The organism is Epibacterium sp. ABZ3_068, assembly GCF_056159265.1.
The window spans coordinates 1-114,547 of sequence record NZ_JBSWUV010000003.1 but is presented as its reverse complement, the minus strand read 5'-3'; the positions used below and the strand labels follow the sequence as shown (position 1 = coordinate 114,547).

Genomic DNA, 114,547 nt, shown 5'->3' with positions numbered 1-114,547 from the left:
TACAGCGAAAATGTTGGTGCGCTCCCGGAGCTGGCGATCGAACAAGATCTCGTCGTGAAGTATCCTTTTGCCAAATTCTACTTTGTGTCGCCGTCAGACACGGAACTGCACGCCGCGATCGAGCAAGGTCTGAAGCGTGCGCATGAAGATGGATCCTATGATACATTGTTCCGCGGCCACCCATCAGTGAAAGAAGTTCTGGAAGAAGCACGTTTTTCCGAGCGTCGTCTGATCGAAATTGAAAACCCGAACATGACCGAAGAGACCCTGGCCATCCCGGCTGAATACTGGTTTGACGCGGGTTCCTAGGCATCGACCCTCTCCGGTTGGTCCGGGAGCACACTAAAAACGACTGCGTCTTTTCCTTCGAATGCGTTGCCTATCAAGCAACAGCTCTATTCAACAGGTAGCGCAGAAACTGTCCGTCAAATGCGAAAAAGAATGTCTTTTGCAGGATTGACCGGTTTGACGGACAGCATCCCCATATATCCTGGGGTAAAGTCGGACTTGGGTGATCTATCATGATGCATTCGTGCTGAAAGACCCATAGCATTTTACGCGTCACAAAAGCGGATGCCAGTCATCAGGCGCGCGTTCAACATCGACCAGCTGCCGCGCTCTACCCTTTGGAGGCGTAGACGCTGCAAGTATTGCTGCCAGTTCCCGTATAGCTGCGACCGTCCGCAGCCAGTCGACCGCGAAAATGGACCACAAGACCCGGATAATACTCTGTCGCAGTAATCGTTCGCCCGTTCACATAGACTTCTGCATTGCCAACATTGCCCAGATTGTCGCGAATAGTGCCGGTATAGAAATTATCCCGCACATGGCGAACCCTGACCGTGCCATGGCTTTCGATGAACAAGGCGCATTTCGCCTTGAAATTCCATGTCCCCGAAAGACTTAGGGCAGAATTTGCAGCCCCGGGCTGACCAGTATTTGCCGCCCGTGCCGACGGTTGATTGGATGGGTTGCTTTGGGTCGCGGGGCATTTGGCAGCCCCAATGGCAGTGACAGCCTTCAAGGCCTCCATCGTTCCCAATGCGTCTGCTCCCAGTTCCTCCTGGGAGACCGCACGAAACCGCGCAAAAGCCGCACGGGTTCGGCGTCCGATCACTCCATCGGCCACTCCGGCATTGCAACCAAGCGCGTTCAGATGTTGTTGGGTCGTCAGCACGATGTCACGTTTTGAAGGTACGGCGTCTGTCTTTGACGGTGCGCCGGGTAGATCCTGAGACAGCCCACCAGAAGACGAGGCGCGACTGTTGGTCTGTGCGCTGCGTGCGGTCTCAGCCTCTGGTGTGTCAGACACGTCAGGCTGCGAAGACGGGGTGAGCTGGTCCCGCATTTGGACAGCCAGCTGCACAGAGAAGTCATCCGGCTTGTCTGCATAACGCTCAAGAAACGCATCAAAGGCTTCGGCCGTGCCAACGCTGCGGGCCAGCGCAAAATCCTGGCGCATCTGATCATCAGCGGGTGTGGTGTCCCGCGTTGCAGGCACAGCGGGTTTGAAAGACGCCGACTGGAAATAGAACTGACCGATCAGCTCATCATAATAGGCTGGCACCTGATCGTGATGTGCGGTCAAGGCCAGGTCTCGCACATGGCTGCGAAGCTGCGACATCAACTGGCGCAGTTCCAGATCCGGCTGGTCCAGCAAAGGCAAGAGCTTGCGGGTGAAAACGGAATTTGCACCGGTATCATTGTCATCCAGCCGGTCCAATGCCAATTGCCCGGCCCCGGCAGAGAAGATGACAAACATCCCCTCGGGCGCTGTAATCCGTCCAAGACCGCGGGTGCCGCCGATACTGCGGCCTGTTGCGATGGCAAAAGGATTGTCGCGACAGGCATCAATCACCGCAATTGTTGTACGCGCACCCGTGCTGCGGATCCGGTCCAGAAGCGCCGAGAGGGCGATGCTCTCAGCCTTGATGAAATCCCGTTCGCCAGAAGCAGGAGCCGGAACGTCAATGGGCAATAAGTAATTTTCCCCATCAATTTCAACGCCGTGCCCCGCAAAGAACAAAAAGGCGGTATCCCCAGGTTCCAGCTGTTTTGTAAAGGCAGAGATCTGTCGGTTGGTTTCGCGTCGTGTGCCATCCAAGAGCTGGGTCACCTTGAACCCCTGTGCGCTGAGTTTTTCGGCAATGGCTGTTGCGTCAGCGCGGGCCAATTCAAGCTGCGGCACCTCGGCGTAGGTGTCATTGCCAACCACCAGCGCATATCGCTCTGAGGCGCGGGCCTGTCCTGCAGCGGTGACAAGCACAAAGGCAATGGCAAAGGCCAGGAACTGGTTAAACACACGCATGGGATCACACATCTCCACAATCACTATTGTGCCACTATACAAAGGAAAACGCCCGTGAATACAGGGCTTCGTATCGAACCCGACCGAACCGAGGCTTGTGGAACGGTCGGGTGTGAAGCCTGCACTCAGACGAACACAAACTCATCGCTGGGCACAACCACGTCCATCGCCAGAAATCCGTCGACGGCATCAACGGCTTGCGCCAAGCTGTCGCCGACCCCTGGAAGATTACCCGCAACATCAGACAGGGTGTCCATCCACCCCTCAAAGGCATCCGCAAACCGTGCGTCAACACTGCTGTGATCCGTCATGCCAACGGCATAGTCAGCCAGATCAACCGCACCGGTATTTTGCGCCCCAAAAGAGGATGTGGCGGTAAAAGCACCATCCGCAAAGGCCGCGGCAATGTCAAAGCTCTGCCCGGCGTCACCGTTCCAAAGTGTCAGCGTTTCTACTGTTGTCTCGGCGTCATCCATGTTCTTGATCCGCAGACTTGCGCCATCCTTCATCACAACCAGGTCTTTGCCACCGTCAACCCAAAAGCGCAGATCCGCAGCATCCAGTCCTCCCGCATCCCGCAGCTCTATTGTATCGTCCCCACCTGCGCCGCCGATCAGCGCGTCAACTTCGCCGTCTGCCAGATCCGCAAGGCGGGCGGCATCCTTGAGCGCGTCCAATCCGGCCTCATCTATGGTGCCGTCGGTCTCAAAGTTGAACACATAGGTATCAGCCCCCTGACCACCGACCATATCGCCGATAGAAGAGAGGATATCGTCGCCCGCGCCGCCAAAAACCTGCGTGCCCGAATAATCCAGCAGAGAGCGCAGCTCTGCGGTTGCTTCGGCCACCTCATCCGTCACGGTCTGGATCGCATCCCCCGCCACATCAAGAATATCGCCCAGCGGGTTCAGCTCTGCGATCGTGTCTTTGACGTCATGGGCAAACCCGATCAAACCTGTGACTGGGGCAAAGAGATCTGCATCAAAGACCGCCGACAGATCGAAATCTGTGACTTTTGGCAACACGGCCGACAGGAACAGGTCGCCAAAGGTTGCGATGTCGATCATCCAATCCGAGCCTTCCTGCCCGAAAGAGAAGTTCAACGCGTCTCCCGAAGTCAGCATCAAATCGCTGTCCGTGCCCCCCAGCGACAGGTTGAAGCTGCCACCTCCCAGAAAGATGTCGCGCCCCGCCTGGCCCATTTGAAAACCCATATCTCCACCCACGTGGAAGATATCATCCCCGTCCCCTGCAAATTGGACGTTAAAGGCGGTGGGTATCTCATCCTTGACCATATCCTTTACGGTCTCGGTCAATTCCACGGTCTGTTTGTCATTCAGCGTTTGGGAGTCTTCTTCATCTGTGTCAGAAGCAGGATCGAGCTTGGCCTCCACGGCTTCGGATACAAGCGTCTTCAAGTCGCTCCAGGTGCCTTTCGCCAACTCGACCGGATCACCGGCACTGATCATCAGGTCGTTTCCGGTGCCACCATTCTGGATTTGAAGGCCGACTTTACCACCGACCTTCATCGCAAGCATCACGTCACCGTCGTCTCCGCCGGATTGAACGCCGATCTGGCCAAGCCCAAGCAAGGTATCATGGCCTGCGCCACCGGATTGCACATTGGCCTGGCCGCCGCCCAGCAGAATGTCATCCCCTGCGCCGCCAAACTGCAGATTGCCGCGACCACCACCGATCATCACATCCGCATCCGCGCCACCGACTTGCAGGTTGCCATAGCCACCGGCAAGCATCTTATTTGCACCGTCCTCAGCGGCGTCCACGTCCAGAAACTCTTCGATCTTGTCACGTGCAGCGTCGATATCGAGATCCCCAAGTTCAAAATCCTCTGGGATCGCGGACCAGATATGCGCGCCAAATTGCACATTCGATGCACCGGCCCCAACCATCCAGTCGTCTCCTTCGGCCCCGATCTGAATGTTGGAGCTGCCTGCCGCCACCAGAACATCCCCGGATGCGCCGCCGTGCTGGATGTTTAACATCCCGGCCCCCACCAGCAGATCTGCCCCATCGCCACCAAACTGCAGGTTTTGCTGACCGACAGCATAAAGGTCGTCTGCACCCGCTTGACCAAACTGCACATTGCTTTGGCCGAGGGCGGCCAAGAGATCATCGCCTTCCCCACCCCATTGCAGGTTTGCCACGCCAACACCAACCAGCTTGTCATCACCAGCCCCACCCCATTGGCTGTTGCCCGCAGAAGTTGCGATCATTGTATCATTGCCGGCGTCACCGGATTGCGAGGTGATGGTCAGTGCGGCGGCTGTCATCCTATCGTCGCCAGCACCGCCAGACATTATGTTCGCGCCACCTGCGGCTTCCATCGTGTCATTACCCGCGCCGCCAAAGAAGGTGTTCACACCACCAAGGCCCCGGATCACATCATTGCCTTCTCCGCCGGATGCTGTGTTTATCCCGCCAATGGCTTCCAAAAGATCATCACCATCATTGCCAAAAATCGTATTGATGCCGCCCTTGGCAGTGATGTGGTCGTCACCTTCGTCACCAAAGGCCGTGTTCACGCTGCCTTTCAGCTCGATCCGGTCGCGACCTTCGCCGCCGAAGAACGTGTTGATCGTCTTGCCCGCAGTCAGCAGATTGTCTCCGCCATCGGCCACCATTGTGTCGTCGCCACCGCCGCCAAAGGCCGTGTTGACACCACCTGTCGCCTCAATCAGATCCTGGCCGTCTTCGCCAAACAAAGTGTTTACACCCCCGGTCGCCTTGATCGTGTCATCTCCGGTCCCGCCTTTGGCCGTGTTGACGCCACCCTCGGCGGTAATGCTGTCATCGCCGCTGTCCCCATACAGGTTGTTGGTTCCACCGATGCCCTTGATTGTGTCGTTACCGGTGCCCCCATGAGCCACATTGGTGATGCCATGCGCCTCGATCACATCATGACCGCTGTCGCCGTGCATGATGTTGACGCCGCCCTTGCCGACCATCGTGTCATTGTCGGTGCCCCCATACATCCGGTTTGACGCGCCATAGCCGACCATGTAGTCGCGCCCGGATTGCCCGTGCATTGCGTTGTCCGCGCCATAGCCGTAAATACTGTCGTTACCGCTGCCACCGTCCAACAGGTTCGACACGCCGTAGCCATAAAGCCGGTCCTGGTCGTTGCCGCCATAAAGCACATTGCGCGCGCCATAGCCCTTCAGGACATCGTTGTGATCCCCTCCGCTGAGGTAGTTGTACGCGCCATACCCATAAAGGCTGTCATACCCGCTTTCGCCATACAGCTTGTTGGTGGCGCCATAGCCATAGATCTTGTCGTGGCCAGTACCACCTTTGAGGTAGTTGTAGACGCCTTTGCCTTTGATCGTATCCGACCCGGACCCTCCATAAAGGTAATTCCGAGCGCCCCAACCTTCGATATAATCATTCCCGGACCCGCCAAAGAGCGTGTTTTTGTCGATGCTGTAACCATAGATCTTGTCATTTCCCGAGCCGCCATCCGCCGTGCTGCTCCAGCCATATTTCTTGATCGTTTCGTGAATGCTTTTCTTTGTGAAGAGTCCCATGACCCAAATCCTTCTTTTGCATGACTGATCCGGCAGGGCCGGTTCCTATGCAATCAAGGTATGAGGGTTGCGGCGTAGAGGTTATGGGGTCGATCCCCCATTTGGATCATCCGAGGCCGGGTCGTTCCGTATTCAGGCCTCAGGCAGGCTCAGATAGAAACTGGAACCGCTGCCCGGATTTGACCGAACTTCAAGGTCAATTCCCATTTGATCCGCAAGAGCAACGCAGACGGCAAGACCCAGCCCGTGACCATCCGACGCCTCACCCGCAACACCGGACAGTTTGAGCCGGTCAAAATCCGCCTCCGGGAAACCGGGGCCCGTGTCCGATACGCACAACCACACCCGCCCTTTGCGACGGCGCACACCGATAACGAGCCCTCCGGTTTCAGTATGGCGGATGGCATTGACCACAAGGTTAGAAGCGATCCGCATCAGTGGGGCCGCCGGCAGGTTGGTACGTCGCTTGGTCTGCACAACCCGCAGATCCAGACCTTTGTCCATGGCCTCTGGCGCGAACATACGGTGTACTGCGGTGATCACCATCTGCAGGTCATAGATCTCTTCTGGCTGGCTTTCCGCCGCATCCGCGCTATCCGCGTCCATATAGCCCGTGGTCAAACGGTCGATGTAATCCAAGGCTTCGCGCAAACGCGCTTGCGCATCATCGGTCAGCGTTCCGACCAAACTATCCAGCCGCAATCGCAGGGCTTTCAGAGGTTGGCGAATATCATGGGCTGCCGTTGCCAGCTTTTGCTGGCGTTGCACCGCCAGAGCCTGCGCATGGGCATAGTTCTTTTCTGATCCGGCCAGCTGTCGGCTCAGCGCCGCCTCGCGCCGAAGTGCCGCGATTTCCGCCCGCTGTGCCGCCTCATGCGCGCGTCGGACAGCAATGATCTGCGCGCTCAGATTGGAAAGGCCTGCAAAAACAACAATTATGTACAAAATCTTAATTGTATTCAAAAACCCAGGCGGGGGCGAAAAGGAAGGCATGAACAGCGGGACCACAACCCAAAGCACCCCGGCCAAGACCAGAAGCCCCATACCGCGGGCGATCCGCATGCTGGTTGCAGCCGTTCCGACCGGCAAACGTGTCCCCAGGGCCACCGCCACACACATTCCCATGAAAGCAACATTGGCAAGCCCGGCAACCACAGGACCGGGAGAGACCAGCGACACCAGGAAAAGCAGAACGCAACTCCCCGACATCCCCAAGGCCACTTGCATTGAACGGCGCGCCCCCTGGTGCTTGAACCCCAGGGCTGCCAAAGCATAGCCAAACGTCGAAACGCCAAGAAACAGGAAAAATCCCGTCGCTGATTGGATCATCGGCATGTTTGGGAAAAGATACCGGAACAGGATCCCGTCCATATAGGCAAGAAACGCAAGCGCCGAGAGAAATAAAAGCGCATAGAGCAGGCTCATGGCCTCTTTGAGCGCAGCAAAATAGGCCACAAAAACGCAGATTGCAGCCAGCGCAAAGGCGTAGAACCCTGCCCAGATGGCGACATCATTGATCACGGCTTTGGCAAGGGTTTCCTCGTCTTCCAGTGAGACCGAGAGCTCCTGAAGGGGGCCGTACTTGAAATGAAACAACAAGAGCGCCGACGCATTTGCAGGCAGCGATATGGGCTTTGTCCTCAATCTTGCGCCCGCATGTTGTGTTTCGTCAAAGGGGCGAAATAGGGAGTATCCCAGAATATGCCTGCGCTCTGAGGCAGAGTATTGGTAGACGTCCACTTCACTTGCAAGTGGCAGTTCCACAAGGACACGCCGTATCACATCCTGTGCGCCCGTGATCTCGACAGCGCCCCACAGCTCGGCGGCATGATCCCCTTCGAAACGATCTGCCGTGATGTCAGGGGCGAATTTTCCGGCGTCATACGCAGCGCGCATCCCGTCCGGGTCGGCCGCTGTTCCCCGCGCAAACTGCATATGCGGCAGCAGATCCAAGGCCGGGCTCTGCGCATCCAGCTGAAGCGCAGATACAGATCCGGCCCAGACCATACAGATCAAAGCCCGGACAACTGAAAGAATATTTAGGCGCAGCATAAAAGCCCCCGCGTCGGCGTCCCCTTTATCAGAGACGCTCTGGTGACGCGAGACAAGAGACCAAAAGCAAAATGGGGGATCGACCTCAATTGTGACCGGGTCCCTCGCCAGCCTGATAGCGATCATCGGCGGACCGCAGCTCTTGCGGGCTGACAACATGGTCTTTGTTTTTATCAGCGACACTAAAAGCAAACCGATAGGCCGCAAAGAATTTGACCTTTTGGGCCGTGGGCTGTCCTGCCTTTGCCATCAGCCGGACAAAGGTTTTGAACTCCGCAAACTGCAATCTCGCATCTCCGTTGGCATCCGATGCCAAAAAGGCCTGCGTTTCGGCCGGGGTCGGGTCCACAGCGCTCGGCTGAGCGATGGCGGAAACCGGCGCGGACAGCAAAACCAAAAGAAACAAACGGCGCAAAGGGAACATGAGGACCAGCCTAGGACGTGCAGGCGCCGTTGACAACGCTGCCCATCCTCCGCAAACCTTGAAGGGGTTTGAAGAGGACGGGCACTGATTGTGCGAAGATTTACAGCCATCATTGCCGACGACCATGCAATCGTAAGATCCGGACTACGCGCCGCACTGGAAACCCCGGATTTGATAGAACCGTCTGGCATTGAAGTTGTGTCAGAAGCCTCAAATGGGCTTGAGGCGATTGCAGCGGTGCGATTGCACAAACCGCATTTGTTGCTGTTGGATGTGCAGATGCCGCTGGCTGGCGGCACGGAAGTTGTCCTGGAAACACGCCGATGGTCCCCAGAGACCAAGGTTGTGGTGCTCACAGGGATTTCGGCGGTTGGCAAAATCTCTGAACTGTTGGCCGCTAATGTTGACGGGCTGTTTTCTAAATCAACCGAAAATGATGAGCTTTATCAGGCCATTCCCTTGATCCTGCGCGGCGGTCGGCATGTCTCAGAGCATGTGGTGGCGATGTTGGAGGCTGCACCAAACCCCAGTGCACTGACGGATCGGGAACGGCAGACGCTCAACATGATTGTGTCCGGCCGCAGCAACAAGGAAATGGCTGCATTGCTTGGTATCAGTCCAAAAACCGTCGACCGCCACAGAACGAACCTGATGCAAAAACTACAGGTCCATTCCGTTGCCCAATTGGTAGCATTTGCTCTCAAGGAAGGCCTGATTGATCCAAGCAGCGAGTTGTGAACAGCCGCAAAATCCTGCCTCTCCTGTCCCATAACAACGCAGTATCGACGGGCATCGTTTGTCGTGCGTCCAATGGAACCTTGCTGGCACGGGCATGACAATGGAACTTGTGTTGACGATGTGCGCACAAGCATATATATTACACCCGTAACAGGCCTATATCGTGCCCTGGTTTTCGGAGATTGCCATGCAACAGATCAATCAGCCCGCTGCGGCGATGAACGGCGGCAAGACCAAGAACAAAAACATCCGTATGACCCCGGCCGTGGCCCAGACCATTGATGAGGCCGCCGCTGCCGTTGGGCTGGATGTCACGGCATTTATCACCTCGGTTGCCTACCGCGAAGCGCAGCGGATCACAGCAGAGCACCATAAAACAGCCCTACCAAATGACCTCTTTGCGGCCTTTGCGGAAACGGTTAAGTCAGACGGCAAACGGAATGCGCGCCTGGCTGCGCTGGCCGAACAAAAGCGAGAGCTGTTCGCAGATGACTAAGACACCGTATCTGGTGCGGAAATTCGACAAAGCCCTGCACGATCGCAGGGCTTTTTCTTGCGGAATAGAAGAGCTGGACCGCTGGATCCGCGAAGGTGCCAGCGGCATGGTTCGCGATGGCAAGGCCAGTGTACATTGCCTGTTTGAACGCGGTGAATGGGACGCGGCACAAGATCAAAAGCGTAAAGCCCGCGTTATCGGATATTACGGTATCTGCGCCCACAGTATCGCGCCACAGGACGCCGCAGATCTGGGCCAGCGCTATGCTCACCCTATCCCCGCCGCCTATATCACCACCATCGCCATCGACGAAACGGCTCAGGGCAAACAGCTGGGCACCTTTCTCATGATCGATGCCATTGAACGCTGTGTCGCCCTCAGCGACAGTCTTGGGATCGCCGCCATTGTTCTGGACGTGCGAGAGGACAAGAATTATCACCGGCGTCTGAAGTTCTATCGTGACCTTGGGTTTGAATTCCTGAACCCCGCACAAGATGCCAAACGATTGGCGCTCACCATCAAAGACGCGCGGGCCAGCTTATGAAGGCCCCGTGCAATCGCTCACAAAAAATAAGTGCCTGCCAGATCTGGCAGGCCGGTTGCCACCGGAGCTGTAACAGCTAGGCTGGTCAAAGCAATTGCCGTGGAGGAGGAACCATATGGGGCATGGGCTGTTGGTAAAGGACCTGTCCTTTCGCTACGGGGGGAAACAGGCGCTGAACAGCCTCGGCTTTCAGGTAGAGACCGGCTGTTTCTGCGCATTGCTCGGCCCCAATGGCGCGGGGAAATCCACATTGATCTCCCTTCTTACGCGGCTGTTGGTGGCCCCCACGGGTGAAATCGAGATTGGGGGGCATGATCTGCGCACCGCTTCTGGCCCGGCGCTTTCGGCGCTTGGTGTGGTGTTTCAACAGCCCACACTGGATCTGGATCTGACAGTACGCCAGAACCTCGCCTATTTTGCGGCGTTGCACGGGATCCCACGCCGCGAAGTTGCGGATCGCACCAATGCTGCGCTGGAACGACTGGGCATGGCCGAACGCGCCCATGAAAAAGTCCGCCTGCTAAATGGTGGCCACCGCCGACGCACCGAACTGGCCCGTGCCCTGCTGCATGATCCCAAGGTTCTGTTGTTGGACGAACCCACCGTCGGCCTGGACGCCGCTGCACGCCAATCCATCACAGACCATGTGCATGATCTGGCAGATCAGGGGCTTTGTGTGCTCTGGACCACCCATCTGACGGATGAGGTCCGCGACAGTGATCAGCTGCTCCTGCTGCATCGCGGACAGATCCTGGAGCGGGGTGCGGCAGGCGCGCTGCGCGGGGACAAAACCCTTTCGGAGTGGTTCCTGTCCCGCACCGCCACATCGTCGGAGGCCCGCACATGACACGACCCAACCGTATGGCCCAATGGCTGGGCGCTTTGCGCGCAATCACAGGCCGTGAATTCCTGCGCTTCATACATCAGCGCGAACGGTTCCTGTCAGCCCTTGTGCGCCCGATGGTCTGGCTTTTGGTCTTTGCCGCAGGTTTTCGCGCCGCACTTGGCATTTCGATTACCCCACCCTACCAGACCTATATCACCTATGAGACCTATATCGTTCCCGGCCTCTGCGGAATGATCCTGTTGTTCAACGGCATGCAAAGCTCGCTCAGCCTGGTCTATGACCGGGAAATGGGCTCCATGCGTCTTCTGCTGACCAGCCCCTTACCGCGCTGGTGGCTGTTGACCTGTCGCCTGATCGGCTCCACCGCCATCTCGATCCTTCAGGTCTACTCCTTTCTGGCCATTGCAGCATTCTTTGGAATCACGATGCCACCCCTTGGCTATCTGGCAGTGCTGCCGGGGCTCTTACTGTCGGGCATGATGCTGGGCGCATTGGGGCTGGTCTTATCCAGTTTTGTCCGACAGCTCGAAAACTTTGCCGGGGTCATGAACTTTGTCATCTTCCCGATGTTTTTCCTGTCTTCGGCCCTGTATCCTTTGTGGAAAATGGCCGAAAGCTCGGATCTGCTGCGTGACATCTGTGCCCTCAACCCGTTTACACATGCGGTCGAGCTCATCAGATTTCTGCTGTATTTGGATTTCAGCTGGAGCGCGCTGATCTGGGTGCTCGCGTCAACGCTGGTGTTCAGCACGCTTGCGGTCTGGGGCTACGATCCGGCGCGCGGATTGCTCAAACGCAAAGGCGGCTGATCAGCGCGGCCTCAGGCTTTCTGTTCGGACAGGTTCACACCGCGGCATTTCCAGCTTTTGATCTGCTGGTTGGGATGGTCATTCACCCATTTCGCAAGCTCGGGCTGTGCACCCATCACACAGGCCATAGGTGTCACATCCGTATACAGGAGGCTGCGTTCGACACAGGACGACGGTTGGCCTGCAACGCAGGCCACGAAAAGCAGTTCAATCATTATCAGGAGCTTTCTTTTGTTGCTGACGCCATTCATATCACGCTGCAGATGCACACTCCAATTCGGAGACCGCTAACGTTGGCCAGATCAACGAATCAAATGTCTATTTGTTGCGCAATTGCACGGTTTCAAGGCGTTTGAAACCCAAAAAGTAGAATCCTACATCTCCAAAACTCCTTTTAAATGTCAAAAAGACCCAAGCCGGATGATGAGTGGTCAACATAGCCTTAAGTCGCGGTGCCCCGATGCCAATCCCATTGCTAGGCTCAACCCGGGATCACATCCGGGCAGGGAGGCCACCTAAACCTTTGACACTGCTTCAAAGCCTGTCTCGCACAGTCCGTCCGCCGCGTTCTGGCGCCTGCGGCTTGTCGTTGCGAATCAAGCTCGGCCTCGGCGCGGTGGCTTTGTGCACCAGTACCATTGCGGCCGCTTTGGTTCTGGCCATAGGTATGAATGATGTCTCAAAAAGGCTCAATTCGACCTTAGCAGCAGAACAGCGCATGGCGCTTTATGCCAATCTCTCCACCCGTGCTTCGGCCTTTCTGGTGATCGCCACCGAAGCAATCCAGACCGGCCTGCCATCCGATCAGCGTCTGGATCGCATCACACCTGCAGCGGAAGAAATGAGCGAAGCCTTTGATCTTCTGCGCCGTGAAGTTGCCGCTGCGGTACATGAAGCCCGTGACCGTGGCCTTGATCAACAATCCCGTTTTGCCACCCAATCCCTGGGCCTGGCGCGCATGGAGGCCCTCTTGCAACAGACCCTTACGGGCCTCAGCAGAGAGAGCGCCTCAGCCATAACCCTGCGCGCCCAGCTGGATGGGTTTGCAGGCACGTTTGACCCTCTTCTGAACCAGGCCGTCAATACCGAAGCACAGTTCCGGCGTGAGACGATGGCCAGCATCCAGGACCTACGCGCATCTCTGACGTGGGCCGCCGTTGTGATTGCCTCCCTGTCTGCCTTGGGAACACTCCTGTTCTATGCCGGGCTGATCAGGCCGCAGCTTGCCCGGCTGGAACGATTGCGCGGTGCAGCACAGCAAATCCGCGCTCAGGACTACGCTCTGGCCCTGCCCGACACGCAACAGGACGAGATCGGGCGGCTTTATGCGGAGACCAACCACATGGCGGCCGCGCTTGCCGCCCGGCAGGCGGATGTGTCTGCAGAATGGGGTCGGCTGAACGACACGATTGAGACCCGCACCCAAGAGCTGCGCCATGCCAACCAGCGGCTGGAAGAGATCAACGAGAACAGGAAACGGTTCTTTGCCGATGTCAGCCACGAGTTGCGCACCCCCCTGACCGTGATCCTGATGGAGGCCGAGATCGGCAAACGGGCGGCAAAGGCCGACCCCAATACCCTGTGTGCCTTTCAAACCATCGAGACCCGCGCCACGCGCCTTAATCGCCGTATCGACGATCTTTTGCGGGTCGCCCGCTCCGAGGACGGGCAATTGTTACTGGAACCCGCAGCACATGCGTTGCCAGACCTCATTGATGCGGTCAAAGGCGAAACCTGCGCAGAAATAAAGAGCGCCGGAATGGTGCTGCAGATTGATGACGTTCCCAAAGTAAACCTGATATGCGACGCAAACTGGACGCGCCAGGTGCTGGTCGGGGTGATCCGCAACGCCATCCGTCATGCACGATCAGGCGGGCACACGCGGCTCTGCTTCTCGCAGAACCGTCAAGGTTTCATGGTGTCTGTTATCGACAATGGTCCAGGAATATCCAAGGCAGATCAGGCGCGCGTGTTTGACCGTTTTGCCCAGGGTAGCACTGAGAATGACCTGGGTTTTGGCATCGGCCTTGCCCTGGCGTCCTGGGTCATAACGCAACAGGGAGGGCAGATTGCAGTCCAAAGCCCCCTCCCCCCAGACTTGGCCCTCGGCGCGGCGCCGGGCACTGCTGTACAATTTACACTGCCCGTCGCCGACAAACGCCCGGCTTCCTCCCCACAGATCACCGCTCAGGAGATGCAGTAACCCATGGCACCGACTCTTTTGGTCGTGGACGACGACCCGGAAATCACCTCAGCCCTTGCCCGGGGTCTGGCGCTTTTTGGATATGACACGGTCACTGAAAACCAGGCGGACCGGGCATTGGAGCAGCTTGCAGCCCAGACCTTCAACGGGGCCGTCATCGACGTGATGCTGGGGGAAGACAGCGGACTGGACCTTGTCCGCACCGCCCGCGAGCAAGGGGCAACCCTGCCGATACTGATGCTGTCGGCCCTGTCGGACGTGGACCACCGCACGGCCGGATTGGAGGCGGGCGCCGATGACTATGTGGTCAAACCCTTCAGCTTTGACGAGCTGGTCGCCCGCCTGAGGGTTCAGGAACGCCGCGCGCCCGTGGCCCGTCCGGAACCAGCTGAGCTGTTTGAAGCGGACCAGGCCCTGCTGCGAGCCTCACAACGGGTGGAACTGACCGACCGCGAATATGCGTTGCTGTCGACCCTATTGACGGACCCGGCTGCTCCAAAATCCCGCGCAACCCTGTTTGATACGCTTTGGGCCGCCGAAGGCAGCAGCAGCGAAAATGTCGTCGACGTCTATATCGGCTATCTTCGTCGCAAACTGGCAAGCGGTGATTTTGGCTTTCAGATCAAAACGGTGCGCCATCGCGGCTTCTGTCTGGACGGGGTTCCTCCCCGCCACCACCTTGCGGCCGAGGCGCACAGTTCTTTGTGACGGCAAACGGAACTCTTAAGTTATAAGACTGGAAATCTTGCCTGCGGCCAGCAACAGTGGCTTTGGGACAAGCGATCCATGACAGAGGTGCTCTATCTTTGTCGGGAAACCAAGCAATCCTTTCATTCCCGTCCCGTGTGGGCCCTCTCTCCAAATCGGCCCGCACGGGATTTTCTTATTCCAAAGCCACGGTCACATGCCACGGATCCCTCGGCACAGGAACATAACGGCTGCGCGACAGATGTACCTATCGAGACAGGCCAACTTCGCCGAAAACACCCGGGTAATCGCTGACCAACAAGTGCACTGGAGGCTCATCTTCGTCGACCTCCGCAAAACGTCCAAGGGGCGCGCAAAAGACATTGTCCGTTTCATCGTCATTCACGGTTGAAACTTCGCCAATCAGAACATCACCGCCTTCGCCCCAGAACGCATGCCAATCGCCGGGCCGCAAAGTAACGCTTTGCCCGGGTGCCAAACACAGCTTTTCACCGGCGACATAGTCGCGGCGCATCCCATCGCACCAGACAACACCGCCGCGATCTTCGGCAAAATTCCCATCATCATCCGAGCCATAAAGCTCAACCACCAGCGTCGCACCACCTCGGTTGATAATGTCTTCCGCCTTGATCACATGGGTGTGCATCGGGCTCAGCTGATCCTGACGCGAAATCAATAGCTTTTCGGCATAACACATGCCGGCGCCTTTCTGCAGATCAGACAAAAGACCATTGCGCAGGGTGAACAGGAACAGGCCCGCGATCAAGCACGCATTCGGCGGGCCACCACATCGGGACGTCCAGAAAGCGACAGTTTTGCGTCCCCTCTTCCACCACGGGCAACAATTTTCCCCTTGGACACAACGGCCAATCGCGCGGCCCGCAGGCGCAGAGCCTCAATTGGGCTACCAGCATCCAAGACCACCAAAGAGGCCAGCCCGCCCGTCCTCAGCCCATAGTCCTGCAGGCCCAGGATTGCGGCATTGGTCTCGGTCACCATTGTAAAACACCGCGCCATCTCGTCTGGATGGGTCATCTGGGCCACGTGTAGCCCCATAAAGGCCACGTCCAGCATGTCAGCAGTACCAAGGCTGTACCAGGGATCCAGCACGCAATCCTGCCCCCAGCCCACGCGGATACCCATGGCCTGCATTTCCTTGACCCGCGTCAGACCCCGCCGTTTGGGGAACGTGTCATGACGCCCCTGAAGGACGATATTGATCAACGGATTGGGAATGGCGCTGATCTCTGCCTCGGCCATAAGCGGCAGGAGTTTCGAGACATAGTAATTGTCCATCGAATGCATCGAGGTCAGATGGCTGCCTGCCACCCGCCCCTGCAATCCAAGCCGCGTGGCCTCATAGGCCAGCGTTTCAATATGGCGCGACAGCGGGTCGTCGGTCTCATCACAATGGATATCCACCATCAGGCCCCGGTCCGCCGCGATCTGGCAAAGATCGGTGAGCGAGGCCGCGCCATCCGCCATGGTGCGTTCAAAATGCGGGATGCCGCCCACAACATCCACGCCCATATCCAACGCCCGCAACAGGTTTTCCCGCCCGTTTGGCGCGCGGTACAGGCCATCCTGCGGGAAGGCGACCAGTTGCAGATCCAGATAGTCTTTGACCTTGTCGCGCAGCTCCAACATAGCCGTTACCGTGTTCAGGTGGTCCGGCGTCGTGTCCACATGGCTGCGGATCGCCAATAGGCCCATGGACACCGCCCAATCGCAGTATTTCAGACCGCGCTCGACCATCTCATCCACGGTGGCCAGATCCCGCAGCTCACCCCAAAGGTCGATCCCCTCCAGCAAGGTTCCAGATGCGTTCACCCGCGGCGTGCCATAGGACAGGGTTGCATCCATATGGAAATGCGGGTCCACAAACGGCGGCGACACCAGATCGCCGGTGGCGTCGATCACCTCTGCCGCCTCGGCGGTGATCTGCGGTGCAATCTCCACAATCCGGTCCCCGGCGATGGCAATGTCCTGCACCGAGCCATCCGGCAACGTGCCACCTTTGACCAGAATATCCAGCATCACCGCTCTCCTTTATTGAATGGCACCATCAGCGCCGCAGGCACAGACGCCCGGCGCGACATCAGGACAAGGGCCAGAATGGACAGGATATAGGGCATCATCAAGAAGATCTGATAGGGCACATGCGCGCCAATCCCGGTCTGTTGCAGACGGATCTGAAACGCATCAAAGGCGGCAAAAAGGATCGCGCCCAACAGGGCTTTGCCCGGTCGCCACGCGCCAAAGACCACCAGCGCAATACAGATCCAGCCGCGCCCGTTCACCATGCCGAAAAAGAAACTGTCAAAAGCAGACATGGTCAGAAAGGCGCCGCCCACCGCCATCAAGCCGCTGCCAAAGATCACAGCCCCCATCCGCAGGGCCGCCACCGACAGCCCCTGGGCCGCGACCGAGGCCGGGCTTTCCCCCACTGCACGGATCGCCAGCCCCAAGGGGGTGCGATACAGCCCCCAGGCAAGCGCCCCCGCCAGTCCAAAACCCAGATAGGTCAGTGGCGTCTGCGCAAAAAGCGCAGGCCCGATGACCGGGATCTTGGACAGGATCGGGATCTCATAGACCTGGAACGCCTCGATCTTGGGCGGGGTTGAGACTTCGGGCAGGGCCACGCGATAGGTGTAAAACGTCAGCGAGGTCGCCAGCAGGGTGATGCCAACGCCCACCACATGCTGCGACAGGCCAAACAGCACCGACAGCACGCCGTGCAGCGCGCCAAAGCCCATGCCCGCCACCATCGCAACACCTACACCACCCCACAGAGGCAGGCCCGCCCAGACCGCAATCCAACCGGCAAAGGCACCGGCCACCATGATCCCCTCAATCCCGAGGTTCAAAACCCCGGCGCGTTCACAGATCAGTTCTCCCATCGTGGCAAAGATCAAAGGAGAGGCGATGCGGATGGCAGCGGCCCAGAAGGAGGCCGATAACAGGATTTCCAGAATATCCATCTTCAGTCCCTCCTGACGCGGAATTTAGTCATCAGAATGGCCAGAACCGTCAGCAACAAAGCCGAAGCCAGCATGATATCCGCCAGGTAGCTGGGCACACCAACAGCGCGGCTCATACTGTCGGCCCCGACAAAGATCGCGGCCACAAACAGCGCTGCCCCCACAACGCCCAGCGGGTGCAGCAGCGCAAGCATCGCCACCACAATCCCAGTATAGCCATAGCCCGGTGACAGATCGAGCGTCAGCGCCCCTTTGAGGCCCGCGACCTCGGAAAACCCGGCCAAGGCCGCCAGACCACCAGACAAAAGCGCGGTTTTCAGGATCACCGGATTCACAGGGATACCGGCAAAGCGGGCGGCATGTGCGTTTTGCCCCACCGCACGCATTTCAAACCCCAGTGTGGTATAGCGATCCACCACCCAGATCCCCACTGCCGAAATCAGTGCCAGGGCAAAGCCCCAGTGCAGCCGCAGGCCTTCGACAATCCGGGGCAGCCGCGCTTCGGGCACCAGACGGGCGGATTTCGGCCAGCCCATGCCCATCGGATCTTTCATCGGGCCTTCCAACAGATAGGACACAAAGAGCAGGAAGATAAAGTTGAACAACAGCGTGGTGACGACCTCATCAACGCCCAACCGGGTTTTCAACAGCGCCGGGATCAGCAGCAAAATGCCACCTGCAATAATGGCCACCAGCGCCATCACAGGCAGCAACAGGCCAGCCGGTAGGCCAAGCGCACCGGTACCAAGGAGCACTGTGATCACGGCTCCCATATAAAGCTGCGCCTCAGCCCCGATGTTCCAAAGTTTGGCCCGGAAGGCGACCGACACGGCAAGCCCGGTGAAAATCAACGGCGTGGCGCGGTTCAACGTCTCTAGCAGTGCGAATTTCGAGCCCACAGCGCCCAGGATGATCTGACCGAAGACCTGAAACGGGTTGCCGCCCGCAATCATCGCCAGAAGTGCTGCCACCCCAAAGCTGGCTGCAATGGCCAAGGTCAGAGGCACCACCCGGCGCGCCAGCGTGGGATTTGCAATCGGTTCAAGACGCATGGGCCACATCCTCATCAAAACCGTCACCCGCCATCCATGCCCCAAGACCGGCCGCATCAATCGCGCCCCGTGCAAAACCAGGGCTCAGACGGCCTTCTGAGATGACATGCACCACGTCAGAGAGCTTCATGATCTCGTCCAGATCTTCGGAAATCAGCAGGATCGCCGCGCCCCCGGTGCGGGCTTCTCCCAGTCGCGCATGCACATAATTCACCGCACCAATGTCCAAACCGCGCACAGGCTGGTTGGCCAGGATAATCCTGGGCTCTGTTTCCAGGGCCCGCCCCAGAACCAATTTCTGCATATTGCCACCGGACAGCAGACGGATACGTGTCTCAGGACCGGGGCATCGGATGTCATAAGTCTCAATCAAATGCTCTGCATGGGCCCGCGCGGCACGCCAGTTGATCCAGCCGCGGTTTGAAAAAGTGCTCGCATAACTCTCCAGCATAGCGTTTTCAGTCAGGTCGAAATCGGCAATTGTGCCGGTCTTGTGCCGATCTTCGGGAATACGCGCGATCCCGCGGGCCAGGGCAACGCGCGGGCTCCAGTGCGAAACCTCTGCACCGGCAAGTGTCATCACCCCCGACCTTGGGGTCACAAGACCAGAAATCAGATCGGACAGAGTCGCCTGCCCGTTCCCCGAAACACCCGCCAACCCAGTGATCTGACCCGCATGAAGCGCAAGGGACACATCAGACAATGCGGTTCCGTCCGCCTCTTTTTCCGTACTCACCCGATCAAGCGTCATTAATGCAGGCCCTGCTGGGCGCGTTTTGAACTCAGGGGCTTTGGTTGTCCCGCCGACCATCAGCCTTGCCAATTCCTCACGCGTGGTGTCAGCGGTAGTGCGCTGTGCAACCAGTTTGCCATGGCGCAAAACCACAACCCGGTCTGCAATTGCCATCACCTCATGCAGTTTGTGCGAGATAAACACAACAGACAGCCCCTGCCCCAGCGCCTGGCGCAAAGTGTCAAACAACCCGTCGGCCTCTTGTGGCGTCAGGACTGCTGTTGGCTCATCCAGAATAAGGATCCGCGCCTCACGATAGAGCGCCTTCAGGATCTCTACCCGCTGCCGTTCTCCCACAGTAAGAGATGAGACAATGGCATTCGGGTCCACCACCAGCTTGAACGCTTTGGACAGTTCGCGAATGCGCGCGCGCGCCTGCCGGGCCGCCAGAGAGCGCCCAAACAAAGGCAATGTGCCCAGAACAATGTTCTCCCAGACAGTCAGGTTCTCCGCCAGGGTGAAATGCTGGTGCACCATCCCGACGCCCGCATCCAGAGCCGCACGGGGCGATCCCGGTGGCAGCCGCGCGCCGAAAACCTCGACAAATCCTTCGTCAGCCGCATATTGGCCAAAGAGGATATTCATCAACGTGGTCTTGCCCGCGCCGTTTTCACCCAGCAGGGCCACGACCTCACCCCGCGCCAGGTCCAGGCTGACGGCATCGTTGGCCACCACCTTGCCAAAGCGCTTGGTGATATTGGAAAGACGCAGCACCGGAGGCTGCGCCGATACTGCGTCTGACATATTAAGAGGACTTTGGCTCTTCGTCGTTGATGGTCACAGCAAAAGAGCCGTCTTTGATCGCAGCGGTTTTTGCAGCCACCAGATCCAGCGCCGCCTGCGGGATTTTGCCTTCAAACGTGCCATAAGGAGCCAGCGAACAGCCGCCCGCCTTCATAAAGGAATAGGTCCCATAATCGGCAGCCATGAATGTCCCTGCTTTTACGGCCGCAATCGCCGCATCCAACGTCGGTTCAAAATGCCAAATGGCCGAAGCCACAACCGTGTCCGGGTAATCCGCCTGCGTGTCGATCACATTGCCAATGGCCAGGATGCCCTTCTCCTTTGCCGCGTCCGAAACGCCAAAGCGTTCCGCATAAAGCATATCAGCGCCGTTTTCGATCATCGCATAGGCGGTTTCCTTCGCCTTGGGCGGATCAAACCAGGAGCCGATAAAGGAGACCTGGAACTTGATATCCGGGTTCATCTCTTTGGCACCGGCCATAAAGGCATGCATCAGACGGTTCACCTCGGGGATCGGAAAGCCGCCGACCATGCCGATATTCCCGGATTTGGTCATCGCCCCCGCAATGATGCCAGACAGATAGGATGCATCTTGAATGTAATTATCAAAGACCGACAGGTTTGGAAGGCTGCTGTCTTCCTTGAAAGAGGAGCCCATCAGGAACGCCACATTCGGGTAATCCGCAACCACTTCGCGGGCTTCGGCTTCTGCGCCAAAGATCTCCCCTACAATCAGATCCATACCTTGTTCGGCATATTCACGCATCACGCGCGAATAATCTGTGTTCGCGGTATTCTCAGAATAGGTGTAGGTGATATCACCACGGTCTTGGGCGGCCAGGGCTGCAATGTGAATGCGGCTGACCCACTGCTGTTCCACCGGCACCGTGTAGATACCTGCAACTTTTAAGGGCTCCGCCGCCTTCAACACAGACGGTTTGAGCACCGCCAAGAGGCTGGCCGCAGCACCCGTTCCAAGCAATGTGCGGCGGGTCAAAGCAGAAGGGGTAAGGTTGGTCTTCATCTTGCAGCTCCTTGTTGCTGTCTCTTTCTGGGCAAGAGTGCACTATTTCTTGACCGTTTGGAAAAGTAATCTCTGCTGACACAAAAACTCTGCAAAAATTCGAGGCAGCGTCGCGCGTTTGCTGCCCCTTTAGGCAGGTCCGTCGGGCGCAAACCAAACGGCCATAAACGCACCCGAATCGCGATTCCTTTCAGGTGGCGAAACCCCAACCCAAAGCCTCCCAGATATGGCGTCACTGGATTGCGATCTCACCGTTAGCGCCCCAACAATCTATAGTTGAGCAAATTTCCAACCCCAATCCTGTAAAAAATCCACAACCAACGCCAGCTTTGACAAACAGGCTAACCCACGGAAAACTCCGTGAACTCTGACTTTTTGATAATTAATTTACAAAAGAATGGGTGATATCTGAAACTATCTTCACATTTTTCCCACGCAGTTTCAGTTATTTATTCAGTTATTTTCAGTTTGGCCTATCCTTTTGATAACGATGCACGCTGGAGGGCGTAGCATTCACACATAGCTCTTGGGAGGAGAGATCGCATGTCCGCTGACGCCACAAATGCCACTTTCGCACCGTCGTCCGAGTTCGTAGCGCAGACCAATGTTACCGCAAATGCCTATGACACAATGTACACGGCCTCTGTTTCTGACCCTGAAGGGTTCTGGGGCGAGCAGGCGAAGCGGGTGGATTGGATCAAGCCGTTCACTCAGGTGAAGGATGTCAGCTTTGCGCCGGGCAATGTGTCGATCAACTGGTTTGCTGATGGCACGCTGAATGTGGCCGCCAACTGCATCGATCGCCATCTGGAAACCCGCGGCGATCAGACCGCGATCATCTTTGAACCCGATGATCCAAACGAGGCCGCCCAGCACATCACCTATAAACAGCTGCACACCAACGTCTGCCGCATGGCCAATGTGCTGGAGACCCTGGGCGTGCGCAAAGGTGATCGGGTTGTCCTTTATCTTCCGATGATCCCCGAGGCCGCCTATGCGATGCTGGCCTGTGCGCGCATCGGCGCGATCCATTCGATTGTGTTTGCCGGCTTCTCGCCCGATGCGCTGGCCGCGCGTGTAAACGGATCCGATGCCAAGCTGATCATCACCGCCGATGAAGCCCCACGCGGCGGGCGCAAGACGCCGCTGAAGTCCAATGCCGATGCCGCTTTGCTGCATTGCAAGGAAGACGTCAAATGTCTGGTGGTCAAACGCACCGGTGGTCAGACCACCTGGGTCGACGATCGTGACTTTGATTATAATGAAATGGCGCTGGAGGCGAATGACTACTGCAAACCTGCAGAAATGAACGCCGAAGACCCGCTGTTCATCCTCTATACCTCTGGCTCCACCGGCCAGCCCAAGGGGGTTGTGCACACCACCGGCGGCTATCTGGTCTATGCCGCACTGACCCATGAGGTGACCTTTGATTACCACGACGGCGACGTTTACTGGTGTACGGCGGATGTGGGCTGGGTGACCGGCCACAGCTATATCGTCTATGGGCCGCTCGCCAATGGGGCCACCACGCTGATGTTCGAAGGGGTGCCCACCTACCCGGATGCGGGTCGTTTCTGGGCGGTGTGTGAAAAGCACAAGGTCAACCAATTCTATACCGCGCCCACCGCCATTCGCGCGCTGATGGGGCAAGGCACGGAATTTGTTGAGAAATACGACCTTTCCGATCTCAAGGTCCTGGGCACCGTGGGAGAGCCGATCAATCCCGAGGCCTGGAACTGGTACAATGATGTGGTTGGCAAAGGCCGCTGCCCGATTGTCGACACCTGGTGGCAGACCGAGACCGGCGGCCATCTGATGACACCGCTGCCCGGCGCCCATGCCACCAAACCCGGCGCTGCGATGAAGCCGTTTTTCGGCGTGCAGCCGGTGGTTCTGGATCCGCAATCGGGTGAAGAAATCTCCGGCAATGATGTCGAGGGCGTTCTATGCATGAAAGACAGCTGGCCCGGTCAGATGCGCACCGTCTGGGGCGATCACGACCGGTTTGAGAAGACCTACTTTTCGGATTACAAAAACTACTACTTCACCGGTGACGGCTGCCGCCGCGACGCGGATGGCGATTACTGGATCACGGGCCGTGTGGATGATGTGATCAATGTCTCGGGCCACCGCATGGGCACGGCCGAGGTCGAAAGCGCGCTGGTTGCGCACGCCGCCGTGGCCGAGGCCGCCGTGGTCGGCTACCCGCATGAGATCAAGGGTCAGGGCATTTACTGCTATGTCACGCTGATGAATGACCGCGAACCCTCCGAGGAGCTCTACAAGGAACTCCGCACCTGGGTGCGCACCGAAATCGGCCCGATTGCCAGCCCGGATGTGATCCAATGGGCGCCGGGCCTGCCCAAAACCCGCTCCGGCAAAATCATGCGCCGCATCTTGCGCAAAATCGCCGAAAACGACTTCGGATCCCTCGGCGACACATCAACACTCGCAGACCCTTCCGTCGTCGACGACCTCATCAAAAACCGCGCTGGTTCTTAAAGGGAGAAAGATCATGATGGACGGAAATGTCATTACACGCCCGGCAGTTTTGATTTTACTGGGCCCTCCGGGTGCTGGCAAAGGCACCCAAGCCCGCCGATTGGAAGAGAAATTTGGCCTGGTGCAGCTCAGCACCGGGGATCTGCTGCGCGCCGCTGTGGCCGCCGGCACCGAGGCTGGCCAGCAGGCCAAAGCCGTGATGGAAGCGGGTGGCCTGGTCTCGGATGAGATTGTGATCAATATCCTGCGGGACCGCCTGGCCGAAGACAACTGCCAGCAAGGCGTCATCCTGGATGGCTTCCCACGCACCACGGTTCAGGCCGAGGCGCTGGATGGGCTGCTGGACGAAACCGGCCAGTACATCAACGCCGCCATCAGTCTGGATGTGAACGATGCGGCGATGGTGGAACGGATCTCGGGCCGCTACACATGTGCAGGCTGCGGCGAGGGCTATCACGACAGTTTCAAAAAGCCCAAGATCGCAAACACCTGCGACAACTGCGGCGGTACAGAAATGAAGCGCCGTGCTGACGACAAGGCTGAAACAGTTGCCAGCCGCCTGGAAGCCTATCACGCGCAAACCGCACCATTGGTGAGCTATTACCGGACCAAAGGGGTTCTGGCCTCGGTCGACGCCATGGGTGGGATTGATGAAATCACCACCGCACTTGGCGACATCGTCACCAAATCATTGTGAGTTCTGCCGCCCGGCTGAGACACCGCCAGCCGGGCGGCACGCCCCATTTTATCCTGTGTTTGTGGGAAGCGGGGGGCAAGACGTGGCCCAGGAGGTCACGCAATTAGGGAGAGGGTGTTTCGGGAGGACAATCGAAACACCCATGTATGGAGGAAAGGAGACCCGCTATGACGGATCAATCCACACATGCGACGGGAACCAGCGAGTCTGACAAGACCTACTGGCAAGCCAACCTGCGCATTATCTATGTGAGCCTCGCCATCTGGGCGTTGGTTTCATTTGGCTTTGGCATTCTGCTGCGTCCGCTTCTGGCGGGTATTTCTGTTGGTGGCACCGATCTGGGCTTTTGGTTCGCCCAGCAAGGCTCCATCCTGGTCTTTCTCGGCCTGATTTTCTTTTACGCCTGGCGCATGAACTCGCTGGATCGTGAACACGGCGTGGAAGAGGAGTAATCACGATGGATCAGTTTGTTATCAACCTGCTGTTTGTGGGCGCATCCTTCGCGCTGTACATCGGCATCGCGATCTGGGCCCGCGCGGGGTCCACATCTGAATTCTACGCTGCGGGTCGCGGCGTTCACCCGGTTACAAACGGTATGGCGACAGCGGCGGACTGGATGTCTGCGGCCTCGTTTATCTCTATGGCGGGTCTGATTGCCTTCACCGGCTATGACAACTCCACCTTCCTGATGGGGTGGACCGGTGGTTATGTTCTGCTGGCGCTGCTGCTTGCACCTTACCTGCGCAAGTTCGGCAAATTCACCGTGTCCGAGTTCATCGGCGACCGTTTCTACAGCCCGACTGCACGTGTTGTTGCGGTGATCTGTCTGATCGTTGCTTCGACCACCTATGTGATTGGTCAGATGACCGGTGTTGGCGTGGCCTTTGGTCGCTTCCTTGAGGTTTCCAACACCACTGGTCTGCTGATCGGTGCCTGTGTGGTCTTTGCCTACGCAGTGTTTGGCGGCATGAAAGGTGTGACGTACACCCAGGTGGCACAATACTGCGTTCTGATCATGGCCTACACCATCCCGGCCGTTTTCATCTCGCTGCAGCTGACCGGCACGCCGATCCCGGCCTTGGGTCTGTTTGGCGAACACGCCGCATCAGGTGAACCGCTGCTGGCGAAACTGGACGCGATTGTGACCGAGCTGGGCTTTAACGAATACACCGCCCACCACTCTGACACCTTCAACATGGTGCTGTTCACCCTGTCGCTGATGATCGGTACAGCGGGTCTGCCGCATGTGATCATGCGCTTCTTTACCGTTCCGCGTGTTGCGGATGCGCGCTGGTCTGCGGGCTGGACCCTCGTGTTCATCGCCCTGCTGTACCTCACCGCTCCGGCTGTTGGTGCAATGGCCCGTCTGAACATCACGGAAATGATGTGGCCCAATGGTGGCATCGACGGTGGCGCCGTAACCGTTCAGCAGATCGAAAACGATCCGCAGTACGACTGGATGGCGACCTGGCAGAAAACCGGCCTTCTGGCATGGGAAGACAAAAACGGCGATGGTGCGATCCAGTACTATAACGACAAGAACGCCGATATGACCGCAGTGGCCGAAGCAAACGGCTGGGCGGGCAACGAGCTGACCAAGTTCAACCGCGACATCCTGGTTCTGGCCAACCCTGAAATCGCCAACCTGCCCAGCTGGGTGATCGGTCTGGTGGCTGCAGGTGGTCTGGCGGCGGCACTGTCCACAGCTGCGGGTCTGCTGCTTGCCATCTCCTCAGCGGTGAGCCACGACCTGATCAAGGGCTCCATCAATCCGAATATCTCGGAAAAAGGCGAACTGCTGTCGGCGCGAATTGCCATGGCTGTGGCCATCGCGGTTGCAACCTACCTGGGCCTCAACCCTCCGGGCTTTGCGGCGCAAACCGTGGCCTTGGCGTTTGGTCTTGCGGCGGCCTCGATCTTCCCGGCGCTGATGATGGGGATCTTCTCGACCCGCATCAACAACACCGGCGCGGTTGCAGGCATGATTGCAGGTCTGACGGTTACACTGCTCTACATCTTCCTGCACAAAGGCTGGTTCTTCATTCCTGACACCAACAGCTTCACCGATGCTGATCCGCTGTTGGGCACTGTGAAATCCACCTCCTTTGGTGCAATTGGTGCAGCAGTGAACTTTGCGGTTGCCTTCGTTGTCGCGGGCATGACCAAAGAGACCCCGCAAAACATCAAGGAACTGGTCGAAAGCGTTCGCGTACCTCGCGGTGCCGGCGCCGCTCAGGACCACTAAAACCATGCAGGTTGGGCTGAAAACATCGCAGTCCAACCTTGCACACTCCGGTCCTGCTCGGCTCCTCCCAGCCGGGCAGGGCTTTTCGCATTCAAAGGGTGTCTGACATGGCATTAACCACAGAACAGATCACGCAGTTCCTGAAGTCGGTGCACCCCTATGACTCGCTTGAACCGGAGGCACTTGGAGCTCTGGCTCAGTGTTTTTCCGCAAAGAGATACGCCGCTGACAGCTGGATCTATGAGTTCGACAAGCCCGCGCCCGGCCTTTTTCTGATCTACGAAGGCGCTGTGGAGGTGACCGACGGCAATGGAGCCGTTGTCTCTCATCTGGGGCTGCGCAACTCCTTTGGCGAACGCGGGCTTTTACGCGACGGCATTGCCGTGACCAGCGCCCGCGCTGAAGAAGACAGCCTGATCCTGCTTCTACCCCCCGCCGATTTCGAACACTTCCTGTCCGCCAGCGCTGCTGCACGCAATTTTTTTGACCGATCGCGGGCTGAGAAGACAACCAGCCAGACCCTGGCCAACAGCCGCGTGCAGGATCTGATGGCGACCGAACCCAAAACATGTTCAGCAGATGACAGCGTGCATACCGCCGCAAAGATGATGCGGGAACATCGGATTTCATCCCTTTGTGTGGGCAACGGACGCCAGTTGCTTGGCATTCTGACCACCAAGGATATGACCAACAAAGTTGTCGCCGAAGGCCTGTCGCCGGAAACGCCTGTGGGCGCGATCATGGCGCGCGATCCGCTGACGCTGCCGCCCACCGCGCTTGGATCAGACGTTTTGCACCTGATGATCAGCCGCCGGATCGGCCATGTGCCAATTGTGGAAAACGGCACGCTGGTTGGGATGATAACCCAGACGGACCTGACCCGGTTTCAAGCCGTCACCTCGGCCGAACTCTTGCATCACATCGCCGACGCAGACACGGCAGAGCAGATGGCCGAGGTCACCGCCCGTATCCCATCCCTGTTGGTGCATCTGGTCGGCGCCGGAAACCGGCATGAAGTTGTCACCCGCTTGATCACGGATGTCGCCGACGCCGTGACGCTGCGCCTGCTGGAGCTGGCAGAGGCCCAACTCGGCCCCGCGCCGGTTCCCTATCTTTGGCTGGCCTGCGGATCACAAGGGCGGCGCGAACAGACCGGAGTGAGCGATCAGGACAATTGCCTCATCCTGCACAATGATGTCCGCGACACGGACATGACGTATTTTCAAACCCTGGCGAAATTCGTCAGCGACGGACTGAACACCTGTGGCTATGTCTATTGCCCGGGCGGTATGATGGCCACCAATGCGCGCTGGTGTCAGCCACTGGACGTGTGGCGCGGTTACTTTCAGGCTTGGATCAACAAACCAGACCCGGAGGCACAGATGCTTGCCTCTGTCATGTTCGATTTGCGGGCCATTGCGGGCGACCGCAGCCTCTTTTCCGACCTTCAGGAGCGCACATTGGACGCGGCGCGCAAGAATTCAATCTTTGTGGCACACATGGTGTCAAACTCATTGAAACATATGCCACCGCTTGGCCTGTTGCGGGGTTTGGCGACAATCCGGTCCGGTGAGCACAAGAACCGGCTTGATCTCAAACACAATGGCGTTGTGCCTGTGGTCGATCTGGCGCGGATCTATGCGCTGCAAGGCACGTTGACATCCGTCAACACCCGTGCGCGACTGGAAGAGGCCGCGCATGCAGGCGGGCTCAGCGCATCCGGCGCGCATGATCTGCTGGACGCCTATGATATGATCGCGGAAACCCGGCTGCAGCATCAGGCCAGCTTGATCAAACAAGGAAAGAAGCCTGACAATTATCTCAGGCCGGCTGAACTGTCGGATCTGGAGCGCAGCCATCTGCGCGACGCATTTGTGGTGGTGAAAACCATGCAATCCGCCGTTGGTCAGGGCCGCGGCGTATTAAGTTAAGGGAAGCGCCACCCCGGCGCTTTTGGGAGGAAGAAAATGTTTCTGGAACTGCTTGCAACGATCCTGGCCGGTGTTGGCGGCGCGGGTGTTATGATGCTTTTGAACAAGCTCACCGGCAGCCGCTTGCCCCGTTGGTTAACCCCTGTCGCCGCCGGTGCTGCGATGATCGGGGTTACGATCTCAAATGAATACAGCTGGTACAGCCGCACCTCTGCCAGCCTGCCCGAAGGTATGGTGATCGCAGAAACCGTTGAAAACAAAGCGCTCTACCGCCCCTGGACCATGGCGTTCCCCTATGTTGACCGTTTTGTCGCCGTGGATGAACCCAACCTGCGCACCCATAGCGATCATCCCGGCCTGGTTCTGGGCGATCTCTATTTCTATGGCCGCTGGTCCAGTGTTCACAAACTGCCGGTGCTGGCCGATTGCCCGGCCCGCAGACGGGCTGCGCTGGCGGATGGTATTGAATTCAACGCTGACGGCAGCGTGACCGGGGCGGACTGGGTTGCCTCCCCATCCGAAGACGCCGTCCTGGATGCCTTGTGCGGAGGGGACCATGCTGCATGATCTGAGCCTGCGCACCCGCGTTCTGCTGTTCTTTGTCTTGATCGCGGCTGCAGGGGTTGCGGCGGTGGCTGTCGGATTGGTTCTGGGCATCAGGCACGCCGCGGACGGCAGTCAGATCAGCGCCTTTACCTATGCCGGAGTTATTGCAAGTCTTGGCATTCTGGGTGTCACCGCAGGGGTCTGGTTGCTGTTTGACGAAAACATCGCCAAACCGATTGAGCGCCTGTCGGCTGAGATGCGCAGCCGGGCGCATGCGGGTGTTTCCTCCTCCATCGAAACCGATCAGGCGCGCTATTTGGGTGATCTCGCCCCCGCAGCCCGCGCCATCACCGAACAGCTGTCCCAAAACACCTGCGTTGCCGCGCGCGCCGTGGCCGATGCCACACATCATCTGGCATCAGATCGAGAACGGCTCAAAACACTGCTGACTGATATCCCATTGGCGATTGTTCTTGTAAACCCGGCCCATCAGATCACGCTGTACGATGGGCAGGCCGCCAATGTGCTTGGACAGATCCATGCGCCGCGTCTGAATGCGTCAATCTTTGACTATTTCGCCAAAGACCAGCTGTTAAAAGCGGTTGAGCAATTGCAGCTCAACCGGGATGCGGTGTCGACCACCCTGCGCGGCGCGCAGGGCAACCTGGATATTGACGTGCGCCTGATCCCACTCAGCCGGGGTGATGGCTATATGATGATCCTGGACGACGCCCATGCTCTGATCGGCTCAGAAGACGCCCGGCCTCTGATTTTTGATTTTGAGCTGACAACAGCACGGGCGCCCTCCAAGCCGATGAAGATCCGCCCGCTGAATGATCTGAATTTTGTGGTGTTCGACACCGAAACAACCGGCCTGATGCCCCACAAGGATGACGTCGTTCAATTGGGAGCTGTGCGGGTGGTGAACGGACGCATCGTGTCCGGCGAAGAGATGGATACACTGGTCAATCCGGGGCGCGCCATTCCACCAGCCTCCACCAAGGTGCACGGGATTACGGACAAGATGGTTATGAATGCGCCGGACCCCAAATCCGTTACGCAGCAGTTTCACAAATTTGCGCAAGACGCGGTGATCGTGGCCCATAACGCGCCCTTTGATATGGCCTTTATGCGCCGCTATGGGAATGCAAACAGCCTCACCTGGGATCAACCGATTCTGGACACGGTGCTGTTATCGGCGATCCTATTCGGGGCCAGCGCGCCCCATACGCTGGATGCGCTGTGCGACCGCCTTGATGTCACCATCCCGCAAGCCTTGCGCCATACGGCCCTGGGAGACGCACATGCCACCGCCGAAGTCTTGTGCAAGATGTTGCCAATGCTGCAATCGCGCGGCCTGAAGACATTTGACCATATTGTGACGGAAACGCGCAAGCATGGAAAGTTGCTGGAAGATTTGAACTGACTCCCCAAATCGCGGGGCATTCCGTCGCGGCAACTCATTATTTTAGGGAATTTTTAATGTTGCACTCCGGACCTTTCTTTCGTTAAAGGCCCCGCATACCGGTCGCAGCCTACCCGGTTATCAAAACAAGGGTCTAAACATGAAAACTATCGTTGTCTGCTCGGGCGGAATGGATTCCGTCGCGCTGGCCCATATTGTGGCCCAAGAGCACGAACTTACCCGGCTGGTGTCCTTTGACTACGGCCAACGCCATCGCAAAGAACTGGACTATGCCGCCAAAGCTGCCAAACGCCTTGGCGTGGCCCATGATATTATCGACATGCGCGGGATTGGTGCGGCGCTCACGGGGTCAGCCCTGACCGATGATATTGACGTGCCAGACGGGCATTACGCGGAAGAGACCATGAAGGTCACCGTGGTTCCGAACCGCAATGCGATCATGCTGACCATCGCGTTTGGAATTGCTGCCGCCAAGGGCGATGACGCAGTGGCCACAGCCGTTCACGGTGGCGATCACTTCATCTATCCCGACTGCCGCCCCGCCTTTACCGAGGCGTTTAACACCATGCAGGCGGCCGCATTGGATGGCTATGCCAATGTCCAGCTGTTCACGCCGTTTGTGCATAAATCAAAGGCCGACATCGCTACGGATGGAACGGCTGTGAACACCCCCTTTGCCGAGACCTGGTCCTGTTACAAGGGCGGCACGCATCACTGCGGGCGCTGTGGCACCTGTGTCGAACGACGTGAAGCCTTTCATCTGGCCGGTCTGGAAGATCCCACGGTCTATGAGGATCCGGACTTCTGGCGCACGGCCATCGACACCGTCACCGGTCAGGAGGCCGATTAATGTATCGTATCGCCAAGGAGTTCCAATTCTCCGCCTCTCACAATCTGACAACGCTGGAAGACGGCCACCCCTGCAAACGCGTTCACGGGCACAACTATGTTGTCACCGTGGAACTGTCAGCAGCCGAACTGAACGAACACGGGTTCGTACGCGAATACCGCGATCTTGACCTGCTGAAAAACTATATCGACGAATGTTTTGACCACCGTCACCTGAACGATGTGCTCGCCAGGCCCACGTCCGAGGTTTTGGCCAAACATTTCTTTGACTGGTGCAAGGAATACTGGCCCGAGATTTGTGCCGTGCGGATCGCAGAAACACCCAAGATCTGGGCGGAATACCGACCATGACCCTGCGTATTGCCGAGATTTTCGGACCCACAATTCAGGGCGAAGGCGCCTTGATCGGGGAGCCAACCGTTTTCATTCGCGCCGGCGGCTGCGATTTTCGGTGCAGCTGGTGCGACAGCATGCATGCGGTCGACAGCGCCTTTCGCCATTCCTGGGCAGCCATGACCCCCGGCGATATCTGGGCCAGGGTCAAGCACCTGTCTGGCGGCAAACCCCTGACCGTTTCAATCAGCGGCGGCAACCCGGCAATTCAGGACTTTGCCCCGGTGATCGAAATGGGCAAGGCCGAAGGCTATCGTTTTGCCTGCGAAACCCAGGGCTCCATCGCCAAACACTGGTTTGCCGAGCTGGACACGCTGGTTCTTTCTCCCAAACCCCCTTCAAGCGGCGAAAGCGAGGATTGGGTTGCATTTGAAAGCTGTTTGGAAGCAGCCGGGCTGGCGCCAAAAACCGTGCTGAAGATCGTGGTTTTTGACGAGGATGATTATGCATGGTCGCGCGCCGTTGCAGACCGTTACCCGGAAATGCCACTGTTTCTGCAACCCGGCAACCCGACATCAGACCCGGAACACGCTGTAACCGCACAAGACAACCTCAAACGCCTGCTATGGCTTGTTGAGAAAACCGCCGCAGATTTCTGGTTTGAACCGCGTATTCTTCCCCAGCTCCATGTCCTCCTGTGGGGCAACAAACGGGGCGTCTGATCCAAGGAACCCAAGATGACTGACAGTATCTACAGCAATCTGAAACAGCTGGGCGGTGACACGGTTATGCCTGCCTCCCCCGAAGAGGCAGAGCTGGAGCGCGTACAGAACCCACAGGCGGATGTGCTTTATAATGTACGCTTTACTGCCCCCGAGTTCACATCGCTTTGCCCGATGACGGGGCAGCCGGATTTTGCACATCTGATGATCGATTATGTCCCCGGTGACTGGTTGGTGGAAAGCAAATCGCTCAAACTGTTTTTGGGCTCGTTTCGCAACCATGGAGCCTTTCACGAGGACTGCACCGTATCCATCGCGCGTCGACTGGTGACGTTTCTGGAGCCCAAATGGCTGCGCATCGGTGGCTACTGGTATCCGCGGGGTGGCATTCCGATTGATGTCTTCTGGCAGACCGGCGAAATGCCCCAAGGCGTCTGGATCCCGGATCAGGGCGTTCCACCCTATCGCGGTCGCGGCTGAACTCCGCGCGTGCCGACCTAGGCACGCACCACTTTTTGCGTCTGGGTGCCAAGGCCTGTGACACCCAGATGCACGACCTCTCCCCCTTGCAGATAAACGGGCGGTTTCTGCCCCATGCCAACGCCCGCAGGTGTTCCTGTTGAAATCACGTCACCGGGTTCAAGGCTCATAAACTGGCTGCAATAAGACACCAAAGTTGGCACATCAAAGACCATATTGGCGGTGGTACCGTCCTGATACCGCACGCCGTCCACCTCAAGCCAGAGAGACAGGTTGCCGGGGTCTGGCACTTCATCCTGCGTGACCAACCAGGGGCCAAGCGGGCCAAAACTGTCGTGCCCCTTGCCCTTGTCCCAGGTGCCCCCCCGATTCAACTGGAAATCACGCTCTGACACGTCGTTGATGACACAGAACCCGGCGACATGATCCATCGCGTCGCCTTGCGCGATGTAACGGCCACCCTGCCCGATCACCACGCCAAGCTCGACCTCCCAATCCGTCTTTTCCGCCCCACGCGGGATTTCAATCGCATCATCAGGTCCCGAAATGGCTGAGGTCCATTTGCCAAAGATCACGGGTTCCTTTGGCAGCGGCAGATCAGATTCCGCCGCGTGATCAGCATAGTTGAGACCGATGCAGATGAATTTACCCACCGCACCGACGCAGGCCCCCAATCGCAGATCATCCTGGGGCAGGCCCGGAACCAATGGCAGTGACAAAGGATCAATCTCAGCCAGGCGGGAAAGCATATCGGGCAGCAGTGCCGCGCCGGAAACATCAGGGATCACATGCGACACATCTCGCACCCGCCCTGCACCATCCAAGATCCCCGGCTGTTCGGCACCTTTGGCACCGTATCGAACAAGTTTCATGCCTGTTTCTCCCTATTTGATGGGAAGAAAACCCGCTGAACCGGCGAAACACAAGCCCGCTGTTAGCTCTGCGCGATTGACGTCGGGAAATAGCGATCGACCAGAGATAAAAGCTCGGCCGGGGTGACCGGTTTGTGAAGACATTCATCCACGGCAAAGGTGCTTTTTATCACCCCATCCAACTGCACGGACTGATCTGTTACGCCAATGATCGGAATCTCGCGGACTTCGGATTTTTCGTCGCTACGAATGCTGTGCACAGTATCATCGCTCGCTGCCTCACACAGCTGCACGTTCAAAATAATCATGGCAAACCGCGATGGATGTGCACGCAACCGCAACAGCCCTTCACCACATGACCGCGCTGTTTCGACCTGAACATCCAGCGCACGGGCAATCTCGCGCATCATAAACCGTGCGGTTGCGTCTTCTTCTATCATGAGGATTGTTTGGGATCTCAACGTCTTTACGCCCCCTGGGATGCCCTACCGCAAAGCTAGACGATTGCCCGTTTATCGCCTTTTCGACCGCCTGCGGTAAAATCGTTAACAAAAAACCGGTTCGATATATGTTTCAACTTTACATTGAATATAAGGTCTTGCAAACATCTTTTGTAGTGAATACGTGATGATCCCCCTTTGCAGCCTGACAGCTCACCACGCTGGATCAGAGTCGATCACGCATTGAAAACCATAGCATTGCCAGCACCAGAAGCGGGCTACGCAACCGTGCCCCCCCGGGGAACCGCAGGGTCGGAACTCTTGCAAACAGGTCAAAACGCTCAGCCTGGCCAGCTACCATTTCCGCTGCAATCTGCCCCGCCAGAGTTGCCATCGCGACGCCGTGACCGGAAAAACCAGAGAGGCTCATGATGTTTCCGGACAGACGTTCAAAATGCGGCATTCGGTTCATCGTGATGCCAAGGGTTCCCCCCCATGCATAGTCAATTTCAACCTCTGCAAGTTGCGGGAAAATCTCTCTCATCGGGCGGCGTACGGCCTTGGCAATATCAGCCGGAAACCGGTAGCCATAGCTTTCGGTTCCGCCAAACAAGAGACGGTGATCGTCAGAGAAACGGAAATAGTTGACCACGAATTTACTATCCGCAACTGCATAGTTGTTCCGGATCAACTCTTCCTGCGCCTTCGGCCCCAACGGGCGGGTTGCAACCACATAGTTGTTGATTGGCATGACCTTTTCCGCCACGCGCGGCTCCAGCCCACCAAGATAGCCGTTACACCCCAGCACAACATGCTGTGCATCGACCTGTCCCGCCTTGGTTGTCAGCGTGACGCGCGTGCCATCGGTGACCGTGTCGACTTTGCTCTGCTCATAGAGGCGCACGCCTGCTGACTGCGCCATACGCGCAAGGCCAAACGCAAAAGCCAGCGGGTGAATGTGACCCGCGCCCATATCCAGCGTTCCCCCATGGTAGGACGGTGAGTTGACCAGGGTGCGCATCTCATCCCGGTCGACAAATCGGATCTGCTCGTAGCCGTATTCTTCATTCAGCTTGGCCGCATAATCCCGGCTGTGGGGGACAAACCGTTCGCGGTGATCCGCGTGGATGATACCAGGATGAAACTGAGCGTCGACCAAATCCGACGCCGCAAGTTCTTTTACCAAATCCACAGATTGATTTGCCAGCGTCCACAGCGCCCTAGCGTGGTCGTGCCCCAGCAGCGTTTCCAATTCGTCCTGATCCAGCCGCTGCCCCTGCCCGACCTGCCCGCCATTGCGCCCTGAGGCTCCAAACCCCACGCGCTGTGCGTCCAGCAAGACAACATCATACCCGCTCTGGGCTAGATGCAGCGCGGTCGACAGCCCCATGAAACCGCCACCAACAACGCAGACGTCACAAACCACGGATCCCTCAAGACGCGGGAAGGGGTCCAAGGGTTCGGCCGTCGCTGCATAATAGGATTTGGGGTATTCACCCGCCGCATCATTGGCTGTCAGCAGATCCATGCATCATGTCCTTTTTTCTGGGCGTCACCTCGGGTGTGCCAGAAAGGGACCCTGCGATCCAGATAAATTTGATCAAATTAAAAGGCGCGCGGCTGAAGGTCCCCGCGCGCCAGATGTGATTACTTGCAGGCTGCCAGAGAATCTCCCATGGCTTGCAACAAGTTCACATAAAAATCAGCGCCAAGCTCCAGATTGAAGCCAAGCGGATCCATCTCTAACTCTTTGATGTCGCCCGCGTCTGCAACGGTGTGCACAAGACCCTTGTTGAACTGCGGCTCTGCAAAGACACAGGCGACACCCAGATCCCGAACCGTTTGCTGGATTTCCGCGATCCGCGCGGCACTGGGTTTGCTGGCGTCTCCGATAGAAATTGCACCTGCCGCCGCAAGGTCAAAGCCCCGTTCGAAGTACTGATAGGCGTCGTGAAAGACAACAAATGGCTTGTCTGCAACCGGGGCCAGTTCAGTTCGCAGACCGGCGACAACAGCGTCAATCTCGGCTTGACCAGCCGCAGCATTGGCCAGGTAGGTTTCCGCATTGGCCGGGTCCTGTTCAGACAATTCCTCTGCAATGACCGCAAGCCATGCTTTGCCATTCTCTGGTGCCAGCCACGCATGGGGATCTACGCCATCATGATCATGTCCTTCATGACCGCCATGCTCAGCGTGGTCATGCGCGTGATCGTCATGCTGTTCGTGGTCGTCATGCGCCTCGTTGTGGTGATCATGCTCTTCGTGATCATGGTGTTTATGATCATCATGATCGTGGTCGTCATGCGCGTGATCGTCGTGATGGTCATCATGCCCATCTGCATGTTCCGCATGATCGTGCCCTTCATGGTCATGACCCTCATGATCATCGTGGTCATCCCCATGGTCGTGGGCTTCAAACGTCGCGCCGGTCCGGTATTCATACCGCACGCCACCTTCTGTTTCCAACAGCTCCAGAATATGAGCAGAGGTTCCCAGCTCTTCGATCGGGTGCTCAAGCCATGGGGTCAGCGGCTCTCCGACCCATACGATCAGGTTGGCCTGGCTCAGCGCCCGCGCATCGGACGGGCGCATTGCATAGCTGTGCGGAGAACTGCCGGGGCGCACCAAAAGTTCTGGTTCGCCAACACCAGCCATAACACGCGAAACAAGGCCGTGAATTGGCGCGATGTCGGTGACAACTTTCGGCACCTCGGCATGGGCCAAGCCCGTCGTGGACAAAAGCACTGCAAGGGCGGCACTGGAAGACCGTTTCATGTTACGCTCCATGTAACTTTATAACATATCACGGGTTGTTATACGTCATGTCATAACATATCAAGATGAAAACGTGACCTGCCCGGAGGCTTTGATGCGTTCGCTGAGTTTTGAAACACATGATCACACTGCCTGTATCGACAAAACGATCCAGACGGTTGCGGACCAATGCGCCGCGAACAAGCTGCAGTTCACGCCGATCCGTCGACGTGTGCTGGAAATCATGCTGGAGGAACACCGGGCCTGGGGTGCATATGAGATTCTGGAACGTCTGCGCCAGGAAGGGCAAAGTGCCCAGCCCCCGGTGGCCTATCGTGCCTTGGACTTTCTGGTAAAGAACAAATTCGCCCATAAAATCGAACGGCTGAACGCCTTTATCGCCTGCACCCATCCCGGCGAAAAACATGCGCCGATCTTTATGATCTGCCGCAGCTGTGACAGCATCGCCGAAGCGCATGCGGAACCAACCAAGGGCCAAATGGGGGCCGCCGCGCGCGCCGCAGGCTTCCTGATTGAACGCACCGTCGTAGAGGCAGAAGGCCTGTGCCCAAAGTGCCAGGAGCCAGACAGCAAATGAGCCTCGTTTCCCTGACAGGCGTCAGCCTGACCTTCGGCGGACGCACAGTGCTATCAAAAGTCGATTTCTCCATAGAAGAAGGAGAAATTGTCACTGTGGTCGGACCAAACGGATCCGGAAAATCATCGCTGTTGCGCAATGTGATTGGCGCCGTGCGCCCGTCGGTTGGATCCGTAACCCGGCAAAAAGGGCTGCGGATCGGCTATGTTCCGCAGAAACTGCATATTGACCCAACTCTGCCGTTAACCGTACGCCGGTTCTTGAGCCTGCCCAAACGGGTGTCCGATACAGTGGCCAATGCCGCGCTGATGCAGGCCGGTGTTGCCAAGCTCGCGGACCGGCAGATGACAAACCTGTCCGGCGGACAGTTTCAACGTGTGCTCCTGGCGCGTGCGCTGCTGAACAAACCCCATCTTCTGATCCTGGACGAGGCGACCCAGGGGCTGGACCAGCCCGGATCCGCCGCGTTCTACCGTCAGATTGAAACCGTGCGACGGGAATTGGGCTGCGCTGTGCTGATGGTCAGCCATGAGCTGCATGTGGTCATGGCCGCCTCGGACCGGGTCATTTGCCTGAATGGTCACATCTGTTGTGAAGGCGCGCCGGAACATGTGGCATCAGCCCCGGAATACCGCGCCCTGTTCGGTTCCGGCACCCAAGGGGCGCTGGCCCTTTATCGTCATGAACATAATCACACGCATGACGACGGCTGTGATCACGACCACTCCCATCAAAACGAAGGAACCGCCGCGTGAGCTTTCTGGACGATTTTCTGATCCGCGCCGCATTGGCCGGCATTGGTCTGGCGTTGGCCGCGGCTCCTTTGGGCTGCTTTGTGGTCTGGCGCCGCATGGCCTATTTTGGAGATGCCACTGCCCATGCTTCGATTTTGGGCGTTGCGCTGGCTCTGGCCTTTGATGTCTCTGTATTTGGCGGCGTTCTGGTCACAGCACTGGTGATGGCGACGACTGTCTCCACTTTGTCCGGGCGCGGCTATGCCATGGATACGCTTTTGGGGGTCCTGGCCCATTCATCGCTGGCGCTTGGTCTTGTGGCCGTGTCCTTCCTGCACGGGGTCCGGATTGATCTGATGGCCTATTTGTTCGGAGATATCCTGGCCGTTGGCCGCAGCGACCTTGCGGTCATCTGGGTCGGTGCCCTTGCCACACTTGGCCTTCTGATCTGGCGCTGGTCCGGCCTTTTGACAGCCACTTTGAACCCCGACCTCGCCTATGCTGCGGGCATCGACCCCCGCCGGGAACAACTGGTGCTGACACTGGCGCTGGCCGTTGTGGTCGCCGTTGCGATCAAAGTGGTGGGCGTTCTGCTGATTGCCGCAATGCTGATTGTTCCGGCTGCCACAGCACGCGCATTTGCCAATACGCCCGAGCGGATGGCGATCTTTGCAGCGCTTGTCGGAGTCTTTGCGGTGATAACCGGGCTTCAGATCTCCTTTGCGGGTGATACCCCAACGGGACCGACAATTGTAACGGTCGCCGCTGGCTGCTTTATGGCCGCAAGCCTGTTCCGAAGCCTGTTTGACCAACGTCACCTGCGCAGTAATTCAGAGGACTAATCCAGCCCGCAATCAGGTTCCGGTCTGTTCAACCGGAGCCGAGGCCACGGACCATTTCTCACAGGCATCCAACAGCGCTTTCTTGCTGATCGGCTTGCTCAAAAAGTCATTCATCCCCACAGCCAGACATTTGTCTTTGTGCGATTGAAGGGCATTCGCTGTCAGTGCGATGATCGGCGTCGCTCCTGGGGTGCCCGACGCCGCCTCAATCGCGCGGATTTCTTCGGTTGCCTGCACCCCGTCCATGACCGGCATCATCATATCCATCAGAATAATGTCGGGTCTGCTGTGCTTGAACTTATTAATTGTTTCCAGCCCATTGGCAGCTAGATCCAGGTCGATCGGCGCATTTTTCAACATCCGGCTTACCACCAGCTGGTTGGTACGATTGTCTTCTGCCATCAGCACGCTGATGCGCCGTTTGAAGCCATCTTCTGGTTTGGGCTGGGCACTCACGTCCTCTTGCTCTGCCTGTTGCTGGCTCATCAGCATGGTGCTGATCACACGTTGCAGCTGCGCCGCGCGAACCGGTTTGGTGGTCACTTTGCACGGAGCCAGCTCTTCGATTTCATCCTTTTCCAAAGGCTGTTCGACAGATGACAAAACAACAATCGGAAGATCGCGGCAATGAGGCAGGCTGCGCACCTGCCGGGCCAGATCCCTGCCGTCCATAACCGGCATCTGGAAATCCTGCAGGATCAAATCAAAGTAACCGTCCCCGCGCTGTTTCAGGATGTTGATGCCATCCACCGCGCAGTTTGCGGACTCGCAGGTCATGCCCCAGGTCTGCAGACGTTCGCACAGAATGATCCGGTTCACCTCCAGATCATCCACAATCAGGGCACGCAGCCCCGTCAGATCCATCGAAGCATAAGCCTCTGGTGGTGTTTCCTGGCTTGATGCCAGCGGCAGCTTCAAGGTGAAGACGCTGCCTTTTCCAACGGTCGAGGACACCGCAATACGTCCCCCCATCAGCTTTAGCAACCGTTCGGAAATCGCCAGGCCAAGTCCTGTGCCTTCAAAGTTGCGGGTCGCAGCACCGTCAACCTGTTCAAAGGCGCTGAAAATCGTTTCCAGCTTCTCCTGTGGGATCCCGATGCCGGTGTCGCGCACTGACAGTTTCAGCTTGTGCTCCCCAGGGCCCTCTTCGCCCGTGACTTCGATACAGACATATCCGCGCGGCGTGAACTTTACCGCATTACCTGCGATATTGGTAATGATCTGACGTATGCGCCCGACATCCCCAATAAAGACCTCGGGCAGGTGCGGGTCATACCGAAGGACAATCTCGATCCCTTTTTCGTTGGCCGTCGGCGACAACAGAGTCACAACATCTTCCAATGCCGTCAGCAGGTTAAATGGTGCATTGTCGAGCTCCATCTTCCCGGCTTCAATTTTGGAAAAGTTCAAAATGTCGTTGATGATCGTCAGCAACGCCGAGCCCGACTTTGAAATCGTCTCAGCATACATGCGCTGATCTTCGTCCAGATCCGTTTCAAGAATAAGTTCCGCCATGCCGATCACCCCATTCATCGGCGTGCGGATCTCATGGGACATATTGGCCAGAAACTCGGACTTGGCATGATTGGCGATATCAGCGGATTCACGGGCCTGTTCCAGCGCAAATTCGCGTTCATCCCGCTCGTCAAACGTATCCTCCAGAACGCCAACGGAGTAGTTCAACGCCCAGAATTCACGCGACGCGTACCAGGGCAAAATACGACGCTGGCGTTTCATCCCAGAAATCGCGTCCGACATCCGCTGGTGGATCAGCCCAAGGGGCCGCAAAGCCAGAAGATGCACAAGCCCCCAAACCAGCACCGAAAGTCCCACAACAGACAGGCCGGTCCACATGATCGTTTGCTGCACACGTTCCTCAACCAGGGCGGTGCCTTCCCGGGTGGACCATTTCACCACCATTTCGCCAAAGGCAAAACCGTCCAGTTCGATAGGACGTTCGTACATCACAAACTCGCCCTCAGAAGGCATAGTTGGTGATTTTGCCTGGGCGATGACCTCTTCGCTGGCATTCAGGATCTTGATCGACAACAGCTTCGGATTGCGGGCAATCGCCTCGATCAAACCGGTTTGCAGGACGGGTACATCCTCGATGATAATGGATTCCAGCATCAGCCCGCTCAGCAATGAGACGGTCAGATCAGCCTGTTCTTCCAGTTGCTGATGTAAACGTTGCGCCTCGCTGGTTTGAGCGAGATAGCCAACTCCATAAGCCACCAGTACCGCCGCAAACGAGAGCGACAGCACAATTTGTGAAAGAATACCGGTGCGTTTCATAGTCTCACAAAAATTCGTTCAGAAATCAGTGCTGCGCTGCATCGCTTGTCTGATCTCTTGATAATCATCGTCCGATCCCAAAAGGAAACCGTTTTTAGACACCCGACGGACGATTTCTTCGTTTTCAGAGGCAAGCATGATCTTTTGCATCGCTGCAAACACCCGCGGCTGCAGATCCGAAGAGGAAATCCAGGGTTTGGTCACATTGTCAAAATTCGCCAAAGCACGGATCGGAACACCATCAGCGACGAGCTTTTTGAAAGTGCTTTCCTTCAACGCACCGGCGGCATATTTGCCTGCACCAACGGCAAGGCCGACCGAGTCATGTCGTCCCAGAAAATCAAAAGAATGCAGTTCGTCCCCTGAGATCCCCGCATCAAGCAGGACGGCCTGCGACAGGTAGCGACCGATTGTCGACAGCTCATCGCCAAAAGCAAATGTCAGGCCTGCCAGATCTTCAAGCGAATCGATGTTGCTGTCCTTGTGGACCGCGATGATCCCTTTGAACTTTTTCTGCCCATTTTTTGACTCCATCGCGACAATTTGAACACCTGGATTTTGGCTTGTTGCAAGGATGTAGGACGCAGGCCCAAAGCGTGCAAAGTCGACTTCGCCTGATGCAAGCTGACGGATGCTTGTTTCGTATTCCTTGGCGATGACCATTTCGATGTGAACATCTTCGCCAAGTTCGCTGCTCAACTGGTTTTCCAGAAACATCAAGAACGGGCGGTATTTCTTGACCGTTTCCGTAGGCTTGTCGGCCGCGTAAGTCCCGAATTTCAGGTTGATTTCTGCGGTTGCAGACCCCGCCAGAGACGCAACCATAATAACACTCGTAAATAGAACCACAGACGCCTGCCGCAAAATGCTTTTGAACTGATGCATGTGACATTCCATTTCAAATATCTGATCTATGACCGCCATCTGCGGGACTGAACACCCAGCCAAGCGGCCTCTATGGGAAGCACAGTAGCAGGTAATAGTTAAGAGCCAGCAAAATAACGGCTCTGATGTTTACGATTAATTACACTTTTGGCTTTTAACGTTTAAGTAACTATTTTTACGCATCTGTCACAAATATTACATAAACTTTAACTAAGGGCGCCCGCCCACAGGACTACCAGTGAAAAGATACCTTCAGAACTATTATTTTCGTAAATTTTCGCCTTCTTCCTGCGCTTTGACTATGGGGTCTCTTGTCGCGGTTGCGGTGGCAGACCCGGCCTTTGCGATCCCGTCACCCGAATTGGTCATCGGGTCAGTTTCCTCGCTTTCTCAGGTACTTGCGGTTGGCGTCGCCATGGTTTCAGGGCTTGGAGCCGCGATCGCCGCCAAGTTTGGGATTGCGCGGACCAAAGGTGGCAACACCCTCCGCTACCCGGTAAAGCTGATCGCGGGTCTGGCCCTCGTTGTAATAGCGCTGCTCTGTGCAAACTACTGGCAATACAGCCAAAGCCAGACAGAAAGACGCACCCGGCTTGAGGCCACATTGCTGCGCCCAGCTCAATTCGAAGGCAGCAAAATAAAAGACGCAAACTTGAAGGAAACCAGCTTCTCCGCCCAGCTGAGCCACCCTCAGGGTATTTCAACCGAGGATGCGGCCTCGCTGCTGGCGGATGGTAAGACGCACTTCTTTGATGTGCGCGAGACCGGCGAGCGTGAGATGGGCACCCTTCCGGGGTCCGACCACATGCGGTTCCCGGACTTTCTGCAATCCGTACCGGTCCAACCCGGCGAACAGGTGGTTCTGTTCTGCCACAATGGCAACCGCAGCTCTGAAACATGCGCGGAACTGGCCAAGATGGGGATCGACTGCCGTTTTATTGCAGGCGGTCTGGAGAAATGGATCGTCGAGGGGCGCCCGTTCAGCGACGAGAAAGTGCGATCCTTGTCCGATCTGCGGGCGTTGCCGGACTATCCGAACAAAGACGTCCTTCTGGACACCAATGACTTCGCAGAACTCTTCAATACTGGCGATCTGCAAATCATCGACACACGTTATCCCGGTGACTTTGAAAGCGGCCACCTGCCGGGCGCGATCAATATACCGCTGCGCGCCATGACCACCAGCGACCTGCAGACGCGCCTGAACAGTCTGCAACAAAAACCCACCGTTGCCGCCTGTTATGACCGACGCAGCTGTTTTATGGCACAGGCGCTCGGCTTGGAACTGACCCGCAAAGGCATTGACTATCAGGGGCGTTACACCCTGCCGTGGGAATTCTTTATCCCGCCAAAACCCAAAGCGCATGTGCAGGACTGGCTGGCCGATCAGAACTCTACCCTGTGGGACAAAGCCATTGCAGGCATCGCCGCCGCACTGGTCTGGAGCCACGAAAAACTGCATCTTCTGGCCGGGCTGTTTGCCCTGTCGCTGCTGACGCGCTTATTGGTGCTGCCCATTGCTCTGAAATCGGAACGCGACCAGCTTGTGACCGCCGCAACCAAGGACGATCTGACAGCGCTCAAGAAACGCCTTGCCAGTGATCCCGTGCGCAAAGCCCGCGCGATTCAGGAGCATTATGCGAAACATGGGCTGACTCCGATGCGCAATATGCTGGCGCTGGCCTTCCTACCGATCATGATGCTGGGTGTGTCCGCCGCCGGGCAGGCCTCCAAAACCGTAGGCTCCGGACTTGGCTGGGCTGCAAACATCGGCCTGCCGGACCCGCTTTATGTCATGCCCGCGATGTTTACCGCTCTGGCGGCGGTCTACCTCCTTTGGGCTGTGGCGAAAACACCGCGTGCGCGCCTGCTGTGGATGGGACTGGGCGTGCCCGTGCTCTTTGCAATGGTTCTGGGCCTCAGCTTTGCGGCCAATGCCTACCTGTGCTTCAGTCTTGCGCTGTTGCTGGCGCAGCGCACCTATGTGGTGGAGGCCCATAAACCCCTACTCGCCTGGGTCCGTGCCAAGGCTGCACGTCTAACCGCCGCGAAACTGCCCCGCGACATCCATGCCTTGCGTGAAAGCGGAGCGCTGACAGAGGCCGGGAACAAGGCCTATCGCCTGTCGATCATGAAAAACGCAGGCCTGCCGGTGCCAAATGGTGTGGTTGTCAAAGGCCCCGCGCTGGATCGCCTGGCGGCCCTGCCCTTGCAGAAACAACAGGCGCTGGCAGCCCGGATCTGGACCGCTGTCGGGGAACGCCCCTGTGCCGTGCGCAGTTCAGCCAGCAACGAGGACGGCGCAGAGCAGAGCTTTGCGGGCGTCTTTGACTCGGTTCTGGATGTCACCGGCGACACGATGCTGGACGCGCTGACCCATGTACACAGCAGCTTTACCTCTGAGCGCAGCAAAAGCTATGACACTGTGTCTGACAGCGGACATGCCAATGTTCTGGTGCAGGAAATGGTCGATGCAGAGTTCGCAGGCGTTCTGTTCACCCAGGATCCCACCGCGCCCGGTATGGTAATGCTTGAATGGGTCAAGGGCAATGGCGAGGCGCTGGTCTCGGGCCGTGTCACCCCAGACGTTGCACGGTTTGGTCGTTACACAGGGCAGGAGATCGCGGACCCCAATGGCGAAATGCCTGATTTTGGGCCACTTCTGGAACTGGGCCGTCAGATCGAAGATCTGTTTGGCGTGCCACAAGACGTGGAATGGGCCTATCAGGACGGCGCCTTCCGCATCCTGCAAAGCCGCGACATCACCACGCTGGCCCTTGGCACTGTTGCGCAGCAACAGCGCTGTGTCGAATGGCAGGCGCATCTCGAACGTTTTGCCAATGCGCCCCAGGATGAGGTCTTGCTGGAACAGGATGAAATGTCCGAAGTCCTGCCACGCCCCACCCCGCTGTCGTTTGATCTGATGAACCGGGTCTGGGCGCCCGGTGGCAGCCTGGATCACGCCTGCCGCGCCCTTGGCGTGCCCTACAAGCTGCAAGAAGATCCCGGCAGCCATCTGGTGAACCTCTTTGGCAAGACATATGTGGACACCCGCATCAAATCCGACATGGCCCTGTCGCTCAGCCGGGCGCAGGCCAAACAGCTGCGCAAAAAGGCGACGGGGTTCCTGTCCGAGTTCCACTCTGAAACCCTGCCCGCCTTCAAACGGGAGGTGCTCTTTTGGGAGGCGCTTGATTTTGATCACCTGCCGCAGGACGAACTGTTGCAAGTCATCGCCAAAATGCGCGATCTCTTTGTGCATGACATTTATGTGCAGGCGGAAAAGGTCAATATTTTTGCAAGCTTCACCATGGGGGAGGCACAGAATGCAACCGCAGGGGACCCATCCCTGCGCGCCCATCTGATGCAGGCCGAAGCCCCACATGCGCCAACCAACCTCTTGGCGGCCTGCGCGGGTGACATGGCACAAGCGGTTGCGGTCATGGGCCATCGGTCGATGTTTGACTATGAACTCAGCTCACCGCGCTACCGCGAGGCTCCAACCATGCTGCAAAGCCTGGTCGCCAGCCCGTTGCCTTCGATCCACAATGATCCGTCCCTGCCCCGCGATCTGCCGGCGGGCCTGCGCGAGACCCTGGATCGGGCCATCGCATTCCAGGACCTGAAGGAACAGGCCAAACATGAGGCTCTGCGCGTTCTGGCCGAATTGCGTCGGGCGCTTGTGGCATTGGGTCAACGCACGGACCTCCAGACGCTGGTCTTTTACCTGACATGGGCCGAACTTCTGGACAATGGGATCGCACCGGCTGAGCTAAAGACCAAAGCATCGGAACGCAAAGAGCGAGAAGCCCTGCGCCGCAAATCGGCTCCGTCCGAGGTGTCGCTAACGTTGCAGGATATGGAGCTTTTGTCGCTGGGTCGCAGCGTAGCCACCGGTGATGACAGCCTGGGCGGCACCTGTGTTGCAGGTGGCGGGACAGTCACCGGCCGAGTGTTCCGCGTCAGCGATGACTTTGCCGATGATGGCAGTGACGTCGAGACGCTGTTCAAGGGCTTCCGCAAAGGTGACATTCTGGTCTGCCAGATGGTTCACCCTGCCTGGCTGCCGCAGGTCCTGCAATCGGGCGCGGTGCTGAGCGAGGTGGGCGGTTGGCTCAGCCATATGTCCATTGTCGCGCGGGAAAAGAACAAGATGATGCTGGTCTCTTGCAAAGGGTTGCGCACCCTGCACCCGAACCAATTGATCACCGTCACGGAGGACGGCGAAATCCGCGCCGAGGTCGAGGATAAAACGGTGGTTCATATCGCCTGAACAGAAACCGGGCGGCCATTGCGCCGCCCGGTTTCGTTCGGGTCAAAGGCGCAGGTCGGCCTCTTCCTCTGTCAGGATATATTTCAGGTCATAAAGGATTGCACCGCCCCGGCCAAAAGCGCGGATGCTTTCTGCGGACAGAGCTTTGAACCTGTCATGGGCCACGGCCAGTATGATCCCGTCATAGGTTCCGGCCACGGGCTGCGCCACGGTGTCGAACCCGTATTCGCGGCGTACCTCTGCGGGATCAGCCATCGGGTCGTGCACATCCACCCGAAGACCAAACCCTTCCAGCCCCCGCACCACATCAATCACACGGGTGTTGCGCAGATCGGGGCAGTTTTCCTTGAAGGTGAGGCCCATGATCAAAACCCGCGCCGCAGGTGTGGCGCAGCCTTTCTGCATCATCGCCTTGACCATCTGCTGCGCAACATAGGTGCCCATGCCGTCATTCAGACGCCGCCCGGCCAACAAGATATCAGGATGGTAGCCCAGGGATTCCGCCTTATGGGTCAGATAATAAGGGTCCACCCCAATGCAGTGCCCGCCCACCAGACCGGGGCGGAACGGCAGGAAATTCCACTTGGTCCCGGCCGCGTTTAACACCGCTTCGGTGTCAATGCCCATCCTATTAAAGATCATCGCCAACTCGTTGATCAGCGCGATATTGATGTCGCGCTGGCTGTTCTCGATCACCTTGGCGGCTTCGGCCACACGGATGCTGGGCGCACGATGGGTGCCTGCGGTCACAATCCGGGCATAAAGCGCATCCACACGGTCTGCGACCTCGGGCGTAGAGCCTGACGTGACTTTGACCACATCCGCCAACCGCCGCTGTTTGTCACCTGGGTTGATCCGCTCGGGGCTGTAGCCAACAAAGAAGTCCTGATTGAACACCAGCCCTGTTTGCGCCTCAAGGATCGGAACGCAGTCTTCTTCGGTTGCGCCGGGATAGACGGTGGATTCATAAATCACCAGGTCGCCCGGCTTCAGAACCTTTGCCACAGTTTCAGACGCCCGCTTCAAGGGGCGCAGATCCGGCCGATGGCTTTCGTCCACGGGTGTCGGCACCGTGACAATAAAAACGGTGCAGTCAGAAAGATCCCCCACGCGGCTGGCAAAGCTCAGCTGAGTTGCGCTTTGGATCTCGTCAGCGGTGGTTTCGCGCGTCTCGTCCTGCCCGCGTTCCAAGGCCGCAATCCGGTCGGCGTTGATATCGAACCCAACGGTCGGCTGTATCCGCCCAAAGGCCACTGCCAAAGGCAGACCGACATATCCCAGCCCAATGACACCGATTTTTTCCATTTGGTCGCGCTCCTTTGCGGTCCACCCTATAAAGGACAGTTGCCCAGGAACATCAACGGTGTCTGCGATCTGGATTGCCGAAAAAGGAAAAGGGCGGCCCGTCTTATGACGACCGCCCCCTCTTTTTCAGGATGTCACAGCTTAGGAGCGTGCGAACTTCTTGATCACGCCCTCACGCAGACGCGAGCTGTAGGACTGCAGCTCTTCGCGTACAAACCCCATCAGGAAGTAGAGCGCAAAGATGTTGACCACAGCCATGGCAAAGATCGCCGCGTCCGAGAAGTCGATAACCGGACCCAGGCTTGCAGCCGCGCCGATGACGATAAAGGCGCAGAAGATCAGCTTGAACACCAGTTCGGTGGCCTTGCCTTCGCCAAACAGATAGGTCCATGCCTTCAGGCCATAGTAGGACCAGGAGATCATGGTGGAGAAGGCAAAGAGGATCACCGCAACCGCCAGCACATAGGGGAACCAGGTGATGGTTGACCCAAAGGCCGCCGAAGTCAGCGCCACGCCGGTATTGCCGTCAACGGTTGCAATGGCCGATCCCGCTTCGTTCAGCATGTAAAGGCCGGTTGCCTCGTCGATGATCAACTGCTGCGAGATGATGATGACCAGCGCGGTCATGGTACAGATCACAACGGTATCAATCAGCGGCTCCAACAGGGAGACAAAGCCTTCGGTGATCGGCTCGGATGTTTTCACAGCCGAATGCGCAATCGCCGCAGAGCCAACACCCGCCTCGTTCGAGAAGGCCGCGCGTTTGAACCCCTGGATCAGCGCACCAACCAGACCACCCGCAACACCAAGACCGGTAAAGGCCCCGGCAAAGATCTGACCAAAGGCCCAGCCGATCAGATGGTAGTTTGCACCCAGGATCACCAACGCCGCACCAACATAAAGGATGCCCATGAGCGGCACGACTTTTTCGGTCACATTGGCGATGGATTTGATGCCACCTACGATCACGGCAAACACAACGGCTGCAAAGACCAGACCGGTGATCCAGCCCGGATATTCACCGACGATCCCAGAGATCTGCGCATGGGCCTGGTTGGCCTGGAACATATTGCCACCCCCCAATGCGCCAAGGATACAGAAGACCGAGAACATCACCGCCAGGATACCGCCACCGGGAAGGCCGCGCTGTTTGAAGCCTTTGGAAATGTAATACATCGGACCACCGGATACGGTGCCATCTTCGTATTCATTGCGGAATTTCACGCCCAGCGTACATTCGGTGAATTTCGACGCCATGCCCAAAAGGCCCGCAAGGATCATCCAGAAAGTCGCGCCCGGACCCCCAATGCTTACAGCCACAGCTACACCGGCAATATTGCCAAGCCCCACGGTGCCGGACAATGCGGTTGCCAGCGCCTGGAAGTGGCTTACCTCACCCGCGTCGTTGGGGTTGGAATAATCCCCTTTGACCAGCTGAATGGCGTGCTTGAAGAAACGGAATTGCACAAATCCGAAATAGAGCGTGAATACTGTGGCAGCGATCACCAGCCACAACACGATCCACGGGAAGTCGGTTCCCGGAATCGGAGCAAAAATTGCACTGACAAAAGGACCTGTCGCCTTGGCAAAGGCTGCGTTGACCTTTTCATCAATCCCCATCGCTTCTTGTGCAAACGCCGGGCCGCTGATCACGGCAAAAGCGGCGGCGCTGCGCAAAGACTCTTTTATTTTTTTCATTGTCTTTTTCCCTTATCCGACGACCGTGACCGGCACGTCTGCGTGCATCACCAGATTTTGGGTAGAGCTGCCAAAGATGCGTTTTGCAAAACCACCTTCGGATGCACGGCCCACGATGATCTGCGCGCCCTTGTTTTCTACGGTTATCGCATTCAGCGTTTCAGCCACATCCCCATGGCGGACAACGCCGCTGGCTTTGAAGCCCGCGTCCGTCAACGCTTTGATCGCCGGTTCAATCACCCGCGTCTTTGCAGTTGCAACTTCTTCCTCACGCCGTTTGTGGCGTGTGGCATTCTCTTCTGGTGTTTGGAAAGTGAACGGAGACCACTCGATAACATAAGCTACGATCAGCTCTGAGTTATCGATGCGTTCGGCCAGCTCTTTTGCAAAAGCAAGCGCTCGGTCCCCTGTGTCCGCCCCATCCAGGCCAACAACAAGTTTCACCGTCATAAGAGTTCCCTCCTGGTTCAGGTTAAGGTTGGGAGCAAAGGCCCCCGAGGCTTTTTAACATTTTTCTGACATTTTGCCTCACTTTTCATTTTCAGTGATTTTGACTAGTTATTGGGTACATAATAGAAAGAATACTGAGATTTTTTCGTGCTTAATGGCAATTTATGAGGGAGATTCACTAATGAGCAGGGATTTAGATAGAATCGACTTGAAAATCCTTGAAGAGCTGGACTCCAACGGTCGACTGCCAATCGTAGAACTTGCAAGCCGCGTAAACCTGTCAAACACGCCCTGTTCCGAACGGGTCAAACGGCTGGAGCGTACCGGCTATATCCGCGGATACAGGGCGGTTCTGGACCTTGAAAAGCTCGACGCCGGCCATATGACGGTGGTGCAGGTTTCGCTGGCGGCCACGGGTGAAAATCATCTGGACGATTTCAACAAAGCTGTCGCAAAGGTGGAGGAAATCGAAAGCTGCCTGCTGATTGCCGGGTCTTTTGACTATCTGATGGTGATCCGGACCCGCAATATGGCCCATTTCCGCGAAGTTCTGGGAGAGAAGATCAACAAACTGCCGGGCATCCACCAGACGAATTCCTTTGCGGTTATGGAAGTGGTCAAAGAAAGCTATGACTTCACCGCGACAACGTGACAGCGGCGGCGTCCGGGCACGCTCCAACTCAACGCGCCCGGATCAACGAGCCCGGCCCAGATGTCTAACCTTTTAACGCAGTCTCAACAGCGGTTTTCAAAGGTGTAGTTGCGCGGCCAATCAACCTGCTCAGGTCGCCGCTGTCTGTGTAGAGCCACCCCTCGGCAGCCGCCGCATCCCCATCGGCAATGACCCCTGCCAATTCCGCAGGCAGACCCGCGCCCACCAGAGCCTCGGCAAAGGCATCTTTTGGCATATCAACATAGGCGACCTGTTTCCCGGCGACGTCCGCAACCGTTGCTGCAAATTCGGCCAATGTGTATGGCGCGTCTCCACCCAGCTCATATGTTTTGCCTGCGTGACCGCTGCCGGTCAGCACCGCAACAGCAGCCTCGGCAAAATCCTGACGGCTTGCCGTTGCAAACTTACCCTCGCGCGCAGCGCCAAACTGCTGTCCCATCGCAATCACCTGCGGCAGCGCCATCAGATGGTTTTCCATGTACCAACCGTTGCGCAGAAGGGTGATGTCCAGACCGCTGTCGGCCAGCGCCTCTTCGGTTGCCTTGTGTTCTGCCGCCAGACCCATCGGCGAAACATCCGCCTTGAGGAGCGATGTATAAACGATGTGCTGCACACCCTGGGCCTTGGCAGCGGTTATCACATTCAGGTGCTGCGGCACCCGGCTGCCAACCTCGCTGCCGGAAATCAGCAACAGCTTTTCAACCCCATCGAACACCCCATCCAGCGAAGCGGGGTCGGAATAATCACCCTGCCGCGCGTCCAGCCCAAGCGCTGCAAACTCATCCCGCGCCGCATCCGAACGGACCAGAACCGCAATCTCGTCCTTGGCCAACCTGTCCTGAAGGCCCGCAACCACAAGCCGTCCCAACTGCCCGGATGCTCCGGTGACCATTACCTTTGTCATGATTATCTTCCTTCCAAGATGCAAAACGGATATAAGTCTCAATATGAGACCTTATGCTTCCTTGGAAAGGAGGCACTTTTTCTGCCACAGGTTACAAAAAGGGAACCAGATGCCGGACGACCAGCTGCAATCACCTCATCTGAACCCGGACATGCCGCTAACCCATGAGATGCTGGTCCATTGCCCTGTGCGGCTGGTGTTGGATCAGATCTCCGGCAAATGGACCCTGTTGATCCTGCTGGAACTGGGGCTGCGCCCGATGCGGTTCAATCAGTTCACCCGTCGCATTCCGGACATTTCCAAACGGATGCTGACCCAATCCCTGCGCGAACTGGAACGCGATGGGTTGATCAGCCGCACGGTTTTTCCAACCAAACCCCCATCTGTTCAATATGAACTGACCGATCTGGGCCGGTCCCTCCTGACCCCGATGCAGAGCCTTATCAATTGGGCCGATGCGCATTTTGACTCGATCAAAGACGCGCGCGGCAAGTATGACGTTGCATCAGGTCGCTGAAGCAAGCATTCATATCGGGCAATTTGAATTTCATCTCCTACCGGCTTGGCTCTTTCACGGACAGGCCTGATTGCAACCAAGATTTCACACACAAGATTTCACACGGAGGCCCCCATGATCACCAAAGGCATTAAAGCCCTGACCGAAGAAGCCATGAGCCGGATTGAAAACCTGTCCCCGCAGGACGGTATGGAGCGTGTCGCCAGCGACGACTATCTGCTGGTGGACATCCGCGACGTGCGCGAGCTGCAGCGTGACGGGGTGATCGAAGGCGCGTTTCATGCACCGCGCGGCATGTTGGAATTCTGGGTCGACCCTGACAGCCCCTATCACAAGCCTGAGCTGCTCAGCACCAAAGGGTTGGTCTTTTATTGCGCAGGCGGTCTGCGCTCGGCCTTGGCGGCGGATGCGGTACGGGCCATGGGTCATCCCCATGTCAGCCACATCACCGGCGGGTTTGCCGCATTAAAAAAGATGGGCGCGCCGATCACGCCCTATGGGTGCATATTCCCAAAGGATTGAGCAGCCCGGTCTCACTTGGTTGTGCGCACAGCCTTAGTGAGATTGCGCGCACTCTCAAACCGGACCTACACTGCGCAGTGCATCGATGACTGCCTTGCGGACACAGCGGACATTCCAAATGGGTACACCAATGGCCGCTTTCTTCACTGGTCGCCAACTAGGCAGTCGTCTTTGTCAAAGAAGAATGTAACGCCGGGCTCCTTTGCGAAGTTGAGTTGAGGTTCGATGAATACTCGAACCGCGATGCTCCAATTGTCTGGTGACCAACTCCTGAAAGGTGGCTGGCGGTCATCTTCAAATTCCCAGCCTCTCGCCTCTGCTGTCCGAATAATGGATGCTCTGCGAACACATCCTAATGTCGCAGCATCAAATACGAAGCTATTATAGGCTCGTTGTGAATCGCGAACGTTTCGAACGTCCCAAGCAATCATCGACTGGTAAGCCAATAAGCCACACAGCACGATGATTGCGACTACCGTCATTGCAATTCTCATTTGAACCTACACTGCAGTTTTGACTACCGTCACTCACAAATCCTGTAGCGAAAAGCTTCTTTCCACAAGTGGGTAGTGGTCCTCACAAGGTTTGGTTTCAGTCCGGTCTAGACTTGCACTTTTTCATGAAATCAGACCTTGGCGCAAACTGCAGCATCAATCAATTTGGGCTCTCTGTGGGCCTTCGCTGCAAAACACCCGAACGTCAGCTTTTGGTATGCCGCCCAGTCTTATTAAGATTGGGCGGCAACGTTATCGGGGTCGGTGCGGCAATCAACTGAGAATATGCAATGGGTCAAAAAAAGAGAGCTAAGCCCGGTCACAAAAGCGCAGGAAGCTCTTTCAGCAGGCGTCCAACCGGCGCTTGCAATGAGGTAAGCCCTGCAGCCCGTGCCAGATACCAGGCCAGTGCCTGGTTGCTGCTGACAACCGGCAGGCCCAGCTCTGCTTCCAAGGCGTCGATCACATCCAATGTGCGCAGGTTTGTGCAGGACAGGAACACTGCATCTACATCCGCCTGCCCCTTCAACGCGCGGGCCGCCGTCTGGACCGAGTTTGCATCAATCCGGGCGACACTGGCTTCTTTTTCTTCGCCAAAGGACAGTGTTGCGGGCACCGTGAAACCCGCTGCTTCAAAACCGGCACGGATGGGCCCGGCCACAGTTGGAACATAAGGAGACACAATTCCAAGACGCCTGACCCCAAGGGCGCGCAGCGCTGCAATTGAGGCCGACAGCGGGTTGGTTACGGGCACATCTCCGATAGGTCTGGCCACAAGCTCAGCCACACGATCGGCGCCAATCATGGCTGTCCCGGACGTACAGCCATAGGCCAGCGCATCAAAACAGGCAGCCTTGGGCAAAAGCGCCGCAGCCGCAGACAGGCCGTGTTCCATCTCTGACAGGGTTTCAGGCGTGACCGCCTCTCCTGAGGGCACGCGTGTGACATATACCAGCGCTTCCTCGACGGTAAAAAGCTGGCGCAAATCCTGCTCCAGCGTCTCATCCGTTTGCAAAACAACCAGCCCCAGGGCCCGGTCTGCAATAGGTCCGGTCAGCGTATATGGGAAAGCACCCATTACAGGATCTCCGGCAATTCACTGGGCGCGCGTGGCGACAGCAGCTCGCAGCCGTCGGCGCGCAGTACAATGTTTTCCTCATGCACCATGATCCGTCCCGGCGAAAGTTCAAGCCCGGGCTCCAGTGTCAGCACCATGCCTTCGCGCAGAACAGTCTGGTCCAAAGGCGTAAACGACGGCCACTCTGTCAATGTGACGCCCAGACCATGGCCCAACCGCCCTCCCAAAGGCGTGCCCCCCCGCGCGGTGATCCCATCCGCCAAAATGGCATGGGCCTGTGCCGCAGGCATGCCCGGTTGCAGGTGGGACAGGGCCTCCTCGGTCGCTGCAAACAACACATCATACCCCCGCCGCAGAGTGTCACTGGCAAGCCCAATGGAAAAGTTGCGGTCAAAATCGCAGAAATACCCGTCTTTGACAGCGCCGGTGTCCAGCATCAGCAGATCGCCGTCCTCCAAAGGCACCGCCCCGGCCGGAGAGATCACATCCCCATAGCCCCCCTGACCGGCCCCGCCGGCAACATAGCTCACCCAGTCGGCCCCCTCTGACAGAAGGCACACCTGAAAGGCACGGAACAGGTTGTCCAGCGGCACGCCGGGGGCCGCAATTTCCGGCAGACGCTGAAAACCGCGCGCGCCAATGGCGCAGATCGCGCGGATCTTGGCGATTTCGGCTTCGGATTTGACCTCGCGCACCCGTTGCACCACATCCGTCGCGTCCTCAAAACGATGCGGTGCGAGAGCATGACGCAGCGCATCGAACCCAGCCTGCGGCATGCGCAAATGTGTCTCTGACCCCATGGGCAGGCCAACGCGCCCATGGGGCGGCAACAGCGCGCGCAGGCTGTCTTCCAGCAGCGTGATCCCGTCGTCCTGCGGATCCGGCGCGGGCCAGGTGCGTATATCCGACACCCAGGTGCGTCCCATCAGATCCGCACCAATCGCGGGGATCACAGCAACAACCTCCCCGGCCTGCGGCACCAGAACAAACCACGGGCGCGCAGGGCTTTCCCAAAACCGGGTCAGAAACCCGGTGACATAAAAGACATCCGCAGGCTGTGTCAGCAGCAAGACATCCAGCCCCGCACGCCCCATCTGCATTTGCAGCCGCGACACTCTGCTGCGAAACTCATCAGCGGGGAAAATCAGACTGGGCTCACCCATCCTCTGGCCCCTCGCTGAGGATGGTTAAGACCTTTGCCTCCGCCCCGATCTCCAACCCGGACATAAGCGCAGCCAATGCCGCGCCGCCCGATGGGGTGGTAGCCAAACCGTGCTGGACAAGCCGCCCGGTCCCGGCCTTTGCCTGATCATCTGACAGCGTCACAAACAGATCCGCATCCCGTGACAATCCTGCCAGCGCAACCAGAGACGGGGTCTTGCAGTCCAACCGCCCCATATTGGAAACCGGTCCTTGGCATGTGGCCAGCGCTCCGGCTGTTATACTGGACTGCAGCGCTGGCGCGGCTTCTGGCTCCACCACGATGATGGTCGGCGCAGCGCCCCATTCGGCCCGCAGGTGGGCCGCTACCGCAGCGGCCATCCCGCCAACCCCCGCTTGCAGCAGCACATGGGTCGGCACCTCATCAATCTGGTTCACGATCTCCTGCGCCATCACCAGATAGCCTTCCATCACCCGCAGACCCGGCTCAATCGCCCCAGCCCAGGTGCTGTCCGACAGAAGCGACCACCCGTTATCCACTGCGGCCTGTTCCGCAGCCGCCATACTGGCCTCATAGGTGTCGCCAGCCCGCACCACATCGCCCCCTTTGGCTCGCAAACGCTCCGCAAAGGCCTCGGGCACAGTCTCCGCCAGGTAAATCACCGACCGCGCACCAAAGACCCTGGCACCCGCGGCCACGGACAAACCGTGATTTCCCGCGCTTGCGGTCACATACACACGGTCAGTCAAAGCCTGCGACATCTCTCCAAGGCCAACCCGCCGGGCCGCATCCCGCGCAATGGCATGGGCGGCCCCCAGCGCCTTGAAACTTCCCAGTCCCATCCGCGCGCTTTCATCTTTGACCCACAGGCGAGCCACGCCGATGTCCTTGGCCAATGCCGGCATGTCCCGCAAAGGCGTTGTTTCATAGGCCAAACAGTGAGAGATCAGGTTCATGGCAGCACGCGCATCGCTGAACGGCATTTGATCCATCCCCGGCAAACCGGTTCCGCGGAACGGATTTTCCACCTGTTTCAAACCTAAAGCCCCCCGTCAGCACATCCTGAGAGCAGGCTACCAAAGCCAATGACACCACGGCGGGATCATTTTCTGCAAGTTGAGCCCAAAATCGGCGCAGGATTGGTAGAATTCGCCGATTTTCGGAAACTGTAAAAAAACAAACTGCTCTGCGGGCCGTATTTCGGATAGCCTGACCCTATGGACAGATTCGATGCCCTTCTTCTGGAGGCCCTCCAGCACGACAACCGCCAGACTGCGGAAGCATTGTCAAAACAGGTGGGACTTTCTGCGGACGCCTGCCGGAAACGGCTGGCCCGGTTGCGCAAATCCAACATCATCCAGGCAGAAACCGCGCGACTGGACCCGGAGCAGGTCGGGCGACCGTTGATGTTGATTGTCGAAGTCTCTCTGCAGAATGAGCGAAAAAGAGACCTGGACCGGTTCAAACAGCAAATGCAGAGCGCAGCAGAAGTGATGCAATGCTATTATGTAACGGGAAACGGGGACTTTGTGCTGGTGATGTCCGCTCGTGATATGGTCGAATATGAGGAGTTCACCCGCAGGCATTTCTTTGACGACGAGAATATTCTGCGGTTCCGTACCAGCGTTGTGATGGATCGGGTCAAACAGGGGTTTAACCTGCCCGTTACGCCAAAAGAGCCGTAAATCAACGCGGTGACCACCCCGACGGCATCACGGATTTGCCAGTTTGGAAAAGCTGACAAAATCATGCAAAAGAGCCCTCGCCCCATGGTGTCTTAAACCTTCGAAATGCTCATTATTCTGTAATTGGCGTGATACCAGAGGCTGACAAACGTCACTGGCTGTGCGTCGTTCCAAGTGGCGCGGTCGAGTTGCAGAAGAGGCGTTCCAATCGGCGCGTTCAGGTAATCTTGCTGCAATTCTTTGGCAGGGACTGACAGAATCGACAATTGTGCGGTTGTGTAGGGTATATTTTCCAACAGCCACTCATTTGCAGAATGGGTTGCAAAATCAATTGTCTCTGCATTGGGGACAGCCTCAAGACAGATCCACCGGTCTTCTAGCGCATAGGGGGTACCGTCTTTCAGGTGAACACTGCGGAGGTACAGGGCCTCAGCCTTGTCCGGCAAAGAAAGCGCAAAATTGACGTTAAGCGGCGGTTCCTCGATCTTTGACTCAAGAAGGCGATAGCCATAGGCCCCGCCCTTCTCTTCGATTTCCTGCCGAATAATCTGGATGTCGATAACGGTTTTGCCACCCGGATGGCGCGCGACACGTGTTCCAGAGCGCCGTTTGCGTTCCAGAATACCATCTTCAGCCAGATGCCGCAGAGCCCGGTTAACGGTTGTTCTCGCGCATCCGAACTCCTGCGCGAGATCCGCTTCGTTTGGGATCAGATCACCCGGCTTCCACATCCTGGCGCGAATGCGCCTTCTCACTTCTTTTTGAATGGACTGCCAAGTGTTGAAATCCGACTGTTCGCTCACGCGTCTACCCTTAGCGCTTTTATCGCATCGCGATAGGATGACTCAATCGCGTCGCGATTGACGTGCTGCCCGTTTGTCACCATGTGGCGACCTGCGGACCAAACATCTGTAACCACTCTGTCGTCCCGTGCAAAGGCGAAACTGTCCAGCAGCCGGTCGCCTTCCAGGCCAATGAGATCAACATGCCCCGTGTCCAAGGCCATAAGATCCGCCCAAAGCCCCACCTGCATCGCGCCAGTCTGACGCCCGGCGCTGGCGGCCCCGCCCGCCAAAATGGCATCAAAAATTCTGCGACCGGTTGAAGAGTCCTGTGTCGCAAGTGCCGCACGACTGCGGTCTCTGAGGCGTTGGGAATAGTCAAGTGTGCGGATTTCCTCAGACAGGGAAATGCGAATATTGCTATCTGATCCAATGGCAATACGCCCGCCGCCACCCATCCAACGCAGCCCGTCAAAGATACCATCGCCAAGGCTCGACTCTGTTATTGGACACAGCACCGCGGTTGCCCCGGTCTGCGCGAGCGCCTCGGTTTCATGGGGCATCATCTGGGTCAGATGGATAAAGTGCCAGCGGTTGTCAGGCGCAATATTGTCCAACACCCATTCCACCGGACGCCGCCCCAATTGGGCTGTGACCTCGTCCACTTCGGCAATCTGTTCGGCAAGATGCATGTGAATAGGCCCTTCTGGAAACAGCCTTTCAATCTGTTTCAGATCCTCAGGCGCCACAGCGCGCAAACTGTGCGGTGCAACACCGCTCATCCAGTCTTTGTGGCCAATGGAAATGGCTTGGCGGCACTCTTCCGCGAGCCGCACAAAACGATCCAGATCGTTGCCAAAACGGTTTTGCCCCGCCGTCAACACCCGCTTGTCGAGGCCCCCGAATTGATAGTGAACGGGCAGAAGCGTCAACCCAATCCCAGTATCTTTAGCTGCTTCGATAATGCGCAATCCCATTTCAGCCAATGTTGCATAGGGATGTCCCCCTTGGCCGTGATGCAGATAATGAAACTCTACATTGGTGGCATAACCGGCTTCCAGCATCTCCATTTGAACATAGGCGGCAATCGCCTGCACTTGATCCGGAGTAAGCGTGTCAAGAAACTGGAACATCAGCCGACGCCAGCTCCAGAAGCTGTCCTTGCTGTCCTGACCGCGCATTTCCGTCAAACCCGCCATCGCGCGTTGAAACGCATGTGAATGGGAATTTGCAGGAGCGGGCAGCAGGCAACCAACCCGATGACCGGTGGGGTGTTGCCCGGTTTTGACAGAGAAAATCCGTCCGTCTTCGGTGACCTCAACCAACACATCCCGCTGCCAGCCGCTGGGAGTTAATGCGCGGTCCGCCCAAATTTTTTGCATTTTGCCCTCTTGACTTAAATTTACACTTATTGCCCTTATGTATGCACATAATGAACATATGCGCAAATGGTGTTTGTTCGCCAATTCTTGTTTCTGGAGGTCAGAACAGCATGCTACTGCACAATCTGAATGCCGCCACATTTGCGGGGACTGGCCCATATGGGATGGTTGAAGACGCCGCGATCCTTATTGAAAACCAACGTATCTCCTGGTGCGGACCGCTGGCCGATGCCCCTGATTTCCAGGGTCAACGCCATGACCTTGGCGGCCGTTTGGTGGCTCCGGGCTTGGTGGATTGCCACACACATCTGGTTTTTGGCGGCAACCGCGCCAAAGAGTTTGAACTGAGGTTGAACGGCGCCAGCTATGAAGACATTGCACGCGCAGGTGGCGGGATCATCTCCACCGTGACGGCAACCCGCCATGCCAATGTGGATGACCTGGTGTTCTCCGCCCTTCCACGCCTGGACGCATTGATTGCCGAAGGCGTTTGCACCATTGAGATTAAGTCCGGTTATGGGTTGGCGATCGAAAGCGAACTGACTATGCTGCGCGCCGCCAGACAGTTGGAAGAGCTGCGCGATATTCGGGTTAAAACCACCTATCTCGCAGCCCATGCTGTTCCGCCAGAATATCAAAACCGTGCTGATGCCTATATCGACGAAGTCGTGCTTATAGGGCTTGAGAGGGCGCATTCCGAAGGGCTTGTAGATGCTGTGGACGGGTTTTGCGAAGGCATCGCCTTCTCACCTGCGCAGATCGAAAGGGTGTTCCAAAGCGCTCAGAGACTTGGCCTACCGGTAAAACTGCACGCTGAACAGCTGTCTCACCTTGGGGGGACAGCTCTGGCCGCGCGGTATGGTGCGCTGTCGGCCGATCACGTTGAATATGCAAACGAAGAAGATGTTGCGGCTCTGGCGCAGGCCGGAACCGTGGCGACCGTTTTGCCCGGCGCGTTTTACACGTTATGTGAGACACAAGCGCCCCCGATTGCAGCCTTTCGCAGACATGGCGTTCCGATTGCACTTGCAACAGACGCGAACCCAGGTTCGTCCCCGCTGACCTCGTTGCTATTGGCAATGAATATGGGCTGCACGCTTTTTGGCCTGACGCCCGAAGAAGCCCTGCGCGGAACCACCCAAAACGCCGCACGTGCTCTGGGATTGGCGGACGCCGGTCAGATCTCCGTCGGCAAGCGCGCGGATCTGACGGTTTGGGATGTCTCCCACCCGGCTGAGCTTGCCTATCGTATCGGCTTCAACCCGCTTCATGCCCGCATTTTTAATGGAAAGATCGACACATGATCCTAATCCCTGGTCAAACATCATTGAAAGAGCTTGAAACCGTCTGGCGCGCGCCAGGTGCACTGACGTTGGATCCCTCGGCCTTGCCAGCTGTCGAAGCGGCGCATGCGCGTGTCCTGAAGGCGGCCGCGGGCGCGGATCCGGTTTATGGCGTCAATACAGGTTTTGGCAAACTGGCCAGTCTCAAGATTGCAGCCAAAGACACGGCGACCCTGCAACGCAACCTGATCCTCTCCCACAGCTGTGGCGTTGGTGAACCGCTTGAAGCCAATACCACGCGGCTGATGATGGCCCTGAAACTTCTGAGCTTGGGCCGTGGGGCTTCTGGTGTCGCACTGCAAACGATCCGGCTGATTGAAGGAATGATTGCAAAGGACGTGACCCCCCTTGTGCCGGTTCAGGGGTCGGTGGGGGCGTCCGGTGATCTTGCACCGCTTGCACATATGGCCGCCGTTATGATCGGCGCCGGTGAAGCCGAGTTTGACGGGCAGCGGTTGCCGGGTGCAGAGGCCTTGGCCAAAGCCGGGTTGGGACCTGTCGTATTGGGCCCCAAGGAGGGGCTTGCGCTGATCAACGGCACCCAGTTTTCAACCGCCTGTGCACTGGCGGGCCTTTTTGAGGCCTGGGGCTTGGCAAAAAATGCAATTGTAACCGGTGCCATGTCGACCGATGCCATCATGGGCTCCACAGCACCGCTTCATCCGCAAATCCATGCCTTGCGTGGCCACAAGGGGCAGATCGACGTTGCCAGCGAAGCCCGTCGCCTGCTGCAAGGATCAGAAATCCGCGAAAGCCATCGCGATGGCGACAGCCGGGTTCAGGATCCCTATTGCATCCGCTGCCAGCCACAGGTCGTTGGCGCCGCAATTGATCTGCTACGGTTCACTGGACAAACGCTTGAAATCGAGGCCAACGCGGTCACCGATAACCCGCTTGTTCTGTCGGACACGGATGAGATCATCTCGGGCGGGAATTTCCACGCAGAACCGGTTGCTTTTGCCGCCGATCAGATCGCTTTGGCGATCTCTGAAATCGGAGCCATCGCGCAACGTCGCATCGCAATGATGGTTGATCCGGTCCTGAGCCACGATCTGCCTGCGTTCCTGACGCCCAAGCCAGGCCTGAACAGCGGATTTATGATCGCTGAGGTGTCAACCGCCGCATTGATGAGCGAGAACAAGTTTCTGGCCAACCCTTGTTCAACCGATAGCACGCCAACCTCCGCCAATCAGGAGGATCATGTGTCCATGGCCGCACATGCCGCGCGCCGACTGAAGAAAATGAACGCCAACCTGTCGACGATCTTGGGCGTCGAAGCGCTTTGCGCCGCACAGGGGCTGGAGGCACGCGCACCACTCGCAACAGCGCCTGCATTGGCCCAGGTCAAGTCGACCTTGCGTGCAGTTATCCCACCTCTGGAAGACGACCGTTACATGGCACCGGATCTGATCGCCGCCAGCGCGCTCGTAAAATCCGGTGCGCTAACAGAGGCCGCCGGATGCGAGGTCGCGCTATGAAACCGGTGGAGATCGAAGTTTCAGAGGCGCAGAGCCCGCTCATCCTTGGGCTGCCGCATACCGGCACGGAGGTGCCCGACGACATCGCTGAAGGGTTTAACGAAACCGGCCGTGCCCTGGCCGATACCGATTGGCATATTCATGAGCTTTACGAAGGGCTGGTGGACGCAACAACTGTGCGCACGTCGATCCATCGCTATGTCATTGACGTTAATCGGGATCCCAGCGGTGCCAGTCTTTATCCCGGACAGAACACCACCGACCTGTGCCCTGTAACGGATTTCGAAGGCCGAGAGATCTATGTGGATGGAGCCGCTCCAGACAGGGCCGAGATTGAACGGCGCCGCACGCTTTTTCACGCGCCGTATCATGCAGCGCTGGAAACGCAGATGCAGCGTGTCAAAGCGCAGTTTGGTTTCGCCGTGCTGTATGATTGTCATTCCATTCGCAGCAACATCCCCTTTTTGTTCCAAGGGCAACTTCCGGATCTGAATGTGGGCACCAATTTCGGCGCCACATGCTCCCCAGAGCTGGAAACCTTGGTCTTTGATGCCTGCAACGCGTCGCCCTATTCCAATGTCCTGAACGGCCGGTTCAAAGGCGGTTGGACCACGCGCCATTACGGCCGACCGGGCGAAGGGTTCCACGCCATTCAGATGGAACTCGCCCAATCCACTTACATGATAGAGCACGCACCCTGGACGCCGCTGCCGGATCGCAGCCGCGCTTTGCGGGCTGTGCTCAAACCTATTCTCGAAGATCTGATCCAATGGAGGCCCGTATGAGCAATCTGCGCCACAACAGCCGTGACATTTTTCCACCCACAGGACCGGAGCTGAACGCAAAAAGCTGGATGACCGAAGCACCGCTGCGCATGCTGATGAACAATCTGCACCCGGATGTTGCGGAAAACCCTCATGAACTGGTGGTCTATGGCGGTATCGGTCGTGCGGCACGCAGCTGGAAGGATTTTGACCTGATCGTTGACAGTCTGAAAGATCTGGAAGCCGACGAAACTCTGGTTGTGCAGTCCGGCAAGCCGGTTTCGATTGTCAAAACCCATGTTGATGCTCCGCGCGTGCTGATCGCAAACTCCAACCTCGTGCCACATTGGGCCAATTGGGACCACTTCAACGAATTGGATCGCAAGGGCCTGATGATGTACGGTCAGATGACGGCCGGATCCTGGATATACATTGGCTCCCAAGGCATTGTGCAAGGCACCTATGAGACCTTCATGGAAGCGGGTCGCCAGCATTATGGTGGCAGTCTCAAAGGACGTTGGATCCTGACCGGTGGCCTCGGTGGAATGGGCGGTGCCCAGCCTTTGGCGGCTGTGATGGCCGGGGCATGCTGTCTGGCGGTGGAATGTGACGAAAAATCCGCCGACTTCCGGCTACGCACACGTTATGTCGATGAAAAAACCCATTCGCTGGACGAAGCTCTGGACATGATCGACCGCTGGACCAAGGCAGGTGAGGCCAAATCCGTGGCGCTCATCGGGAACGCGGCAGATGTTTTCCCTGAGATCCATAAACGAGGGGTGCGCCCCGATATTGTGACCGACCAGACGTCGGCCCATGATCCGGTGAATGGATATCTGCCGCAGGGTTGGAGCGTCGCTGAATGGCGCGCCAAGGCGCAAAGCGCGCCAAAAGAGGTCGAAGCCGCGGCACGGGCCTCGATGAAAGTGCACGTAGAAGCCATGGTCGCCTTTCATCGGGACGGCGTGCCGACAGTTGATTACGGCAACAACATCCGCCAAATGGCGCTGGAAGAAGAACTGGAGGATGCCTTTGCGTTTCCGGGCTTTGTTCCGGCCTATATCCGCCCGTTGTTTTGCCGTGGGATCGGCCCGTTCCGCTGGGTAGCATTGTCGGGCGACCCCGAGGACATCGCCAAAACAGATGCCAAGGTCAAAGAGCTGTTGCCGGACAACCCGCATCTACACAATTGGCTCGATATGGCAGCGGAGCGGATCGCATTCCAAGGCCTGCCGGCGCGGATCTGTTGGGTCGGCCTGGGAGATCGCCACCGTCTGGGTCTCGCCTTTAACGAGATGGTCGCCAATGGTGAATTGAAAGCACCGGTGGTGATCGGCCGTGATCATCTGGACAGCGGCTCGGTAGCTTCACCCAATCGCGAAACCGAAGGTATGATGGATGGATCAGACGCCGTGTCGGATTGGCCGCTCCTGAACGCCTTGGTGAACACAGCGTCCGGTGCAACTTGGGTGTCATTGCACCACGGCGGCGGCGTTGGCATGGGGTTCAGCCAGCACGCCGGTGTTGTGATCTGCGCGGATGGTACCCCCGAAGCGGCAAAGCGTCTTGAGCGTGTCTTGTGGAACGACCCGGCCTCCGGTGTGATGCGCCATGCCGATGCCGGATACGAAGAGGCAATCGAATGTGCGCGTGTCAATGGTCTTCGGCTTCCCGGTATCCTTGGCGCTTGATCACAACCAAGCGGGTCCCCTCCCGGCCCGCCTGTGACACCGGCCTCGCGGAACTAGATTTCGCGCGGCCTCGACGCCCTGCTATTCCAAGGCCAGTTCCCGGTCTGATGCTCGGTTGGGGAGCAACGGCCCATGACGACCAGCTGCTGGGATGGCCTGAAACAGGAGTTTAACCTGTCTGTTGCGCCAAAAGAGCCGTAAATCAACGCAGTAACCGCATTCCACCTGTGGTCAGAAAGAATTTCTGCTGTCAGAGTGATCCAACATGCACAGCGCGACGTAAACGGGGTATGTTGATGTCCACGCTCGACCCACCTTCGGCCGATCAGGAGCCGCATCCGTTTGAACCGGATGCGGAAAAAACCGCCTGCAAACCGGCCTTCTCGCGGGAAACTCAGTGGATGATGGCCGTGCGCGATCAGCGCGACCGCAGCGCCTTTGCGCAGCTGTTTGATCATTTTGCCCCCCGTCTGAAAGGGTTTGTGATCCGCTCTGGCATCCCTGCCGCCAAGGCCGAAGAAGTGGTTCAGGATGTGATGCTGACCGTATGGCACAAGGCTGCACAATTTGATCCGCATCGGGCGCAGGTGTCTGCCTGGGTCTATCAGATTGCGCGCAACCGGCAAATTGACGTGATGCGGCGCGACCGACGCCCCATGCCAGAAGAGCTGAAAGAAGATCCCGGCGCAGAGCCGGACGCAAGCCAGATCCTGGCGGTGGAGCAAGAGGCCAAGCATCTGAAATCCGCCCTGTCCCGTTTGCGGGCTGAACAGCGCGATGTCATCGAAAAAGCCTATTTGGGTGAACTGTCGCATCAGCAGATCAGTGAGCAGACAGGGCTGCCCTTGGGCACCATCAAATCCCGGATCCGCTTGGGGCTGGACCGGCTGAGACATGAATTGAAGGACCTCAAACCGTGAGCGTCACCCGTCATCATATCCCGGATTCAATGCTGGCAGCCTATGCTGCCGGAACCTTGCCGCAGGCCTTTGCTGTTGTTGTGGCCACGCATATCTCCATGTGTACATCCTGCCGTGCCGCCTTTGGCGCGCATGAGGCGCTGGGGGGAGCGGTGTTGGAAACTCAGCAGGCGGTGGCCGTTTCGGACGGTTTGAAATCGGATATTCTGGCCCGGCTGGATGATCCTTTTGACGTGCCGCCCGTTCCGACGCGCGACGGGATCTTCCCCGGCCCGGTTGTCGACGCCATGCAGGGACGCGCGCCAAAGTGGAAAAAACTGGGCATGGGCGTGCGACAGGACATCCTGTTTGGGCAAAAGGACTGCTCCCTGCGGTTGCTATATATCCCCCCCGGTCAGGCTGTGCCGGATCATGGCCACAACGGGCTTGAAATGACATTGGTGCTGCAGGGCAGCTTCAGCGATGAAACCGGCCAATTTGGGGTTGGAGATGTGGAAATCGCGGATGAAACCCTGGAACACACTCCCGTCGCTGATCTTGGTGAGCCCTGCATCTGTCTGGCCGCCACAGATGCGCCTCTGCGGTTCCGCGCCTGGACGCCACGCCTGTTGCAGCCGCTGTTCCGTATCTAAGACCCGGTTCTAGCGGCCACGATAGACCAGCCAATCCGGCAACAGTGCAAACAGACGGATGCCCCAGGAAAAAGGCGCCGGAAAATCGCAGCGAAACCGGCGACGGCCCATGGCGCGCACCACATGCCGCGCTGCCCTTTCAGGCGTCATTAGCATTGGCATCTTGAAATCATTCTTCTCTGTCAGACGGGTGCGGATAAAACCGGGATTGACCAACCGGACGGTCACGCCGCTGGCCTTCAGGTCATGTCGCATGGTTTCTGCAAGACTGACCAGACCCGCCTTGCTCGCCCCATAGCCAATGGCCGCAGGCAAACCGCGATAGCCCGCAAGCGAGCCGACCAGCGTGATTTCTCCGGCGCGGCGCCTCACCATATCTGGCACCACCTCTCCCAGAACGCGCAGCGCCCCGACAAAGTTCACATCACACATCAAAAGGGCGGCATCGCTGTCCCAATTTGTGGCGCGCATCGGCTCATAAGCGCCCGCGTTATATATCACATGATCCACGGCCCCCGCATCCTGCGCGGCGCGGCGCACCGCATCAAGATCGGTGACATCCATGGGTAAAACACGTGCATCAGGAAGATCTGCTGCCAGATCTTGCAGGCGCTCTGCGTTGCGTGCGGACAGGATCACCTGCGCACCCAGATCTGACAATTGCCGGGCCAAGGCGCGCCCCAAACCCTCGCTTGCGCCAATCAGCCACATGGTTTGCCCCGCGTGACGGTTCATTCGGCGGCCTGTTGGTCTGTGTGTGAACCGGACAGCAAATCCTTCGGCGGTGGCTGACGTTTCAGAAACGGAGCGCGTTTCAGGAACAGGATCCCCGCCTGCCAATGGATCAAGGCCAGAACACGTGCCGCGCCAAAAGGCCGACGCACAGCCGCCCAGGCCAGCGAAGCCATCCGCGCCGGCGCCCGCTCACCCTCTAACGTGGCAAAAACCCCGTCGTCGTCGTTTTCATAAAGGATCCGTATGCGGAATTTGTCAGCCCGCCAGTCCATCGCAAACCGATACCGTCCGCTGATCGTCTGAAAGGGCGACACATGCATCAGCTTTTGCGCCTCCAGACGGTCCTCTGGCGCGATGGTGCGAAAATCCTCATGCGCGCAAAAGTAACAATGGCGTTGGCCAAAGGTGCTGTTGACCTCGGCCACAAAGGCGCAGGGTTGCCCACCGCGCATTGCAATCCAGAAGCTCACCGGATTGAAATGGAACCAAAGGAAACTGGGCTGGGTCAACAAACGCAGCTCCAGCTCATCGGCAGGCAACCCACGCGCGGCCAGCACATCGCGGAACCATCTCACCCCGATCCCATCCCCGCGCCGCCCGCCGTGATGGCGATCATGCACCGACCACAGATTAAACCGGTTGCGCGACATCAGCGCGGGCACCACCGGATTTTCGAGGTCGCACAGGACAAAATCCACCCCATAGGTAAAGGCATTGTGGATCTCGCCACGGCGCGCGTGAAAGGTTTTGGCTTGAATATGTTCCATCATGATACTGACGATACGCGCCTTTGCCCGGATCAGATCACAAATCCTGCTAAATTCGCGCATTGCTTATTATCGAATGTGATCCAAAGCCAAAGGCGCATCGTAACATCTCTAAACCAAAGCCAAAAAGGGGACGTGATGTTTGACCAGACGCAGAGGCCACGCAAAAGGATCGCCGTCATTGGCGCGGGAATATCGGGCCTTTCGGCCGCCTACTACCTGTCCCCCCACCATGATGTGACCCTGTTTGAAGCCGCGCATCGCCTGGGCGGACACGCTCGTACCGTGATGGCTGGCAAAACAGGCCAGCAACCCGTGGACACCGGTTTTATCGTGTTCAACTATGCCACCTACCCCTATCTGACCGCGCTGTTTGACGAACTTGATGTGCCGGTGATGAAAAGCGAGATGAGCTTTGGAGCCAGCATCGACAACGGGCGGCTTGAATATGGGCTGAACACGCTGTCGACGCTGACAGCCCAGAAAAGCAACCTGCTGCGCCCGTCATTCTATCGTATGGTCGCCGACATCCTGCGCTTTGGTCGCAATGCCGAAGCCGCGGCACATTCGGACGAGATGACAATTGCCGAACTGGTCAAGCAGCTGCGGCTCAGCGACGGGTTCCGCGATGACTATCTCTTGCCGATGTGTGGCGCGATCTGGTCCACGCCGGTGCATGAGATCGACCAGTTTCCCGCCAGGTCTCTGGTGCGGTTCTTCCGCAATCACGCCTTGCTGGCCGGGTCACAGAAACATCAATGGTGGACTGTCCAGGGCGGTAGCATCGAATATGTCCGCCGTCTTCATACGGCGCTGGAAAAACGCGGCTGCCAGATCCATGTGGCCACCCCGGTCAAGGAAGTCCGTCGCGACCCCCTGGGTGTTACCCTGCATCTGTCCGAAGGGATCACCCATAATTTTGACGAAGTCGTTTTTGCCTGTCATTCGGATCAGGCCCTACAGATCCTCGGCCACCACGCTTCGGCCCAGGAAGCCACGGCACTTGGTGCGATCCGCTACCAGCCCAATACGGCGGTTCTGCACAGTGATCCCAGCCATATGCCCCAGCGGCGCAGCTGTTGGTCCAGCTGGGTCTATCGCTCTCAGGCCGGGCGTATCGGCGTGACCTATTGGATGAACCGCCTGCAGAATATCCCTGACACAGATCCGCTGTTTGTCACCTTGAACCCCACAAACGACATTCCGGACCATCAGGTTTACGATCAGGTCGAATTTGCCCACCCGGTCTTTGACCAATCCGCCCTGGCAGGGCAACGCCAGCTGCGCGGCCTTCAGGGACAGAACCGCACCTGGTTTGCCGGAGCATATAACCGTCACGGTTTTCATGAAGACGGGATCAACAGCGCCATGCAGATCGTCAAAGCTCTGGCCCCCGGCGCGATGGCCGCGTCGGTTCTGGCAGAGACGTGAGCACCGCAACACCAGATCGGCTGCTCTACCCCCGAGTCAGCCTATACGCCGGGATGCTGGCTGCGGCCGGACTGCCGCTTTACATCCACCTGCCGCGCTTTGCCTCGGTTGAACTGGGTGTCGGGCTTGGCAGTCTGGGCGCTTTGCTGCTGGTGCTGCGCCTGGTCGATCTGGTTCAGGACCCGGTCCTGGGCTGGATGGTCGACCGCTGGCCCAATGCCCAAAGCCTGTTTGCCGGGCTTGCCGCAATGGGGTTGATGATTGGCTTTCCCTTGTTGTTTTCACGGACCAACGGCGGGGCAACCCTGTTGCAACTGGCCTTGATTCTGATTCTGCTGTTTTCGGCCTATAGCCTTGGGATGATACTGCTTTATGGGCGCAGTGCGACGCTTGCCAGAACCAAAACCTCCAAAGATCTGGTGACCCTGGCTGCCTATCGTGAGGCCGGGATGCTGGCTGGGGTTGTTCTGGCCGCCAGCGCCCCGGCAGCATTGGCTGGACTGGGGGCTGCACGGGCTGGCTATCCGGCCTTTGGCTGGGCGTTGGCCGTTCTGGCAGGGCTTGCGCTGATCCTCACACGGTCCGCATGGCGGCGCCCGGTACACCCCGCAGCGCGTCCATCCCTGCAGGGGTTGATGCAATCCGGCGCCGTTTTGTTACTTGTTCTGGCGCTATTGAACAGCCTGCCCGTTGCAATGACGGCAACTCTGTTCCTGTTCTTTGTCGAAGACCGGATGTCCCTGAGCGGGCTTGCCGGTCCCTTGCTGATCCTCTTCTTCCTCAGCGCCGGGCTGAGCGTGCCAATCTGGACCCGGATCAGCCGATCCGCAGGGGTGCGACGCACTCTGTTATGGTCCATGCCGCTTGCCATTCTCTCTTTCCTCGGCGCCGCCGCACTGGCCCCCGGACAAGCGCTGGCCTTTGCGTTGATCTGTATGACCTCTGGCGCGGCACTTGGGGCGGATATGGTCCTGTTACCCGCCTTGTTCTCGATTGTGCTCACCCGCGCGGGGCTGCAGGCGTCACTGGCCTTTGGACTCTGGTCTTTTGCTGGAAAACTGGGCCTGGCGCTTGCCGCATTTGCCGTTCTGCCCCTCTTGGCGTTCTACGGGTTTGAACCCGCCCAACCCAATGACACACGGGCCCTTATGGCGCTTTCAGTCGCCTATTGCCTTATCCCTTGCATCCTGAAACTCGGCGCCTGGACCATGGTCTGGTCGCTGCCCAAGGAGACACCCTCCTCATGAAACTCCTGACTGCTGTTCTGCTGCTCCTGCTGCTGTCCATCGTAGCCCGCAATCTGTTCTTTGGGTTTCGCAGCCAATCCCCGAATGATTACGCCGGAACCGGGCCCGCGTTTTCCATGACCGAGCATCTGAACGGGGAAATCCTCTCCGAGGGGCTGATCTACGGCCCCACAGGCCGCGTCACCAACAGCTTTGTCGCCCGGATGGAGGGAAGCTGGGACGGAAACCAGGGGATTTTGCGCGAAGCCTTCACCTATTCCAACGGAACAACCCAAAACCGGGAATGGCGCTTAACCCTTGCGGCCGACGGCAGCTTTACAGGGGAGGCCGACGATATTGTGGGAACCGCCACCGGCCAGATTTCCGGCTCTACAATTATGATGACCTACAAAATCATCCTGCCCGAGGCCTCCGGCGGCCATGTTCTAAACGTTACGGATTGGCTCTATCTGACCGAAAGCGGCGTGATCATGAACCGGTCGGAACTGCGGAAATTCGGAATAAAGGTCGCCGAGCTGGTGGCCAACATGCGACCAGCCACCGAGAAATAGAAATCAAAAACAACGCCTTGCGCGGATCAGACAGCTATCACAGGAACTTCAAAGGCAACGTGAATGAATACTGATTGAGCTGCAGCTTCTTTGGGGCCTTGGGAAAGCGCTTTACCGATCTGACGGCCTGCAAAGCGGCCTTGTCGGCCTCAGCAACGCCGGATGACTTGACGATCTTATGCGACAAAAGCCGCCCGTCACGCGAAACGGTAAACTGGACCACAGCCGTCACTGCCTTGACCCCACGGGGGGTGCGTTTGCGCCGCGAAACGGCGCTGCGCACTTTGGAGCCCCAGATATTCAACAGTTTCTGCCGTTCTCCACTTGAGTTGGTTGCAACCTCTGCCCGACCGTTGGTGCCTGCTTCGGAACGGCCGCCGCTGCCGGCCGAACGCTGCTCTGCCCGGCCCGCCGAGGTCTGTTCGGCGCGAACGGCTTCTTTGATCTCAGGCTCCGGTTCGGGAGTTGGCTTCTCCGCCCGCTCTGGCTCTGGCTCTGGAGGAGCCGCCGGCGCAGCAGTCTCCAGAACAAGCTCTTCCTGTTCCTTGGGCTGAAACAGGTGCAGCTGTGATGGCAACTCTGGCGCCTGGGCCAATTCGAACTGCACCGCTTGCGGCAGGGTTGCAGATGGCGCGTCAACAGGGGACAGTTCCGCAACCGGCTGCAAGGGCACATCCACGGGACGTTCCCAGCTTTTGACCAAAGCCGCCACTGTTGTAGGAGCCGCGGTAATGGAGATCATGCTATCGCCGCCTTGACCGCCCGCCTGGCCGCCTTCGCTGGCAGACAGGGCAAACCCCGCCACCAGAACCAAAATGGCCAAAGCCGAAAAGACAATCGCTTCGATCCAGGTTTTCATTTGGGAACAACCACCAATTCGACTTGACCCACCTGCGCTTCAGCCAGGGTGCGCAGCAATTTTGCAACCTTCACCGCCTCAATCGACCCATCGGTGCGCAGTTGCACAGGTGTTTCTGGATCAACCGCCGTTGTCAGCGCAGCCAGCGCCGCCTCTCCCCGAAGGTCCTCATAGGCAAGCTCCCCGTTCTTGTCGGCGTATAACACCCGCTCACCCTTGGGTTCGCGATCGGTCCCAGCCTGCGGGAGATCCAGTTCAAAAGGGTCAGGTTTCGCCAAATGGGAGGTCATCAGGAAGAAGATCAGCAGCAAAAACACCACATTGATCATCGGCACGATGCTCTCACCCCGGGGGCGCTTGGGCTCAAGTTCAAAATCCATCGGCTCATTCCACCAAAACAACAGACGTAAATCCGGCCTGTTCCAGGATCTCAGTCACCTCGACAATACGTTGCAGGCTGGCACCATCTTTGCCGCGCAGGATCAGAATGTCGGTCGGGCTTTCCATCAACGGGGTCACCGCAGCAACCAGATCCTCGGTCACAAGACCATTGAGCGCGACCCCTTCGGGCGCGACGTCGATCAGCCGCGGCGGCCCGTCATAGGTTCCGCCTTGCACCGCCAGCGGCAAGGGCACCACCGCGTCCAGACCAAAACGCGACGCCAGCATAAAGAACACCAGCAGCAGGAACACCACATCAATCATGGGCGTCAGGCTGGGTTTGCGACGGACCCGGACCGGCGGAGCAAACTGCATCGGATTATTCCGCAGCCAGCGCCAAAGTGTGTTCCGGAACGGTGGCCACAAACAAACGGGTTGCCGCGTCTTCGACATCCCGACGGATGCGATCAATCACCGCCTCGAACCAGGTCAGCGCAGCAGAGGCCGGGATGGCGACGGCCATACCCGCCGCCGTGGTCAAAAGCGCCTCCCAGATGCCCCCGGCCAAGAGCGCGGGATCGGCCTTGGATCCTGCGGCCTGCAAAGCCTGGAATGCGGCGATCATGCCCAATACGGTCCCAAGCAAGCCCAGCAACGGCGCGATGGTCGAAATCAGCTCAAGCGCGCCCAGACCCGCCCGTGCCTTGGCCAATTCGCCCTTGGCCACACGACCCACTTCTTCGCGGGCCTTGTCTTCCGGGAGATCGCGCAACGCAAGCAGCCCTGCCGCAACCACTTTGGAGCGCACACCCCGGCGGTGGTTGACAGCCGTCAACGCTTGTTCAAAGGCACCGTGCTCAAAGTTTTCCACCGCGCGCCAGGCTTTTCCCTTGGACCAGGCCCCCAACAGCGCCAGTCGCCAGACCTTCCACAGGATCAAGGCCAGCGTCACAACCGCCAAAGCGGCAATCGCCCAGATCGACGGGCCTCCGTCTTTTAGGAACTTCAACGCACTCTGCGCAGCCGCTTCAGCCCGGTTTGTCAGGGTTTGTGGTTCAACAGTGCCCTGCAGAACCGGTGTTTCAGGCTCTGAGGTCGACGCGCTCTCTTGTGCGGTGACAGGTTGCGAGGTTTGTTCACCTGCGACCGCATCGCCCTGCTCTGCTGCCAGCACCGGATTTGAGGCCACAGACTGGGTCGGAGACTGGGCTAAAGGTTTGGCCAGAGGTTGGTCCGCAATCGCGGCAGAATCCGCCGCACCTGCCAATGGGGTCACAGGATCAGGCGTTGCCAGCGTCGGGGCCGCGATGTCAGGCACCACCGGTGCCGCCGTCTGAGCAGACAATCCGCTCCCCACGATCACAAGAAAAAGGGACGCCATCGCGCCAGCGCAGAACCTGAACATGTTGTCTCCAATCCAACCGTCCCAGCGCAAGATCCCTGCGCGGGCGCGTAAAATAATCATGTTGGCTGGAGCACCGCCCACACAGAAGAGACGGCCTATCTAGCTGTGACCATAACCGGGCGGTCAGTGAACGTTTAACACACCGGCACTGCCTATTTCTCCCGAGTTATTTAGTCAAGTTTAATCAATCAAACCCATCCTTTGCAAGCCTCGTCGCCTGTTTGCCAAGCTAGGCGGCTCCAAGGGTCACTCTCCCAGCCGTTTGGCCCGTGCCACAGCTGCCGCCAAACCCGCTTCAAGCGCGTGGGCAAATCCGGCTGACTGCGCCGCGTTCAAACCCGCCGCAGTGGTGCCGTCATAGTCGACAAACTCGCGCACCACCTGGGCTGCATCTTCTGCATTGGGCGCCAGCCGAGGCGCATCACAGATCACATTCTTCACCGCCGCAGCTGCGACGCCTTCCGGCAAACCCTGCTGAACCAGAAAGGAGAACATCGTTTGGGCCATCAGCGCAGGCCAGGCCGGTCCGGCACCCGAGGTTGCGGTAATCAGATCCAGCTGGGCTTCATCCCGCAGCTCATCCTCGGTGCCGATGGTTTGCAACAGGCCCCGCACCCGCGCCTTGTCTGCGGCGCTGACATATTCGCTGGCCACCCAGGGCGAATAGGATCGCCCGATCTCAGCCAAGGCATTTGGCATCACGCGCACCGCATGGGCACCGGTGGTTGCAAGGTCAGACAGGCCCACACCCGCCATAAAGGAGAGCAAGAGCTTTCCCTTCGCCTCAAACGGCAGATCCGGCCAATCCTGCGGCCGAACCGAGACCACGATCACGTCGCATTGCGCCGCCAGATCCGCAGCGGTTTCCGGCCAAACCACGCTGTGACCAAAGTAATCAGCTTGTGGCCCCCGCCGATTCAGAATTGCCAAATCCTGTGGAAGAACAATCTCTTGTTCGATCACAGCCTGCCCCAAAGCGCTGCCAAGCCAACCGGTGCCGCCAATTATGCCAAGTTTCATATCATACCTTCGTCGTCTCTGTGACGGGTGAACCGCACTTGCACAATGTGAGAGCAGACCGCCCCAACTGAACCGGATACGGGCCCCGCCTCCGACATCATGGCTGCGTCAATTGGAATTCGTCGCTGTTCAGCCGCGCCGCAGCAAAGTTCAGAAAGGCGCGGACCACGCTGGCCTGTTCCGCATCCCGGCTGGTCAGAATCCCCAGCCGCATGACCCGGTGATCGCCGGTCAGCGGCAAAACAACCAGGGGCTTACCGTCCGGCGCGTGATCATTCAGCAGGCGGATATTGGCCAAGGAATAGCCAAAGCCATTGGCAACCAGACTGCGCATCACCGACATATCGCGGGTGCGTTCAGTGACATTGGGGCTCAGACCTTGCGCTGTGAACAGCGACAGGAAGTAATCCGCGCTGAATGGCAGATCCAACAAGACCATCGGCAACGGGCCAAGCTCGCCAAGGGTCACATGGGCCCGCCCCGCCAGCGGATGCTCTGCCCCGACCACCGCATAGGGGGGCAGATCCACCAGCGGCGCAAACTGCAGATCCGCCGGGATATTTAGATCATAGGTGATCGCCAGATCCACCTCTCCCTGACGCAGGCTGCTGAAGATCTCGGACTGGTTCAATTCCAGATTGCGCACCCGCACCTCTGGGAATTCAACCTCAAAACCTTTGCGCAGGGACGGTAGAATCACCTGGGCAAAGGTCACCAGACAGCCGATGGACAAAGGGCCACGCGGCACACCTGCAATATTGCCCGCCAGATCATGCATCCGCTCGGCCTCGGCCAGAACCGTTTTGGCCTGTTCCAACATGCGCCGCCCAGCCAAAGTCAGCGACAGGCCATGGGCATGTTGGCGCACAAACAGCGGCAGGCCGAATTCGGCCTCCAACTGCTGGATCGCGGCTGAGATCGAGGGGGAGGAGACATTGACCCGCTCGGAGGCCAGCGCAATGGAGCCGCATTCGCCCACGGCAACGAAATATTCCAGCTGCCGCAGCGTATACCTTAGCATCGCGCCCTTCCTGTGTCCCTGCCCCTACAGTTTATACTTGATCCAGGTGGTCTTCAACGCGGTGTATTTTTCCAGACTGTGCAGCGACAGATCACGGCCAAAACCAGACTGCTTCATGCCGCCAAACGGTGTCTGAGCGGACAGCGCATCCACCGTGTTGACCGAGACGGTCCCAACATGCAGCCGGTCTGACACCCGCAAGGCCCGCGACAGGTTATCAGTCCAGACCGAAGCCGCCAGGCCATATATACTGTCATTGGCCATGGCGACGGCCTGATCCTCGCTGTCAAAGGGAACGATGGACAGGACGGGGCCAAAGATCTCATCCCGGGCCAGCGGATCATCATGGGCAACGTCGTCAAAAATAGTCGGCTGTACAAAACACCCTTTGCCATCCACCGTGACGCGCGCACCACCTGTAACCAGATTGGCGGTCTCTTTTCCTGCCTCAACACAGCGCATGATGCCTTGGGTTTGCGTCTCGTCCACAATTGCGCCCATTTTCGAAGCCGGATCCAAAGGGTCCCCCGGCTGCATGGCCTCGGCGCGGGCGATCATTTTCTCCACAAAGGCGTCCTTGATTGAACGTTCCACATAAAGGCGCGAATTGGCGGAACAGACCTCCCCTTGATTGAAGAAGATGCCAAAGGCGGCCATATCCGCCGCCGCATCCAGATCCTCACAATCGGCAAAGATCAGGTTCGGAGATTTGCCGCCAGTTTCGGGCCAGACCTGTTTCAGGTTTGACTGACCGGAATATTCCATGAACTTTTTGCCGATGGCGGTAGACCCCGTAAAGGCCAGACAATCCACATCCATATGCAGACCAAGCGCCCGCCCAGCTGTTGCGCCAAAGCCCGGCACCACATTCAACACGCCATCGGGCAGTCCGGCCTCGGATGCCAGCTCCGCCAGACGCAGCGCGGACAGAGGCGATTGCTCTGCCGGTTTCAGAACCACGGAATTGCCAGCAGCCAATGCGGCGGCGGCTTTCCAGGTGGCCATGTCCAGCGGGAAGTTCCAGGGCGTTACCGCCCCGACCACGCCCAGAGGCACACGGGAGACAAGCGCCAGATCGCCGGGACCTGTAGGGGCAACCTCGTCATACAGTTTGTCGATGGCCTCGGCGTACCATTGGAAGAAATGCGCAGAGCCCGGCGCGTCGATGGTGACGGCATCCTGTACCAGCTTGCCCATGTCCAGACTGTCCAGCAACGCCAGTTCCACCAGGTTGTCGCGGATCAGGTCAGCCAGTTTCAGCAGCACTGCCTTGCGATCGCCCGGTGCCATACGCGACCAGCGCCCCTCCTCAAAGGCACGACGCCCGGCGGCCACCGCCCGGTTCACATCCTCAGCATCGCATTCTGAAACCTCAGCCAGTACCGCACCGGTGGCCGGGTTTACCGAAGCAAAAGTCTTGCCCGAGGCGGCGTCGACAAATTTGCCATCAATAAAGGCCTGATGGCGAAAATTCATCTGCGCTGCGTGGGTTTTCCAGTCCTCATACGTCAAATCAACCATGGTCTTATTCATCTCCCGGCACGCCATAGGACGGCGCTTCGCGCGGGTCGAGCGCACGCTGCACATAGGCGTCAAGTTGCGGTTTATAGATCTCCCAAGCGGTGGCGACGGCCTCGATCGGGCAGTCCTCGCTCCAGTCACAGCGCAGATCGGCCACGGGCCAGCTGACCCGATCGACGATTTTCAGCCCTGCGGAATGGACCGGACCGGCCTCTCCGCCCGCTGCAAGCCCGGCACGCAGGGCCGCAATCAAACGGTCGCCGATATGTCCCGATGCAGACAGGTAGCCATCCACAATCGCCTGCGGCACCGCCGCATCCGCCAGAAGGTTTCCCCCAGATGCCACATTTTCGGCGCGCGCTTCGCTCCAGATCCCCAGCGCGTTGGGGCCGGAATGGATGGCGGTTCCCCCCTGCCCGTCCACCACCAGCACTTGCCGATAGTCGATAAAGGCCCCGCGCGCCTGAACCTCGGCCAGAGCCTCAGCCGCGGATTTGCCCTGTTCCATCAGATCCAGCGCCAAAGGACCAAGCGTCGGATCGGTCACATTCTGCGAGGCAACTGCCCCCACACCCGCACGGGCGTAGGAGCAGCGCGCGGCAACGGCCGGGGAGGAAGAGGTAATTGCAACCCCGAACATGCCGGTTTCAGCGCAGCGCGCCACCAGTGAAAACGTCATGGGCTTACTCCGGGATGACAGCGGTGGCGTCGATTTCCACCAGCCATTCGGGTCGCGCCAGCGCCTGCACGACCAACCCGGTCGAGACCGGATGCACCCCTTTGATGTATTCCCCCATGGTGCGATAGATCGCCTCGCGGTGGCGGACATCGGTGATATAGACCACCACTTTCACCAGATGCTCCATCGAACCGCCGCATTCCTCGATCAGCTGTTTGATGTTCTGCATCACCTTGTGGGTCTGCTCGACCGGATCATGGCTGTCGATATTGACCGCATCGTCCAGGTTCTGCGGGCATTGGCCCCGCATATAGACGGTCTTGCCTCCGGTGGTGACCACCGCCTGACACAGATCATTGTCCAGGTTCTGTTCGGGATATGTGTCGCTGGTATTGAACTTGCGGATACGGGTATGGGCCATGTGCGGGGCTCCCTGTCATTATATATAGGATGTGTTGTTACTGTGACGATGTTTCAAATGGCGCGCGATAGGCCTGGTAGCTGCGCTGAATTGCGATCTGATCCGCGATATGTTTCGCATCATGCCAGACGCCCCAGATAAAGCTGGAGCCGCGTCGGGACTGCCAGGGCAGGCCCAGGAAATAGACGCCGGGTTCAACCGAGACGCCACGCTGGTGGCGAGGTTTGCCCTGATCATCAAAGGCAGCGGCCTGAAGCCAGTCAAAATCCTGGCGAAACCCGGTGGCCCACAGGATGGTGGTGATCCCTTCGCGGGCCAGATCCAAACTGCGCAGCGGCGTGGTCAGGCAATCCGGGTCCGGAAATTGGCTGCGCGCCTCGGGCTCTTCGGGCAGCTCCAGAGCATTCCGCCGCACATAGGCATCCGCCGCATCCAGCATGGCCAGATAATCCGCATCCCCCCGTGCGATGTTGCCCTGCAGGTCGTCGGCAATGGTCAGCACGCCCCCGTCACACCCTTGGGTCATGCCCAACAGCGTTACACCATCCTGCGCCAGACGCCGGAAATCCATGGTGCGTCCGCCATAGGCGCCGCTGACAGAGATGGTGACATGTTCGGTGCCAGGTTTCATGGCTGCCAGATCCCACAGCCCCAAAACGCCAAGCCACCAGACAAAGTCGCGTCCGCGATAGCTGCGCGGCGGGCGGTCATGGGGACCAACCGACAGGAAGACCCGCCGCCCGGCCCGGCGCAGCTCTTCGGCGATCTGGGCACCCGATGAGCCCGCCCCCACCACCAGAACAGCGCCTTCTGCCAGTTGATCCGGGTTGCGATAGTCAAAGGAATGCATCTGGGCGACCGGCGTTTCGGCGGGCACAATCGGCGGAATGACCGGATGCTGAAACGCACCGGTAGCCGCAACAATCCGCTGGGCGTTGATCACACCATCGGAAGTTTCCACCCGAAAACCGGACCCGTTTTCCCGACGCTCTGCCTTCAGCACTTCCACCCCGGTGCGGATCGGCGCTTTGATCATCCTGGCATAGTCCTCCAGATAATCCGCAACCCGTTCTTTGCCGGGAAAGGCATCCGGCGCGACATCGTCAAACTGCATATGGGGGAAGCGGTCATGCCAGGCGGGACCATTGGCCACCAGCGAATCCCAGCGGCCTGACCGCCAGGCCTCGGCGATGCGGTTTTTCTCCAGCACAATATGGGGCACGTTCTGGTTTGAAAGATGCTCGCTCATGGCAATGCCAGCCTGTCCACCGCCCACAACCAGCGTATCTGTTTTTTCTATCGACATTGCCTGTCGTGCCTCCTGTCCGGACCAAAGGGTTGCACAAGGCTTACTGCTCTGCGAAAGGCGCATAAAATACACATTGAAAAACCATGGCTTCGGAAAAGCCTAAGTCATTTGTGCAATGCGCAGCCTCTCCGCCTGTAGATTCTGGCTCCGCATAGGCAGAATGAGAGGTCACAGCCGATTTTTGACTGTTCATTAGGCAAAAATCCTGACTTTCTGCGCGTATCCGGATCTGAGCACCTGCACTGTTGACAGGAAAGTGGGTCGCAGATGTATCATTTGCACACTAACAAAAGTGACCCAAGTCGCTAAGCTGAACCAATGGGAGACATCATGTTTAACAAATTCTTCGCTGGGATCGCCGTGGCGGCTGGTCTGGCGCTCACCCCTTTCTTTGCCCACGCTGAAGGGGAGATTGTGGTTGGGGAAATCAACTCATATACCCGCCTTCCGGCCTTTACCGAACCCTACAAGAAGGGCTGGCAGCTGGCTCTGAAAGAGATCAATGACGCCGGCGGCATCAATGGCAAGACGCTGGTGATCAACAGCCGCGACGATACCGGGGATCCGGCCACGGCCATCCGCATCGCCGAGGAAATGGTGACCAAGGACGGCGCGGTCATGATCTTTGGCACTTTCCTGTCCAACGTCGGTCTGGCGGTTGCGGATTTTGCCAAACAAAAGGAAATCCTGTTCCTGGCCTCTGAACCGCTGTCCGATGCAATTGTCTGGTCCAATGGCAATAAATACACCTATCGTCTGCGCCCCTCGACCCATATGCAGGCTGCCATGCTGGCGGAACAGGCGGCCAAATTGGACGCTGTAAAATGGGCCACGGTTGCGCCGAACTATGCCTATGGTCAGGATGCGGTCAAAGCGTTCAAATCCGAACTCTCCCGTCTGCGCCCCGATGTGGAATTTGTCGAAGAACAATGGCCCCCGATCTTCAAGATCGACGCGGGCTCAACCGTACGCGCGCTGGAGCAATCCAAACCCGACGCGATCTTTAACGTGACCTTTGGCGGAGATCTGGCGAAATTCGTCCGCGAAGGTTCGTTGCGCTATTTGTTTGACGGTCGCGAGGTTGCGTCCCTGTTGACCGGTGAACCCGAATATCTGCTGCCGCTGGGAGGTGAGACGCCGGATGGCTGGATTGTAACCGGCTACCCGGGCACTGATATTCAGACCGACGCGCATAAGTCCTTTGCCGCGGCCTATGAGGCGGAGTTTGGCGAAGCGCCCAAAACAGGCTCTGTTGTGGGGTATAATTCAGTTCTGGCCATTGCCGCCGCGCTGACCAAAGCCGGATCCACCGATACGGACGCGCTGCTGGCTGCGATGGACGGGCTGGAAGTCGCCTCCAGCCCCACCGGACCCTTTATGTTCCGCGCCGCCGATCACCAGTCTACCATGGGTGCCTATGTCGGCAAAACGGCCTTGGTCGATGGTGCGCCGAAACTGGTGGATTGGAACTATGCCGCCGGTGAAAACTACCTGCCCTCCGAAGAAGAGGCCGCAAAACTCCGTCCGGCAGAATAACCTCTTCCCTGCCTGACCCGGACCGGCGTGTTCCACACCCCGCGCCGGTCCACCTTAATCCACAGGACTTACCACGCTGATGAGCTTTTACTTCGCACAATTGCTGACGGGGCTGGCGAATGCGTCCTCTCTGTTTCTGATCGCCTCGGGGCTGTCGATCATCTTTGGGGTGACCCGGATTGTCAATTTTGCCCATGGATCGTTTTATATGGTCGGAGCCTATCTGGCCTATACGCTGGTGACCTGGCTCGATGTCGGGGTCTTTGGCTTCTGGTTCAGTATTCTGGCGGCGGCTGTTGGCGTCGGGCTCATCGGTCTGTTGATGGAGGTCACCATCCTGCGCCGCATCTATCAGGCGCCAGAACTGTTTCAACTGGTGGCGACATTTGGCGTGGTTCTGATCATCCAGGATCTGACGCTGGCCACCTGGGGGGCAGAGGATCTTCTGGGGCCGCGCGCGCCGGGGCTGGACCGTGCAATCCGCATTATGGGTGAGCCGATCCCCGAATATGATCTGGCCTTGATCTGCATCGGCCCTATGGTCCTGCTGGGCATCTGGCTGTTGTTTCATCGCACCCGCTGGGGCGTTCTGGTGCGGGCCGCCACCCAGGACCGAGAGATGGTCGCCGCCTTGGGCGTCAATCAGGCCTGGCTGTTTTCGGCCGCCTTTATGCTGGGCGCCATGCTTGCGGGTCTGGGTGGTGCGCTGCAGATCCCGCGTGAGGCCGTCAGCCTGCAAATGGACCTCTCTGTCATCGGCGAAGCCTTTGTGGTGGTGGTGATCGGCGGCATGGGCAGCGTCAGCGGAGCCTTTGTGGCGGCGGTGCTGATCTCGGTGTTGAATGCCTTTGCGGTGCTGATCTTTCCGCAGATTTCCATTGTATTGCCGTTTATCGTCATGGCCGTGGTGCTGATCCTGCGCCCCTATGGCTTGTTTGGCAAACCCGGCAGTGAACATGGCGCCCCGGAAGAGCCGGAACAGCCGATGACCCTGCCCAGCCCAAAGGCCGCTATGGCCATGCTGGCCGGTGTCTTTGCCCTGGCGCTCAGCCCGGTTGTGGTCTCTGAATTTTCAACAATCCTGATGGTCGACCTGATGGTGGCCATGCTGTTCGCCGCCTCCTTGCACTTTATGATGGGCGTGGGCGGAATGGTCAGCTTTGGTCATGCCGCCTATTTCGGGGTTGGCGCCTATTCCGCTGCGCTGATGGTCAAACTGCTGGGTTTTGGCATGATCCCCGCGCTGATCTTTGCCCCGGTGGTTGCGACGCTGACCGCGCTGTTCTTTGGCTGGTTCTGTGTGCGTCTCTCTGGCGTCTACCTCGCTATGCTCACCATGGCTGCGGCGCAAATCCTGTGGGGCGTGACCTTCCAATGGCAGGATTTCACCGGCGGCGATGACGGCATTCTAGGCGTCTGGCCTGCAAAATGGGCCAGCTCAAACCAGGTCTATTTCTATGTGGCACTGGTTTTATGTGTTGGCGGGATCTGGGTCCTGCGGCGCGTGGCGCATTCCCCCTTTGGGTATATGCAACGGGGTATCCGCGACAGTCGCACCCGCGCCGAAGCCATCGGCAGCGACACAAAATTCCATCAATGGATGGGCTTTACCCTGGCCGGTGGCTTTGCCGGGCTGGCCGGTGCGGTCTTTGCCTTCTCCAAGGGCAGTGTCTTCCCGGACAGCCTTGGCATTGCGCAATCCATCGACGGGCTGATCATGGTGCTTCTGGGCGGGATACACGCCTTGGCCGGGCCGCTTCTGGGGGCCGCCGTCTTTGTCTTGATCGAGGACTGGGTCACCCGCCTTGATTTCTGGCGCTTCATCTTTGGGGCCATCATTCTGGTTGTGGTTCTGATTGCACCAGATGGCGTTGCCGGTGGATTGACCCGCCTGACGTCTGTGTTCAAAGCAAAGCGGGGTAAAGAGACATGACAACCGTCCTGGAAGTGCGCAACCTCGCCAAGAGCTTTGGCGGCATCAAAGCCGTGCAAGGCGTCAGCTTTGACGTCAAACGCGGAGAGTTTCTGGCTCTGATCGGCCCCAATGGCGCGGGGAAAACCACCTGTTTCAACATGTTGAACGGATATCTGCGTCCCGACGGCGGCTCTGTCAAACTGTTGGGCCGGGAGCTGATCGGTACGCCGCCGCGCAAAATCTGGCGTATGGGGGTGGGGCGCACCTTCCAGATCACCGAGACATTCCTGTCGATGACGGTGCTGGAAAACGTGCAAATGGCGCTGATTTCCTATCATCGGAAGGTGTTCCAGCTGTTCTCCCGCGCCACCCATCTGTATGTGGACGAGGCAATGGCATTGTTGCGGCTGGTCTCGATGGAAAACTACGCCGGACGCCCCTGTTCGGAACTGGCTTATGGGGATCTCAAACGGCTCGAACTTGCGATTGCGCTGGCCCATGATCCTGACCTTCTGTTGATGGATGAACCCACCGCCGGCATGGCCCCCAACGAACGCATCGCCCTGATGGAACTGGCCGCGCAGATCGTGGCCAAGGGCCATGTGAGCGTGGTGTTCACCGAACATGACATGGATGTGGTTTTTGCCCATTCGCACCGGATTCTGGTTCTGAACCGGGGCGCGTTGATCGCAGAAGGCACCGGGGCCGAAATCCGCGCCAATGAAATGGTGCAACAGGTCTATCTGGGAGGCGGGGCCACCTTTGCCAGCGACAACAAAAAGGAGGAGGCCACCCATGCTTGATGTCACGCACCTCAATGCCCGTTATGGGCGGGCCCAAATCCTGCACGATGTGTCGATCTCTCTTGGACAAAACGAGGTTGTCGCGCTGTTGGGTCGCAACGGGGCCGGGAAATCCACCACGATGAAATCCATCATCGGCATGTTGCGCAGCAAATCCGGGCAGATCCGGTTTGACGGCAAGGATATCTCGACCCTGCCCAGCCATACGATCTGCCGGGCGGGCCTGGGATATGTCCCCGAGGAGCGCCGGATTTTCAAAGACCTGACAGTTGAGGAAAACCTCGAAGTCGGTCGGCGCGAAAAGCGCCCCGGTGCACCGGAATGGACCCTGAAACGCCTGTATGAGCTGTTTCCAAACCTCAGCGAGCGACGCAAGAACCTGGGCAAACACCTGTCCGGGGGCGAACAGCAGATGCTGACCATCGCCCGCACCCTGATGGGAAACCCCAGCATGGTTTTACTGGATGAACCCTCCGAAGGTATCGCACCGGTGATTGTGGAACAGATGGCCTTTGTGATCGCAGAGCTGAAACGCGAGGGGCTGTCGGTTCTGATCTCAGAACAGAATCTGCATTTTGCCCGCCATGTATCCGACCGGGCCTATATTATCGAAAAAGGCTCCGTACGCTATGACGGGACGTTTGCGGAACTGGATGCAAACCCGGATATCCAGAGCAAATATCTGGCGGTCTGAACGCCCCGCCTGCCTTTGAGAGAAAGCGCCCACATGACCGACTGGCTTTTGGTGATTGATATGCAGCCCGGCTTTGGAGACCCGACCAGTCCCTGGGCCGCGCCGGGTTTTGCCCAATGTCAGAGCCACATCGCAACGCTTTTGCCCTCCTTTGGCGACCGGGTGATTTTTACCCGTTTTGTCCCGCCAGACACACCCACCGGGGCCTGGGTGCCCTATTATCAGGACTGGCCCTTTGCGCTTGATCCCGACACTGCCTGGCTGTGGGATCTGGTGCCGGTCTGGCACAGCCGCCCCAGCATCGCGGGCCATCGTTTTGCCAAATGGCAGGAGGTTCGCGCCCATGTGCCCGCAGATGCAACGCTGGTGATCTGCGGTGTGTCAACCGATTGCTGCGTGCTTGGAACCGCGATCGAAGCAGCCGATGACGGGCGGTTTGTGCGGCTGGTGACCGATGCCTGTGCAGCAGGCACAGACGATCTCCACAAGGCGGCACTGGACGTCATGCGCGACCGCGCTCCGATGATCCGTCTCACCACGGTTGAAGCTGAACAAAAAAGGCAGGACGGCTAAGCCCCCCCTGCCCCGGTGACCCGCTGACCCCAATCAGGCCAGATCAAGCCAGATCTGCGGTCACCGGATCATAGGCATAGACCCAGGCCGGATCCTCGGGCTTTTTTAGCCAGGTATTGGCGTTAGAGATCGTCTGCACCTTGGTGGCGCGCGCGCGCCGTGTTGCCTCATATCGGGCAAAGGCATCGTTATAGCCGCCCATGCCCGAATTTTTCAGACAGCGCGCCAGAACCATCGCGTCCTCGATTGCCATACAGGCCCCTTGCGCCATATGCGGGCGCATCGGGTGGCAGGCGTCGCCAATCATCACCAGACGTCCGCGCGACCACAGCCCCATCGGATCGCGGTTCCAGAACGGCCATTTGGTGATCTCTTCGGTGGCGTCAATCAACCCCTGCACCATCGGATGCGAACCGCCAAAGATCTCTTGCATCTCATCCTGGGAACTCTCGACAAAGCTCTCTTGATGCGCCCATTCACCGCCCACCGGCACCCCGGTGACAAAGTAATATTCGGACCCATCGCGTTTGGTGGCATAGGCCATCACGTGGCGCGACTGATCCCACCACCATTTGACACACCGCTCATATTCCAACCCGGTGGCGCGCAGCTTGTCCATATTGACCAGCGCCCGATGTCCAACCCAGCCAGAGAACCGGGGCTTTTCCACACCCAGCATCACTTCGCGGATTTTGGAGTTGATACCATCCGCCCCCACCACCAGTTTGGCCGCGATCTGCTTGCCGTTATCAAAGCTCAGCAACACGTCCGTCTCGCGCTCTTGCAGATCCACCAGACGATAGCCGAAATGGACTGTTTTCGGGTCCAGCGCGTCAATCTGAACCTTGTGCAGGTCGCCCCGGTGAATGGTGATATAGGGCGCGCCATATTCTTTCAGCGCAAATTCACCCAGCGGGATTTTCGACAGATACGCACCGGTGTTCCCATCGCGTGAATACCAATGGCTTGGGTGGGCGCCGATGTCGGCCAGCCTGTCTTCGATCCCCAAGGTGCGGAAGATCTTCATCACATTGGGGCCAATATGGATCCCCGCGCCAAGCCGGGTGAACGCGGCGGCCTGTTCAAACGTATGTACAGAAAAACCGGCCTGCGCCAAGACGGCCGCTGCGGCTGCGCCACCAAGGCCTGCGCCGATCACCGCAATATCAATGGTTTCAACAGGGTCCATGTGGGGTGCCTCTTGGTATACGTCTCTATTCGCCTTGATGTATCGTTAGCACACTAACGACTTTACTGAAACAGCCCCCGGCATGCATGTTTCGGGAAGAATTATGTTTTTCCTGCGTTTTCCCAGGGGGCTGCCTGAAAACCACGCATGCGCTACTCCCCTGCCCCTGACCAAGGCGGCAAATCCGGCGCAAAACGCGCCCGCAGATAATGGGCAAGTGATTCGATCTGATCCTCTGACAGAACATCGCGGAAGCCCGGCATATCCCGCAGCTCAAGCGTGATTGGGGCCTCAATCCCCGCGCGGATTACGGATTTCACCGCCTCAGAACTGGGCGCACGCAGCGCGGCTGACACGCCAAGCGGCAGTTGCGCCGCCGTCAGCATCGAAACGCCGCCCGGTTCGTGACAAGAGCCGCAGGCAGACCGGAACAATCGCGACACCGGCCCGGGGGCTATCTGCGCCTCGGGCACCGGAGCCCGGTCCCGATCCCCGTCCCGAAACTGTGCCACTCCATCCGCTGGCTGCAACGACGCGAGATAAGTCGCCATCGCGCGCAAATCCTGCTGCGGCAACGTGCTGAGCGCCTCGACCACCGGGGCCATAGGTCCTGCGGCGCTGGCCAACCCCGGCGCGTGGCCTTGGCTCAGATAGGAGAAGAACTGCGCTTCATCCCACCCCCGTGCGGCCGAACCCGACCCCGCAAGCGCGGGCGCATACCAGCCATCCACCATGGCTCCCGTCAGGGCCAGAGGTCCGGTCTTTTCAGCGCCAAACAGATTGCGCGGGCTGTGACAGACAGAGCAATGTCCCGCCCCGTCCACCAGATATTTCCCCCGGTTCCAGATGTCCGAGCGCGCAGGGTCTGGTGCAAAGGGTTTCGGGTCATGAAACAGGCTGTTCCAGACCGCATTGACCGGGCGCAGCGCCACCGGCCCCAACATGCGCGCCTGCGGTGTCTCTTGTTGCACGGGGTCCAAGGTTTGCAGATGCGCATAAAGCGCAAACATGTCCGCATCGCTTAACTTGGCGAAGGCGGTATAGGGAAAGGCGGGATAGAGGTTATGCCCGTCCCGGCTGATCCCCCGCCGCATGGCGCGGTCAAAGGCCTGAAAGCTCCAGCGTCCCAAACCTGTTTCCGGGTCAGGCGTCAGATTGGTAGAATAAACGGTGCCAAATGGCGTCTTGATCGCGCGCCCGCCTGCGTTTTGGAGACCGCCCTCTGCCGTGTGACAGACCGCGCAATCCCCGGCGGCAAAGACCTCTGCCCCACGCGCCAGCACCTCCCGCGAAAAGGAACTTGCGGCGGGGGCCTGCTGTGCCGGGATCGCCCGTGCCACGGGCAAGGCCAGCGCGCCCAGCATCACCACACCTCCCGCCAGCGCCGCAACGCGTTTTGCCAACCGACCGACCGGAGAGACAGCAGAGACCGAGGACCGCAGGGGCGGCACCGAGGGCGGACCCCACGCAGCGCCGCCAAGAGCAGCCCGCATTTTTTCCGGGGTAAAGGGCGCCTCGCGCAGGCGCACGCCGGTAGCATCAAAGATCGCATTGGCAATGGCCGCTGCCGCCGGAACCGCGGCACTTTCCCCCACGCCAAGGGCGGGGTCATTGGGGCGATCAATCAACAGGGTGCGGATCTCCGGCAGCTGGTCAAACGTCTGGATCGGGTAATCCGCCCAGCTTTTGGGAGCGGGTGTAATGGTGTCGACCGCAACGCCTTCGACCAAGGCGCGGCTGGCGGTCTGAATAACATTGCCTTCGATCTGCTGACGCACGCCATCGGGGTTGATCACCAGCCCCTGGTCCTGCCCCACAATCACCCGTGTCAGGGTGATCTCTCCGGTTTCCGTATCCACCGCAACATCACAGACCCAGGCCGCCGCCGCCGCTGCCACACCGGGCCAGGACCCGTGCACATAGGTCGCAAAGGCAAACCCCCGCCCAAAGGCCATGCGCCCTTCGCGCTGCAGACGTGGACCGGTGCCGGGCGTCCAGCCTGCTTCGGCGGCGGTCTTTTCAACCAGATCCCGGGTACGCGGATCATCAATGTGGCGCAGACGAAAGGCCAGCGGATCCTCACCGGCCTCATGGGCCAATTCGTCCACAAAACTCTCATGGGCAAAGGTATTGGGCAGTGCCGACACGCCACGCATCCAGGCGGCCCGCACGATCGGAGCCATGTCATGCACTGTGATCTTACGGTTGGGAATGCGATAGGGCGGGATTGTGGTCCGGTCTCCCATATCGGAGGGGCGCGGCTCGGGCGATATGCGCCCCGTCAGCAACAGCCCCAGATTGGGCGCCCGGTTGGAGGGATACCAGGTCTCCAAAGCATAGGCGCTGATGTCCTGTGTTGCATCCAGCGCCCCCTTCACCTCCATCAGCTGGGCCGCGCCCTTGGGCTCCCACAGATGCTCCTGCGCCCGTGTCAGCTGCACCCGCACCGGGCTGCCAACCGCCCGGGCCATCAACAGCGCATCGGCACAGACATCATCCGCGCAGTTGCGCCCGTAACAGCCAGCCGCCTGATAGCGCCGGATGTCCACCATTTCAGGATCCAGCTGCACCAGTTTGGCCAGATCCCCCTGCAACAGATGAGGGTTCTGCGTGCCGGACCAAACAATCGGCTGGCCGTTGTTCCAATCCGCAACCGCGCAGGACGGGCCGATGGAGCCATGCAGGTGATAGGGCCAGACATAGGTGCGCTCCAGCTGTTTGGCACCCGCAGCAAACGCACTGGCAAAATCGCCCTGATCATCCAACAGACGCGGTGTCGAGGGGGCGGATTTCAGCCCCTTTTTCAAATCCCCAAGGTCCGGCGTCGGGGGCGCATGTCGCCACTGGACCGGCAGCGCCTCGGCCAATATACGCGCCTGTGTCGGCGTCTGCGCAACCACGCCCAGAAAATCCCCGTCCCGCACCACGGCAACAAAGCCCGGAGCCTTTGAAATCGCCGCCTCATCCCAGGATATCAGGCTTTGGCCGACAAAGGCGCCGCTGTCGCGCCCCGCATAGGGCGGGCGGATCACATGGCCATGCAGCATGCCCTCCACTGCCACATCCTGAATAAAGGCAAAGGTTCCCCGCGCCTTTTCCGGCAGGTCCCGCCGCCCGATGGGCTGTCCGACAATCCGATAGTCTGCGGGATCCTTCACTGGGGTTTCCGGGTCGAGCCGCATGGACACATCCTGTCCCGCCACCAGATCCGCAAAGGAGAGCCGCGCGTCGCGCCACGCCACCTGATTGTTGACAGCTGTCACCCCGTCAACCGGCGCATTGAGCCGACGCGCCCCCTGCCCCAACAGGTATTGCCGAAGCTGGGCCGCCCCCTGACGCAGGGGAAGCGCTGCCACCTGAATGGTCTCGGATGCGATGGTTGGACCCTGATCCGGCGTCCGGGCGGTATCCCCCAGAACAACGGTGACCCGATCCATCGTGGCGTCCAGCTCTTCGGCGACAATCTGCGCCAACGCGGTTTCAATACCGGTTCCCAGATCCACATGACCGTTGAACGCCGTGATCCGTCCCATACCGTCGATCTGCACATGGAGCCTGCGCCCCTCGGGGCGGTCCTCAAAGACAGAGACCATTCCCAAAGCGTCCCCGCCCGCCTTAGTCGTCATGGGAGGTCTGCTCCTGTGACAGGGCCATGGCCGCGCGTTCCACGGCGTCTATGATCTCCATATGGGCACCACAGCGGCATAGGTTGTATTTCAGGGCCTCGCGGATTTCAGCGCGCGTGGGCGCTGGGTTCTGCTTCAGGAATCCGACGGTCGTCATAATCATCCCGTTCAGGCAATACCCACATTGTGCCGCCTGCGCGTCGACAAAGGACTGTTGCACCGGGTGAAGCGTTTCGCCATTGGACAGGCCTTCCAACGTGGTGACAGCCTTTCCCCGCAGGCGCGCCGCTTTCAACACACATGCGCGGGCCGGTTCGCCATCCACAAGAACCGTGCAGGCTCCGCATTGCGCCAGGCCACAGCCGTATTTCGCACTGGTCAGGCGGAAGCTGTCGCGCAGAAGGTCCAGAACCGTATCCCCCTGCCCTACCCGTGCGTGTTCCTCCTGGCCATTCAGCGTGAAGGTCATGTCGTATAGTGTCACCTTGGGTCCTGTCGGGCTGCGTCTTGGGCTGCGGTGTGGCGGCCAATGGGTTGGTCAGAAGGTCGGCTCTGTTGCGGTGGATTTATCATATGTACACCAACAAAGGGATAGCAAGGGATTTGAGGAGTGTCGCAGACATCAATTGCGCCCCCTGTGGCGCATTGCTTAACAGGCAAGCACCGTCCCCGTGACCGGAAGCCCCGTATCCTTCGCACATACACTGCGATTTTAGTTTGATTTTCCTTTTCCATTCATGCCATTTCAACCGTCAAACAACGTTGATGCAACTTTTCCAGATCAGAAAGACCACGGCCAGCCATGAGCGACCAGGACTCCCCCACCCCTTATGATTTGGACAAACAGATCGGGTTTGTTCTGCGCAAGGCCTATCAGCGGCATATGACCATCTTTAGCAGCCATAATCCATCCGGGCTGACAGCGATGCAGTTCTCTACGCTGTATCGTTTGGCCACGGAACCCGGTCCGGTCTCGCAAAACGCACTGGGGCGTTTGGTTGCCATGGATGCAGCCACGACCAAAGGGGTTGTCACCCGGCTCAAGGATCAGGGCTTGATCCAGTCTGAACCGGACCAGGTTGACCGCCGTCGCTACATTCTGAAGACCACCGAAAAAGGCCGCGCGGTTCTGGATCGCGTCCTGCCCGAGATGCAAGAGATCACCAAGGAAACGCTGGGCCCGCTGAGCGATGCCGAAGCGGCGACTTTGTTGACCCTTTTGCGCCGGATCACCTAAGCGCCCATCCGTCGACCGAATTTTTGCACCCTGCTGTTTGCCGCAGCGGGGGTAAACCGATGTCGCCCTATGCTCAAAACGCGTGCATTCCTGTGCCTGCACCGCAAAGTGGTGCGCGCCATATATTATTCGCATGCACACAAATAAAAAACTTGCTAGCCTTCGTTCTACGCTTCGCCTCCACCTAAAAGGACGCCGAAATGAAGATCGGATACAATATCAACGCCAATGGAATTCGCCTGCATCTGCTGCGCCATGACGGGCCGCCGCAGGCCAAACAGATGCTGCTGATCCCCGGCATCACCTCACCGGCTGTCACCTGGGGGTTTGTCGCAGAACGACTGTCGGAGCTTTTTGAGGTGCATGTTCTGGACGTGCGGGGCCGCGGGCTGAGCGAAACCGGCGATCTGGATTACACGCTGGATGCCTTGGCCGACGATATTATTGCCATTGCCAAGGAAATGGATCAACCGGTGGTACTGGGCCATTCGATGGGTGCGCGGATTGCCATACGCGCCAACGCCCGCGATGCAGCGCCGTTTTCAGGATATATTCTGGTTGACCCACCCATGTCCGGCCCCAACCGCCGCCCTTACCCGTCGCAATGGCCCTGGTATGGCGACAGCATCGTGATGGCCACCAAGGCCTGTACCGCAGAGGATATGCGCGCCTATTGCCCGACCTGGACAGAGGAACAGCTGGCGCTGCGCGCCGAGTGGCTGCACACCTGCCATTGGGGTGCGATCCGCATTGCCTTTGATGGGTTCCACACAGATGACATCCATCAGGACCTGCCCAGAATGGTCAAACCCACGCGGCTTGTGATTGCAGGCGGAGCCGATGTTGTGGACACCGCCGATCAGGCCGAAGTGGCCCAGCTGAACCCCGCCATTCAACAGCGCATCGTGCCCGGTGCCGGACATATGATCCCCTGGGATGATCTGGACGGTTTCATGGACGCGGTCCGCGACTTTTAACGCGACAAAGACACCCCACGACAGGGACAAAGACAGGGAAACCCAACCATGGATCATGCAAGTTTCACAGACATCTGCCTGCATCAGCTGAAAATGTCCGGTGTCCAATCGGACGAGCGGCTGATCGTTTTGACACAAGGCAACGAACGTCTGGATTATGCGGACGCCTTTATGGCGGCGGGCCGCATTCTGGGCGCGAATATGTATCACATGCGCCTGCCTGCGCCTCCGGTGGTGGGGCAATGGGCCGTGGGCCAGACCGGACTGGCTGCGATGCCCGAAGCGGTTGAGGCGCTCAAGAACTGCGATATGCTGATCGACTGTATTTTCCTTCTGTTCAGCCCAGAGCAATTTGACATCCAGGCCTCTGGCACACGGATCCTGACAGCGGTAGAGCCGCCCGAACTTCTGGCGCGGATGCTGCCCACCAAAGAGATCCGCGAAAAGGTTGAAATCGGCGGTGACCTGCTGGCCAGGGCCAAGGTCATGCGCATCACATCGCCCAATGGCACCGATGTTACCTACAAGCTCAACACCTATCCGACGGTCACCGAATACGCTTGTACCGATGAACCGGGCCGCTGGGATCACTGGCCCTCTGGCTTTGTGTTTACCGGTGGGGATGATGATGGCGTGGACGGTCAGATCGTGGTGGCTCCGGGCGACGTTCTGCTGCCGCAAAACATCTATGTACGGGATCCGATCACCTATACCATCGAGAAGGGGTTTGTGACTGACATCCGGGGTGGTTTGGATGCCGAGCTGGTGAAATCCTATATGGATGATTTCAACGATCCCCGCGGCATGGGGATGAGCCACGTGGGTTGGGGCATGAACCCCCATGCGAAATGGCACAATATGGTTCCCGGCGCCTTTCCTGGTGGCATGGGGATGGAGCCGCGCAGCTTCTATGGCAATGTGATGTTCTCGACCGGTCCGAACAACGAACTGGGCGGTCCCAACGATACGGCCTGCCATCTGGATATTCCGATGCGCGGCTGTTCCTTGTTCCTGGACGATGAACCGGTGGTGATCGACGGGGACATCGTGGTGAAAGAGCTGCAGATGGAACGCAGCTGATCTGAAACTTGGCAACACGGCCCCGGTTTTATCCGGGGCTTTTTTTTGGGAGGTGATCATGTCTCAGGAAACCATCTACCAAGCGGCCGGATTTGGCACCCGCATACCCCGGGGCACAAGGCCCGCCGTTGTTGTCGTGGACTTCTCCTATGGGTTTACCGATCCGCAATACCCAACCGCATCCGAGGCCCGTGTAGAAATGGCCAAGACCAAGGCGATCTGCGATCTGGCTCGCGCACAGGGTTTTCCGGTCGTCTTCAGCACCATTGCCTATGAGCTTGGCGAGGTGGCGCATCTGGCCTGGCTGAAGAAGGCCACGGGTATGCGGGACCTGATCGCGGGCAGTCATCTGGTTGAAATCAACATTGCCACGGGCATTCAGCCAACGGACCCGATTGTGGTGAAGAAAGGGGCGTCATCTTTCTATGGGTCCAACCTTGCAGCGCTGTTGACCGGGGCAGGGGCCGATACGCTGATTGTCTGCGGGGCGACGACGTCGGGCTGTGTCAGAGCAACCGCGGTCGACGGGGTGCAGGCCGGGTTCAACGTGCTGGTGCCCGCAGATTGTTGTGTGGATCGGGCAGAGGCTCCTCATGCGGCCAGCCTCTATGACATTGATCAGAAGTACGGCGATGTGACCTCATCAAAGGACATACTGGATTGGCTGCAATCCTTTTGAACAGGCGCCGGTGTTTGCAGGACACAGGCGGGGAGGGGGCGTTGACAGCTGTCAACTGAGGGCGCAGAGCGTTCTGGCTTCTTCAAATCCTTGTCGCTCCCACGGTCCCCCATATCTGAACCAGGCACTTGGAAGCCGTGTTGACAGCTGTCAACATCGCCTGACGTGCGGCAAGAACCCGGAGGCTAGCGGATCTTCAGGCGGATATTCGATTGGATCCGTTCACAAGCGCCATGACCATCGGAGTTGGTGAGAATTGGTTCTGCGCCGCCTTTGAAGACAAGGATCGCAGATAGCCACCCGGGTTTCGTATCTCAGTAAAGCGCTGAAGGATACAGGCCAGCGTTACGGAAGCCGCTTCTGGTCCCATCAGTCTCATAGCCTCATCCCAGGCAGAATGATCAATCCCCATCATACCCCGCAGATGTGAGGCCGCACCAATGAGATCCCGCCAACTGCGGGGGGGGCCATCGCAATAGGGCAGAATATCCGGGCAGGCTTCAAGCACAGCGGACAAAGGTAGCTTAATCTTTTCTTTGCTTGCTCGGCTTTGTGACTGCGGGACGGATTGCTTGGTTTTTGTGACCTGTTCAGACTCTAAGATTTCTTTCTTTGAAGTCTGATAGTGCCGCTCATTTTCGCTGTCACAGCCGCTCAGTTCTTCTGTATTAGGCTCGATTTCGGCGCGGATGTGCACAAGAATATCCCCAAGCCGGGTCTCTATTTCTGTGAGTTCTGCAGCTGAGAGTTTGCGGCGCAGGAGCTTTGTCAGCTGCTCAAGTGAGGCAAGCAGGGCAGGCCAATCGGCGGCTGGATATTCGGTGATACCGAACTCTGCCAATTTGAAAGCGTCCCGGCGCATCAAAGAGATCCGTTCCCGTTGCAGGGTGAGTTCGGCTGTTGCTCTGCGGCTGTCTTCCGCCAGATTGGAAATCTCCGCGCAGCGGCTGAGGAGGGGGGAAAGGTCAAAACCAAAGGCGCGCGCAATTGTTCCACCGGGGCCACGCCGCGCATAGCGTTTGCCGTTGGGACTGTCGTGGCGCAGGATCAGACCGGCCTCTACCAGCGCTGCCAGATGCCGCCGCAGGGTGCTTTCGGCCATGCCGTGACACCGATCGGACAAGGTCCGGTTTGATGGAAAGACGACCATCTGGCTGCCGGATGTCATCTCTTTTTCCGGCAGAAAAGTCAGCAGTGCATTCAGGACCATCAGCGTGCGGTCACCGAGGTCAAAGCTGTGGCGTGCGGTGGTCAGGTCACGAAACAGTGCCCATTTGTCCACCGAAACAGGGTCGGCAAACTGCCGAATGGCCGCGGCCTGGGCAATCAGCCCAGCCGTCACCGGCCGCCGCCCAAAAGGCGTCGATGTGAGATGTTCCATATTTTATCACGAGACAAAACTTTTTCGCCCACCCGGACCGGGTGCGAGTTGACAGCCGTCAACACTCTGGCCTAAAATGGAATTGCTACATAACCATTGGAGGCCTCTCGGGATCTAATCCTGGGGGGTCTTCGTTTTTCGGGTTCTGTCTGCTTTGTGCCTCCTGTTTGTTTCCTGCTCGATGAAACCGGGCGCATGGCCCGGCCTTCGTCACCCGTTGCTGTTTTTACGTTCGAACTGCCACTGGGTGTGAAGCTCACTGATGTTGTCGACCAACCATTCCTCGAACCCTTCGCTGGTCTGCGCGTTCAGGGTTAGCGTGGTCTTGCCTTTGCCGCGTTTGACCTCTCCGAGGGCCTGTCCACCAGCGCCGGTGAGGGTGGATTTCTGTGGCGGCGGGGCAGGGGGGCGTGCGGGGGTCAAGGAGGTCAGAACCGCGTCAAACCGGTCATCAGACCCATCGCCCAAAGCGGCAGTTACAGCGGTGTCCAGGTCTGATTTCTCTAGAAGGTCCGCCAGCTTCAACCACCGATCCCGGCCCACCGAAGGTGCTGCACCAATGGCGTTGATCAGCGGCTCTGGGATACGGTCTGCAACGGAAAGCATACGTGAAATCAATGTCTTATCCACGTGCAACGCGTCACAGATCACTTTGCGCTCATACCCCATTTGCCGCATCTGTCGGGCGAAATTCACCCGTTCGATGAAACTCAGATCGCGCCGGGCGCTGTTTTCCTGACCCTGGGCCACGATCAATTCGCGATCATCCAGGACCCGGATCAGCGCCTTGACCGGTTTGCCCAAGGCCCGCAGCGCCGATACCCGGCGACGGCCATAGACCACCTGGTAGCGTTCCGGGTAATTCGGATTGGGCCGCAGCAGCACGGGCACCTGCTGGCCGTATTCCTCGATTGAGGCGATCAGCTCATTCAGGCCGCCCTCTTCGTCGAGACGGTCGCGCAGACCGCCGGCGTCAATCATCCGGGGATCAATTTCCTGAACCGCGCGGGACTTTAGATCCGAGATCGACTGGCTGACCGCGCCGATGGCCCCCGAAGAATACCGCGGCTTGGCAACATCCACACGGGTTTGTGCAGGCGGTGTTTCCGGGGCAGGGGAGGCCTCCATCAGCCCTTTTAACAGGTTCTTACGCGCCATGTGTCCGCCCCCAAGCCTGCTGCACCAGCGCTTCAATCTCGCCGTTGACCGAATTCAGGCTCTCCATCGCGCGTTCGTAAGTTGCGCGGGTGAACTGGCCTTTTTCGACCTCGTACAGGGTCTGTTTGGTGATGCCCGCATCGGAAATCGCCGTGGATTTCAGAACCGGATGGTTCAGCACATGTTCCCCGAACATGGAGCGCATAAAGCTGACCATCTGGTTTTGCGGACCATCACCCGGTTCATAGCGGGTGACCACATAGCGCAGCCAGTCATAGGACATATTGCCTCCGGCCTCGGAGACTACGCCCAACAGGTTCGATGTCATCAACAGGAACTGGCACATGGACATCACATCCAGCATCTGCGGGTGGACCGTGACCAGAACAGCCGTGGCGGCCGAGAGGGCCGACATGGTGAGGAACCCAAGCTGAGGCGGGCAGTCGACAACAACAACGTCATAATCTTTCTCCACTGGTTGCAGCGCGTCGCCAATCCTGGTGAAGAAAAGGTTACCATCTCGTTGGACCAGCGCACGGGGGGTCTCGTGCTCGAACTCCATCAGGTCCAAATTCCCTGGAATTATATCGAGATTCGTGAAGTAGGTCTTTTGAATGACCTGTTGCAGAGGCACCGGGTCATCATAGCGGATCGCATCATAGAGCGTGCCGCCGTCCAACAGATCAAATTCGGGCTGGAACCCGTGCAGCGCCGACAGGGAGGCCTGCGGATCGAGGTCGATCGCCAAAACACGATAGCCATCCAGCGCCATTTTCTGGGCCAGATGGGCGGCGGTGGTTGTCTTGCCAGAGCCGCCTTTGAAGTTGATCACCGTGATCACTTGCAGATGGTCACCGTCGCGGCGTCCGGGCAGATAAGTGCCGGGAGATTTAGCGCCGGCCTCCAACAGCTCGCGCAGCTCCTGTAGGTTTTCGGGTGAATAATAGCGCCGCCCGCCGGCCCGTGTTTCAGGGGAGGGGCCGCGGCCATCCAGGTGCAGTTTGCGCAAATAGGCATCTTTGACGCCCAACAGATCGGCCGCCTCACCCGAGGTGAATTTGCGCAAGGACCGTTTGGCATCCGGCGGGAACAATTGGGCGCGATGCGCCTGCAAGCGTTCCGACAGCCGACGAGCATGGTCGCCCACCAAAAGATCAATACGTTCGCCCAAGGCGGAGGAATCCACACCGTCAAAAAGATCGGCGAGTGGATTGGCTTCTGCCGTCACATCGTCCATTCTGCCCTCAATTGATCCGTTTGTTACGGATCATGTCGTTTTATTCACTGCTTTCCGTAAGTAATGGGGCAGAAACCACGATTCTTGCAAGAAAATTTTCCACAGGTGGTGTTCGCAGCCCTATTAGACACTAATCCAGCCGGCGGCTGATTGCGCCATTTATTTAACGTAGCATTTTCGATTTGCAGATGTTTGAGGGTCGATTTGAGGTTCACGGTATTGAATTTAAACGTTTATTTCTGAAATTCCACCGTAAGGTCTCTGGTTCGCTGCGCAATGCTGGAAAAAGACGAGACCTGACCCTTTTGTGGACTGTCTGCATCAGTCCCCAAACCGGGCCCCACGCGAAATGAGAATCACGCAAGGTTGCTTTGGGCGGGCCCCAGGCGTTTGCCGACTCGCGTTTGATCCGGTTCGCTGTTGGTGGTTGCTGCAATCAGTCGATGCGCTGAATGCTCTTGCGTACGATGTCCATGCCCACAAAAAGCTTGGGGCGGTGGATTTAGGACGGCACTTCGATGGTCGAGCAGTTCAAGGTGAGGATTCAGTAGGCAAGCTCACCTGTGGACGGGTTGAAGCATCGTTTCCCGGATCAAAAACCCTGGAAGGTTGATCTGTATGGCGGCAGCCCGGACGACAACAACGCCTATTTCTTTTACGATGGGGTGATGTCGGCGCCAAAAATGAGATCTATTCGATCATCAACGACCTGTCCGCCCAAGGAAAGGCAGTGGTGATGATCTCGTCGGAGATGCCCGAACTCTTGGGCATGTGTGACCGCACCTACGTCATGAATGAGGGCGCTTTTGCCGGTGAGCTGGCTGCCGAAGACGCCAGCCAAGAGCGCATCATGTCGCTCATTGTTACGGAATGAGGGGAAGAAATGAGCAGGCAATCGACTGGACAGACAAAGGGGGCAGGGGGCTGCGATGGCGACCTCGGGTCTTATTTACTGTCATATCTGCGCGAATACGGGCTGTTGTTTGCGCGGGTCGCGATCATGGTCTTCTTCCAGACCGTGACCGGCGGCACGCTGATGAAACCGGTGAACTTAACCAATTAGTTCTTGCAGAACAGTTGTATCATTTTCATGGCGCTGGGGATGCTGATTGTTATCGTCTCGGGCAATATCGATTTGTCCGTGGGCTCTGTGATGGGCTTTATCGGGGCTGTCGCGCCCGGTGCCCCCTTGATCTCACCCGGTTTTGCGTTGGACGACGGGCAGGAGCCCGAAATTGCGGGTTTCTGTCTGAATGATGACGATGGCGTGCCCTATCGCATTGGGTTTGCCCTGACAAACCCGCTTGCTGAGGGCGGCGAAGTCGGAACATCCATCGTGGTGATGGGCGGACCGATGTCAAATGGCCATTTTCGGGGCGAACGGGTTGGTTCCGACACACATTTGTGGAAGTTCTCCGAGGCCGTCAAAGCCGGAGAGATGACATAGTAGGACGTCCTAGAGGCCGAGGCCTCGATGAGCCGGTCGACAGGTACATGCAATACCATGGGGGAACGCTTCCAACGTGGCGTCGATGGCCGAAGCCTTGGGGACGGCCTATGGCACGTGGTTCTGCGCAGCTCACCCAAAGCGGCTGCCGGTGGCCCGCTTGCCGTTGTACAGGATGGGGACATGATCGAACTGGATGTGCATGGCCGTTGCCTGCACCTGGATATTTCCGATGCTGAACTGAAGGCGCGTCTGGATGTCTGGAAACCCCGCTATGAACAGGCCGGTGGCGGATATGCCGCTTCCACGCGCGAAGACCGCGCCGCATTTCTGGAGACAATTGCAGATGAAATGGGTGCGCGCGGTGCGCGGATAACCAAGATTGGGGCACCGCATCAGCGCTCGCCGAGGGGGGGGCGGTGGTTGTAAAGGGGCATGAGGCTCACCCCGGCACCGGCGAGATCGTGGCAGAAGCCATCTATGCGGCCATTGCGGCCTGTGCGCTCGACCCCGGGACATTCAGTTTGATTTTCGCGAGGGACGCCAACCTTTGACAGCGGTGCGGTCGGGTGCCTTGTCGGGATATGACCATTGTTTGTGTTTGGACAAAGGCCGGATAACGCTTGATGATCAAACATCGGGACGTCGCATGTGCATGACAACAAACGCGGTTGGCTTGCAGGTCTACACATGTGACCATTTTGACGGCTCGGTTATGGGCAAGCAGAGCCGCCGGTATCAGCGTCATGATGCAATCTGCCTAGAGGCGCAGAACTGGCCGAATGCGGTCAACCGGCCAGACTGGACCGGCCTCAGTCCAGCTGTTTTGATGCCGGGACAGACCTACTCCGTTTGGCAAGAGCTGTCCTTCTTGGTGGTCTAAACCGGCCAAACCCCCTGGAATTTATCATATAACTTACCGCTTGTCAGGCGAACATGCTTTTTGACGGCCATTGACAGGTGGCAACGCGCGGTTTGGTGCAAGAGCAAAGCTAATGTTGCGACGCTTTCATCGTGGTCGGTAAAAAATGTGGAAGAAATCGGGGTGTGATTCTACGAATTTCGGCCTGAGTAACTCATATTATAAGTTTTCAATTGCGTGGGATGGGCTTTAGAAGGCTCGCGTTCTTTCTGGATGATTTGTCTGAAATTCAGAAATTGCCTAGCGAATTCAGGTGGTTTCAGGAATTTGTATGGCTGCTTTTGACTTCTTTATTGACAAATAACGCCTAAATCTATCATACAAATTATGCGACCCCATTATGGGGTGAGGGAGGAATTGAAATGAAACGTCTTATGTTGATGTCTACAGTCGCGGCCATATCGCTGGTCGCAGTTGCGGGCGCAGTTACGGCAGGGGATTGGAAAGGGTGGGCGATCCATCCTGAAGATTACCCAAACACCGTTGCAATGCAGGCCTTTGCAGAAAAAGTTGCCGCAGTGACCGATGGGCGCATAACGCCAACCGTATATGCGGGCGGTATTCTTGGCAGTCAGCCGGATGCCATCGAGCAGGTGCGCGCGGGTGCTTTGGAATGGGCAAATTTCAACATGGGACCGATGGGCGAAATTGTTCCCGCCACTAATGTCTTGTCACTCCCGTTTGTCTTTCGTGACGTGGATCACATGCATGTGGCAATGGACGGTGATGTGGGAGATCAGTTTTCAGCTGCGCTGAGTGAGGCCGGTTTGGTTGCCCTGTCCTGGTTCGACAGCGGGTCGCGCAGTTTTTACAACAGCAAGCAGCCGATCGAAACGCCCGAAGATATGGGTGGGCTGAAATTCCGGGTTATGAACAATGACCTTTATGTGCAGATGGTGTCCCAGCTTGGGGGGAATGCGACGCCTATGGCATATGGTGAAGTCTACCAATCCCTGCAGACCGGTGTGATCGACGGTGCTGAGAACAACTATCCTTCCTTTGAGAGTTCCGGTCACTTTGAGGTTGCAAAATACTACTCGATCACAAACCACCTGATCATCCCTGAGTGTCTTTGTGTGTCCTCCATCGTGTGGGATCAGGTTTCCGACACAGATAAGGTTGCGATTACCGCAGCGGCCAGGGAAGCGGCAGAGATCCAGCGGGATCTGTGGGCAAAACGGGAATTGGCAAGCCGGGAAAAAGTGGAGTCCGCCGGCGTGACAATCAACGAGGTGAGAGACCCGCTGGCGTTCCAGTCTGCGATGGAGCCGATCTATTCTAAGTTTGTCGAAAAGAATCCTGCACTTGAAAGCCTGATCTCGGACATTCAGTCCGCCAAGTAACCGCTTTCAAGTCTCCCCCAGGGCGGCCAGCCTCCCAAACTGGCCGCTCACCTAGCCTGTGACAGGTGAAAGGTAAGACGATGTATCATCAAGCGTCAGGTTCGGGCCCCTTGTTCAATGTGCTGGACGGCTGCGCGCGTCTTTGCATCGCGATTGCCGGTGTGAAGCTTGTTTCTCTGATCGGTATTTTCGGCTGGCTCGTCTTTGGCCGTTATGTCCTGAACGACACGCCAACCTGGGTCGAACAGCTGGCATTGCTTCTTGTGGTGTGGATCACCTTCCTAGGTGCCGCAGCGGGCGTCTGGTACAAAGACCACCTGTCCATCGACTTTATCCGCGAAAGTTTTCCGGGTCCGTTGCGCACGCCTTTGCGGTGGTTGGCGCTGATCGGAGTAACCGCGTTTGGCGGTTTTCTCGCCTATCAAGGATATGTTCTGGCAGACAAAACCTGGCCGCGGATCATCCCAATGCTTGGGATAAGCGAAGGCTGGCGGGCTGTGCCCATGTCGATCTGCGGCGCGCTGACCGTCATTTTCTCACTCTATCACATGTCCCTTTTGGCACAGGGCAAAGCCTTTCATGCAGGAGCGAAGTAAGTGGGCCTCTCAATTCTCTTTGGTCTCTTTGCCCTTGGGCTGCTGTGCGGAATGCCTGTGGCTTTTTCACTCGGGCTCGCGGCCGTGGGCGGCTTTATATACGAAGGCCTGCCCCTGTTTATCGGGTTTCAACGTATCCTCTCTGGCATATCGGTTTTTTCCCTGCTTGCGATCCCCTTCTTTATCTTTGCCGGGGAGTTGATGATGCAGGGCGGTATTGCCAACCGACTGGTGCGGTTGGCCGCCTCGGCGGTGGGTGCGGTCCGCGGCGGTTTGGGCGTGGTGAATGTTCTGTCCTCTATGCTGTTTGGTGGCATCTCCGGGTCTGCTGTCGCGGATACCTCTGCCCTGGGCTCCATTATGATCCCGGTGATGAAAGACAAGGGCTATGACCCGGACTATGCGGTCAATGTGACCGTGACCTCCTCGGTTGCCGGCGTGGTGATCCCGCCAAGCCACAATATGATCCTTTTTGCAGTGGCTGCGGGTGGCATATCAGTCTCTAAGCTGTTCATTGCCGGTATTGTTCCGGGTATTTTGATGTGCCTTTGCCTGGCGGTCGTAGCCTATGTGATTGCGGTGCGTCGCGGCTATCCTGCGGAAGAGTTTCCAGGCTTTAAGGCGCTTGGCATTGCGGCCATCGTTGCCCTGCCTGGGCTGATGACTGCGGTCATCATCGTCGGAGGCGTGTTGTCCGGTGTGATGACCGTGACAGAATCCGGCGCCTTTGGTGTGATCTGGGCTTTGCTCGTCACAACGCTGGTCTATCGTGAACTGACCTGGGATGCATTCAAGAAAGCAGTGGTCACCGCGGTGCGGACAACGGCGCTGGTGATGATGCTGGTGGCCGCGGCTTCTGCCTTCTCTTACTTGCTGGCCCTTTATCGAGTGCCGGATCTGCTGGCCCATGCCGTGACCGCGATCAGTGATAACCCGATTATTATCCTGTTGCTGATCAACCTGATCCTTTTGGTTCTTGGCATGATTATGGATATGGCAGCGTTGATCCTGATCTGTACGCCGATCTTTCTGCCGGTTGTTGTGGGGCTTGGCATGGATCCCATCCAGTTCGGCGTGATCTTGATGATGAATCTGGGTCTTGGCCTGTGCACCCCTCCGGTTGGCGCTTGTCTCTTTGTGGGCTGTATCGTCGGGAAAGTGCGCATCGAAGACGCGGTCCGGTCGATCTGGCCCTTCCACCTTGCCATTCTCTTTGCACTTCTGTGCGTCACCTACATCCCGGCAGTGTCGATGTTCCTGCCGAGCCTGATGGAGTAACCGATGTTAAAACGACTTTTGATTACGGGTGCAGCGGGTAATTTGGGCCGTATGACACGGGCCCGCCTGCAGCATCTGGCCGAAGAAATCCGCGTCAGCGACCTGGTACCGATAGATCGGATTTCCGAGAAGGAAGAGATCGTTCAGGCCAATCTGGCAGAGTATGAGGCGGTGTCCGATCTGGTTCAGGGCTGCGATGGTATCCTGCATCTGGGCGGTGTCTCGGTCGAGCAAAGCTATGATCTGATCGAGGCTGCAAACCTGCGTGGGGTGCATAACCTTTACGAAGCGGCACGTGTCCATGGTATGCCGCGGATCGTATTTGCCAGCTCCAACCACACCATCGGGTTTTATCCCCAGACCGAGCGTTTGACAGCGGATGCGCCGACCCGGCCGGATGGCTGGTACGGGGTTTCAAAGGTTTATGGCGAAGCGGTCGCGCAGATGTACCACGCCAAATTTGGTCAAGAGACCGCGCGATTGCGGATCGGGTCCTGCTTTGAAAAACCTGTGGATCGCCGGATGATGGCCACATGGTTCAGCTATGATGATTTTTGCAGCCTGATGGAGCGCCTTTTCAGCGTGCCCAAGCTCGGTTGCCCTGTGATCTGGGGCGCATCCGCCAACAGCTGCGGATGGTGGGACAATAGCCATATCCAATGGTTGGGATGGGCCCCAAAAGACAATAGCGAAATGTACCGAGACGCGGTTGAGACACTTCCGCCGCGTCCAGCCGATGCGCCGGATGTGCTCTGGCAAGGCGGCATGTTCACTGCGGACCCGATTATCAAAGACTGATCGAGCCCTGATCGAATGAAACGCCGGTGCAGGCAGTTGCCTGCACTGAACAGCGGAGCTTTGTCCGCGATTGTGGAGAAAAATGAAATGAGAAGGACACCACATGGCAGCCACCTGATCGCAGGCGATTGGGTCGAGACCAAAACGCGGTTCGCCTCGGAGCCGGCCACTGGAGAGGCGCATGATTTTTGTGTGGGGACAGTGGATTTGGTCCATGAAGCCTGCGAAGCCGCAGAGGAGGCGTTCTGGTCGTTTGGATATTCAACCCGCGCCACCCGCGCGGCCTTTCTGAACAAGATTGCCGATGAGATTGAAGCGCGTTTGGAAACAATCGTCCAAATCGGCAGCCAGGAAACGGGGCTGGCGGAAGGGCGTTTGCGTGGCGAATGTGGGCGTACAACGGGACAGCTGCGTCTGTTTGCCCAACATATTCTTGACGGCGGCTATCTTGATCTGCGCCATGATACCGCATTGCCCGATCGAGCGCCTTTACCACGTCCGGACTTGCGTATGATGCAGCGCCCCATTGGTCCCGTTGCTGTCTTTGGTGCGTCGAACTTCCCGCTGGCCTTTTCAGTGGCCGGTGGTGACACCGCTGCAGCACTGGCGGCAGGATGCCCCGTTGTTGTAAAGGGCCATTCGGCCCATCCAGGAACCGGTGAGATTGTCGCCGAAGCGGTTCATGCTGCCGTAAGAACATGTAAATTACACCCCGGAGTGTTTAGCCTGATACAGGGAGGGCGCCGTGATGTTGGCGCCGCGCTTGTGCAGCATCCGCGGATCAAGGCTGTCGGCTTTACCGGGTCTCTTGGCGGCGGTCGTGCGCTTTTTGATCTGTGTGCGCAGCGCGCTGAACCGATCCCGTTCTTCGGTGAGCTGGGCAGCGTCAACCCGATGTTCATCCTGCCCGTTGCGGCTGCTGCACGCGCAACGGAAATTGCAACCGGATGGGCCGCATCGCTTGTTATGGGGGCGGGCCAGTTCTGCACCAATCCCGGCATTGCCATCATCCTGGAAGAGCAAGCGGAAGAGTTTGCGCGGACGGCTGTGTCTGAGCTGAAAAAGACCCAGGCGCAGACCATGCTGACACCGGGTATTGCAACCGCCTTTGCGGACGGTTGCCATCGGATTGCGAATGACAAAAACGTACATATTCTGCTCAGCTCGGATAGCACGCCGCGCTCGGCGGCGCCTCAGCTTGCTCAGGTCAAAGGGTCTGATTGGATTGCAAATCCGGAGCTGGCGGAAGAGGTCTTTGGTCCGTTGGGGCTGATCGTCACTGTTGCGTCGACATCGGAAATGGTTGAAATTGCGCAACATTTCGTAGGGCAATTGACCTGTACGCTCCATCTGGACGGCGGCGATACCGCGCTAGCCCAAAGCCTGATGCCAATCCTGGAACGCAAAGCCGGGCGGGTGCTCGCCAATGGTTTCCCGACTGGTGTGGAGGTCAGCGATACGATGGTTCATGGCGGGCCTTATCCGGCCTCGACCAATTTTGGCGCAACCTCGGTTGGCACCCTGTCGATCCGCCGTTTTCTGCGTCCCGTTTGTTTCCAAAATATTCCCGCAGAGCTGCTGCCTGCCGCCCTCGTAACGCCCGAGTAACTGGAGAATTCCGATGTTGACACCTCTTGAAATCAAACATGCGCTTGGATCGGGCCTGTTGTCATTTCCTGTCACCCATTTCGATGAAAGTGGGACGTTCCAGGCAGACAGCTACCAGAACCACATCAGCTGGCTTGCTGGCTACGACGCACCGGTTCTGTTTGCTGCGGGCGGCACCGGTGAGTTCTTCTCACTCTCTCCGTCCGAAATTGTGCCAATTGTTGCGGCAGCCAAGGAAAGCGCAGGTAAAACGGCAATCGTTTCGGGATGTGGCTATGGCACAGAGATGGCCGTGGAGATCGCGCAGTCGGTGCAAAAGGTCGGCGCGGACGGCATTCTGCTTTTGCCGCATTACCTGATCGACGCCCCCCAGGAAGGGCTTTATGCACATGTCAAAACCGTCTGCCAGTCCGTCGATTTTGGGGTGATGGTCTATAACCGTGACAATGCGGTTTTGCAGCCCGACACATTGGCGCGTTTGTGTGATGCCTGTCCCAACCTGATTGGCTTTAAGGACGGCACCGGAGACATCGGGCTTGTGCGTCAGATCACCGCGAAAATGGGCGATCGCCTTACATATCTGGGCGGAATGCCCACGGCGGAACTGTTTGCCGAAGCCTATCTGGGGGCCGGTTTCACCACCTATTCTTCGGCTGTGTTCAATTTTGTTCCGGACCTTGCAAATAAATTCTACAGGGCGCTGCGGGCAGGAGACAATGCCACCTGTGCGGCGATCTTGAACGATTTCTTTTATCCGTTCATGGATCTGCGCAACCGACGCAAGGGCTACGCGGTTTCGGCCATCAAGGCGGGTGTGCGTCTGGTGGGGTTTGATGCGGGTAGAGTACGCGCGCCTCTGGACGATCTGACCGAAGAAGAGGAAGCTGTTCTGCAAAAGATCATCGACGCCAACGCAGGCTGAGGAGGTGCATATGAAAATCGCTGAGGTTTGCACACATTTGCTGGAACATCGGTTGGAGGTTCCGTTTGAGAGCGCCTCTATGCGGTTTGATCGGCGCCAGCATGTGCTGGTAGAGGTGATCTGCGAGGATGGCACCACGGGCTGGGGCGAATGCCTTGGCCCGGCTGTGCCAAATGCGGCGGTGGTTGCGGGGTATCGCGGATGGCTGATCGGACAAAACCCGCTGGAGACGGAAAAGCTGTGGGCGACATTGTACAACGCTATGCGTGACCAGGGGCAGCGTGGCCTGACCGTCACGGCGCTTTCTGGCATTGATGTGGCCCTGTGGGACATCAAAGGCAAGCATTTTGGTGTTTCAGTCTCAACCCTGCTGGGCGGGCGGTTCCGTGACAGCGTGCGGGCCTATGCGACGGGCAGCTTTAAACGTGACGGTGTCGACCGGGTTGAAGACAACGCCCGTGAGGTGGCGAAACATAAGGAAGCCGGTTTTCACGCGGCCAAGATCAAGATTGGTTTTGACGTGAGTGAGGACCTTGAGGTGATCAAGGCCGTGCGGGATGTCATGGGGGATGACATGCGTCTGATGATTGATGCCAATCACGGCTATGACGTGGTGGATGCGGTGCAGCTTGGGAACAAGGCAGCGGATTACGGTGTTGATTGGTTCGAAGAACCTGTGGTGCCAGAGCAGCTGTCGTCCTATGCCGAAGTGCGGGCCCGACAGCCCATTCCGGTGGCCGGTGGGGAAACCTGGCACACCCGTTGGGGATTTGCGGACCCCTTGGTGCGGCGTTTGGTCGATATTGCCCAGCCGGATATCTGTGGCGTGGGCGGTTTGAGCGAGGCCAAGAAGGTTGCGGATTTGGCGGCGCTCTATGGTGTCCGTCTGGTGCCCCATGTCTGGGGTACGGGTGTTCAAATCGCTGCGGCGTTGCAGTTCATGGCGTCGATGGTGCCGTCTCCGGTACGTCCCAGACCGGTTGAGCCGATTATGGAGTTCGACCGCACCCATAACCCCTTCCGTCAGGCCGTTTTGACAACCCCATTGGAACATGATCGCGGCATTGTGGCGATCCCGGACGGACCGGGTTTGGGGGTTGAGATTAACCAGGATGCGCTTCGCGAATTTGCTTTGAAAGAGTGACCATGATTGAACGAAAACTGACCGGCGCGCCGCCGCTCCTGTCCCTGCCAATGGGCACTGTGGATACGCAAACCCATCTCTATCTGCCCGGTTTTCCGGCGCGCGCGGGCGGACCCGGCCTGCCGCCCGACCCGCTGCCGACGCCAGATATGTATCGTCAGACTATGGCGTGGCTGGGGATCGACCGAGTTGTGGTGACACAAGGCAATGCGCATCAGGCAGACAATGACTGCCTGTTGGCCTGTCTCGACGCCATGGGAGATCTGGCCCGTGGCGTTGCGGTAATCACTGGGTCCGAAAGTGATGCAGAGATCCAGGCCTTGACCGACCGGCGCATCGTCGGCGCGCGGATCATGGACCTGCCCGGTGGTGCGCTTGGCCTCGACGGGCTGGAGGTGGTTGATGTCCGCGCCCATAGCGCCGGGTGGATGATGGCAGTGCAGTTTGACGGCAGCAGCCTGCCCGAGCGTATGGACCAGCTTTTGGGGCTCAAATCCCGTTGGGTTCTGGATCACCACGCCAAGATTTTTGGCGGGGCGACCGACCGACATGTGGACTGCGTGAAACGTCTGATTGATGGCGGCAATATGTGGTTCAAATTTGCCGGTTGCTATGAAAGCAGTCAGGAAGGCGGGCCGGATTTTGCGGATATTGCCAAGGTTGCCTGTGAGATTGCGGCCTATGCGCCTGAGCGCGTGATCTGGGGCACCAACTGGCCGCATAATCTGGCGCAGAAAACCGAGGATTACCCGGATGATGGAGCCTTGTTGGATACGGTTTTATCGTGGGTGCCTGAAGCTGCGTTGCAGAAGGTCTTGGTTGACAATCCGCAGGAGCTTTATGGTTTTCCGGATTGGTCGCAATAGCCTTCGGAACGGGGGTCAGCTCTCGGGCTGGCCCCGCAGCAAGGTGCGATAGCGTTGTTGGCTGTCTTGAAGGTGCTGGCGCATTGCAATCCGCGCTGCCTGTTCATCCCGGTTCAGGATTGCCGTTACAATTGCATCATGTTCCTCGTTGATGCAATCTACATAGCTTTGCGGATACGGGCGGTTCTTTGATCCGTCCAAAGCCCGGCGTGGGATGGCAGACGGGCCCAGCATTGCCAAAAATTCAACAAACCGAGGGTTATGGGTGGCGCGCGCAATGGCCTGATGCAGCGCAAAGTCAGCATCACTTGACGATTCCTGTGCGGAATTGGCGCGTGTGACCTCTTTGAGGCTGTCAATGATCGCTTCTTCCTCGCTTGGACCGCACCGCTGTGCCGCAAGCCCTGCGGCTTCAACCTCGACGGCCGTCCGCAGTTCAAGAAGCTCGATCACCGTTGAGAGGCGCCCCAGATCAACCGAGGTGAACGGCGCTTCGGGCGGTGCCTTGTGTTCCAGAACATAGACGCCAGAGCCTTGTCGCGGTTCTACCAGCCCATCGGCCCGCAGCGCGGCAATGGCTTCGCGCACCACTGTCCTGCTCACCGAAAATTCCTCAGTCAGCTTTGCTTCACTTGGCAGTCGATCCCCGATCTGAAAACGGCCATCGCGGATTTGACTGCGTAGGGTATCCCTCAACGTTGAGACTCGTGTTTTTTTATTTAAGGTATTTATCTGATTTCTCCCGGTGACGACATGTTCGATAAATATGTCGTACTGCATTGTGTAAACTGTATGACAAGAACGGGGAGCAGTTCAAGGGATCAGCAAGAAATCGAGTGAGATGCCCGTGGGAATGATGAATTTGTTTTCGCTGTTATATTTGATCCCCGGGTTTGACCGGGTGATCTTTTCGTTCGTGCGGTTTGATCTGATGGGCAGATCATCTGAGCCGGTCAGACCCGCTTTATAGCAGCAAAGCGGAAGGTTGACGGTTTTCCAAGGCTTCGCCTTCGCCCATGAGGCCAGTGCTGTCACGCTAGCTTCTCCGGTGGCACTATGCCGTCTTCGGTCGCAACCAGAGAGAAATCGGCCAGTTCCGCAAAACGTGCGGCTTTTGCGCGGCCGAATTTTGAGCTGTCGATCACTAGCACATTGCGCTGCGCGCGCTTCATGACCAGTTGTTTCAGGTTTGCTTCGCGAAAACTCGTGCAGGTGATACCAAGCGCGCGATCAACCCCCGCGGCTGACATCAGAGCAAGATTGATTGCATAGGCATCCAACGTCATATCGTCCTGTGTCGGATAGAAAGAGGCGGTTGGTGGGTGATAGACACCGCCGAGCATGACAAGTTGAATGTTTGGTTTGCGAATAACGAGGTCCGCAATGTTCATTGCGTAACATATGACCGTCAATTTCATTTCTGGCGGAATGGCATTGATAAGAGAGGCCAGGGTGGTCCCGCAATCCACAAACAGCGTATCTTCTTCGCGCAGCAGGGGAATACACGCATTGCATGCGCGGCGTTTCTCCTCTTCGTGCAGTTCCACGGCTTGCGCCAACTCGTAGGGCGCCCGCTGCTGAATGCCTTGCGCCGACACAATATGGCCGCCTAGAAACTGAAATAAATCACCATTATCGCGAATATCCCGGCGGATGGTCATTTCTGAAACGTCGAGCTTATCCGCCGCGTCACGCACATGAATGGGGCCATCCTTCGCGACGGTGTCCTGCAGCCAGGCAATGCGCGCATCCTTGCGGCGACCTGCATTTTGACGCGTGTCCGTTGTCGACATTGGAGACCTCCGGTGATCAAGTAATGTTATAAGTGTAACAAAAATAGTTGCTATGGCAACATTGACGGAACATTATGTCTTGTAGCTCCGGTGAGATTCGCCACAAGAAGCCTGAGGAGATAACTGCCATGACAGAGGTCGCGACCTTGCCCGCCCCGACATCGCAGGCGCATCCGCGCAACTGCGGGATGCCGCTCGATTTCGCTGCCGTCAATGCCGTGCGCGTCAACACCCAGGCCTCGATACGGCGGGCGGCCAGCCTGCCTGGTCGGCGTGCGGTGAAGGGGGATGCACAAACGGCCTGGCTCTTGAAGGCTGTGACCTGCATCGACCTGACCACTTTGAATGGCGATGATACGGAAGGTCGCGTCCGGCGTTTGTGCGCCAAGGCAGCGCAGCCCGTGCGGGCAGATATACTGAACGCATTTGGAGTTGCGGATCGCCGGATAACAACAGGGGCGGTCTGTGTCTATCATCGCTTTGTTGCCACAGCGGTTGAGGCTTTGGTGGGCACAGGCATTCCAGTGGCCGCAGTATCAACCGGGTTCCCTGCAGGCCTTTCCCCGCATAAAACCAAATTGGCAGAGATCGAAGCCTCTGTTGCGGATGGTGCCGAAGAGATCGACATTGTCATTACGCGCGAACATGTGCTGACCGGCAATTGGCAGGCATTATATGATGAGATGCGCGAATATCGCGCCGCCTGCGGGGAGGCTCATGTCAAAGCTATCCTCGCCACGGGTGACCTGAAGACCCTACGCAATGTGGCGCGTGCAAGTCTGGTCTGCATGATGGCTGGCGCCGATTTCATCAAGACATCAACCGGCAAGGAAAGCGTCAATGCAACCCTGCCTGTTTCGCTGACAATGGTGCGTGCCATCCGTCAATACCGCGAGATGACCGGCGTGAAGGTCGGCTACAAACCGGCAGGCGGCGTGTCCAAGGCAAAAGACGTGTTGAGCTATTTCGCCCTCATGAAAGAAGAGCTTGGCCACGACTGGTTGCAGCCTGATCTGTTTCGGATTGGTGCATCTTCTTTGCTGGGAGACATCGAACGGCAACTCGAACACCGTATGACCGGAGCGTACAGTTCCGCTCGTCGCCACCCGATTGGATAAGCAAGATGACCGTAGCGAGCTATTTCGACAGTATGGATTACGCCCCCAGCACCGAGGACGACAGCACAGCCCGCGCTTGGCTGGACGCGCATCAAGGCCAGTTTGGTCACTACATCAATGGATCCTTTACGGTTGCTGCGGAAGGGTTTGACACCATCGAGCCCGCAACAGGACAGCAACTGGCCCGCATCAGTCAGGGGACTGAGGCGGATGTGGACAGCGCGGTTTCGGCTGCCCGTAAGGCGCAGAAAGGCTGGGCCGCTATGCCTGGCCATGAGCGCGCGCGCAAATTATATGCTTTGGCCCGGATCGTTCAGCGCAACGCTCGTCTTCTGTCGGTTGTGGAAGCACTGGACAATGGCAAGCCCATTCGCGAAACACGCGATATCGACATCCCTCTTGCGGCGCGTCACTTCTACCATCACGCGGGCTGGGCCCAGCTGCAGGACAGCCAGTTTGCAGAGTATGATCCGATTGGCGTGATTGGTCAGGTCATTCCTTGGAACTTCCCTTTCCTGATGCTCGCGTGGAAAGTGGCTCCGGCCTTGGCTCTGGGCAATACGGTTGTTCTGAAACCTGCGGAATCCACGCCGCTGACTGCGTTGTTGTTTGCCGAGCTCGCCCAAGCCGCTGGTCTGCCAGATGGGGTTTTGAACATCGTAACCGGTGACGGTGCCACGGGTGCACTGATCGCGGCGCATGATGATGTGGACAAGGTCGCCTTTACCGGTTCGACCGAAGTCGGGCGTCAGATCCGCGAGGCCACTGCAGGTTCTGGCAAGTCCCTGACGCTGGAACTTGGTGGGAAATCTCCGTTCATCGTCTGCGAGGATGCCGATCTGGATGCTGCTGTTGAAGGCGTGGTGGATGCCATTTGGTTCAACCAGGGTCAGGTTTGCTGTGCGGGGTCCCGTCTTTTGGTTCAGGAGGGGATCGCCGAGCGTTTCCACACACGTCTGGCCGAGCGGATGAAGCAGTTGCGCGTGGGGGCGTCGCTGGACAAGACCATTGATATGGCCGCCGTCATCGACAAGGCGCAACAGGCCCGCATCGCGGGTTTTGTAGACCGCGCGGTTTCTGCGGGTGCAACTCTGGTTCAGGGCACGCTGGACGTCAACGGCGACGGCAGCTTCTATCCTCCAACCCTTCTGCAGAATATCCCTGCAACCTGTGACGCCGCTACGGAAGAGATATTTGGCCCGGTGGCCGTCTCCATGACCTTCCGAACCCCGGACGAGGCTGTAACGCTGGCCAATCACTCGCGCTATGGCCTGGCCGCCAGCATCTGGAGTGAAAATGTAAATCTTGCGTTGGATTTGGCCGCCAAGGTGCAGGCCGGTATTGTCTGGGTCAATTGCACCAATGTGATGGATGCGGGTGTCGGCTTCGGCGGGGTCAAAGAGAGCGGATTTGGACGTGAAGGCGGGCGCGAAGGCTGTTTTGACTACCTTAAACCCCGCTCACTGGTCAAGGCGCCGCTGCGCAAAGCCGTGCAGGTTGCCAGTGCAAAGGGCTTTGCGCTGGATCCTGTTGACCGCACCGCAAAGTTTTTTGTCGGGGGCAAGCAAACGCGTCCGGACGGGGGCAACGTGCGCCCGGTGATCAGCGCCAAAGGCGATGTGCTCGGCGAAGTTGGTGACGGAAATCGCAAGGATATTCGCAATGCAGTCGAGGCCGCGCGCGGTGCGGCAGGGTGGGGGGCTAAAACCCAGCATAACCGCGCGCAAATCCTGTACTACATGGGTGAAAACCTGTCTGCCCGCGCAGATGAATTTGCCTTGCGGATTCAGGCCATGACCGGGGTCAAGGCGGACAAAGCCCATGCGGAGGTTACGGCAACCGTATCCCGCCTGTTCAGCTATGGTGCATGGGCCGACAAATTCGAGGGTCAGGTCCATATGCCCCCGATGAAAGGGCTCGCGCTGGCGATACCCGAAGCCATCGGCGTTGCAGGTGTGATCTGCCCTCAGGAAGCGCCGCTGTTGGGCTTTGTCTCAACCGTTGCCCCGTTGATCGCAACGGGAAACCGCGTGGTTGCTGTCGCCTCTGAGGTCCACCCGCTATCGGCCACTGATTTTTATCAGGTGCTTGAAACGTCGGATCTGCCTGCAGGTGTATTGAACATTGTAACCGGCAGCTCAGATGTGTTGGGGGCCGAATTGGCGAAACATAACGATGTTGATGTGGTTTGGGCCTTTGGCTCTTCCGAGTTGGCGCAAACCGTGGAGCGTCTGTCAGCGGGTAATCTGAAACGCGTGTTTACGGATCACGGTCGGGCCTGGGACTGGTTCTCGTCGGCAACCGAGGGTGAACATTTCCTGCGTCACGCCACACAGGTGAAGAACATCTGGGTTCCTTACGGCGAGTGATAGCGTAAGGACCGAGCGGCAAAGTCTCGGGCGAGACAGTTCGTAAATGGACGCAGGAAGATGGCATCTGGCTTTCCCGCAAACAGCGTCGAACGTTCCATCAGCCGCGCTTACGTCGGGAATGCTTCGGCGAGCTGATCCAAATCGACGGGTCGGATCACAGATGGTTCGAGGATCGAGGCGATCCCTGTACCCTGCTCGTCATCATCGACGAAGCGACCAGCACCTTGATGGAACTACGGTTCGTCACATCGGAAAGCACCTTCAGCTATTGCGAGGCGCTGGAAAGTTATCTGCAAAGTACGACCGCAAGCGCATCCGGCTCGACGTCAACGATCTGACGTGCGGTCTGGTTGGAAAATACGTCGATACCTATGAGTTTGCAGATGGCCGCATTCAGGTCCGCCCAAAAGGTGCCACCTTACCTTGCACTGTGTTCAGTCCGCATCAGTAGCGCGTGACCCACGCGGCGATCACCGAGAACAAACGCCTAAGCGCAGTTCTGGCACACATCAAAGCGTCGGAGACTACTTCGGATACGTCCAAAGCTCTTCATCTGCATGAATGGCCGCGACAACCTCTTTGGCCCGCGCTTCGGCGCCTCTTACAACACCTAGCAACTGTATTTATCATACATTCTGAGGAGCCCAGTTTTGTCGTGATTTGACGAGTGCGTTGGCGATTGTGATGAGCTTTCGGGCGACTGCCGTGATTACGACCTTGTGCGGTTTTCCAGCAG

Annotated in this window: 104 protein-coding genes and 6 pseudogenes (1 of these 110 cut by a window edge); 62 read left to right on the top strand and 48 right to left on the bottom strand. The window is 58.1% G+C overall.

Features of this window, described 5'->3' with window-relative positions; genetic code table 11:
• A protein-coding gene (locus tag ACXAEW_RS21430; protein ID WP_474943374.1) for a hypothetical protein crosses the window boundary here: on the top strand, positions 1–309 show its 3' portion. 549 nt of this gene lie to the left of the window's left edge; only the last 309 of its 858 coding nucleotides appear in the window; the start codon falls outside the window, past its left edge; it ends in the stop codon at positions 307–309.
• A gap of 310 nt (positions 310–619) precedes the next feature.
• Here ACXAEW_RS21430 and ACXAEW_RS21425 read toward each other — a convergent pair whose 3' ends face one another.
• From ACXAEW_RS21425 to ACXAEW_RS21410, 4 genes are all read right to left on the bottom strand, one after another.
• A complete protein-coding gene (locus ACXAEW_RS21425; RefSeq protein ID WP_474943373.1) occupies positions 620–2,308 on the bottom strand; it encodes a caspase family protein in 1,689 nt (562 codons plus the stop codon).
• A 125-nt stretch (positions 2,309–2,433) separates the two neighbouring features.
• Positions 2,434–5,853, bottom strand: a complete 3,420-nt coding sequence (locus ACXAEW_RS21420; protein WP_474943372.1) for a calcium-binding protein — start codon at positions 5,851–5,853, stop codon at positions 2,434–2,436.
• Positions 5,854–5,985: 132 nt separating this feature from the next.
• The gene (locus tag ACXAEW_RS21415) at positions 5,986–7,905 is read right to left on the bottom strand and encodes a sensor histidine kinase (RefSeq protein ID WP_474943371.1); all 1,920 of its coding nucleotides are present in this window, start codon (positions 7,903–7,905) and stop codon (positions 5,986–5,988) included.
• A gap of 85 nt (positions 7,906–7,990) precedes the next feature.
• On the bottom strand, positions 7,991–8,329 hold the full coding sequence (locus ACXAEW_RS21410; protein WP_474943370.1) for an EF-hand domain-containing protein: 339 nt from the start codon (positions 8,327–8,329) through the stop codon (positions 7,991–7,993).
• A gap of 90 nt (positions 8,330–8,419) precedes the next feature.
• Here ACXAEW_RS21410 and ACXAEW_RS21405 point away from each other — a divergent pair, with 90 nt between their 5' ends.
• The 5 genes from ACXAEW_RS21405 (at position 8,420) to ACXAEW_RS21385 (ending at position 11,763) form a co-directional block, all read left to right on the top strand.
• Positions 8,420–9,067: a LuxR C-terminal-related transcriptional regulator gene (locus ACXAEW_RS21405; protein ID WP_474943369.1), complete on the top strand. Its 648-nt coding sequence runs from the start codon at positions 8,420–8,422 to the stop codon at positions 9,065–9,067.
• A gap of 187 nt (positions 9,068–9,254) precedes the next feature.
• Complete coding sequence (locus ACXAEW_RS21400; RefSeq protein WP_474943368.1) at positions 9,255–9,563, top strand: type II toxin-antitoxin system TacA family antitoxin; 309 nt, start codon at positions 9,255–9,257, stop codon at positions 9,561–9,563.
• Positions 9,556–10,107 carry a GNAT family N-acetyltransferase gene (locus ACXAEW_RS21395; RefSeq protein WP_474943367.1) on the top strand — a complete coding sequence of 184 codons (552 nt, stop codon included), beginning with the start codon at positions 9,556–9,558 and terminating at the stop codon, positions 10,105–10,107. The genes ACXAEW_RS21400 and ACXAEW_RS21395 overlap by 8 nt, the downstream gene beginning before the upstream one ends.
• A 115-nt stretch (positions 10,108–10,222) precedes the next feature.
• Positions 10,223–10,954 (top strand): ABC transporter ATP-binding protein, encoded by a 732-nt coding sequence (locus tag ACXAEW_RS21390; protein WP_474943366.1) that lies wholly within the window; start codon positions 10,223–10,225, stop codon positions 10,952–10,954.
• Between the two features lie 14 nt (positions 10,955–10,968).
• Positions 10,969–11,763 carry an ABC transporter permease gene (locus ACXAEW_RS21385; RefSeq protein ID WP_474943446.1) on the top strand — a complete coding sequence of 265 codons (795 nt, stop codon included), beginning with the start codon at positions 10,969–10,971 and terminating at the stop codon, positions 11,761–11,763.
• An 11-nt stretch (positions 11,764–11,774) separates the two neighbouring features.
• Here ACXAEW_RS21385 and ACXAEW_RS21380 read toward each other — a convergent pair whose 3' ends face one another.
• Positions 11,775–11,978, bottom strand: coding sequence for a hypothetical protein (locus ACXAEW_RS21380; protein ID WP_474943365.1), 204 nt, complete (start codon positions 11,976–11,978; stop codon positions 11,775–11,777).
• 368 nt (positions 11,979–12,346) lie between these two features.
• Here ACXAEW_RS21380 and ACXAEW_RS21375 point away from each other — a divergent pair, with 368 nt between their 5' ends.
• Complete coding sequence (locus ACXAEW_RS21375; protein ID WP_474943364.1) at positions 12,347–13,966, top strand: sensor histidine kinase; 1,620 nt, start codon at positions 12,347–12,349, stop codon at positions 13,964–13,966.
• Positions 13,967–13,969: 3 nt separating this feature from the next.
• Entirely contained in the window at positions 13,970–14,674 is a 705-nt protein-coding gene (locus ACXAEW_RS21370) for a response regulator transcription factor (RefSeq protein ID WP_474943363.1), read from the top strand.
• Between the two features lie 247 nt (positions 14,675–14,921).
• Here ACXAEW_RS21370 and ACXAEW_RS21365 read toward each other — a convergent pair.
• From ACXAEW_RS21365 to ACXAEW_RS21340, 6 genes and pseudogenes are all read right to left on the bottom strand, one after another.
• Positions 14,922–15,431 (bottom strand): annotated as a pseudogene (locus tag ACXAEW_RS21365) (D-lyxose/D-mannose family sugar isomerase); the annotation flags it as partial.
• Between the two features lie 5 nt (positions 15,432–15,436).
• On the bottom strand, positions 15,437–16,711 hold the full coding sequence (locus ACXAEW_RS21360) for an amidohydrolase family protein (RefSeq protein WP_474943362.1): 1,275 nt from the start codon (positions 16,709–16,711) through the stop codon (positions 15,437–15,439).
• Positions 16,711–17,655 carry an ABC transporter permease gene (locus ACXAEW_RS21355; protein WP_474943361.1) on the bottom strand — a complete coding sequence of 315 codons (945 nt, stop codon included), beginning with the start codon at positions 17,653–17,655 and terminating at the stop codon, positions 16,711–16,713. Before ACXAEW_RS21355 ends, ACXAEW_RS21360 begins: the two co-directional genes overlap by 1 nt.
• Positions 17,656–17,657: 2 nt before the next feature.
• Positions 17,658–18,707: an ABC transporter permease gene (locus tag ACXAEW_RS21350; protein WP_474943360.1), complete on the bottom strand. Its 1,050-nt coding sequence runs from the start codon at positions 18,705–18,707 to the stop codon at positions 17,658–17,660.
• Positions 18,697–20,244, bottom strand: coding sequence for an ABC transporter ATP-binding protein (locus tag ACXAEW_RS21345; RefSeq protein WP_474943359.1), 1,548 nt, complete (start codon positions 20,242–20,244; stop codon positions 18,697–18,699). The genes ACXAEW_RS21350 and ACXAEW_RS21345 overlap by 11 nt, the downstream gene beginning before the upstream one ends.
• A 1-nt stretch (position 20,245) precedes the next feature.
• A complete protein-coding gene (locus tag ACXAEW_RS21340; protein ID WP_474943358.1) occupies positions 20,246–21,268 on the bottom strand; it encodes a BMP family protein in 1,023 nt (340 codons plus the stop codon).
• A gap of 543 nt (positions 21,269–21,811) precedes the next feature.
• On the opposite strand from ACXAEW_RS21340, the gene acs reads away from it, so the two are divergent.
• The 11 genes from acs (at position 21,812) to queF (ending at position 32,999) form a co-directional block, all read left to right on the top strand.
• Positions 21,812–23,770 (top strand): acetate--CoA ligase, encoded by a 1,959-nt coding sequence (acs, locus tag ACXAEW_RS21335; protein ID WP_474943357.1) that lies wholly within the window; start codon positions 21,812–21,814, stop codon positions 23,768–23,770.
• A gap of 16 nt (positions 23,771–23,786) precedes the next feature.
• Positions 23,787–24,467 (top strand): adenylate kinase, encoded by a 681-nt coding sequence (locus ACXAEW_RS21330; protein ID WP_474943445.1) that lies wholly within the window; start codon positions 23,787–23,789, stop codon positions 24,465–24,467.
• Positions 24,468–24,634: 167 nt separating this feature from the next.
• A complete protein-coding gene (locus ACXAEW_RS21325) occupies positions 24,635–24,919 on the top strand; it encodes a DUF4212 domain-containing protein (RefSeq protein WP_474943356.1) in 285 nt (94 codons plus the stop codon).
• Positions 24,920–24,924: 5 nt separating this feature from the next.
• Entirely contained in the window at positions 24,925–26,712 is a 1,788-nt protein-coding gene (locus ACXAEW_RS21320; protein ID WP_474943355.1) for a sodium:solute symporter family protein, read from the top strand.
• A gap of 107 nt (positions 26,713–26,819) precedes the next feature.
• Positions 26,820–28,643: a putative nucleotidyltransferase substrate binding domain-containing protein gene (locus ACXAEW_RS21315; RefSeq protein ID WP_474943354.1), complete on the top strand. Its 1,824-nt coding sequence runs from the start codon at positions 26,820–26,822 to the stop codon at positions 28,641–28,643.
• Positions 28,644–28,679: 36 nt separating this feature from the next.
• Positions 28,680–29,210: a hypothetical protein gene (locus ACXAEW_RS21310; RefSeq protein WP_474943353.1), complete on the top strand. Its 531-nt coding sequence runs from the start codon at positions 28,680–28,682 to the stop codon at positions 29,208–29,210.
• Positions 29,200–30,615, top strand: a complete 1,416-nt coding sequence (locus ACXAEW_RS21305; RefSeq protein ID WP_474943352.1) for a 3'-5' exonuclease — start codon at positions 29,200–29,202, stop codon at positions 30,613–30,615. Before ACXAEW_RS21310 ends, ACXAEW_RS21305 begins: the two co-directional genes overlap by 11 nt.
• A gap of 139 nt (positions 30,616–30,754) precedes the next feature.
• Positions 30,755–31,465 (top strand): 7-cyano-7-deazaguanine synthase QueC, encoded by a 711-nt coding sequence (queC, locus tag ACXAEW_RS21300; RefSeq protein ID WP_474943351.1) that lies wholly within the window; start codon positions 30,755–30,757, stop codon positions 31,463–31,465.
• Positions 31,465–31,815 (top strand): 6-pyruvoyl trahydropterin synthase family protein, encoded by a 351-nt coding sequence (locus ACXAEW_RS21295; protein WP_474943350.1) that lies wholly within the window; start codon positions 31,465–31,467, stop codon positions 31,813–31,815. The genes queC and ACXAEW_RS21295 overlap by 1 nt, the downstream gene beginning before the upstream one ends.
• Positions 31,812–32,519, top strand: a complete 708-nt coding sequence (gene queE / locus ACXAEW_RS21290) for a 7-carboxy-7-deazaguanine synthase QueE (RefSeq protein ID WP_474943349.1) — start codon at positions 31,812–31,814, stop codon at positions 32,517–32,519. Before ACXAEW_RS21295 ends, queE begins: the two co-directional genes overlap by 4 nt.
• A gap of 15 nt (positions 32,520–32,534) precedes the next feature.
• Positions 32,535–32,999: a preQ(1) synthase gene (gene queF, locus ACXAEW_RS21285; protein WP_474943348.1), complete on the top strand. Its 465-nt coding sequence runs from the start codon at positions 32,535–32,537 to the stop codon at positions 32,997–32,999.
• Positions 33,000–33,016: 17 nt separating this feature from the next.
• On the opposite strand, the gene ACXAEW_RS21280 is transcribed toward queF, so the two are convergent.
• From ACXAEW_RS21280 to ACXAEW_RS21265, 4 genes are all read right to left on the bottom strand, one after another.
• Positions 33,017–33,871: a fumarylacetoacetate hydrolase family protein gene (locus ACXAEW_RS21280; RefSeq protein ID WP_474943347.1), complete on the bottom strand. Its 855-nt coding sequence runs from the start codon at positions 33,869–33,871 to the stop codon at positions 33,017–33,019.
• A gap of 62 nt (positions 33,872–33,933) precedes the next feature.
• A complete protein-coding gene (locus tag ACXAEW_RS21275) occupies positions 33,934–34,311 on the bottom strand; it encodes a response regulator (RefSeq protein ID WP_474943346.1) in 378 nt (125 codons plus the stop codon).
• Positions 34,312–34,537: 226 nt separating this feature from the next.
• On the bottom strand, positions 34,538–35,839 hold the full coding sequence (locus ACXAEW_RS21270; RefSeq protein ID WP_474943345.1) for an NAD(P)/FAD-dependent oxidoreductase: 1,302 nt from the start codon (positions 35,837–35,839) through the stop codon (positions 34,538–34,540).
• 119 nt (positions 35,840–35,958) lie between these two features.
• Positions 35,959–37,086: a zinc ABC transporter substrate-binding protein gene (locus ACXAEW_RS21265; protein ID WP_474943344.1), complete on the bottom strand. Its 1,128-nt coding sequence runs from the start codon at positions 37,084–37,086 to the stop codon at positions 35,959–35,961.
• A 94-nt stretch (positions 37,087–37,180) separates the two neighbouring features.
• Between ACXAEW_RS21265 and ACXAEW_RS21260 the strand changes: the two genes are divergently transcribed.
• Genes ACXAEW_RS21260 through ACXAEW_RS21250 form a run of 3 tightly spaced genes read left to right on the top strand, consistent with a single transcriptional unit; the run spans position 37,181 to position 39,239 of the window.
• Positions 37,181–37,663 (top strand): Fur family transcriptional regulator, encoded by a 483-nt coding sequence (locus tag ACXAEW_RS21260; RefSeq protein ID WP_474943343.1) that lies wholly within the window; start codon positions 37,181–37,183, stop codon positions 37,661–37,663.
• On the top strand, positions 37,660–38,418 hold the full coding sequence (locus ACXAEW_RS21255; RefSeq protein ID WP_474943342.1) for an ATP-binding cassette domain-containing protein: 759 nt from the start codon (positions 37,660–37,662) through the stop codon (positions 38,416–38,418). The genes ACXAEW_RS21260 and ACXAEW_RS21255 overlap by 4 nt, the downstream gene beginning before the upstream one ends.
• Positions 38,415–39,239 (top strand): metal ABC transporter permease, encoded by an 825-nt coding sequence (locus ACXAEW_RS21250; protein WP_474943341.1) that lies wholly within the window; start codon positions 38,415–38,417, stop codon positions 39,237–39,239. The genes ACXAEW_RS21255 and ACXAEW_RS21250 overlap by 4 nt, the downstream gene beginning before the upstream one ends.
• Before the next feature lie 12 nt (positions 39,240–39,251).
• Here ACXAEW_RS21250 and ACXAEW_RS21245 read toward each other — a convergent pair whose 3' ends face one another.
• Entirely contained in the window at positions 39,252–41,534 is a 2,283-nt protein-coding gene (locus ACXAEW_RS21245; RefSeq protein ID WP_474943340.1) for a response regulator, read from the bottom strand.
• A gap of 18 nt (positions 41,535–41,552) precedes the next feature.
• Positions 41,553–42,359, bottom strand: a complete 807-nt coding sequence (locus ACXAEW_RS21240; RefSeq protein ID WP_474943339.1) for a PhnD/SsuA/transferrin family substrate-binding protein — start codon at positions 42,357–42,359, stop codon at positions 41,553–41,555.
• A gap of 361 nt (positions 42,360–42,720) precedes the next feature.
• On the opposite strand from ACXAEW_RS21240, the gene ACXAEW_RS21235 reads away from it, so the two are divergent.
• Positions 42,721–46,692: a PEP/pyruvate-binding domain-containing protein gene (locus tag ACXAEW_RS21235; protein ID WP_474943338.1), complete on the top strand. Its 3,972-nt coding sequence runs from the start codon at positions 42,721–42,723 to the stop codon at positions 46,690–46,692.
• 42 nt (positions 46,693–46,734) lie between these two features.
• On the opposite strand, the gene tviB is transcribed toward ACXAEW_RS21235, so the two are convergent.
• The 3 genes from tviB to ACXAEW_RS21220 form a co-directional block, all read right to left on the bottom strand.
• Complete coding sequence (tviB, locus tag ACXAEW_RS21230; RefSeq protein ID WP_474943337.1) at positions 46,735–47,997, bottom strand: Vi polysaccharide biosynthesis UDP-N-acetylglucosamine C-6 dehydrogenase TviB; 1,263 nt, start codon at positions 47,995–47,997, stop codon at positions 46,735–46,737.
• Positions 47,998–48,138: 141 nt separating this feature from the next.
• The gene (locus tag ACXAEW_RS21225) at positions 48,139–49,695 is read right to left on the bottom strand and encodes an alanine/glycine:cation symporter family protein (RefSeq protein WP_474943336.1); all 1,557 of its coding nucleotides are present in this window, start codon (positions 49,693–49,695) and stop codon (positions 48,139–48,141) included.
• A 12-nt stretch (positions 49,696–49,707) separates the two neighbouring features.
• On the bottom strand, positions 49,708–50,145 hold the full coding sequence (locus tag ACXAEW_RS21220) for a universal stress protein (RefSeq protein ID WP_474943335.1): 438 nt from the start codon (positions 50,143–50,145) through the stop codon (positions 49,708–49,710).
• Positions 50,146–50,326: 181 nt separating this feature from the next.
• Between ACXAEW_RS21220 and ACXAEW_RS21215 the strand changes: the two genes are divergently transcribed.
• The gene (locus ACXAEW_RS21215) at positions 50,327–50,797 is read left to right on the top strand and encodes an Lrp/AsnC ligand binding domain-containing protein (protein ID WP_474943334.1); all 471 of its coding nucleotides are present in this window, start codon (positions 50,327–50,329) and stop codon (positions 50,795–50,797) included.
• Between the two features lie 64 nt (positions 50,798–50,861).
• On the opposite strand, the gene ACXAEW_RS21210 is transcribed toward ACXAEW_RS21215, so the two are convergent.
• Entirely contained in the window at positions 50,862–51,722 is an 861-nt protein-coding gene (locus ACXAEW_RS21210; protein WP_474943333.1) for an SDR family oxidoreductase, read from the bottom strand.
• A gap of 109 nt (positions 51,723–51,831) precedes the next feature.
• Here ACXAEW_RS21210 and ACXAEW_RS21205 point away from each other — a divergent pair, with 109 nt between their 5' ends.
• Both ACXAEW_RS21205 and ACXAEW_RS21200 read left to right on the top strand, forming a co-directional pair.
• Positions 51,832–52,239 carry a winged helix-turn-helix transcriptional regulator gene (locus tag ACXAEW_RS21205; protein ID WP_474943332.1) on the top strand — a complete coding sequence of 136 codons (408 nt, stop codon included), beginning with the start codon at positions 51,832–51,834 and terminating at the stop codon, positions 52,237–52,239.
• 114 nt (positions 52,240–52,353) lie between these two features.
• On the top strand, positions 52,354–52,761 hold the full coding sequence (locus ACXAEW_RS21200; RefSeq protein WP_474943331.1) for a rhodanese-like domain-containing protein: 408 nt from the start codon (positions 52,354–52,356) through the stop codon (positions 52,759–52,761).
• 143 nt (positions 52,762–52,904) lie between these two features.
• On the opposite strand, the gene ACXAEW_RS21195 is transcribed toward ACXAEW_RS21200, so the two are convergent.
• The 4 genes from ACXAEW_RS21195 to ACXAEW_RS21180 form a co-directional block, all read right to left on the bottom strand.
• Positions 52,905–53,243 carry a hypothetical protein gene (locus ACXAEW_RS21195; protein WP_474943330.1) on the bottom strand — a complete coding sequence of 113 codons (339 nt, stop codon included), beginning with the start codon at positions 53,241–53,243 and terminating at the stop codon, positions 52,905–52,907.
• 331 nt (positions 53,244–53,574) lie between these two features.
• Positions 53,575–54,333 carry a maleate cis-trans isomerase family protein gene (locus ACXAEW_RS21190; protein WP_474943329.1) on the bottom strand — a complete coding sequence of 253 codons (759 nt, stop codon included), beginning with the start codon at positions 54,331–54,333 and terminating at the stop codon, positions 53,575–53,577.
• Positions 54,333–55,496: a M24 family metallopeptidase gene (locus ACXAEW_RS21185; RefSeq protein ID WP_474943328.1), complete on the bottom strand. Its 1,164-nt coding sequence runs from the start codon at positions 55,494–55,496 to the stop codon at positions 54,333–54,335. Before ACXAEW_RS21185 ends, ACXAEW_RS21190 begins: the two co-directional genes overlap by 1 nt.
• Positions 55,489–56,532, bottom strand: a complete 1,044-nt coding sequence (locus ACXAEW_RS21180; RefSeq protein WP_474943327.1) for a pyridoxal-phosphate dependent enzyme — start codon at positions 56,530–56,532, stop codon at positions 55,489–55,491. The genes ACXAEW_RS21185 and ACXAEW_RS21180 overlap by 8 nt, the downstream gene beginning before the upstream one ends.
• A gap of 180 nt (positions 56,533–56,712) precedes the next feature.
• Between ACXAEW_RS21180 and ACXAEW_RS21175 the strand changes: the two genes are divergently transcribed.
• Complete coding sequence (locus ACXAEW_RS21175; protein WP_474943326.1) at positions 56,713–57,180, top strand: Lrp/AsnC family transcriptional regulator; 468 nt, start codon at positions 56,713–56,715, stop codon at positions 57,178–57,180.
• A gap of 92 nt (positions 57,181–57,272) precedes the next feature.
• On the opposite strand, the gene ACXAEW_RS21170 is transcribed toward ACXAEW_RS21175, so the two are convergent.
• Positions 57,273–57,983, bottom strand: a complete 711-nt coding sequence (locus ACXAEW_RS21170) for a GntR family transcriptional regulator (protein ID WP_474943325.1) — start codon at positions 57,981–57,983, stop codon at positions 57,273–57,275.
• The gene (locus tag ACXAEW_RS21165; RefSeq protein WP_474943324.1) at positions 57,980–59,344 is read right to left on the bottom strand and encodes a formimidoylglutamate deiminase; all 1,365 of its coding nucleotides are present in this window, start codon (positions 59,342–59,344) and stop codon (positions 57,980–57,982) included. Before ACXAEW_RS21165 ends, ACXAEW_RS21170 begins: the two co-directional genes overlap by 4 nt.
• 110 nt (positions 59,345–59,454) lie before the next feature.
• On the opposite strand from ACXAEW_RS21165, the gene hutI reads away from it, so the two are divergent.
• The 6 genes from hutI to ACXAEW_RS21135 all read left to right on the top strand — a co-directional run bounded on the left by hutI (position 59,455) and on the right by ACXAEW_RS21135 (position 66,172).
• Positions 59,455–60,648: an imidazolonepropionase gene (hutI, locus tag ACXAEW_RS21160; RefSeq protein WP_474943323.1), complete on the top strand. Its 1,194-nt coding sequence runs from the start codon at positions 59,455–59,457 to the stop codon at positions 60,646–60,648.
• Positions 60,645–62,165, top strand: a complete 1,521-nt coding sequence (gene hutH, locus ACXAEW_RS21155; RefSeq protein ID WP_474943322.1) for a histidine ammonia-lyase — start codon at positions 60,645–60,647, stop codon at positions 62,163–62,165. The genes hutI and hutH overlap by 4 nt, the downstream gene beginning before the upstream one ends.
• Positions 62,147–62,950 carry an N-formylglutamate deformylase gene (gene hutG / locus ACXAEW_RS21150; RefSeq protein ID WP_474943321.1) on the top strand — a complete coding sequence of 268 codons (804 nt, stop codon included), beginning with the start codon at positions 62,147–62,149 and terminating at the stop codon, positions 62,948–62,950. The genes hutH and hutG overlap by 19 nt, the downstream gene beginning before the upstream one ends.
• Positions 62,947–64,620, top strand: coding sequence for a urocanate hydratase (gene hutU / locus ACXAEW_RS21145; protein ID WP_474943320.1), 1,674 nt, complete (start codon positions 62,947–62,949; stop codon positions 64,618–64,620). The genes hutG and hutU overlap by 4 nt, the downstream gene beginning before the upstream one ends.
• 290 nt (positions 64,621–64,910) lie before the next feature.
• Entirely contained in the window at positions 64,911–65,540 is a 630-nt protein-coding gene (locus tag ACXAEW_RS21140) for a sigma-70 family RNA polymerase sigma factor (protein WP_474943319.1), read from the top strand.
• Positions 65,537–66,172, top strand: a complete 636-nt coding sequence (locus ACXAEW_RS21135) for a ChrR family anti-sigma-E factor (protein ID WP_474943318.1) — start codon at positions 65,537–65,539, stop codon at positions 66,170–66,172. Before ACXAEW_RS21140 ends, ACXAEW_RS21135 begins: the two co-directional genes overlap by 4 nt.
• A 9-nt stretch (positions 66,173–66,181) precedes the next feature.
• On the opposite strand, the gene ACXAEW_RS21130 is transcribed toward ACXAEW_RS21135, so the two are convergent.
• Both ACXAEW_RS21130 and ACXAEW_RS21125 read right to left on the bottom strand, forming a co-directional pair.
• The gene (locus ACXAEW_RS21130) at positions 66,182–66,907 is read right to left on the bottom strand and encodes an SDR family NAD(P)-dependent oxidoreductase (protein ID WP_474943317.1); all 726 of its coding nucleotides are present in this window, start codon (positions 66,905–66,907) and stop codon (positions 66,182–66,184) included.
• Positions 66,904–67,737, bottom strand: a complete 834-nt coding sequence (locus ACXAEW_RS21125) for a DUF1365 domain-containing protein (protein WP_474943316.1) — start codon at positions 67,735–67,737, stop codon at positions 66,904–66,906. Before ACXAEW_RS21125 ends, ACXAEW_RS21130 begins: the two co-directional genes overlap by 4 nt.
• A gap of 75 nt (positions 67,738–67,812) precedes the next feature.
• Here ACXAEW_RS21125 and ACXAEW_RS21120 point away from each other — a divergent pair, with 75 nt between their 5' ends.
• The 3 genes from ACXAEW_RS21120 to ACXAEW_RS21110 are packed head-to-tail and all read left to right on the top strand — an operon-like array spanning position 67,813 to position 70,903.
• Positions 67,813–69,105 (top strand): NAD(P)/FAD-dependent oxidoreductase, encoded by a 1,293-nt coding sequence (locus ACXAEW_RS21120; RefSeq protein WP_474943315.1) that lies wholly within the window; start codon positions 67,813–67,815, stop codon positions 69,103–69,105.
• A gap of 20 nt (positions 69,106–69,125) precedes the next feature.
• Positions 69,126–70,352 carry an MFS transporter gene (locus ACXAEW_RS21115; protein ID WP_474943444.1) on the top strand — a complete coding sequence of 409 codons (1,227 nt, stop codon included), beginning with the start codon at positions 69,126–69,128 and terminating at the stop codon, positions 70,350–70,352.
• A complete protein-coding gene (locus ACXAEW_RS21110; RefSeq protein ID WP_474943314.1) occupies positions 70,349–70,903 on the top strand; it encodes a DUF3833 domain-containing protein in 555 nt (184 codons plus the stop codon). The genes ACXAEW_RS21115 and ACXAEW_RS21110 overlap by 4 nt, the downstream gene beginning before the upstream one ends.
• A 37-nt stretch (positions 70,904–70,940) precedes the next feature.
• Here ACXAEW_RS21110 and ACXAEW_RS21105 read toward each other — a convergent pair whose 3' ends face one another.
• The 10 genes from ACXAEW_RS21105 to ACXAEW_RS21060 all read right to left on the bottom strand — a co-directional run bounded on the left by ACXAEW_RS21105 (position 70,941) and on the right by ACXAEW_RS21060 (position 79,516).
• Positions 70,941–71,762, bottom strand: a complete 822-nt coding sequence (locus ACXAEW_RS21105; RefSeq protein ID WP_474943313.1) for a TonB family protein — start codon at positions 71,760–71,762, stop codon at positions 70,941–70,943.
• The gene (locus tag ACXAEW_RS21100) at positions 71,759–72,142 is read right to left on the bottom strand and encodes an ExbD/TolR family protein (protein WP_474943312.1); all 384 of its coding nucleotides are present in this window, start codon (positions 72,140–72,142) and stop codon (positions 71,759–71,761) included. The genes ACXAEW_RS21105 and ACXAEW_RS21100 overlap by 4 nt, the downstream gene beginning before the upstream one ends.
• A 4-nt stretch (positions 72,143–72,146) precedes the next feature.
• Positions 72,147–72,518, bottom strand: a complete 372-nt coding sequence (locus tag ACXAEW_RS21095) for an ExbD/TolR family protein (protein ID WP_474943311.1) — start codon at positions 72,516–72,518, stop codon at positions 72,147–72,149.
• 4 nt (positions 72,519–72,522) lie between these two features.
• Positions 72,523–73,548 (bottom strand): MotA/TolQ/ExbB proton channel family protein, encoded by a 1,026-nt coding sequence (locus tag ACXAEW_RS21090; RefSeq protein WP_474943310.1) that lies wholly within the window; start codon positions 73,546–73,548, stop codon positions 72,523–72,525.
• Positions 73,549–73,794: 246 nt separating this feature from the next.
• Positions 73,795–74,568: a pyrroline-5-carboxylate reductase family protein gene (locus ACXAEW_RS21085; RefSeq protein ID WP_474943309.1), complete on the bottom strand. Its 774-nt coding sequence runs from the start codon at positions 74,566–74,568 to the stop codon at positions 73,795–73,797.
• A gap of 97 nt (positions 74,569–74,665) precedes the next feature.
• On the bottom strand, positions 74,666–75,589 hold the full coding sequence (locus tag ACXAEW_RS21080; RefSeq protein ID WP_474943308.1) for a LysR family transcriptional regulator: 924 nt from the start codon (positions 75,587–75,589) through the stop codon (positions 74,666–74,668).
• Between the two features lie 24 nt (positions 75,590–75,613).
• A complete protein-coding gene (locus ACXAEW_RS21075; RefSeq protein ID WP_474943307.1) occupies positions 75,614–77,110 on the bottom strand; it encodes an aldehyde dehydrogenase in 1,497 nt (498 codons plus the stop codon).
• Between the two features lie 4 nt (positions 77,111–77,114).
• Positions 77,115–77,789 (bottom strand): DUF1028 domain-containing protein, encoded by a 675-nt coding sequence (locus ACXAEW_RS21070; RefSeq protein WP_474943306.1) that lies wholly within the window; start codon positions 77,787–77,789, stop codon positions 77,115–77,117.
• A gap of 4 nt (positions 77,790–77,793) precedes the next feature.
• On the bottom strand, positions 77,794–78,210 hold the full coding sequence (locus ACXAEW_RS21065) for a RidA family protein (RefSeq protein WP_474943305.1): 417 nt from the start codon (positions 78,208–78,210) through the stop codon (positions 77,794–77,796).
• 37 nt (positions 78,211–78,247) lie between these two features.
• Positions 78,248–79,516 carry a flavin-containing monooxygenase gene (locus tag ACXAEW_RS21060; RefSeq protein WP_474943304.1) on the bottom strand — a complete coding sequence of 423 codons (1,269 nt, stop codon included), beginning with the start codon at positions 79,514–79,516 and terminating at the stop codon, positions 78,248–78,250.
• Between the two features lie 333 nt (positions 79,517–79,849).
• Here ACXAEW_RS21060 and ACXAEW_RS21055 point away from each other — a divergent pair, with 333 nt between their 5' ends.
• From ACXAEW_RS21055 to ACXAEW_RS21035, 5 genes are all read left to right on the top strand, one after another.
• On the top strand, positions 79,850–81,055 hold the full coding sequence (locus ACXAEW_RS21055) for an ABC transporter substrate-binding protein (protein WP_474943303.1): 1,206 nt from the start codon (positions 79,850–79,852) through the stop codon (positions 81,053–81,055).
• Between the two features lie 79 nt (positions 81,056–81,134).
• Positions 81,135–82,988, top strand: a complete 1,854-nt coding sequence (locus tag ACXAEW_RS21050; RefSeq protein WP_474943302.1) for an ABC transporter permease — start codon at positions 81,135–81,137, stop codon at positions 82,986–82,988.
• Positions 82,985–83,773 (top strand): ABC transporter ATP-binding protein, encoded by a 789-nt coding sequence (locus tag ACXAEW_RS21045; RefSeq protein ID WP_474943301.1) that lies wholly within the window; start codon positions 82,985–82,987, stop codon positions 83,771–83,773. The genes ACXAEW_RS21050 and ACXAEW_RS21045 overlap by 4 nt, the downstream gene beginning before the upstream one ends.
• Positions 83,766–84,467 (top strand): ABC transporter ATP-binding protein, encoded by a 702-nt coding sequence (locus tag ACXAEW_RS21040; protein ID WP_474943300.1) that lies wholly within the window; start codon positions 83,766–83,768, stop codon positions 84,465–84,467. Before ACXAEW_RS21045 ends, ACXAEW_RS21040 begins: the two co-directional genes overlap by 8 nt.
• Before the next feature lie 33 nt (positions 84,468–84,500).
• A complete protein-coding gene (locus ACXAEW_RS21035) occupies positions 84,501–85,040 on the top strand; it encodes a cysteine hydrolase family protein (protein ID WP_474943299.1) in 540 nt (179 codons plus the stop codon).
• A 43-nt stretch (positions 85,041–85,083) separates the two neighbouring features.
• Here the strand turns inward: ACXAEW_RS21035 and ACXAEW_RS21030 are convergent, their stop codons facing one another.
• The 3 genes from ACXAEW_RS21030 to ACXAEW_RS21020 all read right to left on the bottom strand — a co-directional run bounded on the left by ACXAEW_RS21030 (position 85,084) and on the right by ACXAEW_RS21020 (position 90,339).
• Positions 85,084–86,229 carry an FAD-dependent monooxygenase gene (locus ACXAEW_RS21030; protein ID WP_474943298.1) on the bottom strand — a complete coding sequence of 382 codons (1,146 nt, stop codon included), beginning with the start codon at positions 86,227–86,229 and terminating at the stop codon, positions 85,084–85,086.
• Between the two features lie 152 nt (positions 86,230–86,381).
• Positions 86,382–89,855: a molybdopterin cofactor-binding domain-containing protein gene (locus ACXAEW_RS21025; RefSeq protein WP_474943297.1), complete on the bottom strand. Its 3,474-nt coding sequence runs from the start codon at positions 89,853–89,855 to the stop codon at positions 86,382–86,384.
• Positions 89,845–90,339: a (2Fe-2S)-binding protein gene (locus tag ACXAEW_RS21020; protein ID WP_474943296.1), complete on the bottom strand. Its 495-nt coding sequence runs from the start codon at positions 90,337–90,339 to the stop codon at positions 89,845–89,847. The genes ACXAEW_RS21025 and ACXAEW_RS21020 overlap by 11 nt, the downstream gene beginning before the upstream one ends.
• A 318-nt stretch (positions 90,340–90,657) precedes the next feature.
• On the opposite strand from ACXAEW_RS21020, the gene ACXAEW_RS21015 reads away from it, so the two are divergent.
• The 4 genes from ACXAEW_RS21015 (at position 90,658) to ACXAEW_RS21000 (ending at position 93,828) form a co-directional block, all read left to right on the top strand.
• Entirely contained in the window at positions 90,658–91,092 is a 435-nt protein-coding gene (locus tag ACXAEW_RS21015) for a MarR family winged helix-turn-helix transcriptional regulator (RefSeq protein WP_474943295.1), read from the top strand.
• Between the two features lie 200 nt (positions 91,093–91,292).
• Entirely contained in the window at positions 91,293–92,069 is a 777-nt protein-coding gene (locus tag ACXAEW_RS21010; protein ID WP_474943294.1) for an alpha/beta fold hydrolase, read from the top strand.
• A 48-nt stretch (positions 92,070–92,117) separates the two neighbouring features.
• Complete coding sequence (locus ACXAEW_RS21005; RefSeq protein WP_474943293.1) at positions 92,118–93,149, top strand: 2,5-dihydroxypyridine 5,6-dioxygenase NicX family protein; 1,032 nt, start codon at positions 92,118–92,120, stop codon at positions 93,147–93,149.
• A 58-nt stretch (positions 93,150–93,207) separates the two neighbouring features.
• The gene (locus ACXAEW_RS21000; RefSeq protein WP_474943292.1) at positions 93,208–93,828 is read left to right on the top strand and encodes an isochorismatase family protein; all 621 of its coding nucleotides are present in this window, start codon (positions 93,208–93,210) and stop codon (positions 93,826–93,828) included.
• A gap of 196 nt (positions 93,829–94,024) precedes the next feature.
• Here ACXAEW_RS21000 and repC read toward each other — a convergent pair whose 3' ends face one another.
• The 3 genes from repC to repA form a co-directional block, all read right to left on the bottom strand.
• A complete protein-coding gene (repC, locus tag ACXAEW_RS20995) occupies positions 94,025–95,209 on the bottom strand; it encodes a plasmid replication protein RepC (RefSeq protein ID WP_474943291.1) in 1,185 nt (394 codons plus the stop codon).
• Positions 95,210–95,419: 210 nt separating this feature from the next.
• Positions 95,420–96,367: a plasmid partitioning protein RepB gene (gene repB / locus ACXAEW_RS20990; protein ID WP_474943290.1), complete on the bottom strand. Its 948-nt coding sequence runs from the start codon at positions 96,365–96,367 to the stop codon at positions 95,420–95,422.
• The gene (gene repA / locus ACXAEW_RS20985; RefSeq protein WP_474943289.1) at positions 96,357–97,604 is read right to left on the bottom strand and encodes a plasmid partitioning protein RepA; all 1,248 of its coding nucleotides are present in this window, start codon (positions 97,602–97,604) and stop codon (positions 96,357–96,359) included. The genes repB and repA overlap by 11 nt, the downstream gene beginning before the upstream one ends.
• 551 nt (positions 97,605–98,155) lie before the next feature.
• On the opposite strand from repA, the pseudogene ACXAEW_RS20980 reads away from it, so the two are divergent.
• The 14 genes and pseudogenes from ACXAEW_RS20980 to ACXAEW_RS20915 form a co-directional block, all read left to right on the top strand.
• Positions 98,156–98,278: pseudogene (locus tag ACXAEW_RS20980) on the top strand (sugar ABC transporter substrate-binding protein); the annotation flags it as partial.
• Positions 98,236–98,478: pseudogene (locus tag ACXAEW_RS20975) on the top strand (ABC transporter ATP-binding protein); the annotation flags it as partial. The pseudogenes ACXAEW_RS20980 and ACXAEW_RS20975, both read left to right, overlap by 43 nt.
• 9 nt (positions 98,479–98,487) lie before the next feature.
• Positions 98,488–98,781, top strand: a pseudogene (locus ACXAEW_RS20970) (sugar ABC transporter permease); the annotation flags it as partial.
• A 150-nt stretch (positions 98,782–98,931) separates the two neighbouring features.
• Positions 98,932–99,160: pseudogene (locus ACXAEW_RS20965) on the top strand (dihydroxy-acid dehydratase domain-containing protein); the annotation flags it as partial.
• A gap of 8 nt (positions 99,161–99,168) precedes the next feature.
• Positions 99,169–99,480 (top strand): hypothetical protein, encoded by a 312-nt coding sequence (locus ACXAEW_RS20960; RefSeq protein WP_474943288.1) that lies wholly within the window; start codon positions 99,169–99,171, stop codon positions 99,478–99,480.
• Positions 99,481–99,610: 130 nt separating this feature from the next.
• Positions 99,611–99,934 carry an aldose epimerase family protein gene (locus ACXAEW_RS20955; RefSeq protein ID WP_474943443.1) on the top strand — a complete coding sequence of 108 codons (324 nt, stop codon included), beginning with the start codon at positions 99,611–99,613 and terminating at the stop codon, positions 99,932–99,934.
• Between the two features lie 401 nt (positions 99,935–100,335).
• On the top strand, positions 100,336–101,316 hold the full coding sequence (locus ACXAEW_RS20950) for a TRAP transporter substrate-binding protein (RefSeq protein WP_474943287.1): 981 nt from the start codon (positions 100,336–100,338) through the stop codon (positions 101,314–101,316).
• Between the two features lie 80 nt (positions 101,317–101,396).
• Positions 101,397–101,912, top strand: coding sequence for a TRAP transporter small permease (locus tag ACXAEW_RS20945; protein ID WP_474943286.1), 516 nt, complete (start codon positions 101,397–101,399; stop codon positions 101,910–101,912).
• A complete protein-coding gene (locus ACXAEW_RS20940) occupies positions 101,913–103,190 on the top strand; it encodes a TRAP transporter large permease (protein ID WP_474943285.1) in 1,278 nt (425 codons plus the stop codon). It abuts the gene before it with no gap.
• A 3-nt stretch (positions 103,191–103,193) separates the two neighbouring features.
• On the top strand, positions 103,194–103,988 hold the full coding sequence (locus ACXAEW_RS20935; RefSeq protein ID WP_474943284.1) for an NAD-dependent epimerase/dehydratase family protein: 795 nt from the start codon (positions 103,194–103,196) through the stop codon (positions 103,986–103,988).
• Between the two features lie 87 nt (positions 103,989–104,075).
• Positions 104,076–105,596 carry an aldehyde dehydrogenase (NADP(+)) gene (locus ACXAEW_RS20930; protein ID WP_474943283.1) on the top strand — a complete coding sequence of 507 codons (1,521 nt, stop codon included), beginning with the start codon at positions 104,076–104,078 and terminating at the stop codon, positions 105,594–105,596.
• A gap of 16 nt (positions 105,597–105,612) precedes the next feature.
• A complete protein-coding gene (kdgD, locus tag ACXAEW_RS20925) occupies positions 105,613–106,518 on the top strand; it encodes a 5-dehydro-4-deoxyglucarate dehydratase (protein WP_474943442.1) in 906 nt (301 codons plus the stop codon).
• Between the two features lie 10 nt (positions 106,519–106,528).
• Positions 106,529–107,662, top strand: coding sequence for a mandelate racemase/muconate lactonizing enzyme family protein (locus ACXAEW_RS20920; protein ID WP_474943282.1), 1,134 nt, complete (start codon positions 106,529–106,531; stop codon positions 107,660–107,662).
• Positions 107,663–107,664: 2 nt separating this feature from the next.
• Positions 107,665–108,528: an amidohydrolase family protein gene (locus tag ACXAEW_RS20915; protein ID WP_474943281.1), complete on the top strand. Its 864-nt coding sequence runs from the start codon at positions 107,665–107,667 to the stop codon at positions 108,526–108,528.
• Between the two features lie 15 nt (positions 108,529–108,543).
• On the opposite strand, the gene ACXAEW_RS20910 is transcribed toward ACXAEW_RS20915, so the two are convergent.
• The 3 genes from ACXAEW_RS20910 to ACXAEW_RS20900 are packed head-to-tail and all read right to left on the bottom strand — an operon-like array spanning position 108,544 to position 110,321.
• On the bottom strand, positions 108,544–109,308 hold the full coding sequence (locus tag ACXAEW_RS20910) for a FadR/GntR family transcriptional regulator (protein ID WP_474943280.1): 765 nt from the start codon (positions 109,306–109,308) through the stop codon (positions 108,544–108,546).
• Positions 109,309–109,341: 33 nt separating this feature from the next.
• Positions 109,342–109,563, bottom strand: a complete 222-nt coding sequence (locus ACXAEW_RS20905) for a hypothetical protein (protein WP_474943279.1) — start codon at positions 109,561–109,563, stop codon at positions 109,342–109,344.
• Positions 109,560–110,321: a DeoR/GlpR family DNA-binding transcription regulator gene (locus tag ACXAEW_RS20900; RefSeq protein ID WP_474943278.1), complete on the bottom strand. Its 762-nt coding sequence runs from the start codon at positions 110,319–110,321 to the stop codon at positions 109,560–109,562. The genes ACXAEW_RS20905 and ACXAEW_RS20900 overlap by 4 nt, the downstream gene beginning before the upstream one ends.
• A gap of 128 nt (positions 110,322–110,449) precedes the next feature.
• Between ACXAEW_RS20900 and deoC the strand changes: the two genes are divergently transcribed.
• The 3 genes and pseudogenes from deoC to ACXAEW_RS20885 all read left to right on the top strand — a co-directional run.
• Positions 110,450–111,439 carry a deoxyribose-phosphate aldolase gene (deoC, locus tag ACXAEW_RS20895; protein WP_474943277.1) on the top strand — a complete coding sequence of 330 codons (990 nt, stop codon included), beginning with the start codon at positions 110,450–110,452 and terminating at the stop codon, positions 111,437–111,439.
• A 5-nt stretch (positions 111,440–111,444) separates the two neighbouring features.
• A complete protein-coding gene (locus tag ACXAEW_RS20890) occupies positions 111,445–113,808 on the top strand; it encodes an aldehyde dehydrogenase family protein (RefSeq protein ID WP_474943276.1) in 2,364 nt (787 codons plus the stop codon).
• A gap of 20 nt (positions 113,809–113,828) precedes the next feature.
• Positions 113,829–114,325, top strand: a pseudogene (locus ACXAEW_RS20885) (ISNCY family transposase); the annotation flags it as partial.
• Between the last annotated feature and the right edge of the window lie 222 nt (positions 114,326–114,547).

Coding starts and splice junctions, on each gene's coding strand:
- ACXAEW_RS21200 (WP_474943331.1), top strand. CDS start 52,354: ATGATCACCAAAGGCATTAAAGCCCTGACCGAAGAAGCCATGAGCCGG.
- ACXAEW_RS21275 (WP_474943346.1), bottom strand. CDS start 34,311: ATGATAGAAGAAGACGCAACCGCACGGTTTATGATGCGCGAGATTGCC.
- ACXAEW_RS21215 (WP_474943334.1), top strand. CDS start 50,327: ATGAGCAGGGATTTAGATAGAATCGACTTGAAAATCCTTGAAGAGCTG.
- ACXAEW_RS21035 (WP_474943299.1), top strand. CDS start 84,501: ATGACCGACTGGCTTTTGGTGATTGATATGCAGCCCGGCTTTGGAGAC.
- ACXAEW_RS21040 (WP_474943300.1), top strand. CDS start 83,766: ATGCTTGATGTCACGCACCTCAATGCCCGTTATGGGCGGGCCCAAATC.
- ACXAEW_RS21190 (WP_474943329.1), bottom strand. CDS start 54,333: ATGGGTGCTTTCCCATATACGCTGACCGGACCTATTGCAGACCGGGCC.
- acs (WP_474943357.1), top strand. CDS start 21,812: ATGTCCGCTGACGCCACAAATGCCACTTTCGCACCGTCGTCCGAGTTC.
- ACXAEW_RS21395 (WP_474943367.1), top strand. CDS start 9,556: ATGACTAAGACACCGTATCTGGTGCGGAAATTCGACAAAGCCCTGCAC.
- ACXAEW_RS21360 (WP_474943362.1), bottom strand. CDS start 16,711: ATGCTGGATATTCTGGTCAAAGGTGGCACGTTGCCGGATGGCTCGGTG.
- repC (WP_474943291.1), bottom strand. CDS start 95,209: ATGGAACATCTCACATCGACGCCTTTTGGGCGGCGGCCGGTGACGGCT.
- ACXAEW_RS21325 (WP_474943356.1), top strand. CDS start 24,635: ATGACGGATCAATCCACACATGCGACGGGAACCAGCGAGTCTGACAAG.
- ACXAEW_RS20935 (WP_474943284.1), top strand. CDS start 103,194: ATGTTAAAACGACTTTTGATTACGGGTGCAGCGGGTAATTTGGGCCGT.
- ACXAEW_RS21000 (WP_474943292.1), top strand. CDS start 93,208: ATGTCTCAGGAAACCATCTACCAAGCGGCCGGATTTGGCACCCGCATA.
- ACXAEW_RS21390 (WP_474943366.1), top strand. CDS start 10,223: ATGGGGCATGGGCTGTTGGTAAAGGACCTGTCCTTTCGCTACGGGGGG.
- ACXAEW_RS21330 (WP_474943445.1), top strand. CDS start 23,787: ATGGACGGAAATGTCATTACACGCCCGGCAGTTTTGATTTTACTGGGC.
- ACXAEW_RS21015 (WP_474943295.1), top strand. CDS start 90,658: ATGAGCGACCAGGACTCCCCCACCCCTTATGATTTGGACAAACAGATC.
- ACXAEW_RS21010 (WP_474943294.1), top strand. CDS start 91,293: ATGAAGATCGGATACAATATCAACGCCAATGGAATTCGCCTGCATCTG.
- ACXAEW_RS21345 (WP_474943359.1), bottom strand. CDS start 20,244: ATGTCAGACGCAGTATCGGCGCAGCCTCCGGTGCTGCGTCTTTCCAAT.
- ACXAEW_RS21295 (WP_474943350.1), top strand. CDS start 31,465: ATGTATCGTATCGCCAAGGAGTTCCAATTCTCCGCCTCTCACAATCTG.
- ACXAEW_RS21255 (WP_474943342.1), top strand. CDS start 37,660: ATGAGCCTCGTTTCCCTGACAGGCGTCAGCCTGACCTTCGGCGGACGC.
- hutG (WP_474943321.1), top strand. CDS start 62,147: ATGCGAGGTCGCGCTATGAAACCGGTGGAGATCGAAGTTTCAGAGGCG.
- ACXAEW_RS20890 (WP_474943276.1), top strand. CDS start 111,445: ATGACCGTAGCGAGCTATTTCGACAGTATGGATTACGCCCCCAGCACC.
- ACXAEW_RS21415 (WP_474943371.1), bottom strand. CDS start 7,905: ATGCTGCGCCTAAATATTCTTTCAGTTGTCCGGGCTTTGATCTGTATG.
- ACXAEW_RS21235 (WP_474943338.1), top strand. CDS start 42,721: ATGGGGTCTCTTGTCGCGGTTGCGGTGGCAGACCCGGCCTTTGCGATC.
- ACXAEW_RS21175 (WP_474943326.1), top strand. CDS start 56,713: ATGGACAGATTCGATGCCCTTCTTCTGGAGGCCCTCCAGCACGACAAC.
- ACXAEW_RS21185 (WP_474943328.1), bottom strand. CDS start 55,496: ATGGGTGAGCCCAGTCTGATTTTCCCCGCTGATGAGTTTCGCAGCAGA.
- ACXAEW_RS21025 (WP_474943297.1), bottom strand. CDS start 89,855: ATGACGACTAAGGCGGGCGGGGACGCTTTGGGAATGGTCTCTGTCTTT.
- ACXAEW_RS21110 (WP_474943314.1), top strand. CDS start 70,349: ATGAAACTCCTGACTGCTGTTCTGCTGCTCCTGCTGCTGTCCATCGTA.
- ACXAEW_RS21270 (WP_474943345.1), bottom strand. CDS start 35,839: ATGGATCTGCTGACAGCCAATGATGCGGCGGGTGAATACCCCAAATCC.
- ACXAEW_RS21315 (WP_474943354.1), top strand. CDS start 26,820: ATGGCATTAACCACAGAACAGATCACGCAGTTCCTGAAGTCGGTGCAC.
- ACXAEW_RS21045 (WP_474943301.1), top strand. CDS start 82,985: ATGACAACCGTCCTGGAAGTGCGCAACCTCGCCAAGAGCTTTGGCGGC.
- ACXAEW_RS21095 (WP_474943311.1), bottom strand. CDS start 72,518: ATGCAGTTTGCTCCGCCGGTCCGGGTCCGTCGCAAACCCAGCCTGACG.
- ACXAEW_RS21355 (WP_474943361.1), bottom strand. CDS start 17,655: ATGGATATTCTGGAAATCCTGTTATCGGCCTCCTTCTGGGCCGCTGCC.
- queF (WP_474943348.1), top strand. CDS start 32,535: ATGACTGACAGTATCTACAGCAATCTGAAACAGCTGGGCGGTGACACG.
- ACXAEW_RS21225 (WP_474943336.1), bottom strand. CDS start 49,695: ATGAAAAAAATAAAAGAGTCTTTGCGCAGCGCCGCCGCTTTTGCCGTG.
- ACXAEW_RS21310 (WP_474943353.1), top strand. CDS start 28,680: ATGTTTCTGGAACTGCTTGCAACGATCCTGGCCGGTGTTGGCGGCGCG.
- hutU (WP_474943320.1), top strand. CDS start 62,947: ATGAGCAATCTGCGCCACAACAGCCGTGACATTTTTCCACCCACAGGA.
- queE (WP_474943349.1), top strand. CDS start 31,812: ATGACCCTGCGTATTGCCGAGATTTTCGGACCCACAATTCAGGGCGAA.
- ACXAEW_RS20900 (WP_474943278.1), bottom strand. CDS start 110,321: ATGTCGACAACGGACACGCGTCAAAATGCAGGTCGCCGCAAGGATGCG.
- ACXAEW_RS20915 (WP_474943281.1), top strand. CDS start 107,665: ATGATTGAACGAAAACTGACCGGCGCGCCGCCGCTCCTGTCCCTGCCA.
- ACXAEW_RS20945 (WP_474943286.1), top strand. CDS start 101,397: ATGTATCATCAAGCGTCAGGTTCGGGCCCCTTGTTCAATGTGCTGGAC.
- ACXAEW_RS21055 (WP_474943303.1), top strand. CDS start 79,850: ATGTTTAACAAATTCTTCGCTGGGATCGCCGTGGCGGCTGGTCTGGCG.
- repA (WP_474943289.1), bottom strand. CDS start 97,604: ATGGACGATGTGACGGCAGAAGCCAATCCACTCGCCGATCTTTTTGAC.
- ACXAEW_RS20920 (WP_474943282.1), top strand. CDS start 106,529: ATGAAAATCGCTGAGGTTTGCACACATTTGCTGGAACATCGGTTGGAG.
- ACXAEW_RS21240 (WP_474943339.1), bottom strand. CDS start 42,359: ATGGTTGCGTCTCTGGCGGGGTCTGCAACCGCAGAAATCAACCTGAAA.
- ACXAEW_RS21205 (WP_474943332.1), top strand. CDS start 51,832: ATGCCGGACGACCAGCTGCAATCACCTCATCTGAACCCGGACATGCCG.
- tviB (WP_474943337.1), bottom strand. CDS start 47,997: ATGGAAAAAATCGGTGTCATTGGGCTGGGATATGTCGGTCTGCCTTTG.
- ACXAEW_RS21125 (WP_474943316.1), bottom strand. CDS start 67,737: ATGCGCGAATTTAGCAGGATTTGTGATCTGATCCGGGCAAAGGCGCGT.
- ACXAEW_RS21400 (WP_474943368.1), top strand. CDS start 9,255: ATGCAACAGATCAATCAGCCCGCTGCGGCGATGAACGGCGGCAAGACC.
- ACXAEW_RS21070 (WP_474943306.1), bottom strand. CDS start 77,789: ATGACGTTTTCACTGGTGGCGCGCTGCGCTGAAACCGGCATGTTCGGG.
- ACXAEW_RS21050 (WP_474943302.1), top strand. CDS start 81,135: ATGAGCTTTTACTTCGCACAATTGCTGACGGGGCTGGCGAATGCGTCC.
- ACXAEW_RS21320 (WP_474943355.1), top strand. CDS start 24,925: ATGGATCAGTTTGTTATCAACCTGCTGTTTGTGGGCGCATCCTTCGCG.
- ACXAEW_RS21030 (WP_474943298.1), bottom strand. CDS start 86,229: ATGGACCCTGTTGAAACCATTGATATTGCGGTGATCGGCGCAGGCCTT.
- queC (WP_474943351.1), top strand. CDS start 30,755: ATGAAAACTATCGTTGTCTGCTCGGGCGGAATGGATTCCGTCGCGCTG.
- ACXAEW_RS21100 (WP_474943312.1), bottom strand. CDS start 72,142: ATGGATTTTGAACTTGAGCCCAAGCGCCCCCGGGGTGAGAGCATCGTG.
- ACXAEW_RS20910 (WP_474943280.1), bottom strand. CDS start 109,308: ATGCAGTACGACATATTTATCGAACATGTCGTCACCGGGAGAAATCAG.
- ACXAEW_RS21370 (WP_474943363.1), top strand. CDS start 13,970: ATGGCACCGACTCTTTTGGTCGTGGACGACGACCCGGAAATCACCTCA.
- ACXAEW_RS21410 (WP_474943370.1), bottom strand. CDS start 8,329: ATGTTCCCTTTGCGCCGTTTGTTTCTTTTGGTTTTGCTGTCCGCGCCG.
- ACXAEW_RS21305 (WP_474943352.1), top strand. CDS start 29,200: ATGCTGCATGATCTGAGCCTGCGCACCCGCGTTCTGCTGTTCTTTGTC.
- ACXAEW_RS21420 (WP_474943372.1), bottom strand. CDS start 5,853: ATGGGACTCTTCACAAAGAAAAGCATTCACGAAACGATCAAGAAATAT.
- ACXAEW_RS21130 (WP_474943317.1), bottom strand. CDS start 66,907: ATGAACCGTCACGCGGGGCAAACCATGTGGCTGATTGGCGCAAGCGAG.
- ACXAEW_RS21105 (WP_474943313.1), bottom strand. CDS start 71,762: ATGAAAACCTGGATCGAAGCGATTGTCTTTTCGGCTTTGGCCATTTTG.
- ACXAEW_RS21065 (WP_474943305.1), bottom strand. CDS start 78,210: ATGGCCCATACCCGTATCCGCAAGTTCAATACCAGCGACACATATCCC.
- ACXAEW_RS21220 (WP_474943335.1), bottom strand. CDS start 50,145: ATGACGGTGAAACTTGTTGTTGGCCTGGATGGGGCGGACACAGGGGAC.
- ACXAEW_RS21425 (WP_474943373.1), bottom strand. CDS start 2,308: ATGCGTGTGTTTAACCAGTTCCTGGCCTTTGCCATTGCCTTTGTGCTT.
- repB (WP_474943290.1), bottom strand. CDS start 96,367: ATGGCGCGTAAGAACCTGTTAAAAGGGCTGATGGAGGCCTCCCCTGCC.
- hutH (WP_474943322.1), top strand. CDS start 60,645: ATGATCCTAATCCCTGGTCAAACATCATTGAAAGAGCTTGAAACCGTC.
- ACXAEW_RS21120 (WP_474943315.1), top strand. CDS start 67,813: ATGTTTGACCAGACGCAGAGGCCACGCAAAAGGATCGCCGTCATTGGC.
- ACXAEW_RS20950 (WP_474943287.1), top strand. CDS start 100,336: ATGAAACGTCTTATGTTGATGTCTACAGTCGCGGCCATATCGCTGGTC.
- ACXAEW_RS21210 (WP_474943333.1), bottom strand. CDS start 51,722: ATGACAAAGGTAATGGTCACCGGAGCATCCGGGCAGTTGGGACGGCTT.
- ACXAEW_RS21165 (WP_474943324.1), bottom strand. CDS start 59,344: ATGCAAAAAATTTGGGCGGACCGCGCATTAACTCCCAGCGGCTGGCAG.
- ACXAEW_RS21005 (WP_474943293.1), top strand. CDS start 92,118: ATGGATCATGCAAGTTTCACAGACATCTGCCTGCATCAGCTGAAAATG.
- ACXAEW_RS21060 (WP_474943304.1), bottom strand. CDS start 79,516: ATGTCGATAGAAAAAACAGATACGCTGGTTGTGGGCGGTGGACAGGCT.
- ACXAEW_RS21350 (WP_474943360.1), bottom strand. CDS start 18,707: ATGCGTCTTGAACCGATTGCAAATCCCACGCTGGCGCGCCGGGTGGTG.
- ACXAEW_RS21380 (WP_474943365.1), bottom strand. CDS start 11,978: ATGATTGAACTGCTTTTCGTGGCCTGCGTTGCAGGCCAACCGTCGTCC.
- ACXAEW_RS21075 (WP_474943307.1), bottom strand. CDS start 77,110: ATGGTTGATTTGACGTATGAGGACTGGAAAACCCACGCAGCGCAGATG.
- ACXAEW_RS21280 (WP_474943347.1), bottom strand. CDS start 33,871: ATGAAACTTGTTCGATACGGTGCCAAAGGTGCCGAACAGCCGGGGATC.
- ACXAEW_RS21140 (WP_474943319.1), top strand. CDS start 64,911: ATGTTGATGTCCACGCTCGACCCACCTTCGGCCGATCAGGAGCCGCAT.
- ACXAEW_RS21085 (WP_474943309.1), bottom strand. CDS start 74,568: ATGAAACTTGGCATAATTGGCGGCACCGGTTGGCTTGGCAGCGCTTTG.
- ACXAEW_RS21340 (WP_474943358.1), bottom strand. CDS start 21,268: ATGAAGACCAACCTTACCCCTTCTGCTTTGACCCGCCGCACATTGCTT.
- ACXAEW_RS21385 (WP_474943446.1), top strand. CDS start 10,969: ATGGCCCAATGGCTGGGCGCTTTGCGCGCAATCACAGGCCGTGAATTC.
- ACXAEW_RS21265 (WP_474943344.1), bottom strand. CDS start 37,086: ATGAAACGGTCTTCCAGTGCCGCCCTTGCAGTGCTTTTGTCCACGACG.
- ACXAEW_RS20930 (WP_474943283.1), top strand. CDS start 104,076: ATGAGAAGGACACCACATGGCAGCCACCTGATCGCAGGCGATTGGGTC.
- ACXAEW_RS21080 (WP_474943308.1), bottom strand. CDS start 75,589: ATGCTAAGGTATACGCTGCGGCAGCTGGAATATTTCGTTGCCGTGGGC.
- hutI (WP_474943323.1), top strand. CDS start 59,455: ATGCTACTGCACAATCTGAATGCCGCCACATTTGCGGGGACTGGCCCA.
- ACXAEW_RS21195 (WP_474943330.1), bottom strand. CDS start 53,243: ATGACGGTAGTCGCAATCATCGTGCTGTGTGGCTTATTGGCTTACCAG.
- ACXAEW_RS21260 (WP_474943343.1), top strand. CDS start 37,181: ATGCGTTCGCTGAGTTTTGAAACACATGATCACACTGCCTGTATCGAC.
- ACXAEW_RS21090 (WP_474943310.1), bottom strand. CDS start 73,548: ATGTTCAGGTTCTGCGCTGGCGCGATGGCGTCCCTTTTTCTTGTGATC.
- ACXAEW_RS21245 (WP_474943340.1), bottom strand. CDS start 41,534: ATGAAACGCACCGGTATTCTTTCACAAATTGTGCTGTCGCTCTCGTTT.
- deoC (WP_474943277.1), top strand. CDS start 110,450: ATGACAGAGGTCGCGACCTTGCCCGCCCCGACATCGCAGGCGCATCCG.